At 43.6% G+C, this 115343-nt stretch carries 97 protein-coding genes and 4 pseudogenes (2 of these 101 only partly in view); 24 read left to right on the top strand and 77 right to left on the bottom strand.

All coding sequences use genetic code 11. From position 1 onward, the window contains the following. Positions 1-702 carry the 3' portion of an MBL fold metallo-hydrolase gene (locus NYE35_RS07700; RefSeq protein ID WP_341120580.1) on the top strand. 237 nt of this gene lie to the left of the window's left edge, so the window shows 702 of its 939 coding nt (coding positions 238-939); its start codon lies off the left edge, out of view; its stop codon occupies positions 700-702. A 28-nt stretch (positions 703-730) separates the two neighbouring features. Beyond that, positions 731-1051, top strand: a complete 321-nt coding sequence (locus NYE35_RS07695) for a hypothetical protein (RefSeq protein WP_038569455.1) — start codon at positions 731-733, stop codon at positions 1049-1051. A gap of 50 nt (positions 1052-1101) precedes the next feature. On the opposite strand, the gene NYE35_RS07690 is transcribed toward NYE35_RS07695, so the two are convergent. Continuing rightward, positions 1102-1518 (bottom strand): HIT family protein, encoded by a 417-nt coding sequence (locus NYE35_RS07690; RefSeq protein WP_038569451.1) that lies wholly within the window; start codon positions 1516-1518, stop codon positions 1102-1104. A 46-nt stretch (positions 1519-1564) separates the two neighbouring features. Next, on the bottom strand, positions 1565-4396 hold the full coding sequence (locus NYE35_RS07685) for a glycoside hydrolase family 3 protein (RefSeq protein ID WP_341120578.1): 2832 nt from the start codon (positions 4394-4396) through the stop codon (positions 1565-1567). A 227-nt stretch (positions 4397-4623) separates the two neighbouring features. Here NYE35_RS07685 and NYE35_RS31395 point away from each other — a divergent pair, with 227 nt between their 5' ends. Continuing rightward, a complete protein-coding gene (locus NYE35_RS31395; RefSeq protein WP_445321964.1) occupies positions 4624-5208 on the top strand; it encodes a DUF1720 domain-containing protein in 585 nt (194 codons plus the stop codon). Here NYE35_RS31395 and NYE35_RS07675 read toward each other — a convergent pair. The 3 genes from NYE35_RS07675 to NYE35_RS07665 all read right to left on the bottom strand — a co-directional run bounded on the left by NYE35_RS07675 (position 5196) and on the right by NYE35_RS07665 (position 7868). Further along, a complete protein-coding gene (locus tag NYE35_RS07675; protein WP_340960537.1) occupies positions 5196-5873 on the bottom strand; it encodes a winged helix-turn-helix domain-containing protein in 678 nt (225 codons plus the stop codon). The two genes, NYE35_RS31395 and NYE35_RS07675, sit on opposite strands and share 13 nt — an antisense overlap. A gap of 1250 nt (positions 5874-7123) precedes the next feature. Beyond that, positions 7124-7543: a rhodanese-like domain-containing protein gene (locus NYE35_RS07670; RefSeq protein ID WP_076098864.1), complete on the bottom strand. Its 420-nt coding sequence runs from the start codon at positions 7541-7543 to the stop codon at positions 7124-7126. A 4-nt stretch (positions 7544-7547) separates the two neighbouring features. After that, a complete protein-coding gene (locus tag NYE35_RS07665; RefSeq protein ID WP_076141194.1) occupies positions 7548-7868 on the bottom strand; it encodes a rhodanese-like domain-containing protein in 321 nt (106 codons plus the stop codon). 101 nt (positions 7869-7969) lie between these two features. Here NYE35_RS07665 and NYE35_RS07660 point away from each other — a divergent pair, with 101 nt between their 5' ends. The 6 genes from NYE35_RS07660 to NYE35_RS07635 all read left to right on the top strand — a co-directional run bounded on the left by NYE35_RS07660 (position 7970) and on the right by NYE35_RS07635 (position 14455). Then, a complete protein-coding gene (locus NYE35_RS07660) occupies positions 7970-8254 on the top strand; it encodes an ArsR/SmtB family transcription factor (protein WP_036675735.1) in 285 nt (94 codons plus the stop codon). 6 nt (positions 8255-8260) lie between these two features. Then, on the top strand, positions 8261-10846 hold the full coding sequence (locus NYE35_RS07655; protein ID WP_341120575.1) for an FAD-dependent oxidoreductase: 2586 nt from the start codon (positions 8261-8263) through the stop codon (positions 10844-10846). Between the two features lie 209 nt (positions 10847-11055). Next, entirely contained in the window at positions 11056-11748 is a 693-nt protein-coding gene (locus tag NYE35_RS07650; protein WP_038569427.1) for a response regulator transcription factor, read from the top strand. An 82-nt stretch (positions 11749-11830) separates the two neighbouring features. After that, positions 11831-12754, top strand: a complete 924-nt coding sequence (locus tag NYE35_RS07645) for an ABC transporter ATP-binding protein (RefSeq protein ID WP_036675740.1) — start codon at positions 11831-11833, stop codon at positions 12752-12754. Then, the gene (locus NYE35_RS07640) at positions 12747-13508 is read left to right on the top strand and encodes an ABC transporter permease (protein ID WP_038569425.1); all 762 of its coding nucleotides are present in this window, start codon (positions 12747-12749) and stop codon (positions 13506-13508) included. Before NYE35_RS07645 ends, NYE35_RS07640 begins: the two co-directional genes overlap by 8 nt. A 20-nt stretch (positions 13509-13528) precedes the next feature. Continuing rightward, complete coding sequence (locus NYE35_RS07635; protein WP_341120573.1) at positions 13529-14455, top strand: sensor histidine kinase; 927 nt, start codon at positions 13529-13531, stop codon at positions 14453-14455. A gap of 6 nt (positions 14456-14461) precedes the next feature. On the opposite strand, the gene NYE35_RS07630 is transcribed toward NYE35_RS07635, so the two are convergent. The 4 genes from NYE35_RS07630 to NYE35_RS07615 form a co-directional block, all read right to left on the bottom strand. Next, positions 14462-15262, bottom strand: coding sequence for a histidinol-phosphatase HisJ family protein (locus NYE35_RS07630; RefSeq protein ID WP_036675745.1), 801 nt, complete (start codon positions 15260-15262; stop codon positions 14462-14464). Positions 15263-15300: 38 nt separating this feature from the next. After that, a complete protein-coding gene (locus NYE35_RS07625; protein ID WP_036675746.1) occupies positions 15301-16155 on the bottom strand; it encodes a carbohydrate ABC transporter permease in 855 nt (284 codons plus the stop codon). 14 nt (positions 16156-16169) lie between these two features. Continuing rightward, positions 16170-17072, bottom strand: a complete 903-nt coding sequence (locus NYE35_RS07620) for a carbohydrate ABC transporter permease (RefSeq protein WP_036675748.1) — start codon at positions 17070-17072, stop codon at positions 16170-16172. Between the two features lie 64 nt (positions 17073-17136). Next, a complete protein-coding gene (locus NYE35_RS07615; RefSeq protein WP_341120570.1) occupies positions 17137-18516 on the bottom strand; it encodes an ABC transporter substrate-binding protein in 1380 nt (459 codons plus the stop codon). 270 nt (positions 18517-18786) lie between these two features. Here NYE35_RS07615 and NYE35_RS07610 point away from each other — a divergent pair, with 270 nt between their 5' ends. After that, a complete protein-coding gene (locus tag NYE35_RS07610) occupies positions 18787-19635 on the top strand; it encodes an AraC family transcriptional regulator (protein WP_036675751.1) in 849 nt (282 codons plus the stop codon). 123 nt (positions 19636-19758) lie between these two features. Here the strand turns inward: NYE35_RS07610 and NYE35_RS07605 are convergent, their stop codons facing one another. Continuing rightward, positions 19759-20217 carry an Lrp/AsnC family transcriptional regulator gene (locus NYE35_RS07605; RefSeq protein WP_036675753.1) on the bottom strand — a complete coding sequence of 153 codons (459 nt, stop codon included), beginning with the start codon at positions 20215-20217 and terminating at the stop codon, positions 19759-19761. 171 nt (positions 20218-20388) lie between these two features. Here NYE35_RS07605 and NYE35_RS07600 point away from each other — a divergent pair, with 171 nt between their 5' ends. Beyond that, a complete protein-coding gene (locus NYE35_RS07600; RefSeq protein WP_341032036.1) occupies positions 20389-21564 on the top strand; it encodes a serine hydrolase domain-containing protein in 1176 nt (391 codons plus the stop codon). 118 nt (positions 21565-21682) lie between these two features. After that, positions 21683-22891: an MFS transporter gene (locus NYE35_RS07595; protein ID WP_341032038.1), complete on the top strand. Its 1209-nt coding sequence runs from the start codon at positions 21683-21685 to the stop codon at positions 22889-22891. A gap of 182 nt (positions 22892-23073) precedes the next feature. On the opposite strand, the gene NYE35_RS07590 is transcribed toward NYE35_RS07595, so the two are convergent. From NYE35_RS07590 to NYE35_RS07575, 4 genes are all read right to left on the bottom strand, one after another. Beyond that, positions 23074-24234, bottom strand: coding sequence for a serine hydrolase domain-containing protein (locus NYE35_RS07590; RefSeq protein ID WP_341032040.1), 1161 nt, complete (start codon positions 24232-24234; stop codon positions 23074-23076). 150 nt (positions 24235-24384) lie between these two features. Beyond that, positions 24385-25218 (bottom strand): metallophosphoesterase family protein, encoded by an 834-nt coding sequence (locus NYE35_RS07585; RefSeq protein ID WP_341032042.1) that lies wholly within the window; start codon positions 25216-25218, stop codon positions 24385-24387. 304 nt (positions 25219-25522) lie between these two features. After that, entirely contained in the window at positions 25523-26221 is a 699-nt protein-coding gene (locus tag NYE35_RS07580) for an SDR family oxidoreductase (RefSeq protein ID WP_036675756.1), read from the bottom strand. Further along, positions 26221-26691: a VOC family protein gene (locus NYE35_RS07575; protein WP_076144491.1), complete on the bottom strand. Its 471-nt coding sequence runs from the start codon at positions 26689-26691 to the stop codon at positions 26221-26223. Before NYE35_RS07575 ends, NYE35_RS07580 begins: the two co-directional genes overlap by 1 nt. A 263-nt stretch (positions 26692-26954) precedes the next feature. Between NYE35_RS07575 and NYE35_RS07570 the strand changes: the two genes are divergently transcribed. Genes NYE35_RS07570 through NYE35_RS07560 form a run of 3 tightly spaced genes read left to right on the top strand, consistent with a single transcriptional unit; the run spans position 26955 to position 29979 of the window. Continuing rightward, positions 26955-27836 (top strand): carbohydrate ABC transporter permease, encoded by an 882-nt coding sequence (locus NYE35_RS07570; RefSeq protein ID WP_036675760.1) that lies wholly within the window; start codon positions 26955-26957, stop codon positions 27834-27836. Beyond that, positions 27836-28675, top strand: a complete 840-nt coding sequence (locus NYE35_RS07565) for a carbohydrate ABC transporter permease (RefSeq protein ID WP_036675762.1) — start codon at positions 27836-27838, stop codon at positions 28673-28675. Before NYE35_RS07570 ends, NYE35_RS07565 begins: the two co-directional genes overlap by 1 nt. 32 nt (positions 28676-28707) lie before the next feature. Then, the gene (locus NYE35_RS07560) at positions 28708-29979 is read left to right on the top strand and encodes an ABC transporter substrate-binding protein (RefSeq protein ID WP_445321946.1); all 1272 of its coding nucleotides are present in this window, start codon (positions 28708-28710) and stop codon (positions 29977-29979) included. A 98-nt stretch (positions 29980-30077) separates the two neighbouring features. Here NYE35_RS07560 and NYE35_RS07555 read toward each other — a convergent pair whose 3' ends face one another. Beyond that, positions 30078-30659: a TetR/AcrR family transcriptional regulator gene (locus NYE35_RS07555; protein ID WP_341120565.1), complete on the bottom strand. Its 582-nt coding sequence runs from the start codon at positions 30657-30659 to the stop codon at positions 30078-30080. Between the two features lie 294 nt (positions 30660-30953). On the opposite strand from NYE35_RS07555, the gene NYE35_RS07550 reads away from it, so the two are divergent. Continuing rightward, on the top strand, positions 30954-32396 hold the full coding sequence (locus NYE35_RS07550; protein WP_256717717.1) for a DHA2 family efflux MFS transporter permease subunit: 1443 nt from the start codon (positions 30954-30956) through the stop codon (positions 32394-32396). A gap of 130 nt (positions 32397-32526) precedes the next feature. Here NYE35_RS07550 and NYE35_RS07545 read toward each other — a convergent pair whose 3' ends face one another. The 6 genes from NYE35_RS07545 to NYE35_RS07520 all read right to left on the bottom strand — a co-directional run bounded on the left by NYE35_RS07545 (position 32527) and on the right by NYE35_RS07520 (position 42075). Continuing rightward, complete coding sequence (locus NYE35_RS07545) at positions 32527-33540, bottom strand: stalk domain-containing protein (protein ID WP_076104734.1); 1014 nt, start codon at positions 33538-33540, stop codon at positions 32527-32529. 259 nt (positions 33541-33799) lie between these two features. Next, positions 33800-34672 carry a hypothetical protein gene (locus NYE35_RS07540; RefSeq protein WP_038569409.1) on the bottom strand — a complete coding sequence of 291 codons (873 nt, stop codon included), beginning with the start codon at positions 34670-34672 and terminating at the stop codon, positions 33800-33802. A gap of 81 nt (positions 34673-34753) precedes the next feature. Further along, positions 34754-35887 carry a hypothetical protein gene (locus tag NYE35_RS07535; protein WP_076104735.1) on the bottom strand — a complete coding sequence of 378 codons (1134 nt, stop codon included), beginning with the start codon at positions 35885-35887 and terminating at the stop codon, positions 34754-34756. Beyond that, positions 35869-36426, bottom strand: a complete 558-nt coding sequence (locus NYE35_RS07530; protein ID WP_036675772.1) for an RNA polymerase sigma factor — start codon at positions 36424-36426, stop codon at positions 35869-35871. Before NYE35_RS07530 ends, NYE35_RS07535 begins: the two co-directional genes overlap by 19 nt. Before the next feature lie 243 nt (positions 36427-36669). After that, complete coding sequence (locus NYE35_RS07525) at positions 36670-40782, bottom strand: endo-1,4-beta-xylanase (RefSeq protein WP_341120561.1); 4113 nt, start codon at positions 40780-40782, stop codon at positions 36670-36672. 405 nt (positions 40783-41187) lie between these two features. Beyond that, on the bottom strand, positions 41188-42075 hold the full coding sequence (locus tag NYE35_RS07520; RefSeq protein WP_038569403.1) for a LysR family transcriptional regulator: 888 nt from the start codon (positions 42073-42075) through the stop codon (positions 41188-41190). A 111-nt stretch (positions 42076-42186) separates the two neighbouring features. Between NYE35_RS07520 and NYE35_RS07515 the strand changes: the two genes are divergently transcribed. Both NYE35_RS07515 and NYE35_RS07510 read left to right on the top strand, forming a co-directional pair. Then, entirely contained in the window at positions 42187-43593 is a 1407-nt protein-coding gene (locus tag NYE35_RS07515; RefSeq protein WP_339811487.1) for an MFS transporter, read from the top strand. Positions 43594-43937: 344 nt separating this feature from the next. Next, a complete protein-coding gene (locus NYE35_RS07510; RefSeq protein WP_038569401.1) occupies positions 43938-46610 on the top strand; it encodes a cation-translocating P-type ATPase in 2673 nt (890 codons plus the stop codon). A gap of 102 nt (positions 46611-46712) precedes the next feature. Here NYE35_RS07510 and NYE35_RS07505 read toward each other — a convergent pair whose 3' ends face one another. From NYE35_RS07505 to NYE35_RS07470, 8 genes are all read right to left on the bottom strand, one after another. Then, on the bottom strand, positions 46713-46922 hold the full coding sequence (locus NYE35_RS07505) for a helix-turn-helix transcriptional regulator (protein WP_036675786.1): 210 nt from the start codon (positions 46920-46922) through the stop codon (positions 46713-46715). Between the two features lies 1 nt (position 46923). Further along, a complete protein-coding gene (locus NYE35_RS07500) occupies positions 46924-47250 on the bottom strand; it encodes a DUF6442 family protein (RefSeq protein ID WP_036675787.1) in 327 nt (108 codons plus the stop codon). Positions 47251-47379: 129 nt separating this feature from the next. Beyond that, on the bottom strand, positions 47380-48468 hold the full coding sequence (locus tag NYE35_RS07495) for a nucleotidyltransferase domain-containing protein (protein ID WP_341120559.1): 1089 nt from the start codon (positions 48466-48468) through the stop codon (positions 47380-47382). Positions 48469-48635: 167 nt separating this feature from the next. Beyond that, a complete protein-coding gene (locus tag NYE35_RS07490) occupies positions 48636-49508 on the bottom strand; it encodes a YitT family protein (RefSeq protein WP_036675789.1) in 873 nt (290 codons plus the stop codon). Positions 49509-49536: 28 nt separating this feature from the next. Further along, positions 49537-50841 (bottom strand): alkaline phosphatase family protein, encoded by a 1305-nt coding sequence (locus tag NYE35_RS07485; protein WP_341120558.1) that lies wholly within the window; start codon positions 50839-50841, stop codon positions 49537-49539. Next, positions 50838-52097: an MFS transporter gene (locus NYE35_RS07480; RefSeq protein WP_076098890.1), complete on the bottom strand. Its 1260-nt coding sequence runs from the start codon at positions 52095-52097 to the stop codon at positions 50838-50840. The genes NYE35_RS07485 and NYE35_RS07480 overlap by 4 nt, the downstream gene beginning before the upstream one ends. A 148-nt stretch (positions 52098-52245) precedes the next feature. Further along, entirely contained in the window at positions 52246-52692 is a 447-nt protein-coding gene (locus NYE35_RS07475; RefSeq protein WP_076104743.1) for a V4R domain-containing protein, read from the bottom strand. 183 nt (positions 52693-52875) lie between these two features. Beyond that, positions 52876-54057 (bottom strand): sensor histidine kinase, encoded by a 1182-nt coding sequence (locus NYE35_RS07470; protein WP_076098893.1) that lies wholly within the window; start codon positions 54055-54057, stop codon positions 52876-52878. Positions 54058-54341: 284 nt separating this feature from the next. Here NYE35_RS07470 and NYE35_RS07465 point away from each other — a divergent pair, with 284 nt between their 5' ends. Continuing rightward, positions 54342-56273 carry an ATP-dependent DNA helicase gene (locus NYE35_RS07465; protein ID WP_341120556.1) on the top strand — a complete coding sequence of 644 codons (1932 nt, stop codon included), beginning with the start codon at positions 54342-54344 and terminating at the stop codon, positions 56271-56273. Positions 56274-56339: 66 nt separating this feature from the next. Here the strand turns inward: NYE35_RS07465 and NYE35_RS07460 are convergent, their stop codons facing one another. The 18 genes from NYE35_RS07460 to NYE35_RS07375 form a co-directional block, all read right to left on the bottom strand. Then, complete coding sequence (locus NYE35_RS07460) at positions 56340-57110, bottom strand: ABC transporter permease (protein ID WP_038569396.1); 771 nt, start codon at positions 57108-57110, stop codon at positions 56340-56342. Next, complete coding sequence (locus NYE35_RS07455; RefSeq protein WP_036675796.1) at positions 57111-57869, bottom strand: ABC transporter ATP-binding protein; 759 nt, start codon at positions 57867-57869, stop codon at positions 57111-57113. Positions 57870-57945: 76 nt separating this feature from the next. Next, positions 57946-58812, bottom strand: a complete 867-nt coding sequence (locus NYE35_RS07450) for a pentapeptide repeat-containing protein (protein ID WP_341120554.1) — start codon at positions 58810-58812, stop codon at positions 57946-57948. A gap of 14 nt (positions 58813-58826) precedes the next feature. Further along, a complete protein-coding gene (locus NYE35_RS07445; RefSeq protein WP_036675798.1) occupies positions 58827-59156 on the bottom strand; it encodes a PadR family transcriptional regulator in 330 nt (109 codons plus the stop codon). 166 nt (positions 59157-59322) lie between these two features. Further along, positions 59323-60606, bottom strand: coding sequence for a DUF1963 domain-containing protein (locus NYE35_RS07440; RefSeq protein ID WP_341120552.1), 1284 nt, complete (start codon positions 60604-60606; stop codon positions 59323-59325). Between the two features lie 265 nt (positions 60607-60871). Beyond that, positions 60872-62605 (bottom strand): family 10 glycosylhydrolase, encoded by a 1734-nt coding sequence (locus NYE35_RS07435; protein ID WP_076098898.1) that lies wholly within the window; start codon positions 62603-62605, stop codon positions 60872-60874. Positions 62606-62642: 37 nt separating this feature from the next. Next, positions 62643-64289: an extracellular solute-binding protein gene (locus NYE35_RS07430; RefSeq protein WP_076179000.1), complete on the bottom strand. Its 1647-nt coding sequence runs from the start codon at positions 64287-64289 to the stop codon at positions 62643-62645. A 33-nt stretch (positions 64290-64322) separates the two neighbouring features. Next, on the bottom strand, positions 64323-65213 hold the full coding sequence (locus NYE35_RS07425) for a carbohydrate ABC transporter permease (protein ID WP_076098900.1): 891 nt from the start codon (positions 65211-65213) through the stop codon (positions 64323-64325). A 59-nt stretch (positions 65214-65272) separates the two neighbouring features. Then, positions 65273-66199, bottom strand: coding sequence for an ABC transporter permease (locus NYE35_RS07420; protein WP_036675807.1), 927 nt, complete (start codon positions 66197-66199; stop codon positions 65273-65275). 24 nt (positions 66200-66223) lie between these two features. Beyond that, positions 66224-67522: a 6-phospho-beta-glucosidase gene (locus NYE35_RS07415; protein ID WP_038569389.1), complete on the bottom strand. Its 1299-nt coding sequence runs from the start codon at positions 67520-67522 to the stop codon at positions 66224-66226. Between the two features lie 43 nt (positions 67523-67565). Further along, a complete protein-coding gene (locus NYE35_RS07410; protein ID WP_341120549.1) occupies positions 67566-68546 on the bottom strand; it encodes an N-acetylglucosamine kinase in 981 nt (326 codons plus the stop codon). Positions 68547-68567: 21 nt separating this feature from the next. Continuing rightward, complete coding sequence (locus tag NYE35_RS07405; protein WP_036675812.1) at positions 68568-69569, bottom strand: LacI family DNA-binding transcriptional regulator; 1002 nt, start codon at positions 69567-69569, stop codon at positions 68568-68570. A 298-nt stretch (positions 69570-69867) separates the two neighbouring features. After that, positions 69868-73671 (bottom strand): GH32 C-terminal domain-containing protein, encoded by a 3804-nt coding sequence (locus NYE35_RS07400; RefSeq protein ID WP_076297798.1) that lies wholly within the window; start codon positions 73669-73671, stop codon positions 69868-69870. An 86-nt stretch (positions 73672-73757) separates the two neighbouring features. Then, on the bottom strand, positions 73758-74651 hold the full coding sequence (locus NYE35_RS07395; protein WP_038569387.1) for an ROK family protein: 894 nt from the start codon (positions 74649-74651) through the stop codon (positions 73758-73760). Between the two features lie 21 nt (positions 74652-74672). After that, positions 74673-76154: a glycoside hydrolase family 32 protein gene (locus NYE35_RS07390; RefSeq protein ID WP_036675815.1), complete on the bottom strand. Its 1482-nt coding sequence runs from the start codon at positions 76152-76154 to the stop codon at positions 74673-74675. A 57-nt stretch (positions 76155-76211) separates the two neighbouring features. Beyond that, a complete protein-coding gene (locus NYE35_RS07385) occupies positions 76212-77825 on the bottom strand; it encodes an ABC transporter substrate-binding protein (RefSeq protein ID WP_051490876.1) in 1614 nt (537 codons plus the stop codon). A gap of 61 nt (positions 77826-77886) precedes the next feature. After that, positions 77887-78768 (bottom strand): carbohydrate ABC transporter permease, encoded by an 882-nt coding sequence (locus NYE35_RS07380; RefSeq protein WP_036675818.1) that lies wholly within the window; start codon positions 78766-78768, stop codon positions 77887-77889. Between the two features lie 17 nt (positions 78769-78785). Then, a complete protein-coding gene (locus NYE35_RS07375; RefSeq protein ID WP_076297833.1) occupies positions 78786-79706 on the bottom strand; it encodes an ABC transporter permease in 921 nt (306 codons plus the stop codon). 465 nt (positions 79707-80171) lie between these two features. On the opposite strand from NYE35_RS07375, the gene NYE35_RS07370 reads away from it, so the two are divergent. Further along, positions 80172-81209 carry a LacI family DNA-binding transcriptional regulator gene (locus NYE35_RS07370; RefSeq protein ID WP_076098905.1) on the top strand — a complete coding sequence of 346 codons (1038 nt, stop codon included), beginning with the start codon at positions 80172-80174 and terminating at the stop codon, positions 81207-81209. 104 nt (positions 81210-81313) lie between these two features. Here the strand turns inward: NYE35_RS07370 and NYE35_RS07365 are convergent, their stop codons facing one another. From NYE35_RS07365 to NYE35_RS07340, 6 genes are all read right to left on the bottom strand, one after another. Further along, complete coding sequence (locus NYE35_RS07365) at positions 81314-82120, bottom strand: AAA family ATPase (RefSeq protein ID WP_341120545.1); 807 nt, start codon at positions 82118-82120, stop codon at positions 81314-81316. Between the two features lie 323 nt (positions 82121-82443). After that, the gene (locus NYE35_RS07360; protein ID WP_341120543.1) at positions 82444-83841 is read right to left on the bottom strand and encodes an MATE family efflux transporter; all 1398 of its coding nucleotides are present in this window, start codon (positions 83839-83841) and stop codon (positions 82444-82446) included. A 281-nt stretch (positions 83842-84122) separates the two neighbouring features. Next, a complete protein-coding gene (locus tag NYE35_RS07355; RefSeq protein WP_036675824.1) occupies positions 84123-84992 on the bottom strand; it encodes a carbohydrate ABC transporter permease in 870 nt (289 codons plus the stop codon). Continuing rightward, a complete protein-coding gene (locus tag NYE35_RS07350) occupies positions 84989-85912 on the bottom strand; it encodes a carbohydrate ABC transporter permease (RefSeq protein ID WP_076224199.1) in 924 nt (307 codons plus the stop codon). The genes NYE35_RS07355 and NYE35_RS07350 overlap by 4 nt, the downstream gene beginning before the upstream one ends. A 76-nt stretch (positions 85913-85988) precedes the next feature. Then, complete coding sequence (locus tag NYE35_RS07345) at positions 85989-87392, bottom strand: ABC transporter substrate-binding protein (RefSeq protein ID WP_076178997.1); 1404 nt, start codon at positions 87390-87392, stop codon at positions 85989-85991. A 567-nt stretch (positions 87393-87959) separates the two neighbouring features. Continuing rightward, a complete protein-coding gene (locus NYE35_RS07340) occupies positions 87960-89009 on the bottom strand; it encodes an NAD(P)-dependent alcohol dehydrogenase (RefSeq protein WP_036675829.1) in 1050 nt (349 codons plus the stop codon). A 120-nt stretch (positions 89010-89129) separates the two neighbouring features. Here NYE35_RS07340 and NYE35_RS07335 point away from each other — a divergent pair, with 120 nt between their 5' ends. After that, positions 89130-89546, top strand: a complete 417-nt coding sequence (locus NYE35_RS07335; protein ID WP_036675831.1) for a MerR family transcriptional regulator — start codon at positions 89130-89132, stop codon at positions 89544-89546. A 55-nt stretch (positions 89547-89601) separates the two neighbouring features. Here NYE35_RS07335 and NYE35_RS07330 read toward each other — a convergent pair whose 3' ends face one another. The 8 genes and pseudogenes from NYE35_RS07330 to NYE35_RS07295 form a co-directional block, all read right to left on the bottom strand. Further along, positions 89602-90261, bottom strand: a complete 660-nt coding sequence (locus NYE35_RS07330) for a YczE/YyaS/YitT family protein (protein ID WP_235219370.1) — start codon at positions 90259-90261, stop codon at positions 89602-89604. Between the two features lie 134 nt (positions 90262-90395). Further along, positions 90396-90659, bottom strand: a pseudogene (locus NYE35_RS07325) (sigma factor); the annotation flags it as partial. A 165-nt stretch (positions 90660-90824) separates the two neighbouring features. Continuing rightward, positions 90825-92252, bottom strand: a complete 1428-nt coding sequence (locus tag NYE35_RS07320; protein ID WP_341120540.1) for a Sapep family Mn(2+)-dependent dipeptidase — start codon at positions 92250-92252, stop codon at positions 90825-90827. A gap of 21 nt (positions 92253-92273) precedes the next feature. After that, on the bottom strand, positions 92274-93269 hold the full coding sequence (locus NYE35_RS07315) for an aldo/keto reductase (RefSeq protein ID WP_341120538.1): 996 nt from the start codon (positions 93267-93269) through the stop codon (positions 92274-92276). 20 nt (positions 93270-93289) lie between these two features. After that, a complete protein-coding gene (locus tag NYE35_RS07310; RefSeq protein ID WP_036675836.1) occupies positions 93290-93667 on the bottom strand; it encodes a tautomerase family protein in 378 nt (125 codons plus the stop codon). 83 nt (positions 93668-93750) lie between these two features. Then, the gene (locus tag NYE35_RS07305) at positions 93751-94605 is read right to left on the bottom strand and encodes a MetQ/NlpA family ABC transporter substrate-binding protein (RefSeq protein WP_036675837.1); all 855 of its coding nucleotides are present in this window, start codon (positions 94603-94605) and stop codon (positions 93751-93753) included. 24 nt (positions 94606-94629) lie between these two features. Continuing rightward, a complete protein-coding gene (locus NYE35_RS07300; RefSeq protein WP_036675839.1) occupies positions 94630-95292 on the bottom strand; it encodes a methionine ABC transporter permease in 663 nt (220 codons plus the stop codon). Continuing rightward, positions 95292-96290: a methionine ABC transporter ATP-binding protein gene (locus NYE35_RS07295; RefSeq protein ID WP_076104756.1), complete on the bottom strand. Its 999-nt coding sequence runs from the start codon at positions 96288-96290 to the stop codon at positions 95292-95294. Before NYE35_RS07295 ends, NYE35_RS07300 begins: the two co-directional genes overlap by 1 nt. 199 nt (positions 96291-96489) lie before the next feature. Here NYE35_RS07295 and NYE35_RS07290 point away from each other — a divergent pair, with 199 nt between their 5' ends. Next, positions 96490-97539 (top strand): LacI family DNA-binding transcriptional regulator, encoded by a 1050-nt coding sequence (locus tag NYE35_RS07290; RefSeq protein ID WP_036675840.1) that lies wholly within the window; start codon positions 96490-96492, stop codon positions 97537-97539. A 470-nt stretch (positions 97540-98009) separates the two neighbouring features. On the opposite strand, the pseudogene NYE35_RS07285 reads toward NYE35_RS07290, so the two are convergent. The 4 genes and pseudogenes from NYE35_RS07285 to NYE35_RS07270 all read right to left on the bottom strand — a co-directional run. Continuing rightward, positions 98010-98165 (bottom strand): annotated as a pseudogene (locus NYE35_RS07285) (sigma factor-like helix-turn-helix DNA-binding protein); the annotation flags it as partial. 101 nt (positions 98166-98266) lie between these two features. Further along, positions 98267-99085, bottom strand: coding sequence for a DUF5071 domain-containing protein (locus NYE35_RS07280; RefSeq protein WP_081384105.1), 819 nt, complete (start codon positions 99083-99085; stop codon positions 98267-98269). A gap of 948 nt (positions 99086-100033) precedes the next feature. Continuing rightward, on the bottom strand, positions 100034-101101 hold the full coding sequence (locus tag NYE35_RS31390; protein ID WP_217904470.1) for a toxin C-terminal domain-containing protein: 1068 nt from the start codon (positions 101099-101101) through the stop codon (positions 100034-100036). 565 nt (positions 101102-101666) lie between these two features. After that, positions 101667-101855: pseudogene (locus NYE35_RS07270) on the bottom strand (sigma factor); the annotation flags it as partial. A gap of 309 nt (positions 101856-102164) precedes the next feature. On the opposite strand from NYE35_RS07270, the gene NYE35_RS07265 reads away from it, so the two are divergent. Further along, entirely contained in the window at positions 102165-103130 is a 966-nt protein-coding gene (locus NYE35_RS07265; protein WP_036675848.1) for an NAD(P)H-dependent flavin oxidoreductase, read from the top strand. A gap of 392 nt (positions 103131-103522) precedes the next feature. On the opposite strand, the pseudogene sigK (NYE35_RS07260) reads toward NYE35_RS07265, so the two are convergent. Continuing rightward, positions 103523-104041 (bottom strand): annotated as a pseudogene (gene sigK / locus NYE35_RS07260) (RNA polymerase sporulation sigma factor SigK); the annotation flags it as partial. Between the two features lie 903 nt (positions 104042-104944). On the opposite strand from sigK (NYE35_RS07260), the gene NYE35_RS07255 reads away from it, so the two are divergent. Further along, positions 104945-108103, top strand: coding sequence for an amidase family protein (locus NYE35_RS07255; protein WP_341120536.1), 3159 nt, complete (start codon positions 104945-104947; stop codon positions 108101-108103). 218 nt (positions 108104-108321) lie between these two features. On the opposite strand, the gene sigK (NYE35_RS07250) is transcribed toward NYE35_RS07255, so the two are convergent. The 11 genes from sigK (NYE35_RS07250) to sigK (NYE35_RS07200) all read right to left on the bottom strand — a co-directional run. Next, entirely contained in the window at positions 108322-108852 is a 531-nt protein-coding gene (gene sigK, locus NYE35_RS07250) for an RNA polymerase sporulation sigma factor SigK (protein ID WP_341120535.1), read from the bottom strand. A gap of 789 nt (positions 108853-109641) precedes the next feature. Next, entirely contained in the window at positions 109642-110088 is a 447-nt protein-coding gene (locus NYE35_RS07245) for a hypothetical protein (protein ID WP_341120532.1), read from the bottom strand. A gap of 21 nt (positions 110089-110109) precedes the next feature. Further along, positions 110110-110415: a polymorphic toxin type 28 domain-containing protein gene (locus NYE35_RS07240; protein WP_341120529.1), complete on the bottom strand. Its 306-nt coding sequence runs from the start codon at positions 110413-110415 to the stop codon at positions 110110-110112. After that, positions 110412-110567 carry a hypothetical protein gene (locus NYE35_RS07235; protein ID WP_341120528.1) on the bottom strand — a complete coding sequence of 52 codons (156 nt, stop codon included), beginning with the start codon at positions 110565-110567 and terminating at the stop codon, positions 110412-110414. The genes NYE35_RS07240 and NYE35_RS07235 overlap by 4 nt, the downstream gene beginning before the upstream one ends. A gap of 191 nt (positions 110568-110758) precedes the next feature. Beyond that, on the bottom strand, positions 110759-111439 hold the full coding sequence (locus NYE35_RS07230; protein WP_341122432.1) for a PA14 domain-containing protein: 681 nt from the start codon (positions 111437-111439) through the stop codon (positions 110759-110761). A gap of 175 nt (positions 111440-111614) precedes the next feature. Further along, the gene (locus tag NYE35_RS07225) at positions 111615-111875 is read right to left on the bottom strand and encodes a DDE-type integrase/transposase/recombinase (protein WP_341120527.1); all 261 of its coding nucleotides are present in this window, start codon (positions 111873-111875) and stop codon (positions 111615-111617) included. Between the two features lie 58 nt (positions 111876-111933). After that, entirely contained in the window at positions 111934-112233 is a 300-nt protein-coding gene (locus tag NYE35_RS07220; protein WP_341120525.1) for an IS3 family transposase, read from the bottom strand. A gap of 131 nt (positions 112234-112364) precedes the next feature. Continuing rightward, a complete protein-coding gene (locus tag NYE35_RS07215) occupies positions 112365-112532 on the bottom strand; it encodes a transposase (RefSeq protein WP_341120523.1) in 168 nt (55 codons plus the stop codon). 882 nt (positions 112533-113414) lie between these two features. After that, entirely contained in the window at positions 113415-113720 is a 306-nt protein-coding gene (locus NYE35_RS07210; protein WP_341120521.1) for a hypothetical protein, read from the bottom strand. Between the two features lie 18 nt (positions 113721-113738). After that, entirely contained in the window at positions 113739-114698 is a 960-nt protein-coding gene (locus NYE35_RS07205; RefSeq protein ID WP_341120519.1) for an RHS repeat-associated core domain-containing protein, read from the bottom strand. A gap of 349 nt (positions 114699-115047) precedes the next feature. Further along, positions 115048-115343, bottom strand: the final stretch of a protein-coding gene (gene sigK / locus NYE35_RS07200; RefSeq protein WP_036675850.1) for an RNA polymerase sporulation sigma factor SigK. 406 nt of this gene lie beyond the right edge of the window; only the last 296 of its 702 coding nucleotides appear in the window; the start codon falls outside the window, past its right edge; its stop codon occupies positions 115048-115050.

The following is a 115343-nucleotide window of genomic DNA, read 5'->3' as shown; positions in this document are numbered from 1 at the left end:
GTTAGAGGGAACCAATTCTTCTCGGATGAAGTAATCATATCCTCCAGTTTGACTAGAGAGCTCATGATAAAAACTCAACCAGACTGGCTTGCCCGAATGAAGAAACTGCTTCCTAATCTTGATGAGGATCTTAATAAGCTTAATACCTCTCTCGAGCTCGAACTGAACGCTTCCAAACAACGAGAGCTCCTTTCACAAATAGGTTATTTACAAGAAATCAAAGAGTCTATACTAACGCTTGAAGTAACTCTCCCCCAATTAACTTATGACCGCAAAATGACCATACATGGCTCGGCTAGATCCATTGAGCTCTTATCGGTGGGTGCTGCCCATACGGAATGCGATTCTATTCTATTTTCTCCTTCCGATTCTTTAGCTTTTGTTGGAGATATTGTCGCTGTTGATAATCATCCATTATTAGTAGACGGTAATCCCTTATCCTGGTTGGAGGCACTTACTTATGTCGAGCGCTTAGATGTGAACATAATTGTTCCCGGTCACGGGCCCGTTACTCAAAAACATTATCTACAGCAAATAAAACGGTATATAAATGATATAATCCATATTAGCGAATCATTGATACACGAAGACATGAATGTGAATGTGAACCATATAGAAATTCCTGAGCCTTATCTGGGCTGGAATTATGGGAGTATTTTTTACAGAAATCTTGAGTTTTTGACGAAAGCAGCTAATAACTAATTTTTGGAGTTGAAGGGAGAGGTTCGTTATGGTTTTTGGGATACTATTTGTAGGTGTCGCTGTATTTATTATTATACAAGCCGTTATACGGAATGGCTCGAGCTCGAACAGAAGTACCTTTGATAGAAATAGGCAAAATGATGCCGCCAACATGTCTTTTATGGCTGCCAGTCATCCGGATCTGCTGGATCCAAACCACTCTAACCACCATCATCATCACCCTGGAGATCACTCGCATCACCACTCTGGACCTGACAGCGGGGGGCATAGCTGGGGTGGAGACGGCGGACATAGTGGCGGTGGAGACTTCGGTGGTGGTGGAGATGCTGGCGGGGGCGGTTGTGATTAGATGAAAAGAAACGAAAAGGACATCCCTGATCTTTCAGGAATGTCCTTTTTTTAATACTCATTTATGATACTGAGAATTTCAGCTTGAGTTTGGCTTAATAACTTTTCGGCACCGTGCGGATGGATTGGTTCGCTCCAAGCGAAGCCATCTCCTTCGTATCTAGGAATAAGATGCATATGATAGTGAGTCAGGTCGTTAAACTTCCCACCATTTTGGCAAATGCTGATGCCATCAGGTGCAAACAAAACCTTCAGGACAACTGATAGCTTCTTTGAAGCGTCCATAATCGCATACGATGTTTCTGAATCGATATCTTCGAGATCCCAATAATGCTTTTTAGGGAGAATTAAGAGATGTCCTTCGTTAAATGGAGCAATGTCGAGCACACAAGTTACAATTTCATTCTCGTATACTACGTTTACGTTAGGCTCAATCCCGTTAGCGATCCGACATCCCAAACAATCCATACAGGCACCTCTCCATCCAAAGAAATTAAGAGCGCTCTAGCTTATCTTATTGATTAAATTGAAAACGGCTAAGCAGTACCTCACCATTAAAGATGAGATAAACATCGGTAGTTCCAGATTCCACGGATACTTCACCAGTAAGTGTGTTCCACTGCTGCAACACGCCACCCGATGGTACAGTCACAGATCCAACCATTGTCCCTGCTGGGCTGCCCGTTCTAATCTCGAGGGTGCCACCTTTTGCAGAGGATACCAAGGCTTCAAAAGCTCCTGCCCCTTGCTCGAACAATACATCTTTAAAAGCGATCCAAGCGCCATCTTTTACCGGATGTATGGAAGCACCGCCTGCTTTGCACTCGTCCAGATATACGCCTTCGTAGTCATCGTAATTCTCTGCTTTGGTATTGATATACAGATTACGCGACGGAATAACGTCCCCTTGAACCGATAGTTGAGCGGATAATTGGATATCAGCAGATGAACGGCCGATCAGAACCATGTACTCTCCATTTTCCACGCAATATTGCTCACGGGTAACATCCCAGAATGCCAGCTCGGCAACCGGCAACGTAAACTCTATGGTTTGCGATTGACCTGCGGTTAGGTTTACTTTTTCAAAACCCTTCAACTGTTTAATCGGACGTTTCACCCGGGAATTCAGAGCTTGCACATATAGCTGCACCACTTCGTCCCCATCAACAACGCCTGTATTCTCTACTTGAACGGAAATTTTAAACGTGTCATCCGCTTGCAGCTCCTTAGCACTTAGGCTTAGGTTGCTGTAGGAAACTTGGGCATAACTTAAGCCGTGTCCAAACGCATACAGTGGCTCTCCGTCAAAGTACATATATGTTCTTTTGCCTTTGATAATATCATAATCCATCAGCTCAGGCAGCTGTTCTACAGAACGGAACCAAGTCATGTTCAGCTTGCCGGAAGGACTGTAATCGCCGAAAAGAACTTCTGCCACCGCATTGCCCAGCTCTTGTCCACTGTGGGAGGTATACAATACAGCCGGGATGTTCTCGTCAATCCAAGTGGAAGTTATCGGGTAACTGCCGACAATGACTACAACTGTATTCGGATTCGCTTCATAGACAGCTTTGACCAGTCGCTCTTGCTCCTCTGGAAGCACAATATCCGGTCTGTCGATTTCTTCTTTTCCGTTAAGGAGTGGATGGTTGCCCACAAAAACCACAGCGATTTCCGCAGCCTTGGCAGCTTCTACTGCAGCCTCTATGCCGTTAGTTACAATGTTCTTTTTAAAAAGACGTGCTTCCGCATTAGCATCCTGATCTGCCACTTGCAGCGTTCCATTTTCCGGATTCACCGAGATCATTTTATCATTCCAGGTCCGCAAAGATACCGTATCTTCGCTTTCCGGAACGATGTTAATCGATTCTTTTACAAACCAGCCGTAAATTTCATCAGCAGATGCTGTGAGAGTCTCTGCTTCGCTTAAAGTTACATACTGACCGCGACTTGTCGCCTTCAGAGTATTGCTAGTCCAGCCCCAAGCTGTATGTTGGAACAATTCTCCGTGCTCTGCTATGTCATGCTGTACAGCCAGTCTTCCGTCCTCACCTGTGATTCCGATAGCTTGGCCGTTTGCAGCTGAAGTAAGAATGATCTGATCTGCGCCACTCTCAAAAGTAATGTGTTTACCAGGCAGCTTTTTGCTAACACCCTGCAAAGGAGTCACTCCATAAGGTAATGTGCCAGAATACCAATCTCTAAAGGCTTCATCACCAAGCGGACCAATAATCGCCAATTTGCTCAGACTGCTTTTGTTCAATGGCAATGTGCCTTGTTCATTCTTCAACAATACTATAGATTGTTTCGCAGCTTCCAAGGAGAGTGCGGTATGTTTTTTGCTAAGAATAACGGAATCGTCGATTGCATCGTATGGGTTCCCCTCAGCCGGATCGAACTCTCCCAGACGGAAACGAACTCTGAAAGTGTTGGCAAGCGCACGATCCAAATCTTCCTCTGCTAAGAGGCCTTGGTCTAGCGCTTCGTGAAGAACCTTGATTGTCTCTGCGGTTTCTTCTGTTACGCTGTCAATTCCATTTTTGATAGATTCAGCCATCGATTGTGCAAAAGATTCATAATACTTGTGGTCCTTCACGATCCCAAAAAGATCGCCGGCATCGCTTACAATAAAGCCATCCATTTCCCATTCGCCTTTAACCACATCCATTACTGCCGGATGAAGAATAACAGGCACGCCATTCACCGAGTTATAAGCGGTCATCATGGACTGTGCGCCACCTTCTTGAAAAGCAGGCTTAAACGCTTCCAGATAATACTCCCGCATATTTCTCGGATCGATGCTCGCGGAGCAGTTCCCGCGTTCAATCTCATTATTGTTGCCGAGGAAATGCTTCAGCGTTGCTACCGCTTTCAAATAGACCGGGTGATCACCTTGGATTCCCTGCACTAGTGATGTGCTGAGTCGGCCGGTCAACTCTGGATCTTCACCGTAAGCTTCCTCAGTTCTTCCCCAACGTGGATCACGTTCCATATCCACCGTTGGCGCCCATAACGTCAGACCGTTCACCGTTGGATTCTTTTTATAAAAGGCTCTAGCTTCATCTCCGATGGCCGAACCAATTTCCTTCAGCAGCTCTGGATTCCAAGTACAAGCCAGTCCGCTTGGCTGAGGAAAAGAAGTCGCTTTTCCAAGCCAAGAAATCCCGTGCGCCGCTTCCGTACCATGCTTGTAGGCCCCAACACCCAAACGCTCTATGGCAGCTTGATACTGAGGCATCAGGCTTACTTTTTCATCAAGTGTTAGTCTGGAGATCAGATCCTGCACTCGCTCATTTAAAGGTAAATCAATCTGTTGAAATGGATATTTAGCTATATCTGTTCCCATCAAAATCGCTCCTTCGTCTCTTGTTGATAGCGGTTTCATTCATTCCCGAGGACAATCCTTCAAAAAAACTCCTATACGTCCTATCCATCTAATCATAGAAGATTCCCCTCCTCCGCAACACCTTAACAATCTAAATAGAAATCAGGTCATAATTAGAGATTTAGGGGGATGATGTGAGTACGTAGGTTTGCTCGTTATTCGCTCCATCTCCACAATCTACGGGATTTATACCGTTTATTTGCTCACTTCTCGCTGTACGCCCACAATCTACGGGATTTATACCGTTTATTTGCTCACTTCTCGCTGTACGCCCACAATCTACGGGATTTATACCGTTCATTTGCTCACTTCTCGCTCCACGCCCCCAATCTACGGGATTTATACCGTTCATTTGCTCACTTCTCGCTCCATCTCCGCAATCTACGGGATTTATACCGTTCATTTGCCCAATTCCCGCTCCATCTCCGCAATCTACGGGATTTATACCGTTCATTTGCCCAATTCCCGCTGTACGCCCACAATCTACGGGATTTATACCGTTCATTTGCCCAATTCCCGCTCCACGCCTCCAATCTACGGGATTTATACCGCACACTTGCTCGATTCCCACTCCACGCCCACAATCTACGGGATTTATACCGTACATTTGCCCACTTCTCGCTCCATCTCCGCAATCTACGGGATTTATACCGTTCATTTGCCCACTTCTCGCTCCATCTCCGCAATCTACGGGATTTATACCGTTCATTTGCCCAATTCCCACTCCACGCCCCCAATCTACGGGATTTATACCGTTCATTCACCACAGCTGAATATCGTTAAGTGAATGTACATATTCATAGCGACAAACCCTCCCACTCACCTGGGAAACTATCGGCTTAAACTTACCTTTCTCACAAAGTGACCTCATACATTTCCTAACTGTACGCAGATCAATGCCAAGCTCCCTCACCAAATCAACAGGCCGAATGTCCCCGTTCGAACGCACCGCAATTTGCAAAATATCACGCTCCAGTCGACTAAACGCCTCCTTCTCTTCTGTCCTCAAAGCGAGGTACGGCATCAGTAATGATCTCAACAAAAAAATTGTATTCTCAGGATTCACTTCCAGATCATCATATGGTATCGCCACTACCCGATAACCCGCGATTTGTAGATAAGTCTCTCGATTCAATTCCTGCCGATAACGCGTCCGATCTGTGTTTTGCACATGTGGGCCGTAACCTTTTACCTCAAAAGCAAACTTAACCTGCCCAGGCTTCCACGCAAAATCAACAAAATAAGGCCATCCCCGCCAATCCAACACTTCATATTCAGGATGGAGATCATCAAAATGACCCATCATCGGCCACCAAACCTTCTCCGCAAACATTCGCTCACCATGCCCATGTCCCCGCTCCAATCTCCCCCGTCTTTCTCCCGTTCTTCGACTAATATGATCTTCCACCCACTTACGATGTTCTTCCGTAAATCCCATAACGTTCCCCTCCTCCTTGGCATAAAAAAATCCCGCACCCAATTATGGATGCGGGACGTGCTTCGTCCTATTACTCAAAAGTATAGTATTCGCCTTCTTATGCTGTCAATGACACTCTACATTCAACGTTAGCATCGAGCTAAATATACTTGCCTATTAAAAAATCACATTGGTTAGAGTATGTTGCATTAAAGTAATTTCAGCTACAGTTAGATCACTACAGTGAGTTCAGCTAGAATTGGATCACTACAGTGAGTTCAGCTAAATTTAGCTACAGTTAGATCACTACAGTTCAGTTAGTATTAGCTCAGCAAGAACAATCTCGGTTAAGTAAACTACTTTTGAGTTAGACGACTAGACTTAGCTCAATATAGTATGTTTTGTATAGTAGGTTCAGTTAAAGTAATCTCGGTTTGACTAAGTTCCCCTAGAATAATATTATTCGACCTACCTTTTTGAAATTGTCTAAAATCGTCTCCCATTCTCCACTATTCACTGGCTATCGACCTGTGATTTTTCTATTTAATTGTATTTCATGCAACTATTTAACCCTTATCCCCCTAAAAGTCCATTTAGTTGTACTTTCTACAACTAAAAAAGGAGATATTAGGTAGTTAAGCGTAAATGATCAAATTTAGATGTACAAAGTGCAGTTAATTGTTACTTTTCCTAAAACTACTGAAGTTTAGCTGCACAAAATGCAATTAAAACTGAGTTCGAGTGAAGCTGGTTGGATTGCGTCTTAGTTACATCACTTAGCGCCCTAGCTACAACATCGACTTGGCTACATTGATTTAGCGATCTAGCCACAACATCGCGGCTTAGCAACATTAATATAGCAGCCTAGCCACAACATCGCGACTTAGCAACATTAATATAGCGACCTAGCCACAACATCGCGGCTTAGCAACATTAATATAGCGCCCTAGCTACAACATCGACTTGGCTACATTGATTTAGCGATCTAGCCACAACATCGCGGCTTAGCAACATTAATGTAGCGACCTACCACAACATCGCGACTTAGCATCATTAATATAGCGACCTAGCCACAACATCACAACTTAGCACCATTAATATAGCGGCTCAACTAGAGTGACATATTGCTCCTCTTCACTGCTCTCCCTCACCTAGCAAATGTGCATGCCGAGCGCCTCGCCCATAGGCATCATAAGAGATCATTCCATCGACACCCTGACTTCGACACCCTAGCTTCAATCCGAGACGGGAAATCAATGATCATAAATCCATTATCCTTCACAACAACCTTTCACAGAAATGTCGGAGAGCGTTCTTTTGTTCCCTAACAAATCACCGTTTACCGCATATAACTTACGAAATCCCTGCTTATAAAGAATTCGCGCAGCTTTATTTCTATTGTAGTAGCTTCCTGCAAGAATTAAGACCGAATCGCCTGGAGATAGACAGTGCTGCCAGACATAAGGTAACCGCCCAAGCGATATATTTATCGAACCACGGATACTGTCCTTCTGGTAATCAACGGCATCCCTGACATCGAGCATTTTCATAGCCAGTGATTGATCTGCTAATTCGCGAACCTCACGGACTTCTATATAAGAAAGTGAACGAACAGGCCATGCATAACGTAAAAACCTCAAAATACTAAAGACAATTAAGATACTCAGTAGGATCCGTACCATCATGCTCATGCCATTACTCCCGTACCAAAAAATCATCCGTCCAAGCGCCTAATCCACCCGTCATGTTCACAACGTTATACCCCTTTTCACTCAGCAGCTCACAAGCCAGTCCACTACGGCCACCACTTAAGCACATCACAATTATCTCTCCATGAGGATCAAGTTCATCTATGCGCATCAATAGCTGTCCAAGCGGAATATGCTTAGCACCCATTACATGTCCCTCCACCCATTCGGCTGGTTCGCGTATATCCAACATGGTAGGAGTCTCGCCATTCTTCAAGCGTTCCGCAACTTGCTGTGGGGTAATTTCCTTTGAAATTTTAAAAGACATCGAGCATCTCTCCTTCACCTTTATAAAAATAACTTGATTTCCATATCACTATATCATAATATTACGATATAAGGATATTGTAAAGCGAGGTGTTCGTTACCATGGACAAAAATTTTAAAGCTTATAACCAAACCGCCGAAACCTTAAAGGCTATAGCTCATCCCGTGCGCTTGTGCATCATCAAAGGACTTCTGGAAAAGGGCAGCTGCAACGTGAGCTTCATGCAGGACTGTCTCGACCTTCCCCAATCTACGGTTTCCCAGCATTTACAGAAGCTTAGATCACTAGGCATCGTTGAAACCGAACGTAATGGGCTGGAAATTAACTATTCTGTTAAAGACGAAAAAATCAAACATCTGATTCAGTTATTTTTAGGGGAGGAATAAGTCATCATGAGTAAAAAAGTATTGATTGTTGGTGGAGTTGCAGGAGGCGCATCAGCAGCAGCCCGACTTCGGAGATTAGATGAAGATGTGCATATTGTAATGTTTGAGCGTGATCCGTACATTTCTTTTGCCAATTGCGGACTTCCTTATTATATCGGGGGTTCCATTCAGGACCGCTCCAAGCTGCTAGTGCAGACACCGGAGGCGATGCATAAACGTTTTAACATCGATGTTCGGATTCAAAGTGAAGTAGTGTCTATCGACCCCGTGAACAAAAAAGTGCGAGTAGAAAGTATAGAAAAAGGCTCCTATGAAGAGAGTTATGATGCGCTTATTTTATCGCCAGGTGCTAAACCGATTCGTCCGAATTTGCCTGGTATCGAGAGTTCCAAAATACACATGTTGCGTAACATTCCCGACACTGACAAAGTCAAAGCTAAAGTCGCTGCAGAAGGCACACGTTCGGCCGTGGTGATCGGTGGTGGATTTATCGGTGTGGAAATGGCTGAGAACCTTAGAGAAGCTGGTCTGGAAGTTTCCTTAATTGAAGCAGGACCACAAATATTAGCTCCGTTCGATACTGAAATGTCTTCTATTTTGGCAAAAGAACTTGACGAGCATGGCGTTAATCTTATTTTTTCCGATATGGTCCAAGGGTTTGCTGAGGTGGGAGAACAAATACAGGTGCAATTAGCAAGTGGCACTGTACTGCAAAGTGATATGGTTCTGCTGGCTATCGGCGTTTCTCCGGATACCTCTTTCCTGAAGGACAGTGGCTTAGAATTCGGTCCCCGTGGCCATATTGTAGTCAATGAGCGGATGGAGACAAATCTGGATCAAGTGTACGCTGTAGGTGACGCGGTTGAGGTGGTTGATTTCGTAAACGGAACAAAAACTGCCATTCCACTAGCTGGTCCTGCCAATAAGCAAGGGCGTATTGCTGCGGACAACGTCAGTGGTCTCGGCACAACTTACAAAGGATCACAAGGGACTTCTATTATTAAGGTTTTTGGAGTCACAGGTGCTTCTACTGGAAATAACGAAAAAACACTACAACGTTTGGGTCTGCCGTATCACGTGATTTATATACATCCTAGCTCACACGCAACCTATTATCCGGGGGCAACTCCGATATCTATGAAGCTGATTTTTGATCCAAAAGGTACGGTGCTAGGAGCACAAGCTGTGGGTTACAGCGGTGTAGATAAACGTATCGACGATATCGCTACAGTTATTCGTTTTAGAGGTACGGTCACTGATTTGACGGAGTTGGAGCTATCTTATGCCCCTCCTTATTCTTCCGCAAAAGATCCGGTGAACATGGCCGGCTTTGCCGCTGAAAATATTTTGCAAGGTTTGACTACGGTATTCATCCCTAAGGATTTAGAGGGTCGTGACAAAAACAACACCATTTTAGTTGACGTACGTTCGGAAATCGAACATGCCAACGGTCATATTGAAGGGTCCATTAATATCCCTGTGGATGATCTGCGTGGTCGGCTAAACGAGCTTGACCCTAGTAAAGAAATTTGGGTGTATTGCCAAGTTGGACTCAGAGGCTACACCGCTTCCCGGATTTTGCAGCAAAAAGGTTACCGTGTGAAAAATCTGACTGGGGGGTATAAAACCTATCAGATGAGCCAATTTGCGCCTAAAAAAAAAGATAACTTGACGCCAAACGTTGATACAGCCGTAGCCAGTAAAGAAATCGCAGCAACGGGAGCAATGACGGAGACTGGGACTGGGACTGGCACAGTTACACCAACCGTCAATGCTACAGCTTTCACTGCTAACTCCAGCACAATAGGTGCCCCTTCATCCAAAATAGAAACGGAACTAGCACCTGATTCCGTGCTTGATGCCTGCGGACTGTGCTGCCCAGGGCCGCTGATCCAAGTTAAAATGAGCATGGACCCGCTCTTGGACGGCCAAGTCCTGAAGGTAACTGCTTCCGATCCCGGATTTTATGAGGATATCAAGGCTTGGGCTCGTATGTCCAACCATACGCTTTTGCAGCTAACAAAGCTGCCTACTGGTATGATCGAAGCTTATCTGCGCAAAGGAGTTATCGAGGCTTCAGCATCAGCACCAACCGGAGCAGGCGAACAAGTAATTCAAACTAGCAACGCAAGCACAATGGTTGTTTTTAGCGGGGATTTGGATAAAGCGATCGCTTCCTTCATCATTGCCAACGGAGCAGCATCCAGCGGCAAAAAAGTCACGATGTTCTTTACCTTCTGGGGCCTCAATATTATCCGCAAGGATGAGAAGGTGCATGTGAACAAGAACTTCATCGGTAAAATGTTCGGTGCCATGATGCCACGCGGCAGCCGGAAGCTGACGCTTTCAAATATGAACATGATGGGCATGGGTTCGAAGATGATCCGCTCTCTAATGAAGAGCAAAAATATCTCTTCCTTGGAAGAATTGATTCAGATGGCTATCGACCAAGGTGTGGAAATCGTCGCCTGCCAAATGTCCATGGATCTTATGGGCATCACTCGTGAAGAACTGATTGACGGTGTCGGAATCGGCGGCGTTGGTTATTACCTCGGCCAAGCCGATCAGTCGGGTCATAATCTATTTATCTAAATACCTTAACATAGCAAAGAGACTCCTCTATTTAAATAGAAGAGTCTCTTTTTTATATAAAAATGAACTCACGAGAATCGGTGATATAGATTTGAATAACCAAAATGCAGAAATTGGCTGGATCTGGATACAGAATCTAAAACCTGCTATCCTATTTAATAGGCATTCATCCGAATAACGACCTATTTTAGGTGGAAAAAGGAGATTAAATGAATAACCCGATACATATTCTTGTTGCTGAGGACGACAGCGACATCAACCGATTGCTGTGCAACATTATTAAGAAAAGCGGCTACATTCCCCAACCCGCTTACTCGGGAACGGAGGCACTTCTCTATCTGGAGCAACGTCAATGGAGCATGCTGCTACTGGATCTGATGCTGCCTGGCATGTCGGGAGAGGAACTACTTGAGAGGATTGCCGGGCGGGACGATATGTCGGTAATTATCATTTCCGCCAAGGGTGAGCCCCAGACCAAGGTGTCTGCCCTACGGGCGGGGGCGGATGATTTCATTACAAAACCCTTCGATGTTGAAGAAGTCTCTGCACGGATCGATTCTCATCTACGTTTGTATTCGCGGATTGCGCAATCGGCTTTGCCTAACGTGCTCCAGCATCAGGGCCTTGTACTTCATCGAGATGCGATGTCGGTTACGGCAAATGGTGCGGAACTGACGCTCACAGCTCTAGAGTTTGAGATTCTCTCGTTACTTTTGTCGGCCCCAAAAAAGGTGTTTACGAAAGCGAATTTGTATGAAAGAGTCTGGCACGAGCCATATTTCGGGGACGACAATACGGTCAATGTCCACATGAGCAATTTGCGCAGCAAGCTAACCAAGGCCGCACCAGGAAGCGAATTTATCGAGACGGTATGGGGCATAGGTTATCGGCTCAAGCCTTAAGACATTCTTAAGATTTGGCTTTAGCTCTTCTTATGTTTTCAATTCTATACTTGGTCTATCACGAAAAGGAGGCCAAGACGAGATGTACGAGTATGTATTAAAAACAAATCAACTATCCAAAAAGTTCAAGGGCCATACGGCGCTGGACAAAGTCAATTTGTCAATCCGCAAAGGCTCTATTTATGGTTTTATTGGGCAAAACGGAGCTGGAAAATCAACATTAATCCGGATTGTGACCGGACTTGCTTTTCCGACTCAGGGGACGATCGAGCTGTTCGGAGCCAGTGAAGAGCAGGCCTTGATCCAGGCTCGTAAGCGAATCGGCTCGATTATCGAGAGCCCCGCTTTGTTCCCCCATATGACTGCAAGCGAAAATTTAGAAGCAAACCGGATTCTACGCGGTATTCCCGGCAAAGATTGCGTTCCTAGAATGCTAGAACAAGTTGGACTGCAGGGCGCCGGCAAGAAGAAAGCCAAAAATTTCTCACTTGGAATGAAGCAGCGGTTAGGTCTTGCCATCGCCTTGCTGGGAGATCCAGAATTTCTGATTCTGGACGAGCCGACCAATGGGTTGGATCCGATGGGTGTCGTCGAAATGCGCGAACTGCTCAAGCGACTAAACCGTGAGCTTGGCATTACGATAATGATCTCAAGTCATATTCTAAGTGAGCTGCATTTAATGGCAAGTCATTATGGCATTATTCATCGAGGTCAGTTGCTTGAACAACTCACTGCGGAGGAATTAAACGAGAAATGTCAGCAGTATTTGTTTATCAAAGTGGATGATCCGGGCAAGGCAACAGCCGTCATTCAGAACGAGCTGGGTACGGCCGATTTCGAAGTGATGCAGGATGGAACCATCAAGTTGTATAGCCGCATTGAGCAGCCAGGCAAAGTATCAACAGCGTTATTCTCTGCCGGCCTCGAGATCGAGAAGTTTATGCCTATGGGTGAAGACTTGGAAAGTTATTTTACGAAGCGAATTGGGGGGAATCCAAATGTATAATCTGATCAGAGTTGAGTTTTTCAAGCTCCGTAAGAATAGATCATTTTGGACTTTTCTATTGGCACTTTCCGTCCTCTCACTTGCTTACCCATTGCTATATTATTTTGATCATCGGTCCAATGGGGAACCTCAGATCACCGGTGCTGAATTTCTGACTACCTTTATTTCAAGCAATGCCTACATTATTAAATTCGGCGTAGCCATTCTGGCTGGATTCTTTATCTCTAACGAATATTCCACAGGGGTCATGAAGACGATCGCATCTTCGGGCAACACCAGAGGCCGGCTGTTCGCGGCAAAACTAATCGTATTCGCAGTTGGGGCCATGGCGATTTCGCTCGTCTTTCCTATTGTCAGCACAGTCGAAGTCACGCTGCTTTCGGGCTTCGGTCATCTGCCAGAAGGAAGCACTACACTTTTTATACCGCGAGCCCTCGGGCTAACCCTGTTGTACACAGCTGGTTACGCAGCCATCGGGGCGCTGTTCACCGTAATCCTAACCGACAGCGGCAAAACTATCGGCTTCTCAATGATTTTCTTCCTTATGATTGATACGGTTTTGGCTAGTATAGGTTCAAAGATCTCTTTCTTCAGTAATTTGTATGATTATTCCATCTTCAAACTGGTGAGCGATATCGGTAAGCCCAGTATCGACAGTGGAGATTGGCCAGCGCTTTTACTTGTACCGTTGTTGACAATAGCCGTTTCCGGGGTACTCGGTATTCTCGTATTCCACCGAAAAGAAATCAAATAACAAATAGGAGGTGCAGGAGAGTGTTGTTTATTCTGACAATCATATTGTTTGCGGCAGGAGCTCTCCTGCTTTTCCGTTTGTTGATGCTAAGGCGAGAGCTAGGGCGGATAACAGGGCAATTGCATACCTACAATGAGCGAGCAACCGGTAAAAAAATTGATGTGGCTCTATTCGACCAGAAGCTTGAGGCGCTTGCGGGACAAATCAATCGTCAATCTGATTTAATCGTCGAAGCGGATGCCCAGCGAAAACGTGTCGAACAAGAATTCCGTCAGGCTGTTGCGAATATTTCACATGATATCCGTACACCCCTCACCTCCATCTTCGGTTATATTCAACTGTTGGAGGATGAGTCTATTACCCCTGATGAAAAGCTTGAATATGTTGCCATCGTTAAAAATCGGACGAAACGGCTGCAGGCGCTGCTGAATGATTTTTTTGAGCTTTCCTTGATCGAATCGCTAGATTATCCTCTACATACCGAAAAGCTTGGGATGACGGCCCTGCTCTCGGAAATTCTGGTCGGATTTTACGATTCCTTCAACGAACGCAATATTACACCAGATATACGGCTACCTGAGGAAAATGTATCCGTATACGCCGATGAATCCGCTGTGCGGAGAGTTGTCGAGAATTTACTTGTCAATACGGTCAAACACGCGACCGGGTATGTGGAAATCCGTTTCGAACGAAGGCAGGAAACAGCTGATTTAACGATAGTAAACGATGCGAAGGAACTAGCCGGAAGCGACGTTAACCTCTTATTTGACCGATTCTATACCGCAGACCGTACCCGATCTTCTCAAGCCTCCGGGCTGGGTCTCTCCATCGCCAAAAGTCTGATGAATAAAATGGGTGGCACGCTGACAGCCGAACTGGAGGATGAGCAGCTGATAATGACCTGCCGTTGGAAACTAGGTGATGCCGGCATTAGCTTGGCTACTTAATTCATTTTATATTTGGTCTAGACTAACCATTGTTCTAACCCGTTTATGGAATGTAGCCCATTCCCGATAGCCAATGGCCTGCAGGTTTTTCCGGACTTCTTCGAACTGATCTCCCACCCGTTCGGGTTCATGTGCATCTGATCCAATCGTGACCTTCACACCATGAAACAGAGCTCTTTCTAGAAAAGCCGTATCTGGGACACAGTTATCGTCAGAAGTATTAATTTCGAGAACTACGTCACTTGCTGCAACGGTTTGCAGGGTGAAATCCAGCGCTTCTGTCCACAAGCCGGAATAACCGGGAAAATACCGTTTTAAAGCATCCACATGGCCTAGTATGTCGTATAAGCCACTTTTAGCCGATTGAGAGACATAGTCATAATACAGATTTTTGGTCGCAAGTTTCCCCGCCTGATCCAATCCGTCCCAGTATTCTCCATCGTAAATGCTGATTCCGCCGAAATTATGAATCGAACCAATCACATAATCAAAGGGATAACTGGCGATGACACTACGATATATATCCAGGGAATCAGGCAAAAAGTCCGCTTCAATCCCCAGCATTACATCAATCTGTCCCGCAAATTCTTTTTTTAAAGCTAGAACCTCATCCACGTATGCAGGAAATTCACTCTTCGCCATAGCTCCTCCGGGCCAGGGCAGGTCTTCCTCCAGCGCAAATGCAGGAGTATGATCTGAGATTCCAATAACCTGTAATCCCTTTTCAATGGCTGCAATTACATAATCTCTTACTGTTCCTGTTGCGTGCCCGCAACGATTATGATGTGTATGATAATCAAACTTCATAAGTTCCCTCCAGGTAATAAACTTTTTTATGATTCGCGTTAACCTTTCGATCCAGAAATAACAATTCCTTGAATAAATACTTTTTGAGCAAAAAAGAACAATAACAGCAACGGAAAGACGGTTACCACAGATGCTGCCATCAACAGATTCCATGGTGTTTGTCCATATGCGGCTGTGAAATTTGCTAATCCTAGTGAAAGAGGATATTGACTGCTTTCACTTAAATAAATAAGTGGACCAAATAAATCATTCCAACGGGACATGATTTCTAGAACAGCCGATGTAGCGAGCGCCGGTGCCGACAAGGGCAGGAGAATTCTCCAATACATGACCAGATGTCCTCCACCATCTATCTTAACTGCCTCATCCATTTCCCTAGAGATCCCAAGATAGAATTGGCGTAGCAAAAAGATAACAAATGCACTGCCTGTAAATGCCGGAACGATAAGCGGCAAATAAGAATTTGTCCAATGAATTTGATTAAATAACAAATATTGAGGAATCAAAGTCACTTGTGACGGGATCATCATTGTGCTGAGTACAAGCACAAACAGAAGCATATTTCCACGGGCACGAAGACGAGCGAACGCAAACGCAGCCATAGAGGAGGCAAGCACAGTCCCAAATACTGAGATACATGTGTAGCCTACCGAATTCAATAAATATCGCCCCATTGGAGCATCTATGAAAATTTGCTTATAATTACTCCATTGAATAGAGGATGGCAGCCATATCATCGGGACTTTATGAATGTCGCCCATGGTTTTTAGCGAGGTGACCAACATCCAGAATAACGGGAATGCGAAAAGAATAACGCCGCCATAAAGGATTAGATATAACAGTATCTTCTGAATGGGCTTCAGCTTGCCGTGTAAAAAACTTCGCTGTCTCATGATGTGAATCCCTCCTATCTTTTAGAGTCATATTCATAGTGGACAAACCGCTTCGAACTCCACATGAATACAAGAGTCAGTGTAAAAAGGATGATAAATAGAATCCAGGCCTGAGCAGAGGCATAACCCATCCGAAATTGTTTAAAGGCTGTATCAAACAAGTAGTATACATAGAAATATGAACTCCAGTCCGGTCCGCCTTTCGTAATGACGTAGGATTCAGTAAATACTTGCAGGGAAGCGATCATTGCAATAATCGTATTGAACAAAACCACCGGCGAAATGAGCGGAAGTGTAATTTTGTAGAACTTTTTCCACACACCTGCTCCTTCAATTGACGCCGCTTCATATAGATCACTCGGAAGAGATTGCAAGGAAGCTAGGAATATCACCATGGTTGAACCTGACGCCGTTAACTGCATCAGAACCATAGATGGGACGACCGTCCCCGGGCTCGTGAACCAGCCTGGACCTTCCACACCAAACCAGTCATAGAGTAAGGAATTGACTACCCCGAAGGTCGGGTTAAGCAGCCAAGACCACAGGAAAGACACAGCCACCCCGGAAATAACACTTGGCGCATAATACAGCGTACGAAGTAATGACTGTCCTCGAACCTTCTGATTCAGCAGCAGGGCAATCACCAACGAAGATACAATGGTAAAGGGTACGGACAATAAGGAATAATAGATGGTGACAGATAACGATTTGTAGAACAGCCTATCCTGAAATAACAGCCTGAAATTATCAAACCCTATAAATTCAGGAGACGAAATTACATTGTATTCGGAGAAACTTAACATCAGCGACACGATGATCGGTCCGCCAGTAAACAATATGAAACCGATAAACCACGGCATAATAAACATCCAGAAGGCGCGTTCCTCCCGCTTACTCTCAGTTGCCATTCGCTTCATGAATCATCCTCCTTACGCGGCCGGCTAGTCTGCGATTAGCGGCCGCTTATCCTTCCAGTTCTAGTTAATCCAGTTTGAGTGAACGGAGGTTCTGATCCACTTCCTTCAGTCCATCTTTCAAATCTTTACTTCCATTCCATACAGAAGACATGGTCTGGTTCATGGTTTCTAGAATCGTATTGAACTTTACGATCAGATGATTTTCAGCTTCACGTCCATACTTAATAGCACCCTCATGGACTTGTTTGAATTCCGCTTTATCCATCCCAATCTGCGAGGATATTTTTTCGTACCACAGTTCAAACAAGCTGCTGTCCGCTGGCGTTCTACCGACATCATTCATATAGCGATAGGCGCCTCCATCGGTTTTGGGATCGGCCAGATATCTGACAAATTCCCAGGCTTCATCCGGATGTTTACTTGAGTTTGAGATGCTCCATGGGTCCACAAAAAGTGTCACTTTGCGGCCATCATGGTAGGGAACAGCTGCGACACCCCAGCGAAAGTCCGCTTTTTCATAAGAACCCAATCCCCAACCTCCATTAATGTACATGGCAACTTTCCCCGTCATGAACACATCTCCAAGCTGAGCCGCGGCAGACACAGTCTGTTGGTCCGGTGCAACCTTATACTTGTTAATTAAATCGAGGTTAAATTGTAACGCTTCAATATTTTTTTCGTTAAGTAGATCCGGCTCCCCCATAACCCCTGAGGTATACGCTTCTGGCTTAAAAAAATCACCGCCAAATGACCAAGCCATAGCATTCGGACTAAGGCCGCTTGCAAATCCGAATACCTGCTTGCGCACATTACCTACATCATGAGAAAGCTTTTGAGCAATTTCTAACATTTTATCGTAGTTCCATGAAGTGTCATCCCAGTCCGTTGTTGGATAAGGAATACCCTGCTGATCGAATAAATCCTTATTGTAAAACAGATACGTCGCATTGCTGACAAGCGGAATTCCGAAAAATTTATCATCAATTTTATATACATCCAGCAAATCCTTATCCATCGTATCCAGCTCTGGAGCCCCTTTTTCAATGTAAGGCGTTAAGTCCTTCAGGGCACCCATCTTCATATAAGTAGCAAAGCCGCTGTCCGCCTGGTTCGGATTCCACACATCAGGAGCGTTGCCGCTTGAGATCATAGTGGTCAATTTCTGATCGAACTGATCATACGGAATATTCTCAAGATGAACTTTAATATTAGGATGAGTGGCTTCGAACGAAGCGATCGTCTCGTCTTGCCAAGCTTTTTTATCCGGATCTGCAGCCATCACCCAATTAATCTCTACTGTCTCTCCCTTATTACTCTGCACACCTGAAGGGTCGATAGTAGATTCCTTATCACCAGATCCGGCACATGCCGACAATGACATTCCGAGAACTGCAACGGGTAGAAATGTAGAAAGAAGGTTCTTTTTTAAGAATTGAGATTTCATTTTTATGTCCCACCTTTTTTCATTTTTCGTTTAAAATCGTTCAAAGTATCTCTAATTTCAGCATAAGTTTACATATAGATTACACAATTCGATAATTTAGATAACATTCTAATTTTCTCTTCACACCCCCTTTGCTAAACCATTCGGAACAACTTCATCATAGCGTCTAAAAATATGATTTTCAGCACATATATTCACTAAATATATTGTTTTTCTGCATATATTCTTGTTAATATAGTTGACATACAACTGAATTGGGAGGGATAGCAAATGGAAACCAATTTTTATGAAGTACAAAAATTCGACATCAGTCGAGAGAAAAAAAGTCAATCCAGCATGCCTACACGACATTACCATAACGGTTATGAGGTTTTTTACATGGTTTCGGGGGATATTTGCTATTTCATAGAGGATAAGGCTTATCAGGTTGTCGGGGGTTCTCTATTGCTGATTGACATCAATAAAATTCATAAGCTTGTCAATTCGAGTGGGGAGACCTTTGAACGAATAACACTTGTATTTAAACGCGAGTTCCTCGAAGATCTGTTTCCGAACAATAAGACGCTTGATTTGCTGTCCACTTTTACACGAGATTGTCATCTGCTGCGATTTAATGGTTCTGAACAAAACTTTATCGAGAAATTATTCAATAAAATGGTCTCTGAATTTACGAAGCAACCTCCCGGCTATGAATTCTATCTAAAAACACTAATGTTTGAGCTGCTTATTTATATTTATCGCCACCAGGAAGCGATGCCTCCTGCAATCACTGAAGAAATCAGTGTAGTGAACAAAAAAATATTTGAAATTGTTGACTATCTCAATCGTTATTACGACCAACGTCATTCCATACGCGATATTGCCAACAGATTCTATATCAGTCCTTCCTACTTCTGCAAAACTTTTCGTGATAGTACAGGCTTCACCTTTACAGAATATTTGAATAATGTGCGGATAAAGGAAGCTCGTGCCTTGTTAATTAATACTGCCTTTAAAGTAGCCAAGATAGCTGAAAATGTTGGATTTGATAATATGACTCACTTTGGTCGGGTATTTAAGGAAATCACCGGGCTTTCTCCATTAAAATACCGCCAGACTTATAAAATAGAGAGTCCATGATGTATCTACGAAAAAGGAGCAGCTGCAATCATTTTTATTACAATATCCACACCAAAAAGACTCCTCTATTTATATAGAAGAGTCTTTTTTTGTTGCGACAGGCTAACGGATTATGTTTAAAATCTAACTCAGTAAGTTTAGGCTTGCTTCTTCAAGCGATGGTATAAGAAATTTATGATCGATTGGCGATGACATCACGATTAGAATCGTGTAGGTACCGTATTTATCACATTGATTTCCGAACTCCTCGAGGGCTCGTGTAGAGTCGGTTACTACTTTCAATAAGTAGTTGTGTTCCCCACTTATACGGTAACATTCGACGACATCAGGACTTGAGCGGCAGAAATCAAGGAATGCATTACAATCCCTAGAATGAAATAACATGTAGGCAGCAGCATGTTTCCCAATCTTTTCAGGAGAAATTATGGTGCGATATTCGCTGATGATGCCTTTTTCCTCCATACGCCTAACTCTCTCCGTAACCGCAGGTTGCGATAAACCGACACATTTCCCCAGCTCTGTCATAGAAATTCTTGCTTGATTTTGAAGATGGAAAAGAATTTGCTTATCAACATGGTCCATCAAAATCGCCTCCTTTAAATTTAAGGTGTTCTATATTAACTAGCTTGTAATTAACCGTTATAAGGCTAATTTAACTTAGTTGCCTTATGTAATCAAGATAACTCGTTATATATAATAACCCTACATAGTAAAGTGTTCCTGGCTTTAACTATTCCGAAGGGATGAAGACAGATGAGTATATTGGATTCAAACAAAATAAATACAGAATGTTTATCAGGTCGCATCGATAGAGTAATCGATCGAACCCTCGCTGACAAGCGTTTGGTCGGTGCTGTCATTAAAGTGATGATAGATGGGGAACTGGTTTATAGCCGTGCTGCCGGTTTTGCCGACCGCGAGATAGGCCGACTTATGCGAGAAGATGCCTTATTCCGGCTAGCTTCAGTTACTAAACCTATCGTTTCAACGGCAGCCCTAGTATTAGTTGCGCAAGGTCGTCTACAGCTGGACGACCGCGTTGATCGTTGGCTTCCAGAGTTTCAGCCGCGTTTGCAGAATGGCGAGTTCGCGACCTTGACGATTCGTCATTTGATAACGCACACCGCAGGCCTGTCTTACCGATTTTTTCAAGAAGAGAAGGGTTCCTATCAGTCAGCAGGGGTATCAGATGGTATGGATCAGCCCGGCATCACGTTGGAAGAGAACCTGCGTCGTCTTGCCTCTGTCCCCCTCCTTTATACGCCAGGTACCGAGTGGAAATATTCCATCGCGACAGATGTGCTGGGAGCAGTAATTGCAAAGGTCACAGAAACACCGCTCAGTGAAGCTGTACATTCACTCGTGACAAAGCCGCTTGGCATGAGCGACACGGGTTTTATTGCAGTTGACCGAGAACGGCTGGCCACTTCCTATGCCAATGATACTCCAGAGCCACGGCCCTTACTTGAGCCCGACAGTATTGCCTTTGTGGAGGGAACGGCTGGGTTCCTGCTTGCCCCTAGCCGAGCATTTGACACTACTGCCTATCCTTCTGGAGGATCTGGCATGGTCGGCAGCGCCGGAGACTTTTTGCAACTGCTGGAAACATTACGTAAGGGCGGAGCGCCGCTGCTACCGGAGTCACTGGTTCACGATATGACGACCAACCAGATCGGTGATCTGCCAATGGCCTTCTGGCCAGGACGAGGCTTTGGCCTAGGCATTACGGTACTAAAGGATCCTGTCGCCGCAGACACTCCGGAATCCCCGGGTACTTGGCGCATGGGTGGCACTTATGGTCATTCGTGGTTCGTCGATCCGAAGCAACGCCTCAGTGTCGTGGCTTTCACTAATACTGCACTGGAAGGCATGTCGGGTCAGTTTACTGTTGACCTTTGTGATGCCATTTATGATAGACGTAATAAATAGAGCAAGAACACAAGGTGCCTGGGTCCGGAATGAACCGGCCTAGGCGCTCTGTCTAGTAGACCTATTCGTCGTGTGTATCATTGGGTTTGCTAAAATTATATAAGAGAGGGGCTTCTCTATGAGCCAAAACACATCTTCTGCCACACAAAGTGCCTCCAGCACTCCCTCTTCTGAACGTCTGCCATGGGCTGGATTACTCGCCCTAGCTATGACGGGGTTTATCTGTATTCTTACCGAAACGATTCCGGCCGGCTTGTTGCTCCAAATAGGTGAGGGGCTTGGAGTCTCCGAGGCCCTTGCAGGTCAACTTGTCACTTTGTACGCCCTGGGTTCACTGTTGGCGGCGATTCCCTTAACTACCGTGACGCGTGGATGGCGGCGGCGACCACTGCTACTAATGTGCATCCTTGGTTTTCTCATATTCAACACCGTCACCACTTTTTCTTCCAATTATATACTTACGCTGATAGCTCGGTTCTTCGCAGGCGTATCCGCTGGAGTCTTATGGGGGATGATAGCAGGTTACGCCCGGCGCATGGTGCCGGAGTCACTCAAGGGACGAGCAATGGCGGTAGCCATGGTTGGCACGCCTCTCGCTCTGGCACTCGGTGTCCCTGCGGGAACACTTCTTGGCACCCTTGTAGGCTGGCGCTCTATCTTCGGGATCATGTCGCTATTGGCTCTGATGCTAATCGCTTGGGTGTTTTGGAAGCTACCGGACTATCCAGGAGAGGCCCCTGATAAGCGACTCCCTCTCTACAAGGTTTTTGTTATTCCGGGGGTACGGCCGGTACTGTTTGTTGTTCTGGCATGGGTACTGGCACACAACATCTTGTATACCTACATTGCCCCCTATCTTACTCAGGCCGGGCTAACCCAGCGCGTTGACTTGGTACTGCTTATTTTCGGCATTACAGCGCTTGTTGGCATCTGGGTCATCGGTATTTTGATCGACCGCAAGCTGCGTCCATTGGTTCTGATCAGCCTCGCTGCTTTCGCCTTGTCATCCATTGTACTAGGCATTAGTAGCAGCCAGCCCGTAGTGATCTATTTAGTGGTTGGTGTATGGGGGTTGACGTTTGGAGGAGCGGCTACTTTGCTACAGACAGCCGTTGCCGAAACCGCTGGCGAAAGTGCAGATGTGGCCCAATCGATGTTGGTGACGGCATGGAACCTAGCTATTGGCGGTGGCGGCGTGATGGGCGGGATTCTTATTGAAACACTTGGTGTCCGCTCCTTCCCGTGGGTAATGTTTATACTATTGATTCTTGCGCTGCTAGTAGCGTGGCGTGCTAAAGATTACGGATTTCCTTCAAGGAAGCGTTAAGCACACACATAAGAAATCCTGCCACAATCATCGAGTTTACAGATAACAGTAGCTGAACAAGAGATTTTTTAAAAAATAAGCCAGTGGTGCATATTAGATAGGACTAATATATGCCACTGGCTTTCTTATATTAGATTTTATAAAATCAACCCTTGATAAATTCTTGCAGATCCTTGGCCGAATTACAGATCTGTGATCGCTGCCAGAACGGTATTATTGAAATAATCAACATACATATTTTTAAATGGCTTCTGGTGATCCAGCTCTACGGATAAATGAACCGTCACCGTCTGATAAATCGGATCCACACAGAGGAATGGACCTGCCGCCCCCCAGTGTGAATAGGCATCAGGAGAGAGCAGATCTCCGCCGTCACGCTTCGTGCCATTAATCGCCCATCCGTATCCCCAGTACGCTTCAGGAAAAACTTCATCTCTATATTGTGAGGATACGCCCGGAATTTGATTGCGGGTCATTTCTTTTACTGTTACCGGACTAAGGAATCGTACTCCGTTATAAATTCCACCGTTAAGGAACATCTGGCCAAAAACAGCCAAATCCATAGCCGTTGAGTAAGCGCCGCCCCCCGCAGATACAGAATTCAAATTGTATTCGCTGTCTACCCATTCCGCGCATGCTGCCTCAGGAGCACGTCTAACTACTCTGTTCCGCACTTCCATTGGCACATGATAATATGTATTTTCCATTCCCAGCGGTTTAAAAATGGTTTCCTTTACGAATACATCATAAGCTTGTCCACTAACACGCCGTATGATTTCACCCAACAGCTCATAACCATATCCACAGTAAGACATCACAGTACCTGGCTCATGGCTAAGTGGTGCATCATAACCGCCATATAAGTAACTATGCAGTTCTGGATCTTGATTAGGTTCGTGTGGAGGATATTCCTCTTGCGCCTGTTTGGCAATTCCATTAGAACGAATCACATCAACCTCAATTCCAGAGGTATGTGTCAACAAATGATGTACGCATACCTTTGTTTTGTTTTCCCCTGTAAATTCGGGGATGTAATCAGAAACCGGCCTATTTAGACCCACTTTCCCTTGTTCCACTAACATCATAATAGCGGTTGCAGTAAATAGTTTTGTTATGGAACAGAGTGGAAATATAGTATCCACGGTTAATTCCGCTGCGTCTGCTTCAGGGCCGGTTTTTCCATTCGCTTGATGGACCAGCAGCGTCCCCTTTCTCGCAGCAACAATAACTTGCGCAGGTGTGATATTGTCTTCAACCATTTGCGCGGCGGCTGTACGAATGCGCTCCATACCAAAAGCCGAGACACCCGCCTGTTCTAAAGAATTAAATACTAACCCTCTCATCGGTAGCCCTCCAATATGATTCATTTAATACATATATAAACTATTATACAAATATATTAAATAATCCTGCTAGCTTACTATTATCCTGTGCCTGAATTGTTGCTAAAGCTGACCCCGGCTTCTCCCGAAAATCAGCTTAGCTTTGTTTTACTAATTGACCGCTACCTTAAAAGCATCCACATTAAATGTTGTCCCGTTGATGGATAATGTGGCATTGTAATAACCCCGATCGCCATTTGTTTTGCATTTATATTCCCCGGAACATCCGCATACAAAAAATTTAGTTTTGTTGTAACCGGGATATATATTACTAAGTTTTCGGTAAAACAGATGTCCATGATGCGTAAAAATAGCTAGCACCTTATCTCTCACTTTTGTAGGAATGGATGAAAAAAACTTATTCGTCTCCGATGCGCTTAATACATGGGTTGGGTCCACCGTAATCCCGCTCACTTTGAGGGGCCAATGAAAATCTATAATATAATAAAAACTATCATCTAAATTTTTCAACAAATTTATACTACCCGGAGTGAACCGTCCAAGCGCACAATTAAGCCATACATACTTGACCTTCCCCTGAGTACCCGGGAAATTCATTTGCCCTTCATCAGCACCTAAATATTGTCTGAATAAGGACTGTGTACTTGCCTCCCAATTTCCTATAGATGCTTTATAAGGAATACTCCCGAGCGTGCTTGTTACCGTATCCTTGAAGTCCTTGTAGTAAGCATTCGCATTATTTCCATGATTAGCTCCCGCTTGCGTATTATCTCCTCCAAAAATAACAAATCTCTTATTCCCGCTATTCACAGCTTTAGGCAAAAGATTCCTAAAAATGCTTGCGCTGTTTCCATACCCCACATGACTATCACCAATAACCGCAAAGTTAATGATTTGTGCTTTTGCCTTAAGAATTAAACTACGTTTAGGCTGCAGTCTGGAGGCAGGTCTTCTTCTCCTACTAGGTTTCACCTGTCTTTTCATCTTAGATTCACCTCTTTTAAAATGGATGAAGGATCATAGTAGTATTTATATTCGCTTTACCTTAGGGACTCTTGGACCAATGGATTCATCTAGGAGATTAGTTCCTCTTATACTTTGTGGTCATTTATGCGGCTTGTCCCAAACGGGAGATTATAATTAGTCCCATAGAAATGAATAATATAATACCATTCATAGACTTATTTATTGATTAAGAAATAAATAAGCATATAGAAAAATCAAAAAGAGGTAACTCAGAAGCCACGAATGGCTATTGAGTTACCTCTTTTAGTTAGAACACTCTTACTTAAATCTTCATGTCCTTACCCGTATAATCTACAAACATGAAATGACCTTCCGGTGTTGTCCGCTTCTCGATCAAGTCCATGATGCCCTCAGCACTTTGGGTCGGATTCGTTGGCGCCTCTGCCCCGCCCATCTCCGTATGCATCCAGCCAGGATGTACGCCGAGTACTTGTACCCCGCGTTCTTTTAAATACACATGCAGCTGCTGTGAGAACATATTAAGTGCCGTTTTGGAGATGGAATATGGATAGTCTCCCGAATAAGCATTAGTAATGCTGCCTGCTTCCGACGATATATTGATAATCGAAAGTTTGGGTTCAGTGAGCAGCGGCAAGAAATGCTTAACCACCCGCATCGGTCCGTAAAGATTAATATCCATCGTGGTAAGCATATCTTGGAAATCCAGCTCTTCAATCTGTGTGTCCCTGGCGGTCAGCACCGCCGCATTATTAATAATGGCACCAAGTGTCCGGCCTTGTCCTTGCAGATTCGCAGCAAGCGCCGCGATTCCTTCTTCATCCGTCACGTCCAGCGCGGCCACAGTCAGCTTCTCGCCATAGGTCGCAGCAAGCTGGGATAGTGCTGTTTGTTCCTGATCAGGACGGCGAACCCCGGCAATGACTCCATGCCCCCGCTTCAATGCCTCAGCCGCCAGCTCATAACCCAATCCACGTCCGGCACCAGTAATTAGTATATTCACTATAAATCCTCTCCTTTATCCTTATCGTTCTCCAGCAGTTCCACAATCATCTTTAACTCCTTGAACGTGTCCAGATAAGCATAACGCCCCCCGGTATACTCACCCTTTTGCTGGAGTGGGAACCCTTTGCCTTCGAGCAGCGTAATCTTCTCCTTCATTCCTTCAACCACAAAAGCAATATGATGAGGTCCCTCACCATGCTCATTCAAATAATCACGCCACGTACTGGGCTGCTGATCTGGCTCAATCAGCTCAAGCTGCAGGGAGCCCATATCAAAAAAAGCCAGCTTAGCCCGCGCCACCGTCGCCTCGCCATTATACCGAGTCTGCGCCTTATCTTCTGTATCTGTAACGATAATTTCCGGCTTCTCCATTCCAAAAAATTCCGCATAAGCCGTGCTTACCTTTTCAACATCATTCACCAAAATTCCAATCTGCGTAACAAAATGATTCCCCAGCCATCCTGACATGTACTCTACCTCCCATTTGTCTGACAAGTCCACCATACCGATTCTTTGAAAAGGCTGTCAAGCCTGAAAATAAATCGCTCCGAGCCAGTGAAAATTATCCAGAGAAAGTCCAGCCGACTTCGGCGCTATCATAGGCATTTATACCTCTCCAGATGCCGCAACTGGTTAAGAATATTTGGTGCGTGATGTTACTTTTTGTTTCGGTTAATGACCAATTCGGTTATAGAATGAAAAGTTTAAATTAACAAAAGGGGTGAGGAACGATGGACCATAGAAAAAGATCACGCCTGATGCAGCAGTTTATTTTTGTCGGGCCAACTTCCTTGTTTTTCTTTATTATTGTGCTGATTCCTTTCTTTTTGGGACTCTATTATTCATTTACCAGCTGGAACGGAATCTCGCGGCATGTCGAGTGGACCGGACTGCGGAACTATCTACATATTTTCACCAAGGATCCTTCCTTTCTTAATTCATTCTGGTTCACGGCGAAGTTCACTTTCTTCGGTCTAGTGCTGACCAATCTGCTTGGCTTCGCACTCGCTTATGTGCTGACGCGTAAACTGTTCACACGTAATGTCCTGAGAACGGTATTTTTTGTACCGCATGTCATTGGCGGACTTTTGCTCGGGTTTATTTGGCAGTTTATTTTTGTCAGAGGATTCTCCTCTATTGGGCAGGCCACCGGCTGGTCCTTCTTTAATCTTCCATGGTTAGGCACCGGAGGGACAGCATTCTGGGCGATTGTTATCGTATTTGTCTGGCAAAATGCGGGATATCTGATGGTGATCTACATCTCTGCTATCAACAATGTTCCCCAAAGCCTAATTGAAGCGTCCAAAGTGGATGGAGCCGGACGTTTTCAGGCCTTGCGCCATGTCACTCTTCCACTGGTCATGCCCGCTGTAACTGTTTGTCTATTTCTATCTATCTCCTGGTCCTTTAAGCTGTTTGACCTCAACCTGTCGCTGACCAAGGGTGGACCCTTTAAAGCTACCGAATCTGTAGCCTTAAATATTTACAATGAAGCCTATACCATCAGTCGGTTCGGAATGGGCTCGGCCAAAGCGATGGTTTTCTTCGTCATCGTGGCTTTGATTTCCCTATTACAGGTTAGAGCAACCAAGAAAAGAGAGGTGGAGCTGTAATGGAGACTACCGCCAAGAAATTTAATGTCCCCCTGCTTCTCATCGAAGTGATTGTAATCCTGCTGGGACTTCTATTTTTAGTGCCATTTTACTTTTTGCTGGCTAACTCAGTGAAAAGCTATAGTGAAATACTATCAGACTCTGCTGCGCTGCCTTCAGCACTCCAGTGGAGCAACTACGCGGAAGCTTGGAAAGCTACCAATTTCCCTCGCGCTTTCCTGAACTCTTTTATCATCACGGTGATTAGTAATATTCTGCTAGCATTCCTTTGCTCTATGTGCGCTTACAAAATGGTCCGCAACAACAGCTTGTATAACCGTGTGCTCTATATTGCATTAGTAGCCGCCATGGTTATCCCATTTCAATCTATTATGATCCCGCTGGTGCAGGTCGTCAGCGGCTTGGGCGTTATGGATTCAACCGCCGGTTTGATTTTAGCGTATCTTGGGTTTGGCGCCCCGATGACTGTTTTTCTATTCCACGGCTTCGTCAAATCGGTACCTCTCGATATCGAGGAAGCTTCAAGAGTAGATGGAAGCAGTCCTTATGGTACCTTTTTCCGGATTGTTCTTCCGCTTATGCAACCGATTATCGTCACCGTCATCATACTGAACACCCTGTGGATCTGGAACGATTACTTGATGCCATCGCTTATTCTGCAGGATCCGGTGCTCCGCACCATTCCCATCGCCACTTATAGCTTTTTCGGACAATATACGAAGCAGTGGGATTTGGCGCTTCCAGGACTTGTGCTCGGGATTACGCCGGTGGTCATCTTTTTCCTAGTAATGCAAAAATATATTATTGAAGGCATTGCCCAAGGCTCCGTAAAGGGCTAACGATACATGTTGCTTTCAGCCAGAGAGGATGAATGAATATGAGAACAAAACGTGGAATTCTCCTCGCATGCTCCCTGCTGCTGGCTGCTCTGACAGCCGGTTGCGGACGCAGCAGCGACAATGCAGATGGAGTAAAAACCGTGCATATCTACCAATTCAAGGTTGAAATATCCGAAGCACTGGCTTCGCTCAAGACCGAATTCGAGAAAGAACATCCCGATATTAAGCTTGAGGTGCAAAGCGTGGGAGGCGGGACCGATTATGGCGCCTCGCTGCGTGCCAAATTCTCTTCCGGAGATGAGCCGGATATCTTCACCATCGGCGGCAACAATGAACGTGATATGTGGCTGGAATATCTGGAGGACCTGAGCGGCGAAGCTTGGGCCAAGGATGTAAAGCCACTCGCAGCAGAACAAATGACCATCGATGGCAAACTCTATGGGATGCCGATGAATCTGGAAGGATACGGCTTCATCTATAATAAGGATCTATTTAAGAAAGCCGGAATCACCGAGAAGCCATTGACGCTAACCGCTCTGCGCGAAGCCTCCGAGAAGTTAAAAGCGGCAGGCATCACACCTTTTGCGAATGGTTACCAAGAATGGTTCGTGCTTGGCAATCATAATGTAAACGTACCTTTCGCCCAGCAGCCTGATCCGGAGGCATTCATCGCCGGACTTACAGACGGTTCCAAAACCTTCGCCGGAGACCCTATTTTCTCCAAGTGGATCGATCTACTTGACCTTACTGTAGAGTACGGCAATAAGAACCCGCTCTCGACCGACTATAATACTCAAGTCACTGTGCTAGCGAGCGGTGAAGCTGCGATGATGCAGCAGGGTAACTGGACACAAGGACAGATCGACGGCATCGATCCCAATCTTAATCTGGGCCTCCTGCCCATGCCCATTGACGACACTCCCGAAGACAACGACAAGCTTTATGTAGGCGTACCCAGCAATTGGGTTATCAATAAAAACTCTCCCGTTAAGGAGGAGGCCAAGGTCTTCCTGAATTGGCTCGTCACCTCCGAGACCGGAAAAAAATATATCACCAAGGAATTCCAATTCATCCCTGCGCTCGACAACATTAAGGGAACCGAAGAAGATCTTGGAGCACTAGGTGCTGAGGTGCTGGCCTATACCGATAAAGATCAAGCGCTGACCTGGAACTGGACCCGTCTGCCGAACGGGATGCCACAGGAATTATCCAGCAGCATACAAGGGTATCTCGGCGGCAAGCTGACCAAAGAAGGGATGTTGAAGGAATTCCAAGTCAACTGGGATAATCTCAGTGTGCAGTGATTTACCTGCTCTAAATACGACAAACAGCCGCGCAACGATGCGTGGCTGTTTGTTCGTGTTCATTTAATTCCTCTCCGTTCATTAGTCGGAACCCGTTGCTAGTTCGCACGCAGCATACTAATTTGTCTGGCAAGATACACAGGCGTATAGGGCATGTCATCTCGGAGCCAAGAAATAACCGTGCCGATTAGAGCTGCTGAACCGTACCAAACGGCAATGTCCTTCTGTATCGGCGTCTTTGAATGATCAGCAGTCCCCTCCTTTTTCTCCTGGTGCGCAGAAATGATTTCCGCCATCAAATTAAACAGGCGATCTGTAAAAATCGGGCTTCGTTTGGATGTGAGTATGACCTTGTAGAATTTTGCATTTTCCGCAATATGCTTAAGCAGACTTTCTAATATCCTCAAATTCTCTTCATCAACCGACTGGTGATGGTTGTCATCGTTGTTCACCACTTGTAGAATGTCCCCCACCATCTCATCCGCCATCTTTTCCAGCATATCCGGGAGATCCCGATAGTGCAGATAAAAAGTAACCCGATTGATTTTAGCCCGCTCTGCAATACGATTTACTGATATTTTCTCAATATCCATTTCCTCAAGCAATTCAATCACAGCATCTCTAAGCAATTGACGTGTTCGAAGTACCCGGGGATCTGTACGTTGCGTTGTGTTATTCATCTTGTACTCTCCAATCTTTTACTTTCATATTGTAAGCTACATATTTTAGATAATTGTTGTTTTTTAAAAAGAAAAAACTACATTTTTAGAACGAATGTAAACTACTTTACATTTTTTCGCAAATTGTTGCTTGATTACATGAAAATTTCATTTATAATCTAATTCATGCATTGTAAACTATACAACACACTGTAAATTTAGTCCATGATCGACGAGTTGAAAGGATGGAGTGGAGTGAGTACAAAGACAGAAGTAACAAGCAGTTCCGTGAAAAAGGGCCCCATCTTATTCATTATGATTTTGGGCGCCTTTCTTGCGACACTGAATCAAACGGTAATGAGCGTTGCCGTTCCGGAGTTAATGCATGATTTTAATATCTCGGCGGCTACAGCTCAGTGGCTGACAACGGGGTATATGCTGGTTAATGGTGTTCTAATTCCAATTACAGCTTATCTAATGCAACGATTTACGACGCGAGAGCTTTTTCAAGCTTCTATGTTTATATTTTTGGCTGGAACGATCGTATCGGCCCTCGCGACAAACTTCCCTGTTCTGTTGACCGGGCGTATGATTCAGGCAGCTGGTGCCGGGATTATCATGCCACTGCTCACGAATGTCATCTTGACCCTGTTCCCTCCTGAAAAGAGAGGGGCTGCCATGGGGATGGTAGGGCTAGCCATTATTTTCGCGCCTGCGATTGGACCTACTCTGGCTGGATATATTTTGGAACATTATTCTTGGGAGACTATGTTTTATGGCATGATTCCTTTGACCGTCATTGTAATCATATGCGGATTTATTTATTTAAAAAATGTATCAGAACGCATCTTTCCCAAGTTGGACATTGTTAGCGTAACTCTTTCTACCATTGGTTTTGGAACCTTGCTGTATGGCTTCAGCCGCGCTGCCAGTGCAGGCTGGTCGAGCGCAGAAGTGTTATTGTCTTTAACAGCAGGTGTGCTTTCCCTTGGCTTATTTACTTGGAGACAGCTGGCTTCCCAAAATCCACTGCTTGATCTCCGGGCCTTTAAATACAATATGTTTTCCTTAACGACTGTCATCAGTATCGCAGTTACAATCGTGATGTATGCGGATATGATGCTGCTGCCTCTGTACCTGCAGAATGCCCGCGGTTTTACAGCGATGGAGTCCGGTTTGCTGCTGCTTCCCGGTGCACTCGTAATGGGATTGTTGATGCCGGTAACCGGAAAGCTGTTCGACCGGTTCGGAGCGAAATGGCTCGCCATCATCGGATTGTTAATTACAATTGCAACGACTCTAAGCTTTGTGAACTTAACCGACTCAACCAGCTACATGTATCTGGTATACATGTCAACAGGCCGCCGGATCGGGATGGCTCTCCTTCTCATGCCTATACAAACCTTGGGTCTAAATCAACTACCCGCCAAGCTTAGTGCGCATGGTACAGCGATTTCAAATACCATTCGACAAGTAGCTGGCGCCGTCGGGACTTCCCTGCTCGTCACCGTAATGACGAGCCGTACTACAACGCATATGAAGGATATGCTGGCCTCTGGCAGCACACAGAACGGAACACAGGAACATATGATTATGGAAGCATCCATTCAAGGGATCAATGATTCCTATCTAGTGATTGTGGGAATTGGCATCCTCGGTCTGCTGCTATCTTTCTTTATTAAACGTGTTGGGCAAGCGCCTGATCCTGAGCAAGAACCCAAAGTGAAGCTAAAAAAAGTCATTGCCAAAGAAGCTTGATATATAGAAGTTATCAGCACTGTTTAAGAATCATAAAAAAGAGATCAACGATGAATGACATCGTTGATCTCTTTTTAGTTTGATCTTTATTACAACAATTAGCGACCAAACCATCTGCTAACTTGCATAACTATTTCAGTTTAAAATAGATGGACCTTTTGTCGGACTCAAGCTTGCTATCGTTTCTATAAAGAACAAGGTTGTTCTCCTTGCCTTTGATTATTGGCAGAATAACTTTACCCGAAGCTTCAAAAGAACCCGGTTTACTTGGGGTGACTTCAGGAAAATCAGCTAACAACTTTTCGATATTTTCTCCGAGAGATCCCTCAAAATAATCACTAGAGCCACCAATATAGTATTGTCCACTGGATGTTTCTACCCCCCAAATGGTAGGTGTAAAACTTGAAAGGAACTTCCGCCCTTGGTCCTGACTACCTTTTACAAGAGTGGCGTTCTTCACCTTAAGCGTTACATCAAGCAGGACATAATCTACAGCTACATCGGGATCAGTGACATGTTCCTCAAACCCAAGAGCATGTAATTGTCCGAGAGTAGTCGACGTAACCTTATTGATAGTGAAAGTATATTGAACAGATGTTGAATCACCTTTAGGGCTATAATTGTTATCAAGGTCCGTATAAGTAAAAGAAGTACCTAACTTCACTGCATCTGCAAACGAAACGCCGCTGTTACTGGAAGTCGTAGCGGAAGATGAGGCAGCAGGCTTTGGTGTTGCCTGCGGTGTGGACTCGGTTGCAGGCGGAGTAGATACGGTTGCTGGCTTCGCAGTAGCTTGTGCAACGGTATTGTCCTTATCCGGGACAACGGATGTAGATGTTCCGCCGTTCGCCGATGTGATCACAACAGCTTGACGACTGTTATCCCATTTCACGGTTGCCCCCAGTGCTTCAGATACAGCCTTGGCGGATACATAGCTATGTCCCTCATAGATAATTGGGTACATTGTTCCTTCACTACTTGACAGGTTCACTTTCTGATTATCCACTTCAATGCTGATGGCCGCATTCTGATATGCAGAAATCTTCTTCAATGTCGTGTCTGCGTAAGCGACTGCACCCACAGCCAACAGCATTGAGCTAACTGTAATAATTGACATGACTTTTTTACTTGTTACCTTTAGCATCTTACACTCTTCTTTCATGTTTATGTATATGAATCTCGAAAATTATATCACTTTATATCGAATATTGTAAATATTGGAATGATAGGATATTCGTTCTTTATTTGTGAATACTTAAAAAAGACACATTTCCATTGCCAACGCCACATTTCGCTTTTAATCTCCTAAATAGCGTGAATACTATAGATCTTTATACTCAAACCAAAAAGCAGCCCTGGGGGCTGCCTTAATCAAATTAATTAGTAAGTGTCTTAGAATCATTCTACGCCGAAGCTTCAATGATCTGTCCTGCCAAAGCAATCAAATCCTCCTTGGTCAGGTGTCCACCGGTTTCCCGAATAATATAATTGACACGGGTCTTTGGATTCATCCATGCAACTGACTTGTACTCCATCTTATCAATAGGTGTGTATACCACCTCTTGGCCACTCACTTTTAGCTTCTGCGACTGTGCATTTGCTGGTTCGGATTCAACAGTCGTATCCTTAGGTCCTGCAGGTTCGGCAGCGATGGCAAGAACTCCTCTTTTACCATTTTTCTCTGTGGTCATATTATAGATGATGTTGATAGCTGTACGCTTCTCCTGCAATTTCTTTACATATATTTTCTTATCGGACGCCTTACCCTCGGCGATCACTTGATAGTATATCTTATCCTGTTCTTTTTTCGTCATATATGGAGAAACAATTGCCCTGAAAAAATTGTAGCCTTCCGGAGGCTCTTGCAATTGCAGTGGCATGGAGGTATTGCCGGCAGCATACTTTTCCACATATTCATTATACGTATTAAACGAAAGGGAATAATATGCACCCGCAGTGGGTGATCCCTTAGCATAGGCTTGATATTCCTTGTCATTAATATACACATATCTGATTTCTCCAGGTTTAAGCTCTTCACTTAATGCTTTCTGCTGCAGATCTTTGAGATTCTTGAATTTTTTTTGTTCCTGATCTGTTTTCGCTTTGGCAGCTTCATCGATGCCCTGAGCTATATATTTGACTTCCGCCTTAATGGCGGTTTCTTCCACAGACTGAGCAACAGACTTCTCGGCGTAGGCTTCTCCTTTGAAGCCATAACCTAAACCGAACATTAGGGTCATACTGGTCATGGCAATGAGTGTTTTTCTATTATTCATTAAAATACCTCACCTTCCTGTATATGTAGTACTCTTACATAACACTTACGTTACCGGATTTGTGACATCAAATTTCTATACTTATTTCATCATGTCGGCAGCAATTCGGATAACCTCCTCTTTGGTTAAAGAAGAAGACTCCGGTGCAGCAGTCATATCGTATACTACATTTTGTTCTGGATCCGTCCAGACAAGTCTGTATCTATACCCCAACTTTATTTCATTGTTTGTAGTTTCCGTATAGATCAGTTGGGTTCCGTTAACAAGAATATTCTGTACGATTGTGGTGTTCGTCCTTAGTAAGCTTTCCACCGTTCCGGACTTTGCCTTGATGTGTTTGGCATTAATTCTTACCATACTCTCCCCTTTTTTGTATCTCATCGACGAATAGTCATAATTAATACTGGCCGTAGCTTCTTTTTTCCACATAACCCGGTAACCGCCTTCCAGCTTTATACCATCAGTCAGGGCAAGCAGTTCATTCTCGTTGACCTCAAAATCAGGTTGTATCCATGCTTGATCAAAAACATACCCTTCTGGCAGATACTCCGGACGTGGCAAATATGGCACCTTATACTCTTCTGCTTTGGCTAAATAACTGGAATAATCATTAAATAGCATCGCAGGAATAACTCTGCCAAGCTGAGGACGTTCATCTCCAGCACCTTCCTTTTTTAACACGTAAGAAGCGCCCTCTCCCGGTAGTAATAATTTCTCTACAACTCTATATGCCTCTAAATTTTTTTCACTCAGCAGCTCTTCTTCTTTGGTCGCCACTCTCTGAGGAATTTTTACCTTTGAAGGAACTAACGGATTCTTAGATACTTCAATCGTCCCCCCTTCCTTCGTTGCAAGAAGCGGCTCGTATGGCAGCACCTCATATTGAAATTGGGCAGCTTGCCAGGGACTCTCCTTAAACAAGGAATAGCTGCCTCCTACCAAGATAACCAGGATCAGCACCGCTGCCCATCTCCTTACAGGCCTGCTCCACATGCGCTTACGGTATCGTTTGGCATAGGTTTCTGGCTCCACTCTATGCATAATATCTGGGATGTCTCCCTCTTGCTGGTGAGGTACAGGCTTAACAGCAAGGCGACCATTACCTAGCCCGATGGCTTGGATTACAGAATCATGAACATCAACCAGCGGAAGTTTGGCAGAATTATCCCCCTCCTTCAGAAACAACTCTTCGGAAGTCAATTCGTCCTTGCGCATAGTTGTTTCTCCTTTCTTTCAATGACTTCTCTGAGCTTGCACCTTGTCCGCTCGTACCGTTTCCTAACTGTGACCGTACTTTTACCCAGAATTTCACTAATTTCTGCAAATGATTTATCTTCAAAAATGCGCAAAATCAACAGATTGCGTTCCTCCACGCTAAGCTTTTCCAGGGCAGAGGCCACGGATTCACTGAACAACTGATTTTCTACCATTTGTTCAGCGCTTTTAGTGGTTACATCCTGTCTGAGTAATTTTCGCAGCTGATTTTGAAATTTCTTCCGGCGCAGTTGATTCAGGCAATGATTATAGGAAACCCTGTAGAGCCATGAGTTAAAACTCACCTGAGACTCAAAATGGCCGATGTTCTGGTAAGCCTTAATAAATATGTCCTGAACCGCATCCTCGGCTTCTTCCTTATTGTTCAACAAGCGAAAGCAGTAGAGGTAGATCCGTTGTTGGTAGAGTCTGATAATATCTGAAAAAAGGTAGACTTCCCCCGCTTGTACCCGCTTTATCTTTTCTTCAATAGAGTCCACGACTGTCTCCTTTCTACTATCAGTACAGTTATAACACTTGAGCGGTCTGTTTCGTGACATTTTTTTCCGTTTTAGCTCCGATTTAACGGAACATACACAAAAAAATCGCTGCTCCTCTCCGCAGGGAGGTGAGCAGCGATGCTTAAAACAGAAGAACGCAAGGGATGGTTATACACGTATTTCCGCTCTTCAGATTAAAAATGAACATGAGCTAATTCAGAGTTTTTTTCTCTGCTGCCGGGACTACAGCTTCCAGATACGGTACAGGATGACTGCCGCTTCAGCACGGGTAAGCGTATCGTTCGGCGCAATTCTATTATTCTTTCCGTTTACGACTCCGGATTTGATCAACAATGATGCGCTGTCTTTTGCGTAGCTGGATATACTTGCTTCATCTAGATAAGCAGCTACAGTACCGCTCGCCTTAACTTGCTTGCCGGCTGCCGCCAGCGCGCGTGCTGTCAGCACCATCATATCTTGTCTGGAGATATTGCTATTGGGTCTGAACGTATCATCTTTAAAACCTGTAGCAATTCCCAGTTCCTTCGCGATGACCAGTTCATCATAATAATAGTCCGTCTTTTGGACATCGTTGAACATTATTGCACTTTTGCCCGTTCCCTTCAGTTCAAGCGCTCTTACGAGGAGAGCAATGAAATCCGCTCGTTTGATTGAATCTGCAGGTGAAAAGCTGTTCACCGACGTTCCTTTGATGATATCGCGAGCCGCCATAACGCCTATAGCTTGTTTAGCCCATGACAGATTCTGCAGATCTCCGAAGTCTTTCTTTACGAAGGTTACTGCATAAGTGCTGAAGTTAGTTGTTTGAAAGACAACCGTTTGGGTTGCAGCATCATATCGACCGTTCGGAACCGGCATTACGTTGCCTTTGCCATCGATGTACCAAACGACGATAAGCTCTGGATGGTTAAGCTCCTCCGCTGTCGGCACGTAAGGAATGGCTATCGTTACAGGTGCGTTAGGGTTATTCCAAGGAATAACTTTGTCACCTGCTACTAAGCTTAGACCGATAATTGGATGGTTGCCAATCATATTGCGGGTAGCTGCTTCCAAGCTGTCCGTGGTGACTTTATTTATTCGTATGGATACTTGTTCAGCACTGTCTGTTACATTGGACAACATATTGCTTGGAATTTGAATTGTGGTTTTTTCCGTCTTAAGCAATAGTTCATAGTTTTCTTTCCCCATTAGACTTTGGGTCGGTAATTGTATATCATACCCTTTCGTGTCCGTTTGCTTTGGCACTTCAATGATAATTTGTTTCTTGCCGTTTGCCGCTACACTAGCCAGTTCAAGCGCTTTTTTCATGTTGTCGCTGGAGATCGTACCTATGACATACCCATTATCGGACTTTACCTCCAGTTTAATCGTAACAATACCATCTTTGTTTGTAATGGCTCCAGGTTGTGGAGTTGATACAACATTACCGGTGCTGCTACCCGTTGGTGCATTTGTTGGCGCTGGCGTCGCTGTTTGAACAGGTGTCGGGGTTGCCGATGGTTCCGTTGGGTTTGTTGGATCCGTTGGATCTGTTGGGTCAGTTGGGTCTGTTGGATCGGTTGGGCTCGTTGGTGTCGGTGTCGGTGCTGTTGTCGGCGTTGGGGTTGGTTCCGGACCGGCAGATTTCCCCTTTAAAGTAAGCACACCATAAACGGATGTGTCCATATACCCAGTTCCACTCGTATCGTTCCAAGCCGCGACACTTTGACGTGAGCCCTCTTTAGCATCGTTGATCTGTACATCGAAACCAAGCTTTTTATCGTTGTCCGGAGTGATCCCTTGAAGTGGAATCTTCACTTCAACCATATAGTTTGTTCCGGAAATCTGGGTTGCCGATTCGAAGCCGGCTGCGATACTTGAAGGATTAAATGAAGTCTCGTTGTCAAAATTGACTCTGTACTGGCCATCATCATCTTGATAAAACGTCGTTTTCCCATTATTTTGGTCTACGAAGATTTCGACCGAATCCTGTTCATGTGCATTCACGCTGCTCTTATCAAGCTGCGTATCACTCACCTGGACTAGGACATATAAATATTGATCATCCCAGAGTGCTTTTGCTACTCCGCTCGCTCCTTGCCAAGCGGTTTGATACCGATTGACCGGAATCTCAGCGGTCTGGCTCCAGATCTCGTCAACTGTTCCGTCTATAACAGGTGCAGCGAATTTGGCAGTAGATTGATTGGCTTCTACTGATTCAGGCTCATGCTCTTCAATGAAGGTATCAGGATCGATAACGCCATAGTAAGCCGGCTTAGCTTGCAGATTTTTATCGAATAACAACGGATTGGATGAAGCTCTCCAGCTTGTATTATCATCCATTCCCCAGAAGGTAACACGTTTGATAGAATCAGCGTGATCTCTGAAGATATTTAACAACTGTGCATACAGATAACCCTGCGCATTAGCAAGCTTTTCAGAAAGCTGATAGTTGCTTCCGGCCTGAATGTCCAGCTCAGTTATGCTTACTTCGACACCCAAGGAAATGAACTTTTCCAAGGATAGCTTCACATTCTCTGGGTTCGTATTGATGCTGTAGTGCCCCTGCATGCCAACCCCGTCGATAAGCAATTTGCCAGGGTGAGTCAGCGCGTACCTATCATTGATTTCTTTGACCATACTGTAGATGGCCTGCGCTTTATTCTGATTGTCTTCGTTATAATCGTTGTAATAGAGCTTAATATCCCAATCTGGATGCGTGTCCAGCACTTCTCTTGCCGCCAGGAAGGCTTGCTCTACGTAATCTGCTCCAATAGCACTTTTCCATGGGGCGGATCGCAGCGCAGTTTTCCAATCTGTTGGGTTGGATGGGTTATCGCTCATCGCCTCATTTACAACATCCCAGGAGATCACCTTGTCACCAAAATGCTCCATAACGGTTTGGATATGGGTCTGCAAATTCATAAGAGCTTCATCCCGTCCCAAGGGGATCGTGTTGTTAGCTGCGTCTGTTGTTGTATTCAGCCATGCAGGCGATTGTTGATGCCATACCAACACATGTCCATGCATCTGCATGCCCTCAGCCAGTACTTTATCTACAATTGTATCTGCCGCGGTAAACGTGAAGTTGCCCTTCGTAGGCTGCAACGCGTCCGGCTTCATGGCATTACCTGCCGTAGCAACATTGTGATGCATTTTCAGAAGCTCAAGTCTGACACCTTCCAGATCCTCAGCGGTTATCGCATTTCCGATCAGAAAATCACTCTGGTAAGCATCCTTAATCGGCACAAGATCTCTTTCGATATCAACCGGGCCAGAGCCTACCTTTTCAAAATTAATATCATCGATATAAAATGAGGCCGCGCTATTACTGGAGCTTTCCACATAAATGGTCAAATACTCACTGCTTACATTGTTATAACGGTAAGTTCCCTCGAACTGAATCCAGCCATCGCTTGCGCTGATGGTTTTAGGTGCGAGCTGCACATAATTGGCGCTGCTTCCATCGCCAACCTGCGTGGACAGCTGAAGCTGCGAGCTTGCAGGCTGGATCAGCTTGACCCATAACGAAATTTTATATTCGTAGCCTTTGTCCACAAACTTCTCCACACGTAATGTCGGCCCATGCCATGTACTGGTTCTGCCCTCAACCTTCAAAGCGTATGAACCACCATCCGTATGATTCGCTTCATTAGTAACCGTAAGCGTTTCAGTACCTGCTCTGCCTTCAAAACCACCTGCCGTTTGATCCTCAAAAGTAACAGTGGTAAAAGGTAAAGCTGGGTCTCTAGGTGTTTCTGGTGTTGGAGTTGGCTCTACTGTAGCCACCTTTTCTGTGACCAATACATCCCCAATGTAGAACGGAACCGTTTTCCCGTCATCGTTGGATTGAACACGCAGTGTTGTATCTTTGTCCGTATCCACGGTAAATTCTTTCGTCAAGGTGATTGCTTTGCCTGCTTCATAACTCACATTTGCCAAAAGAGCGTAGCTGCCTATCGCTTGAAGATAAGCTTGGGCACCACTAGGTACAGTCACATCAGCGTCTACATACACGGATGCAGTTACCGTGTAGGTTTTGCCGTTTTCTAGGCCCATATCGCTGAATTTAAAATCAGCCGCGTCCCAGTTATTCGCTCGGTTGCTTACATATAAAGCTGCGCCGTCAGCATTGCCAGTAAAAACTTTATCGGTCACAGGTGTAAGGCTAGCACTGCCTGCTTGAGCTGCAATACCCTTGCCACTCGCAAAAGTTTCGTGATATACCGTTACCGTATCTGATGATACTGTCGTATCCTGCGCCGCAGCTTCAGTAACCGGAGCGATCCAGCTTGTCGGAATAAGCAAGGCAGCTGCGAGTAAAATCGAGATTACTTGTTTAAGCATTCTACTCATTTAATGCATTCCTCCTCTAGTGATTTTCATAAAAATCAGTTAATGACCTACCTTATTAGCACCAGCCCTATATTCCCACGCTAATTTCTTTACCTGCTAAATCCTCAATTTCAACAGTGGCACAATCATTCCGAAGAGCAGTAGAACATCATCACAAATGAATCTTTTTACTTACAGACCCCCTCCTTTTATGTAAACGCTTTCATGTGTACTCACACTATTTTACAGCCTCGCTGCTACGCACTACTACGCTAATATTAAAGGTGTTACCCCCCATAATTATAGGAAAACGTATGTATGATTAAAGATTCTACGTATTTAACCCAAAAGAAAACCCCACTTACGGACCGTTGAACGTAACGGAAGGTAACGGGGACTTGGTTTGTTATTTGTTCTGCGGCGTAATTAAATTGTCTGTTTGGATAACGCTCCAAAATATTCTACAACTACCTCCCGAAATTCCAAAGCAGCCTGAGAAATGTACCGGCTCCTGTGCCACAATAAAGCTATCTCCCTTTCCAATTCGTGATTCTCTACTTGGAGGTATTGGATATCTTCCCGTGAATTCCGTGCCGTGCTTGGTATGAAAGCTAAGCCAATTTCAGCTTCCACAAGAGTGCTAAGCCTTGCAGGTTCATCCCCCTCATACACATATTTAGGCACAAATCCAACCGATTTGCATACAGAGTCTATTAAATCGCGAGTACCATAGCCACTCTTTACACCAACAAACCATTCATCCCTTAGCTCTGTCAAAGATACGCTGCTTCGATTAGCCAGCCGATGCCCCTTTGGAACAGCCACAAGAATCGGATCGATAAAGACGATTTGACATTCGATGTCATCCCCTTTTATTGGAGGTGAGGATAAGCAATAATCAACCTCTCCTCTATTAAGAAGTGTAACCATTTCCTGCGTGGTCAACATTTGCACATGGTATTGAATATCAGGCCGCTTTTTCCGAAACTCTCGCAGGATATTGGGTAATGTGCTTGCGGTCGTCACCGCTAATTCGAGTGTGCCATGTTCAGGACTGGATAAATCGCTAAGCTCCTGTTTTCCCTGCTCCAATTCAAATAATGCCCTTTCAGCTCGGCGAAGGAACCGGCTTCCGGACTCATTCAGTCGCAGCTTTCTTCCTACCCGATCGAATAAAGGTACCCCCAGATCCTCCTCCAAACGCTGAATCGTTTTGCTTAGTGAAGATTGAGTAACGTGTAGATTTCGTGCAGCTTCAGTCATATGTTCCAACCGAGCTACCGCGAGAAAATATTGCAGTTGCAGAAGTTCCATTTCGCACCTCCATTCATTCCCTCAAGTCAATGAGATCATAACATAAAATGCGTTGGAATGAATAATCGATTTCAAGTACGATGACATTAATAAGCTTTAGGGGGATTTAAAATGAGTGTTCGCAACAGGTGGTTAATGATTTCAGTAGGTCTGGGGATTTTATTGAACCCTTTAAATTCTTCGATGGTGTCTGTGGCTATTCCAAGGCTGCAAAATGTATTCCAGCTTGACTATACAGGTGTTTCCTGGATTATTTTTTCTTTTTACATTGCAAGCAGCATCGCTCAACCTGTCATGGGAAAGGCCAGCGATTTATTCGGCCGGAGGAAAATATTTCTTACCGGGCTTGTCGTATCCTTCATTGCAGGTTTATTAGCTCCTCTCTCCCCAAACTTTGGCTGTCTCATCGTGTTCCGTATTGTGCAAGCCATTGGAACTAGCATGATGGTTGCCGTTGGAATGGCCATTGTGCGGATTCATATTACGGAGAAACAAGCGACCGCACTGTCTGTTTTATCCATCTTCCTATCCGGCGCGGCAGCAATTGGACCCTTTATTGGCGGGGTTATTATTCACTGGTGGGACTGGCCAGCTATCTTTTTCGTCAATATTCCATTCGTGGTGGCGAGCTTTCTATTATCTTGGAGGCATATCCCCAAGGACGAACCGTCAACAACCATTACCCGGGGAATGTCCCTGCGCAAATGGTTTGATTTGATTGATGCGTCAGGAATCCTGCTCTTCACTGTGGGGCTGGTTGGCGTGCTCCTTGGATTGCTTTCAGCAAAATCATCCGGACATATCTCATTAATACATGTCATTACCTTGCTAACAGGACTCATTCTGCTGGGGGCATTCGTCCGGCATGAGCTAAAAGCGGCGTCACCCTTTATTCCTTTACGTACATTTGCCAAATATCCGGCAATGACTTGGGTTAATGTTGAATTCATGCTCGTTAATGTACTTTTTTACTCACTCTTTTTCGGGATTCCATCCTACTTGCAAATGGTACGTCATGTCAGTGAATTCCAAACTGGGATTCTCATGCTAACGCTGGGATTATGCTCGCTGGTTACTGCTCCAATAGCAGGACGCTGGATCGATAGATCAGGACCCCGGCCAGCATTGCTGGTGTCCGGGGTCCTGATGACATTGGGATCAGTGTGGCTTGTGACCTTAAATCAGACTTCACCGGTGATCAGTGTATGTGTGGCTTTAGCTGCATTTGGTATCAGCAACGGATTGAACAATGTCGGCCTGCAAGCAGCCTTGTTCCAAAGTTCTCCAAAAGAAATCATCGGTGTAGCCTCCGGATTATTTAATACATCGAGATACCTGGGAACCATTCTCTCTTCATTGTTAATAGGTATCATAATGGGAGGTAAGTTTAGCTTCGCGGGATTTCAAGTCCTTGGGGTTATCCTCACGATAATTGCATTGTCTTTGGTATTCATGAGTCGGAAGCACCGTGAATCAGGGCAATTGCAGGAGTCGGCTAATTCGGGCGCTAGCAAATAGGAAAGGGCAGACAAACAAGACCTGTCATCAGACAGGTCTTGTTTTGTTCTTTTAATGCGTAGCCTCAACCCTTTATGAGTTTTATTTAACTCTTCAAGGTGGGGATAAACTCGATTCATAAATAGGATAATAAATAAAGCGCCCATAGTAAACTTGTGCTCGGTGAGCCAAAAACATAATGAAGAAACCAGATTTACATATATTTTTCCGTCCAATTTCAAGCTCAAAAGACACATTTATAATGTAAAAACAGTTTATGCAGCTCGATATTTTGAAACTTGTCCCGGCTTGAACCGTAATTTTTAAGAACAAAGACACAGCACAGCAGAGAGGAGCTATCATTAGTGGAATATTACCGCAACAATGTAGCCGACAGTTTACAGGATGTTCAGAGTTCAGCTAACGGGCTTACTTCGGCAGAAGTCGACAATCGTCTAAAAGATTATGGTTTTAACGAATTAAAAGGAAAGAAAAAAGATCCTGTTTGGAAGCTTTTTCTTGAAAACTTCAAAGACCCTATGGTAGTCGTACTGCTTATAGCCGCCATTGTCCAGATTGTTATGGGACAAGTTATGGAGTCGCTTATTATTTTCCTCGTGTTGATTCTCAATGCAGTTATAAGTGTCATCCAGACCCGTAAAGCGGAGAGTTCACTGGATGCCTTGCAGCAGATGTCAGCCCCCGAGGCCAAAGTGCTGCGTGATGGAGAATTAAAAACCGTCCCGGCAAGGGAACTTGTACGCGGTGATATCGTCTGGCTGGAAGCCGGCGATTTTGTACCCGCCGATGGCCGGATTATAGAATCGGAAAGCTTAAAAATAAATGAGGGTATGCTAACCGGAGAATCCGAAGCTGTGGAAAAGCATACAAATATCATCGCGAAAGAATCTCCGCTTGGAGACCGGCGTAATATGGCGTTCAGCGGTTCACTAGTTGTATATGGCCGCGGAACGCTAGTAGTAACGGGAACTGCACTCACTACCGAAATCGGAAAAATTGCTGAACTCATTGAAAGCGCCGAAGCCAAGCAAACGCCGCTGCAGCGCAAGCTCGAAACATTCAGCAAGCAGCTGGGGGTAGCAATTATACTCCTGTCCATTGTAATCTTTGCCATCCAGGCCGGACGTGTTTGGTTATCGAATGAGACTGTGGATACAACAGAAGCTATCCTGAATGCGTTAATGTTTGCAGTCGCTGTGGCGGTTGCTGCGATTCCCGAAGCTCTTTCCTCAATAGTAACTATTGTCCTATCCGTAGGTACTAATAAGATGGCTAAGCAACATGCGATTATTCGTAAGCTACCCGCTGTCGAAGCCCTTGGGTCAACCAGTGTCATCTGTACAGATAAAACCGGTACCCTCACCCAGAATAAAATGACTGTTGTAGATTACTTTCTACCAGAAGGTGACCGTGATCAATTCAATCAAGCGCCTGAAGAATGGTCTGAAGAAGCCCGGCGGCTCCTGCATATTGCCGTGCTCTGCAACGACTCTAACATTAATGAGGATGGTAAAGAGCTGGGTGATCCTACAGAGGTAGCACTTATTGCCTTCAGCAACAGCAAGAATAAAGATTATAAGGAAATACGCGATAATTTCCCTCGCGAAGCCGAACTACCTTTTGACTCGGATCGCAAGCTGATGACGACCTTGCATACTTTTAACGGACAAAAAGCAATGATTACTAAAGGTGGACCCGATGTGCTCTTTGGTCTATGCTCGCATGTACTGTTAAGTGGAAAAGAAGTGCCGATGACACCAGAAGTTCTTGAACGCTTCTTCGAAGCCAATGAGGAGTTCTCCAGCAGAGCACTCCGTGTACTTGCCTATGCCTACAAAACCGTACCAAATACAGTTACTGAAGTCGGATTGGAGGATGAACAAAATCTAGTGCTCGTAGGTTTGACAGCTATGATTGATCCACCTCGGGAAGCTGTCTACGGCGCGATCGCAGAATCTCAGAAGGCTGGAATCCGAACCATCATGATTACCGGTGATCATAAGACAACCGCACAAGCGATCGGCCGCGATATCGGTCTGATGACTGAGAATGAAATTGCCGTAACCGGCCAAGAACTCGATGCCATGTCTGACGAGGAACTTGATCAAAAACTTGAACAGATCGGTGTCTACGCCCGTGTCTCTCCGGAGAACAAGATCAGAATTGTCCGCGCGTGGCAGCGGAAAGGCAAAATAACAGCCATGACCGGTGATGGTGTAAATGACGCGCCTGCTTTGAAACAAGCAGATATCGGAGTTGCCATGGGCAGTGGAACCGATGTTGCCAAAGATGCGGCTGCCATGATTTTGACCGATGATAATTTTGTATCCATTGTCAATGCTGTATCTGTGGGCAGAACGGTATTTGACAATATTAAAAAAGCGATCGCCTATTTGTTTTCCGGTAACCTGGGTGCAATTATCGCCATCCTCTTTGCCCTTATTTTCAACTGGATTAATCCTTTCACAGCGATTCAGCTTCTATTCATCAATCTGGCGAATGATTCTCTGCCCGCCATAGCTCTTGGGATGGAAAAACCTGAACCTAATGTGATGAACAGAAAACCAAGAGAGCTCAAGGAAGGAATATTCGCAGGAGGAATGATGCAGGCCATTGTCACTCGTGGTCTACTCATAGGTATAGCTGTTATCATATCCCTGTATATCGGACTTCAGGATTCGCCTGATATGGGCGTAGCTATGGCATTCACAACCCTGATCTTGTCTCGTACATTGCAGACCTTTGCCGCCCGTTCGAACAGTCAAACTGCTATTGAAGCTGGCCTTTTCAGCAACAAATACGTCATCGGAGCCGTTCTGGTCTGCTTTGCCTTTTACGGCATTGCGGTTCTGCCAGGAGTTAGAGAAATCTTCTCGATTCCGGCTTCATTTGGAATGTCAGAGTGGCTGATTGCAGCAGGCTTAGCCCTCGGCTCCCTCATCCTAATGGAATTAACGAAGGTTGTTCGAAGAGCTTTTACACCCAAATCTGTTGAACAGAACCCTGTAAATTCCTGAGTAAGCTATAATTGACTGAAAAAAAAAACAGCGATCTCCAATGATGGAGTATCGCTGTTTTTCTGACATCTAGAGTTAAACCCAGAAAAGCTTCTGTTGATTTTAATCAAAATAAAATAATTCTTCGAATTTTTTATCCAACGCAATACATAAAATCAAAGCTAATTTTGCAGTAGGGTTAAACTGTCCGGTTTCAATCGAGCTTATAGTATTTCTTGAGACACCCACCATTTCTGCCAATTGTGCTTGCGATAATTTTTGTTCCGTTCTTGCTTCGCGCAGTTTATTTTTTAAAACCAAAGGTTCACTCATACTAATCACTCATCCCATAAAAGTAAATAAACAAAAACGAAACACTTATAATTAATCCTAAAATGAAATTGAGTAAATGCATCTTTTTCTTAGTTACAGAATACATCCCAAGACCTTCACAGCTCAAATATCCAAAAAACATGGCTATCAAGGCTTTTAATGCAAGATTTGTTTCCTGACTATGATTATATAAACTGAAGACACTCAGAATGCAAAATACAATCAACATTCCAATGAATCCGCTTTTTCTGCCTTTAGCAAATACAAATTCTTTTCCTTCGTCTCCTTTTTCATTTCTGCTTTTTTCTAATATTTCTTCCTTTTTCATGAAAATTTCTCCTTTCAAATTGAAAAGATGATGACAAGTTTTCTTGTCATCATTATTATAATACGCCAAGTTTTCTTGTCAAATAAAAAATAGCCCACTTCAATCCAAAGATTGGTAGTGGGCTATTTTCTATACCTTCATATATTCGTTATATAATTGCTCGAAAGTATTGTATCGTTCGGCTTTCCTGCCTACCTTGTTGTATTCCTCCAGATATTCATCCATGACCTTCAGAAACTCATTTTTAAAGACTTGAAGATGGTCAGAATCAAAATACTGCATGATATCAAACTTTTTAATTCCCTTCCATTCTGTCATTTCATCAAGAAAACCTTGTATGCCCATTGCTGCTAGATACGCATACGATCTATCACCCGATTCTACACTTGCTATAATCTTATTGCGGTAGTTGCACCATAATTCCTCATAAGTTCCGCCAAGATTATCATAGCTTGGGACAGGCTGCGCTACAAAATCCTTATACATTTTATTATACAAATCATTGATGTTTTTAAGGGCCTTATATGCTGCACTTCTGATTTCATCGATAGTCTTCGCCTCTATCACAGCCATATATGTCTTTTCAAAATCATCAGGAACATAACGGTACGTAGCTATTTCCTCTAAATATCTCTTAATTCCCCGTTTGAAATAAGTATTGTTCAAATGAGTTAGCGCATTTAACAAATTGTATAAAACTTCGCTTGAAGCATACCTTACTGCTCCTATATGTTCAGAAAGTAACGTATTCGCATATTCCTGTTTTGCTATGTCTATACACTTTTTCGCTCTACTGATACATTCTCTCCCTATAGGCATTGCCAGAGCATCGAGTGCTCTCTGTTTATATAAATTTAGCTTTTCCAAATATTCGGGTTTTGCACAGTATAACACCTGTAAATCCACCAGACATGAAATCATTGGACTCTCGAGATTGGCTTGATCTTCTATCCTTGTTTCCCATGGCGTACAATATAGATCGTATCCAATATCATCCAAGATAAAACACGAAGATATTCCCCAGCCTTGCTCTGTGTTATTAATTATGATTAGATCAAGATCGCTTTTTTCATGAAAATCCCCAGTACTAAAAGAACCTGTAAGCCCAATAATTGCAATATCATCAGAAAAATCTCTCTTAGCCCGTTCAATGACCATGCTAATAAGCTTTTCATTTTTGATTAAGATCTTTTCTTTATGAACAGCATCCATATCCATGTCCCCTCTCCAACCTTATTAATTCTATTGTATAAGCATGTTGTTAGAGTAGGTATTCCAACTTTAATTATATTAAATCTATACCAAGCCTTTCCTCTCCTTCAAAGAAAACAAAAAACGCGCTGGCAAGAGCATAATTAGCTTCTCTCCAACGCGATTTATAGTCATTAGTGAATATTTTTCTTTTTGAAACTGCCACCTTTAACTTCTGCAACATCGTAGACTACTACAAAAGCATTCGGGTCAATTTCACGAATAATATCTTTTATTTTACTTTCTTCCAGACGGTTAATGACACAAGTGATTTCTTTGAATTGTTCATTTGAGTAGCCGCCATAAGCATCTGTATAAGTTGCTCCACGACCCAATCGGTCACGAATAGTCTCGACCATGATTTCCGGTTGAATAGTGATGATTTTAAACGTTTTAGAGCCACTCAAACCTTCTTCAATAATATGAATGACCTTAGAAGCAATAAAATAAGCAAGTGCTGATAGAATAGCCCCTTGTAGGCCAAATACTGTTGAAACAACAATAAAGACAAACATGTTTAGAAATAAGATTAAATCACTGGTCCCAAAAGGTAATTTTCGTGAAAGTAAGACAGCTAACATATCTATCCCATCTAATGCTCCACCATTACGTAAGGCTAACCCCATACCAAAACCGATAATAATCCCGCCAACAACGGTAATTAATAAGGTATCACCTTCTATAATCGTCGGTACATGATGCATAAGACTAGTGCCAATAGCCAGTGAAGCAATACCGATAACGGAATAAAGAGCAAAGCTTTTACCAATTTGCTTATATCCTAGCCACACAAAAGGGATATTAATTATGCCAATTAGCAGCCCTAGCGGTAAGCCAAACAGTTCAGAGCCAACGATGCTTAGACCTGTGACACCTCCATCTGAGACGTTGTTGGGTATCAATACGGATTCTAGACCATAGGCAGCTATTAGCGCCCCAATAATAATCATGAATACTTTTGAGAATATCTTGAGTTTATTTGATTTCTGTTTTCGCGTTTCAATCATTGAATTTCTCCGTTTCACATTGCTTAATTTAGTCCATAAAAATTTCCTCTAAAGGTCTTCCGTCACCTGGATTAAAATCAATCCCTAAAATCTTTGCCATCGTGGGGGCTATATCTACCATTTCGATGTCCCCTATAGGATACCCATTTCTAATCTTTTCCCCGGAGACAACCAAGTTGCATCTATAGCCGTCTTTATCAGGAGAATAGCCATGCGTGGCAAATTTAACGCCTTGTTTGTCCAAATCAACAATCGTTGGTTCATCCATACTTTCGTCGAAACAATAACCTCTCTTAGCCTCAAGCATATACTTTGTGGTTTGGCCCACATGAAAATAATCCAGTTCATCTCTAGCATACAATTTCTCTATACCTGAAGATTCATCTCTCATATGATCTCCAATAACAGCTAATGCTATTTGCTCAGCTTCTTCATCGCCCTGCCGGATATGCAAGTAAGCCGCTCCACCCCCACACTGAAAGTAAGCTCTCCACTTCATTTCGCCGTTCTCTTCATAGATCAGGCCCTTTTCCTGCAAAAGGTTGTTCAAATGCACTCTGTACCTAACATTAAACTGGCCATGGTCCCCCAAAATTAAAAAAATCGTATCATCCTTCATCCCCGCTTCATCCACTGCCTGCATAATATCGCCTAACCTTTTATCCATACGTGTGATTACCTGCTTCACTTCGTCACTGTCAGTTCCATAAGCATGTTTGGCATCATCCAGATCGATCAGATGCATCATTAGAAGATTAGGTTTTTTGCGCTTAATCGTGTCTATAGCACATTTGGTCGTGAAGTCATCCAGATAGGGCTGCTCAATCCCTTTGCGGATCCGGCCATATTTCAGCTCCATATCCACGCAGTATAAGGGGCTTCCGCTTTTTAATATCTTCAGTGCCTGATTTTCGTTTTTGATGGCTCTGATTTCAGGTATATTGTATTGGATGGAGGATTTACCCGATACTGGCCATAGGATTCCGGCTGTGCTCATCTTATGCTCGCGCGCAACATCGTAAATCGTTGGCACCTTGATCGCATTTCTAAACCAGAACCAATTCTGCTCCTCTTCCTTAATAAAAGGCTGAAACGGATTGTTGTGATGGATGCCATGCTTATCCGGATATACACCGGTTGCTATGGTGGTATGCACTACATATGTGAGCGTGGGATACACACTTTTCAATTTATGGCTATGGGCTCCGTTTTTAATTAATTCCGCTAAGTTTGGAAGCCGGCTGGCCAATGCCCAGTGGTCTTCTGAAAAGGCATCGTAAGAGATGACGATCAAATGCTTGGCCATAGCCGTTTGTGCTTTAATTGACTTCATAGAATAAGCCCCTTAGGTTCGTCATGTTCAGGCTGCTCTTTAGGTAAAGTTATAAATACGAATAATCCAATAATAAAAAGTGGGATAATCGCTAAAATACTAAATTTAGCATTACCTGTTAAGGTTGTTGTTAAAGACATTACAGCAGGACCAACAATGGCCGCGAACTTGCCAAAAATATTGTAAAAACCAAAGAATTCATTGGAATTCTCCTTTGGAATGATCTTCGCATAATAAGACCTGCTGAGCGCCTGAATGCCTCCCTGAGCGGAACCAATTAGCGCACCTAAAATAAATATATGCCACACTGAAGTGATAAAAAAAGCCGCGATGCAGGAAATGATATATGTAACAATCCCCACGATTATCAAAGTCCTGGCGGAGTATTTTTTGGCGAGATTACCATACAGGATTGCACAAGGAAAAGCGATGATCTGGATAACTAATAATATCCCCAGTAAGGTAAAGGTGTCAAAAGCATCCGCACCCAGAACCGATGTGGCATAGGGCACCACCATTTTAATAATCGTATCTACCCCATCAATATAAAGAAAGTACGCAATTAAGAAAACAAATACAACTTTATGCTGTCTAACATTCCTAAAGGTGTCTCCCAGTCTTTTAAAACTGTTGATTACAGGTCTTGGTTCAGGCTCAATATAATATCTCTGCTTCACATCTCTGATCATGGGTATGGTCAACAGCCCCCACCAAAGGGCAGTAATGATAAACCCAATCTGATAACCGATCGACTTATCCATCCCCATAAACAGAATCAATAGCAGGCTGATGCCAAATGGAATGACGCTGGCGATATATCCATAAGCAAAACCTTTTGTGGATACCTTATCCATCCTTTCATCAGTGGTTATATCCACAAGAAAAGAGTCATAAAAAATATTGGCTCCAGCAAAACCTATGACAGACAGGATGTAAAACACAATCAATAACTGCCACTGCCCGCTCGCAGGTGCAACGAATGCCAACGAAGCCGTAGCCAGCACACCGATCAAAGAGAAAAATAAGAAAAAGCGCTTTTTCTTATCCTTGTAATCTGCGATCGTGCCTAAAATCGGACTAAGGATAGCCACAAGAATACTAGCAATGGAGTTAAAGTACCCTAAATCCATGCTGCTGTTAACATTTGAAAACATGCCAAATACAATAGGCAATAATGCAGTTGTAACCGCCATCGAATAGGCTGAATTACCACAGTCATATAAAATCCATGATTTTTCCTCTTTGCTAAGTTTCATCTAACAGCCACCTTTTCACCTATTTGTAACTGTTATATCATTTCAGCATAAGAGCCATGTTAAATGAATGTTAATTCCATCACAACTTCTTCATAAAAAAACGACCTTTTAAAAATCGAAAGGTCGCTTACTCGCTTTTATATATGATTTAATATTTGACGATATATTCGCAATATTCATCCCCATTAACATTACATTTTATTTCCCGGACGGAAACTCGTTTCCCACGAATTTTAGTAAGTGCTCCTTCGATAATGGCCCCCTCCAGGTCACAAACCATTTTCCCTTCCATAATAGGTAACCCTTCGCAGAAACAATCGTGTACTGCAATCGTCATCCCCTTGTCATCTTCATGGGTTATTATAGGAATCCCTATCTTCAATTCTTCGAATAACTCGAATAGTTCATTAACCGAGGTAACACCAAATTCTTCCCCAATTTTTCTTCCTATAGTCAACGTTGTACCCTTACCATTCATGGGTAACGCTTGATATAAACCAATCAGTCTGATCGTTCTGAAAAGCTCTAAAGGTACGACATTACCTAAATTTTTTCTCTTTATTTTTTTCATATCTGTAAAAGTAAATTGATCCATGCCAGTAGCCTCCAATTGCTTATGTAATTTATATTTCAAATTTAATTGATATATTGAGTATAAACGTATCCAATAATTGCTTTGTGATCTTACGCACATCCTATTTTTTTGTAGAACTATAACAGAAAAAAGCAACTTCCCTATTGGCAAGTCGCTCCTTCATTCATTAGAGGCAGCAGCATCTCAAATATGATAATCATAAACCCAAGGCAAAATAACCCTCACGCTAGTTCCAACCTGAACCTCTGAATCTACCTTAATATGCCCCCCATACATTTCGATTAGTTGTTTACAAATCGATAATCCAATCCCTGTCCCTTTTTGCTTGGTAGTAAAGAAAGGGTCAAATATCCGTTTTAATTTATCCTGTGGAATTCCTTCTCCATTGTCTTTAAAGAGTAGAATAATTTCGTTTGTCTCAGCAGCTGTGGTAACAGAAATATCTATTCTGCCTCTAAAAGCTGTGAAGGAATCGATACTATTTTTCAAAATATTAAGAATTACCTGCTCTAGCTGAGAGGCGCTTCCAAACGTTAGTACTTTTTCTAAAGAGCACTCTACTGAAAGTATAATATCATCACTAAGTATGAGTTGATTCACAATGTTATTAACTCTATGTATAACCTCCATAACGTTAAATACTACGCCGTTATTTTTTGTACTGTCACCTTTTCGAGCCAGTATTAGAAAGTCCGTTACTAATCCATTCAGAGCATCAATCTCTTTGATGGTGATATCCAGATATGCACGCAATTCATCCGCTTTAATCTCCGGCTCATTTAGCCTGATATTTACAAGCTGAGCAAAACCTTTAATCGAAGCTAGCGGATTTCTTATTTCATGCGCCATTCCTGCTGCCATTTGTCCCATAACAGCAATTTTTTGTTCATGTAAATTGTCAATCTGTTGATTTTTATTAGACAAATAACCTTGTGCAAAGCCAGTAAAACGGGTCCAGTTGCATTCCATTAAACGATTATAAAAAAACAATCGGATCGCGGAATCATCTACAAACTCTTCAATGATCTTAAACATAATATTCTGAGCGGTTAAATTTAAATCCTTGCTCATATCAAGTAAAATATCAAAATGATCACCGAATATTTCTGCAGTATAAACCCCTTGCTCAGCCCCCTCTTTTTCTAGCAGGTTTAAGTATTGATCGTAACCAAAAGAATCAAAAAACAAGGCTTCTACCATACTCATTAATATCGTACTGAATGATGAATCTAACAATTCCTTATGCGCCTCTACAAACCAGGAGAATTCGATGTTTTTCATAGTCATAGAATGATAATGCCTGTTTAAAATGATTGGAACTGCTAAGGTTAATGACGAACGCAATTCATTTTCTTTGTATGACATTTTCATCCTCCTTCTTTGTAGTTTGTATTCAAGATATGTGTATATTTTCCTGCTTCAAAAACACAGTAATTCACTTTGTTTTAATCACTATATTATATTCTGACACTTGACTGTTAGAGTAGCATCGAAGATAATTACAACCTCACCAAAAAAACTATAATTAGGAAGATCATTGATTTTGAAAAGGGGCGGTCGTCATTAGCTGGTTAAGTGATCTCTATAAATTACAGAAGCAGGAGCTAAAGAAGGACATCGAGCCCTCTTTAGTCAATGCTATCTTTCGAATGTATGATAAATTCCCCAGGATTGGACTTAAAGAGCGGATCGGCCAGCAGGATATGTCTCTAGATATCGCTGATGCCTATATAAATGGTCGTAACGCGATGATTGAAGCTGGAGTCGGTATCGGCAAGTCCTTTGCCTACCTCATTCCCAGCCTGCTTATTAACCAAATCTCAAGGCAACCGGTTATTATTGCGACATCCTCCATACAACTTTCAGAACAAATACATAAAGATCTGAGATTCATCGGAAGTCGTCTCGGATTTACAAGGGTACGTTCGGTAGTTGGAAAAGGCATGGGGCAGTATGCTTGCCGGTATAGGGCAGCAGATCTGTTCCAAGCGGATGATTCAAACACTCCTCTGTCTGCGCTTGCTCAACAGATTGTGAATTATGAAATTGATGAGCGGGCAGATATTAAGGGCGGGGTTAGTGATGCTGTATGGTCTAACGTTTGTGTGAATGATTGCAAATTTGAACGTTGCCATTATAAAAGTACATGTACGTTTTATGAGATGAGAGCTAAAATTAATGCCAACGCGAGTGACATGGATTTTATTATCGTAAACCAGGATCTGCTCATCCGTGATTTAATCAAGAAAAAGGAAGGAACGAAGGGGTTAATCACCGAACGGCCGGCTCTGATCGTAATTGATGAAGCTCATAATCTGGAAGCGAAGGTTAGAGATGCAAGAACGCTCGAATTTACTTACCGGGGAACCTGCCGTATTCTGGATGACGCCTTACAGATTCTCTTCAAGCAATCTGCCGATACGGAGCTTATGCCGCAATTTAAATTTATAAAAAGATGCGTTGGCCATATTTTTAAACAAGTAGAGGCAGACTTACTGCAAACAGCCAAGCAGGACAATGACCGTATAAAAATATCGCAGATCACAGGAATCCCCTTAAGACGAGCGGCACAGGTTTTAAAAGATTTTAATCTCAGCCTTTCCGTCTTAACTTCACGGCATGAACGGGAGATTGACAATATTTTTGAATCCATGAACGGACTTATCGACCTCTTTGATGTACTCGCCGGAGTAGAGGATAACTATCTGATCTGGGCAAGTAATACCCAGCGGGAGAGTACCCTTAGTATCTGCCCTAAAGGGATAAGCCAGTTTCTGAAATATACCTTATTTAACGGGAAAACCTCAGTTATTTTAACGTCAGCAACCATGTGTCAAAGCGGAGAAACGCTGGAGGAACAATACGCTTATCTCACTGAGTCCCTCGGTTACAGGGGAGATTATATGGAGCGCCAAGCTTCACCGTTTGATTATGACAACCACACCATGCTGTATATTGCCAAGGACATCCCCTACTATAACCATCAGCGGCGGGAAGATTATCTTGAAGCGGCATACAAGGAAATGATGAGGCTCTGTAATTTAACAGACGGGCGGACATTAGTTCTTTTTTCAGCTAAAGAGGATATGAAGTATATTCATAAGAAGTTAAACTCTGAGAAGCTTGCATGGGCATTACATGTTCAAAGGGAAGGCTCGTCCCAGGACGGGGTGATCGCTGACTTTCGGGGCAGTAAAGGCGTTCTACTTAGTACCGGTGTATTCTGGGAAGGTGTGAATATCGAAGGTTCCGATTTGTCACAGTTAATCATTTTCCGTCTGCCTTTCCCTGTTCCTGCCGATCCTGTCTATGAATATAAGACTTCGATGGCAAAGAATCCCTTGAAGGAGGTTTTTGTACCGGACATGCTGCTTCGGTTAAGACAAGGAACCGGGCGCCTGATCCGCAGTGAAACTGACCTTGGTGTACTCAGCATACTCGATTCCCGCCTATCCATTGCCGCCAAAAAGGATTACCGGGATCAGGTACTGGAAGCCTTACCTTTTAAAAAGGTTACTGAGGATTTCAAGGTTCTGGAGAAGTTTGTGAAAGAAAAAGGGATACAGCTTAGTGATACGTAGAGAAATGAAAAAAAGCAACCCATCCGCAGACAAGTCGCTTCTAAATCCTGTAACGTTATCTGGCAATTAAACAACTTTATGTTTGTATACCCGCATCGCTAATAAATACGCAACTACTAGAATGGCTATGCACCATATGATGGCTCCCCAAATATCATTGCCGACAGGCTGCCCCATCAGGAGGGAGCGAACCGCCTCTACTATAGATGTAACGGGCTGGTTTTCAGCAAAGGCGCGAACGACTGGCGGCATCGATTCGGTAGGCACAAAGGCCGAGCTGATGAAAGGAAGGAAAATAATCGGATAGGAAAAAGCAGTCGCGCCGTCCACCGATTTTGCGGATAGTCCAGCAATTGCCGCGACCCAAGTTAGAGCCAGCGTAAACAATATGAGGATGCCAGCAACCGCCAGCCATGAGAGCACTCCTGCCGATGAACGAAACCCCATAATCAATGCAACAAGAATGATGACGCTAACTGAAATCGCATTGGATATCAGGGAGGTCAGCACATGTCCCCACAGCATGGTAGAACGTGCAATCGGCATAGAATGGAATCTCTGAAAAATCCCTTTTTGCACATCGTTAAACAGGCGGTAAGCCGTATAAGTTACACCACTTGCAATAGCGATCAGTATGATCCCGGGCAACAAATAATTCACATAGTTATCCGTACCCGCCTGGATGGCCCCACCGAACACGTAAACAAACAACAGCATAAATGCAATTGGCATGATAGTTACCGTGATGATGGTATCCATACTGCGGAGAATATGGCGCATAGAGCGTCCAAGCATTACACTCATGTCACTGAAAAAGTGCTTCTTAATCATTTCCATTTACTTCCCCTCCTTTTTGCCGATGATTGCGAGGAATATTTCCTCCAGCGTCGGCTGCTTTTCAATGTACTCAACTTTTGCGGGCGGGAAACGCTTTTTTAGTTCTTCGAGTGTACCGCTCGCAATAATTTTACCTTCATGTAGAATGGCAATTTGATCAGCAAGCTGCTCTGCTTCTTCCAAATACTGCGTCGTCAAAAAGACAGTCGTACCGCCGTCGGCAAGCTCCTTAACCATCTTCCATACATCAATCCTTGCCTCAGGATCAAGTCCAGTGGTTGGTTCGTCGAGGAAAATAATCTGCGGTTTTCCAACAAGGCTCATCGCGAGATCTAATCTCCGGCGCATCCCGCCTGAATAAGTGGATACCTTGCGATCCGCGGCATCGGTCAAAGTGAAGCGTTCCAGCAGATCGTCCGCAACTTGACGCGGATGCTTCTCATGGCGGAGCCTCGCAATCATGATCAGATTTTCCCGGCCGGTCAGAATCTCATCCACGGCGGCAAATTGACCCGTCAGGCTGATGGACTGGCGTACATAATCAGGCTTTGTGGCGACATCGAATCCGTTCACTGCAGCAGTCCCGCCATCTTGATTTAGCAAAGTGGTGAGGATTTTGACAATGGTGGTCTTGCCTGCGCCATTGGAGCCAAGCAGGGCAAAAACGCTGCCCTGCTCCACTTCAAAATCCACCCCCTTTAAAACTTGAAGCTGTCTGTAGGACTTTTCCAACCCAACCACTTTAATGGACTTGTTCATTGCATTCCCTCCCTAAGGTTTTGTTAACATATCTTCATGGAATTTTCCCCGCAAAACTCACTTCGGAAGCTCAGGCTTATAGGACTGTAACCTTTGTCAAATCAGCTTCCATGCCTTTGAGCGCAGCGAAGGTCAACTTATCCATCATTGCACCGTCAAAGTTGATCGTTTTAATTGCACGATAAAACTTCTTGGATAACGAAAACCCGGAGAGGAATGACACATTTTTTAACGTCGCACCTCTAAACGAAATATCGTTCAGCGCCGACTTTTCAAACTTGACCCCGATAAAGGTCTGGCCGTCAAAACATAATCCCCGCAGATCTGAGGTTTTAAATTCCACACCGTCAAAGATACAGCTCTCAAAGATTGTTTTCGTAAGATCAGTCGTACACAGCTTGACGTCGGTCAGTCTTGCACTGATAAATTTCGCCCCTGTAAGTCCTGATGAGCTAAAGTTGGTGCGAACAAGAATAGATTTGTGAAAGCTCGCATTTGCCAGTTCAATGCCGGACAGATTGCAGTCGGTCAGATTAGCGCTGTCGAACTTGGCCTCGCCTACGTCACTGCCCGCGAAAGAACTGCCAGTCAAGTCAGCGCCTGTAAAATCGGAACCCCGCAACGCGCTCACTTTAAAATCCCCTTTATGGGCGGTAACGCCTGCAAAATCGCTCTTCGATAAGTTGCTCGCCCTAAAGCTCGTCACCACCTGCCGCTCAAGTGAACGGGAGAGATTGGCAACCTCCTGCACCGTCTGTTCAATGTCGCCAATGCTGTCTATCGTCATCTTAAACGCCGTTTCATCATCCTTGCCTTCAGCCTTGAGTTCACTGAACCGCTCCTGCAAATCGGAAAGGAGGTCACTCTTTAATTCAGCAACGATTTTTATCCCGTCATAGGGTGCGAATACGCCATTTAAATACATGTTTAATTTCTCATTCATATTATCAAGTCTCCTTATAATAAGTTTTCAAGCACACGCTTTGCGTACTCCCAATTAGTCTTGTTATTGGCGTAAACAGCTTTCCCCTTCTCGGTAATCCGAAAATACTTCCGTCGTCCCCCCTGAGACTCATCCCCCCAATACCATTCAATGTCACCGTCTGCCTCAAGCCGCCGGACGCTGGAGTACATCGTAGCTTCTTTTAATTCATATTCGCCTCCGGAACGCTCAGCAATTAATTTGACGATTTCATATCCATAACGATCGGCTTCGGACAAGAGCCGTAATACCATCGTATCGGTATGTCCTCGCAGCAGATCGGATGTGATTTTGTTCTCACTCATTTCATCACCTCATAATCGCATTGTATATCATACTACTGTGACAGTCAAGGTACTTTGATCATCATGTTTATACAAAATAAAAAAATGCCGTCCTTAGTTGTCTAAGGCAGCATTTTTCTCTTTTAAGTCTGAAGTTCCAATCTACGCTAACCAGAAATAAGTTGATTTACGTCTGCTGGTAATTCACAGCTACCTGCAGGCAACCCTCACACAAAAATGCATAATAAATCCCCTCGCTGTCCTCGGCCTGTTCCATGTCCATTTGGGCAATAAACTTCATCGTCTTCGAACAGCAAGGGCACACAGGATATTCCGCATCCTGAATCCAAGCCGGATGTCCTCCAATCTGCGACGCAGGCGCCTCAAGCATCCAATATGAATTTTCATAGGTTCCCATCTGTCGTTCCGATAGCTGCATGGCATGCCATGCTATTTCTTCCCTGTCTTCATTTGCAGGCAAAAAATCAGGAACGGTATTATATTCACTCCACGAATATTGGCCATCCAGCTCCGCTTTCATAAACACGGTGCCATAACAATTACAATGCATGCAAGCTGCAATCCTTAACCGCTGGCCGGAAAGCTTCATAAATTGAACCAGTGGATTCTGCAAATCGTAATCAAACAGCACTGTCAACTTACCGCCACACCAAGGGCAGGAATGCTCACCCGCCTGTAGCGCCGCTACCGCCGTATGATCCCGATCCATCCCATTTTTTCCGTCCCTGTTTACTTCAAAATGATAACTCTCGGGGTAAAAAAGCAGCCTTTTCCCACCGTCGGGATCTAATTCCCATCCTGCTTCGTGAGCATAGCTTTCCGGAGACACATTTAACTCCGATGTCCATCGAGGCCGATGCTGCCGCCATGTCTCGAACTGCCGAACAACCTCTTCATCACCAATCCAGGCCATTGCAAGCAGCAAATGATTACGGTTTTCCGAGTCATGCTCTAACTGATGAATGATCTTATCACGGATCTCCTGACCCGCTTCTTTATAGAGAATGCCGGGATAATACTTCCCGTTAAGAAAAAAAGCCTCCAGCCCCCGTTCAATGGAAGCACTTGAAAAACATATAAGCGACAGTAAAATGGTTTCAGCCTGGTCAAAATCATCTTCTTCCATCAATTCAATGGCGTAGGTTTCCAATCGCTCCCTTTCGCTTTCAGTCAGTTGACGATATAACTCTTGCGCGGTTTTGTGATAGGGAATTACGTGTTCAAGCGGGCTCAATCTCCGCGGTTTGTGCATGATTTTAAGAATTTCAACCGGATCATTCACACCTGCGTACAAATCAATGTCTTTTCGATTTTGTTCAATATAAGCCTTTTCCTCCAGCGCAAGCTTCCTCTGATGACAGGGCATGCAGATTCCACCTGTCTTTAAAGCAGTTGCAGGAAGTATGCTTCCCTTGCAGCCTGAGGTTTGGCAGGGTATACGCTCGCTCATCGTATCTCTCCTATTCTGTATAAGTTATTCTCAAAGACTATTATTAATAAGCTAAACTGCATTATAGAATTAGCTATATTATAGAATTAGCTGCATTAAATATACCACCGGATTTAGCAGCTTTAAATTCATTTCAGATTTCAATTGGATATATCCCCCACCATCACCTTATACCGAAATAAAAAAGGTTAACCAGATATTTCTGGTTAACCTGATAAACGAAAACTCCCCCGGATAAAGAAGAACCGGTGCCCTTGTATTAAGCTTAATCCGTAATCTTCACATTTCCAAACACAGCCTTATTCCTCGAGTCATCCCCGGGATTGCTAAGTGCTATGCCAATATACACCTTGCGGTTCATCGGAATCTGAACAGTTCCGACCGTTTGCCAGTTATTCCCGTTACTCGAAATAGCCCCTTTGAAGGTATTTCCACTTCGGGTCAGCTTTAGCCATCTTGGAGCCGAGGCAGCCGCAGTCTGATCAACCATATTGCCGGCAGTCTCTGCACGATACTGGAAGGTTGCCCCATTTTCGGGGGTAAGCATCATATCTGCATGCTTCGAATTATGACCCAGCGACTCCCGAATCATAATGCCGGCCTTGGCCCAGCCGTCCAATCGGCTAGTGGACTGCACTTTAACAATAATCTCCGCATTGCCTCGCACGGATTGGTATATATAATTCAGTTGATCTCCATTTCCCCAAATATCCGTAGAGCTGCTGCTGAGTGTAAATTGCTTATTGGAAGAATTGTAGGTAACGTTCCCCGGCATGGAACCGATATTCCGCGCCTTCCATCCTGTTGGTAATTGAGCCGGATAGTCTTGTTCTACCGGAGGCGTCCAGCCTGGCGTAGGCCAGGTTTCACGTTCTTTGATATTGGCCAGCTCATCTTCTGGCCAGGCCCCGTAAGCAAAGAACGACAGACGCTTCACACCTGGATAATTCTCGCGGATTCCCTTGTAAATCTCCTGATATTGATCATCTGTCCAGTCATTATCCAGCGTCGCAACAATTTCCACGTCACTGCCGTTAATCCGGTCGCTCGTATCCTTCAGGATGCCGTAGGAAGTGCTGTATACCCAATCACTGTTGAACTCCCAGTCATCAAAGTACGCCATTGGTGCAACAAAGTCGATATCATCCTTGAATTTCGCTACATTCTGCCCAACTTCAATGAATTCTGGCGGCAAAATATACACACCGAGCTGCACATCCGGCTTCGAGGACTGGGTGATATCCTGACGGATATCGCCCACATACTGTCCGATTTGATCGGTCCTCCATTCATTCCACTGCTCACGCTGAGGCGAATCTGTCTCGAAGTCAATGCTGAGCGGTGAATACCCGAACTGCGCCTGATACTTCGCAACCGTATAATCACTGACGTCCATGTTGTAATTGTCGAAGCGGATCCAATCCAGCACAACGCCATCCACATCATAATTCTCGATCACTTCCTGAATAATGGAACGCTCATACTGCTGCACTTCATGGTGAATCGGATTGACGAAGTATTCGTTGCCGTTAGAACCTGTAAACGGAGTCTGAACCCCGTCAACCAGCGCCTGCATCTGCCATTCATCGTGCTCCAGGAAAGCCTGCTGATCATGGAACTGCGGAATCCAGGCATGAACCTTGATTCCTGCAGCATGGGCTGCCGTAATGACAGCCTGCAGGGCGTCGAAATTCTGGTAGCCTTGGGCAATTGGTGCGATATCACTCTGATAAAATACACTTCCAGACGGAACCTCATCATCTTCATCCTGCTTCACGTTCATGCTAATAACATCGACGCCATAGCTTGTAGACAGCGCGATGAAATTCTGGACATCCGTCATGTTCTTAAACTGGTTTACGGTCCGTACAATAACTTCCGTTTCGAAAGGGGGGTTACTCTCCTCCTCGGCCATAACAGGAACGGAACCACCGGCTATCGAAGAAACCAACACGATGCTTAACAGTGCTATGAACCTCGATCTCAACGCAAATGCCATAATCTCGCCTCCACAAGTATAAAATTTTATAATAGTCTTATTTCGTCGCGTTGATTTTCTTAACATTTTCCTGCCATTTTTCGGTTCTGAATTCAAGCAGCTTAGCCAGCCCCGCTTTTTCGGTGTTCTTTTTAGCTGTCTCCAGCGCCGACAGCACCGCTTCATCCGACTTCGCCTGTACTATCTGGGCGTAAGCAAGGGTATAAATATCCCCGATATTCTGTGCGATGATGCCGATCTCCGTATCCGGAATCGGATCGGTATTTACAAACTCCGTGATATCCAACGCGGTTTTCCAGGTCACCGTGGACTGCGCCACGGTCTCCCAGGATTTCTGGTTCGCGGAAAGCAGCGCCTCGAGGCTCATTTTCGCCGTATCAATAAAGGTTGTATTTCCCGCCCAGTTAAAGTCCTCGAATTTCCGCATCGTTTCCGTGCGCTCGTTAGCAGGAGTCGTCTTGTATTTCTCGTTCGGGATTGGCGCTCCGTCCGCATCCTCTTCATCCCAGTACAAGCCTTTAGGACCGAAGAAAAGCACCTTCTGTCCCTCCGGACCCGTAATCCAGTCAAAATAAGCGAAGATGGCCTCTGGATCCTTGGCCTTTTTCGTAATGACATTAACGTTCCAACCCAGCGTCTCAAAGCCGCTTACAAACACTTGTGTTTTGTCTAGACCGGCTTTATGAATCGGCCATATAATCTCATAACCGCTGTCCGGATTATTCGCTGTCAGTGCCCGGTGTCCCTCGGCTCCATACGTAGTGATATTGGATTCGACCATGACTGCTACCCGGTTGGTATTGACCTTTTCTTTGACCGCATCCTGGGTTTGCTGCAGAGCATCCTGCGTAATCAGCCGTTCACGATACAGCTTATTAATATACAGCACCATCTCCTCGTAAGCGGGATCGTCCAAGATAGATGACAGCTTGTCGCCATCCGGATATCCCATGAGTGAAATGAACTTACTGGTGGAGTTCTCCTTAAAACCACCATACATAATTTCCAGACCTGCCCCCTTCTCCCCAACCTCCAGAGGTACTACATCCGGATACTTTTCTTGCACCTTAAGCAAATATTGATACAAATCATCGAAGGTCTCAAGCGCCGGTCTGCCGAGTTCGTTATAAATATCTTTATTCACCATCCATCCGCCGTTGCCGAATTGCCCGGATGTATACCAGTTCGGGATTTGATAGATTTTCCCGTCTTCTGAACGGAGCAAATTCAGGGTGGATTCCTTCACATATTTCTTGAAGTTCGGATACTTCTCATAGTAATCATCCAGCGCAACGAGTTGTCCTGCCTGCACCAGCCGTTCCACTGAGGATCCCCGGTCAGTAAAAATGACATCCGGTAAATCACCGCCGACGATCATCGTGTTGAGCTTTTCTCCGGCCGCTCCTCCGGATTGTATGGGTTCAACAGTAACCTTACGGTTCTCCTGAATCCATTTTGTCGCCTCATTATCCCCCCATGGTGATGTCGTAAGCCAGTCATAGTTTCCATAGAAGCTGAAGGTGACGGGCTTGATCCCGCTGCCGTCATCTGTGGCGGCCTCAGTATTCAGATTTTTCTCGCTTGTGTTTGGTGAAGTGTTAGAATTTCCTCCTCCGCTACAGGCAGCGAGAAGAAGCACCAGTGAAGTCAGCAAAAGAGATACCCATTTCATACGATTGCGCATCTTTTCCCTTCTTTCTACATAATATGGAGACTGCTATTCTTTCATCGAACCGATCATTACGCCCTTAACAAAGTACTTTTGGAGAAAAGGATACGTCAGGATAATTGGAATGGTAGCGATCATCATCGTAGCCATAGTCAGTGACTTCGTGGTAATCGTCCGATTTCGGTTCATATGATCCAGCGCGATAGCATTCGATGAGCCTATTTGGGTCATGATGTTGGAGTTCATAATCTGGCGCAGAAGGGTCTGTATAGGAAGCAAATGATCCTTTGTAATATAGATCGCTCCCGTAAACCAGTCGTTCCAGTAACCTACTGCGGTGAATAAGGCAATCGTGGCCAGCACCGGACCGGAGACGGGAATGACGATTCGGAAAAAAATGCCGTAGTTGCTGCTGCCGTCGATTTTGGCCGATTCCTCCAACCCCTCCGGCAGAGCGTGGAAGAAGGTGCGGATGACAATCATGTTCCAGACACTGATGATGCCGGGGATAATCAGCACCCAAAAGGTGTCCAGCATACCCAAAGAGCGAACTAGTAAATAACTAGGGATGAGCCCTCCACTGAAGAACATCGTAATCATGAAGAACACCATATATTGTTTTCGAAATAGCAATGTCTTCTTGGACATTCCGTAGGCTAACAGTGCCGTGAAAAAGACAGACAATGCCGTGCCGCATAACGTTCTAAGAATGGTGATCAGAAAAGAATTCAGCAGGCGTTGATCCTGAAACACAATATAATAATTTTCCAGAGTAAAAGCTCTCGGTAACAAGGTTACACCACCGAGCGCCGTATCGCTCCCTAGATTAAAGGAAATGACCAGCGCATTCCAAAACGGGTATAGCATGAGTAACGCCAGCAGCGTCAAAAGGATATAAATACTCCGCTGCATGATTTTGTCGCCTAGGCTTAGTCTCATTGTTCACCCCTCCTAAAAGGTTTATGGAGCATCGGAAGCATTCGCTATGAGTAGTAGTACTACCAGAGACTAACATCTGCCCGGCGAGCGATTTTGTTGGCCGTCACTAGCAGAATGACACTGATCACCGCCTTGAATAGCCCTACCGCTGTCGCATAAGAGAATCTGGCATTTAAAATCCCAACACGGTACACATAGGTGTCGATAACATCGGAGTAGGGTCGCAGAATTGGATTGGTTGCCAGCAGCAAAATGTCCTCGAAGCCCGCACTGAGCAGACTGCCGATGGCAAGAATCATAAAGATGATGATAATGGGGGTAATGCTGGGGAGTGTAATCAAGTGAATTTGCTTAAACCGGCTTGCTCCATCTATAGAAGCGGCCTCATATAGGGTTGGATCAATGCCTGCAATCGCGGCCAGGTAGACAATGCTGCCGAATCCGACCTCTTTCCACACATTTACGCTTACTAGAATCGACCAGAAGTATTTGGGTAACGCCAGGAAGTTAACTGGTTCCCCTACCAGATTGAATCGCTCCAGCACATAGTTCACCGTCCCGTTGTCAACGGATAACAGCGAAAATACAAAACCGGATACTATAACCCAGGACAGGAAATAAGGTAAATAACTGACGGTCTGGATAATGCGTTTAAAGCCCATATTTCCTATTTCATTCAGCATCAGCGCAAGAAGAATCGGGGCAGGAAAAGAGATAATCAATTTAAGCAAGCTAATCACAAGGGTATTTCGCATCACATTCCAGAACTCCGGCGCCTCGAAGAACATTCTGAAATGCATAAATCCAACCCAGGGGCTCTTCATAATGCCGCCAAAAATATCGTATTGCTGGAATGCCATAACCACGCCATACATCGGAATGTAGCTAAAAATGAATACAAAGATAATTCCCGGCCAAACCATGGACTGCAAATCCAATTGACTGATAAATTTCTTCCATCTACGCGGTTTCTCGGCCGTGTTCATCCGCTTTTCCTCCTCTGGACGATTCTAGTGAAACAACGGCAACAACGATTTGTTCTTCTCCAGCATTTCATCCAGCAGTTGTTCAGCTACGGTGACCGAAGGCACGAGCGGATGATGAACCATAGCCTGCAGGGCTATATCCCGGTCTCCGTGCACAGCCGCTTCGATGGTGAGGCTCTCGTATTGTTTGACTGCAGCCAGCAAGCCTTTTACGGGCTGAGGAATTATGCGCAGCGGAATCGGCAGCGGACCTTGCTTGGTGACCATACAATTCACCTCAATGGAGGCATCGTCCGGCAAGAAGTCAATAATTCCGTTATTCCTTACATTCAACGTCTGGATATCGCGGGAATCATTATAAATGGAGCGCATCAGCAGCACTGCCGCCTCCGAGTAGTAGGCTCCGCCGCGCTGTTCCAGCTGCTTGGGCTTTTCCTTCAGCTCTACGTTCCGGTACAGTTCAAACAGCTCTTCCTCCACCTTCTTCACTACCTCAGCGCGCGATCCAGTCGTTGCTGCTGCTTCCTTCTGTTCCGCAAGCATCGCGTCCGTCATATAGTAATAGCTCAGGTAATAAGAGGGAATCGCTTTCAAAGCATTCAGAAACCGGTAGTCCCAGGAATCAAACGGCACATTGCTCGCCTTGTAGCTCTGCGGGTAATCAATGAGCTCCTGCAGCTTGCTTTTACCGTCAATCACGATATCGGATACCCAGTGCAGATGGTTGATGCCGACAAACTCCGCGTAGATCTTCTCCATAGGAAGTCCGAAGAACTCGGAGAGCCACTTTTGAAAACCGATCGGTGAGTTGCACAATCCTACGCTTTTTACCGATGAGTATTTGTGAACAGCTTCAGTCACCATACCGGCCGGATTCGTAAAATTCAGCAACCAGGCATCCGGAGCCAGCTCCTCAATGTCTTTGCAAATATCCAGAATGACCGGGATGGTCCGTAGGCCTTTCATCATCCCTCCGGGACCTGTCGTCTCCTGGCCGATGACATTGTATTGAAGCGGAATTAATTCGTCCCATTTGCGCGCTTCCAGCATGCCTACCCGGATTTGCGTGCATACAAAGTCCGCTCCGGCAATGGCTTCCCTGCGTTCCAACGTCTGGACCACGGTAATCGGCAGTCCGGACTCAGCGATCATGCGTTTGCTCAGTTCTGCAATCGTATGCAGCTTCTCCCTTCCCTCCTCAATATCCACCAGCCATACTTCGCGGATGGGAAGCTCTTGGTGATGCAGGATGATGCCTTCAATAAGCTCAGGCGTATACGATGATCCCGCTCCGATGACAACCAGCTTCAATGTTTCCTCCATGATAGACCCTTCCTTCATCTTTTTCATTTTGGTCTTATAAAAACTAGCCTATTGTGTTCGGTACTTTCCCCTGTGATAGATTATCTAGAACCTTCTGATCTACACGCATACCGCTGCTTTCCATAGCCAGAACGACCGATCCTACAACCGGCTCCCGGGTCAAAATCCTTAAAGTGCCATTCGGAGCCGACAACTTCACTCTTCTCTCAATGGCCCGCCGGATGATGCCTGAGCGGTCTCCCTTTGTCAGCAGGCTGCCTGCAAGTACGATGTCGAAGAAGTCCTCCTCCATGCCCAAGCGACGGATGGCCGATACCGCGGCCAAACCCAGCTCATCCCCTTGCTTGACCAGCAGCTCGGTGGCAACCTGGTCCCCTTCCTCTGCCGCTTGAAATAATAGTTCAGCAATATGGGGAGGCAGGTCTCTGAAATGATCCAGGTAATCCTCTCTTAATTCCGACACATTGGAATAGCCCAACAATTGCGTTAAGCGTTCGGTTAGGACCGTCTCCTTCTCTCTTCCCTCATCCGCCCGAAGGACGCTACGGAATACCTCAATACTTAAATCATAGCCACCGCCATAATCCCCGAACCGGTAGCCGAATCCACCACATTGGTATGTAGCACCCAACGGATTTTTACCACTACAGTTCACGCCCGATCCGCAAATCAGCACGATCCCGTAGTTCTTCTCTGTACCTGACCGCAAGGCTATCCATGTATCGCAGGAAATCTCAGTTTGGGGAAGATCAAAGCTGCTGATGATCGGTCGCAAAATCCGGAAATCAGCCTCTCTGTCCGCTCCCGCTAAGCCGAACCAGGAGTAATCCAGCTGATCCTTGGTCAGCCCTGACCCCATAATTGCTTCCGATAGGGCCTGCTGCAAACTGTTCACCGCCTGCTCACGGTTTATTTGATGATTTCCGATCCCACCCTTGCCTACTCCGATGACCTTCCCTTGTTCATCTGCAATCATTGCATGGGTTTTACTGCCTCCTGCATCAACTCCCAAAAAATACTTCACGGATGATTTCACTCCTAAAATTCAAGGTAATCTAACAGATGCGGTGGATTCACGAATGAGTAGCTGCGGAGCGAGCTTCGTTACAGCGGGCGGCATCACCTCCCCATTGATCATTTTTAGTAGTAAATCAACGCCTATATTGCCCATTTGTGCCTCAGGTTGTCTGACCGTCGTTAACCGCGGGTAAAATTCACCTACGAACTGCTGATCATCAAATCCAACAATTGAGATATCGTGGGGTACTCGAATTCCCTCTTCCCGGAGAGCCTGAACCATTCCAAGAGCAATAAAGTCATCCCCGGAAAAAAAAGCTGTCGGCAGCTTATCTTCGCGGATCCATCTCTTGGCCACCTCATAGCCGCCGCTTACTGTAAAGCTGCAGTATTCCGTTCCGAATGGCGTTAACCCGGCATCCTCGAGCGCTTGGACATAACCTCGCTTACGCTCCGCTACACTTAGAAATACCGAAGGGCCGCCAATATAGGCAATTTGAGTGTGCCCAAGATCGATCAAGTGCTTTGTAGCCTCATACCCGCCTTGATAGTTATCGACCACGACGCTAGGCACATCCTCATGCTGAAACTGGTTATCCAGCAATACAAACGGAATATTTTTTCTTTTCAGTTCCTCTACATATGCCTTTTCTTCAAGTGGGGACAACAGGATAATTCCGTCAACGCGATCCTTCTGAAACAGGAAATTGTCGCCCTCATCCTCATTCTCGGCGATCGATAGGGCTAAAAAATACCCTTGCGCTGCCAGCTTCCGGTTCACCACGCGAATAACCCGGTCATAGAAAGAGTCGTTAAAGTTGGTAATCGACATCCCGATGACTCCCGTTTTGCCCCTCACAAGACTCCGCGCTGCTGAATTGGGCTGATAATTCAATTCCTCCATAGCTTTCAGCACTTTCTGTCTATTAGCTTCCCGTACAGAGGGTAAATTGTTAAGCACCCTGGATACGGTCACTACAGAGAGTCCCGACTTTTTGGCTACATCATGTATATTCATCTTAGCTTCCATACCTCCGTCACCCGAAAGTTTAAACGATTAAACTTTTTAGGTAAATAAAAAAACCTTACCTTTCGTGATATTTCTATGTTCTGATTGAAAATTGCACACTGAATGTCAGCTTTGCCTCTATCAAGAACACCAAAATTCTTTACAAAAGTTTTAAGGTTTTAACTAATTTACATTCTACTTACATTTCCAATATCCGTCAATACATAAAATGCAGCCAAAACAAAAAGCAACTCATCCGCAGACAAGTTGCTTTTTAGACACGCTATTCCCCTCTTCCATTGCTTCTATCATCCTCAGGTTAATTGGTAATTACCCATTTTTGTCGATCAAGAGTAGGATCAAGCTCGCTTAGGGACAGTGTCGACCCATCCGCTGATACTTCCAGCGCTTTCTTATGATGAGCAGAAATAATACTTACGGTACCATCATCATTTTTGTGAAAAATCCAACGCTGATTGTTATATCCGAGATAAGGGTATAACTGAATTTTATTTTGCCCTGTGTCTAGATCAAGCGCCTGACCGGCTGTTGTACGAATAGAATAAGTACCTGCATCGTCCCCCGTCGGCACGAATACCCACTTCTGATCCGTAGAATCATTTGCATCCTTCAGTGTAACAGCTTCACCATTTGCGAGATTTGCTGTATAAAGGGATTTCTGTAGTTCTGCATTTACTAGACTGGAAGTGGTTAAATTGGCAGGTGTTTCTCCGCTCACGTTAACGTTTTGATATGAAGCATTTCCGCCAAATACATGTAGTCCAAAGCGGCCTTCGGCAAATGTGCCGTCCTGGAGGTCGATGACTTTCTGCCCATCCACATAAACCACGATATGCGGGCCCTTCGCTTCGATTTTCACTTTGTAGGTTTGACCCGGCTGAATGAACGTCGGAACTTTTGCTAGAATCTGACGCTCTTCAATACGACCGTCGATTTTATAAAACAGACGGATGGACTTCATATTCGGATCCAAATTTAAGTAGTATCCGCTGCGTCCATCTTCGCTGGCACGGAACAACATAGAGCCTGCTCCTCCGGATTTCCCTAACATCATATCTGCTTCATAAGTAAAATCTCCTGCCTGCTTCTCTGCGATATAATTCGCGTCACTCAAGTAATTTCCACGAATCCCATTTTCACCAATGACCCAGGAGGCTGCAGATAGATCTTTAGTCCACCCACTTAAGTTCGTATGAAATTCACCCCCAGATACCTTAACTAATAAGCTAGCTGATGTCTTCCCATTTGGAGTAGAGACGGTAATGATAGACTCGCCTTCTTTTTTAGCTACAAGGGTTGCCTGGGATTTATCCACCACGTTTAGTTCAACTACATCCTTGTTACTGGAATTCCATTTAAGCGGCTGTGCCCCATTACCGGTACCATTCTCTACTATCGCCAAAAGTATTTCGCTTTGCCCCTTGCTCAGTTCGCGATCACTTGTATCCATCATTATCTTGGTAGCTGAGCCCGTCTCCTGATTCCATACAGAGCCTAACTGATTCACCTTCAGAGATACGACTTTTACGTTGCCTCCTTTGGTGTAAAAACTCAAAGCTCTGCTGGCTGGATCCGGAAAAATGACGTCAGAGAAAACAACTTTACCGTTGTTGCCAAAAACCTCAACAGAAGACTCATCTACAAGGATACGCAGCTTAACTCGCTTGTTCTCCGTTTGCATTGCCGCTTCATGTCTTTTACTAAATAGATTCGAAAAATCCGTCAAACCAGATGCAGACCGATCCACGAAAATCCGACCCTCACTAGGTTTATATCCAACAACCGTTTGCTGACTTCCCCCTACACGAACGTTAAAGCCAAATTCACTAACCTGACTACCTGCTGGAATTTCTACTTCAGCTTCAATTTCGTATGCACCAGAGGTAACCCCTTTCAATAGATTCTGAGAAGAAGGACTCACCTCTTTGTTAGCAGTAGAATACAGCTGATTACGCAGCGATTCCAACTCCTTGATCGGACTTTGAGCGAGCTGAATCCCATCTTTTGTCGTTACTAATGAGACTTCTCTTGGGATTGACAGTACGCCTTTCCAATGGGTTGTTGGAAAAGCAAACGGATAGTCCCAGTTTGTCATCCACGCCATCATTACGCTGCGATGATCTGGCATGTTCGAAAAAGACATTGAAGCGTAGAATTCTTTTCCAAAATCTGTTCGCAAAACTTTCCCTGCCGGATTAACATTAACGAATTTACCTTCCGCTGTTAAATGACCCACAAAATATTCAGCATCTGATCCGCCTGTTTTTGAATTCGCTCCTGTACTAATCATCAAAACCCATTTTTTCTGTGATGTTCCGTCTACCGAAAGCTGAAGCAAATCCGGACATTCCCATACACCGCCGCGAACATATTCCCCGTATCCCCAGCTATCTGTTAGGGTCCAATCAAGTAGATTTGTTGAAGTAAAGAAACGAATATGATCTCCACCGGATACAACCATTACCCATCTGTTATTGTCGTTATCACGAATCACTTTCGGATCACGGAAATCCCAACCTCCGGGCTCCCCTCCATTATCGCCTGGATTTCCGATAACCATAGGACGCGTCTTGGAATATTCCCAAGTACGACCTTGGTCCTTGCTGTATGCAAGACCGATACGCTGATTCCCATTCGGGCCATCGGGATTATAGGAAGTGTAGTAGGCAATCAGCCCCTTGCCTCCTGAATCCCCGAACAAACCTGATGCATTCGTCAAATCTGCCACAGCTGATCCAGACCAGACATGCCCATGATCATTCCACGGCAGCGCAATCGGAAGGCGCTTCCAGTTCAGCATATCTTTACTGACAGAATGTGCCCATGTGCCTCCGTCCTGATGGAATAGATGATATTCTCCATCGAAGTAGACAAGTCCGTTAGGATCACTGGCAGAACCACGAATTGGCGTATAGTGGTATTGAGGACGATATTTTTCATTATAATAACTGCTGGCATCCGTCACATAGGTATCCTGGAAGTAAGCCGTTCCCTGTTTAACGACGATTCCTGCATATCCATCGGTATAGGTTTTATCTGTTAGATCGATCGCAGCCGGGGTGTATCCGTCTAGGAAGACCTGAATTCTGTTTCCCTTCGCCTTTATCTCTACATGATGTTTTGCTCCGGTCTGACTTGGATAGGTTTGCTGTGAACTTGCAATTGTTGCTCCGTTAGCTTTCGTCAAACTTACACGAACCTGATTTCCTTCCTTTGTCAGGGATGCTTCATATCCCTTTGTTCCATCAGCCGATGAACGAAATGCGAGCGCTGCAACAGAATCAGGACGAAGAGATATATTTCCTTCATATACAAAATCAGCAGCTTGTTTATTATAAATTTGCTGTGACTTCATCTGGTTTACTGCCATTCCTTTTTTGCCGTTGATATTAGGCTGCCATTGTCCTTTATTTGTAACCACAGCACCCAGATTTCCTTTCAGGTCGCTTACGATAATATTTTGGAACAAAACAGAACCATTCCATACATTGAGCCCTAGCTTACCAGTACGATACGCATGATCCTGAACCTCAATCACAGATTTATATTCGTTGTCCCAATATACTTTCAGTGATGAACCCTCTGCTTTTACCTTGAGATGATAGATCTCTCCTGCCTTAACAGTAACCTTCCGCTCCTCTTTTAATTTCCCTTCACCATCACTTGCGTCTCGTAAGCGGATCATACCTGCATTCGGAACAATTTGGAGCATGTAGGAACCCCAGCCATCTTCATTAGAACGGAACAATAAGGTCGCGTCAGCTTGCATATCCTTGATCATGACATCAGCTTCATAGATAAAATCCTCTGATACCGTTTCGGAGATTGCCATTACATTTTCTTGTGGATCAGAAGTCAGTAAAATCCCTTCAACAGTATCCGCCAACTTACCTTTTCCTTTTATTTGCCAACCTGTCAAGTTTGTGTTTGTTTTGGTTACGCTTTCAAAAATAGAAAGCCCCTCCTTAGCTTGTTTACTTACCTCCTGATCAGCGGGCGCAGCCCACCCAGTACCGGGATTTGCTACATAAATGCCTGCTGAAGTCATAACAAATCCTGTTGCCATGAGAAAGGACAAAACTAATTTCCCTTTATTTCTCATCTTCTTCAGCCTCTTTTCTATCATTAATATTGAAAAACAAGAAGGAGGCCAATTCATTACTGCACTGACCTCCTCTCTATATTCTTTTACAATTGAGCAGAAATCTGACTTTCCAGTGCTGTGAGTCCAAGAGCCAGAGCACCACATAATCCCGCCTGTTGGCCTAGACCTGGTGGAACGATATACTCATCTATGTGTTCTAAAATAGTACTTGAGCTAACATAACCGTTCAGGTTCTGAAGCACGGCCTGCCGAATAAGTGGAAACAATTGTGATTGCTGCATAACACCACCACCCAGAATGATTTTCTGAGGAGAGTTAAGCAATATAGCACCCGTAATCGACTGCGCAATATAAAATGCTTCCATTTCCCATGCAAGGTGATCTATAGGAAGTTCATGTCCCTTCTTCCCCCACCTTGCTTCAATAGCAGGACCTGCCGCCATCCCTTCTAGGCAGTCCCCATGATAGGGACATCCCCCTGGGAATTCATCTTCAGGATGGCGTCTTGTAAGAACGTGACCCCCTTCAGGATGCACAAGACCATGAATAAGTTTGCCTTCTGAATACACTCCCACACCAACACCCGTGCCAACTGTATAGTATAAACAGCTGGATAACCCTTGGGCAGCGCCCCATTTGGCTTCACCAAATGCCGCTGCATTGACGTCCGTGTCCCAGCCAAAGGGAACCGAAAAGTATCTTTTCAAAGTGCCCAGCATATCGTAATTTTCCCAACCTGGTTTTGGTGTTGTTGTAACGTAACCATACGTCGGGCTATCTGGGCGTATATCGATTGGACCAAACGATCCAATTCCGATAGCTTCTACTGGTTTGTCTTGAAAATATTGAATAACTTTGGGCAACGTCAACTCAGGATGTTCTGTCGGGAAACTGATCTGATCTTCAATGGTCCCATTTTCATTCCCGATGCCACATATAAACTTCGTCCCGCCAGCTTCAATCGCTCCTATACGCATATACAAGACTCCTCTCGGTGACTAATTCTTGTCTTGCTCAGCAGAGAGAGTAAGCTCATAGATATCCAGGGAAATCAGCAAGTCATTCTCATTTTCTGCAAACACAGCAATACCTTTAGATTCTAGTCCAGGGAATATAAGATCCGTAATCACTGCCTGACCTCCATTACTAAACACCTCAACGGAAGAGCGATCCACATAAATACGGAGATCATTTGATTCATCAAGCGCTGCGAGTTTGGCTGAATGATGTCCTACGAAATGTTCATGGAAATCATGCTGGCCCGAAGCCTTCCGGTCTACATAAAGTTCCTCTGTGTCACCGTTGATACCGATCACTGTTTGTTCATCCGCACCAATTCTTACTTTGAAACCTACAGATTTACCCCGAGTGAACTCAGCTATAATCTCATAAGATTCCAAGCGAATCTCTTTAAGAAGAGTATTGATTTCTTGCACCGTTGCATTTTTTATAGAAAGGACTTGTACACGAGCTGATTCCAACTCTTGTACCGGCTTCTGCACAAGAAAAGTTCCCCCTTGTCTTGATTCGAGCTGAAGTTCTCTTGCAATTGTCATCGCACCACGGAATTCTTCTGCTGGCGTCTTGTTAGCATACATCCAGTTGCTCATCCAGCCGATAAATAGTCTTCTTCCATCCTCAGCCGGTATATCGGACCAGCTTACACCTGCATAGTTATCTCTTCCATAATCAAGCCAGCGAACTTTTATCGAATCTTCATCTGGCGTGAACACTTCTCCATCAAAATCCCCTGTAAAATACTGTGTTCTTGATCCTTCCACAAAAGCGGGATCCGCACCGATGCTCACTAGCATCACCCATTTCGTGTTCGAAGGATCGCCATCAATGGCCAGCGGGAACAAGTCCGGGCATTCCCATACCCCGTCATGAGAACCGATTCCTTCTCCGAATTCACTGGCAAATGTCCAGTTCATCAGATCAGGAGAATGATATAGACACACCGTTTGACCACAAGCTACAATCATCACCCATTTATTAGTATCTTTATTCCAAAATACTTTCGGGTCACGGAAATCAATGAATGTATCATGTTCAAGTACCGGATTCCCATCATATTTCGTCCAGGTTCTTCCGTTATCTTTACTATAGGCCAAGCTTTGACGCTGAATGGCTGGCTTGCCTTCCGGCATATCCAAATGGTGTGTAAAAATTGCTACTAGACCTGGTTTATCTTCAAAAAATCCAGTCGTATTGTTCCAGTCGACTACGGCACTGCCGGAAAAAATCATACCTAATTCATCTGGAGCAAGAGCGATAGGCAGCTCCTCCCATGTAACAAGATCCTTACTGACCGCATGGCCCCAGTGCATAGCGCCCATAGTCATTCCACCTGGATGGTGCTGAAAAAACAAATGATATTCATCCTCAAAATAAACCATTCCGTTTGGATCATTCATCCACTTTTCCTTAGGGGAAAAATGATACACTCCGCGGTAATTTTGTTTCGCAATCGTAGACATTATTGTTTTCTCCTTTACTCCCGAACACGGTCTTTACCGTATATTATTTATAGTTTATTATTTGCTTGCTCTGTCATAGCCACCTTGTTTAATTTCAAGCCATTCTTGCAAGCCCAGACGGTCCAATTCTTTCAGGTATTCATCCCACTGCGCTTCTACTTTACCGTTTTGGTACCATTCAGTACGCATTCTAAGCACGTAGGCAAAAAGATCCGTCTCAATTGTCGTTAGGCGATCAAGCTCTTGAATGGAGTGGAATACACTCGGCATTACGTTTTCTGCTTTCATTTTTGGCGCCATGATGTTCTTGATAATATCCATTCTGCCTTTAGCATCATCCGGCATGGTTGTGAATTTGCCATAATAGGAATCAAGGATAGCTAATGGTCCACCGACACTTGTTTTCTCACGTAGTTCTACAGGAGCTGCACCCTCCAGCGGCAAATGCTTCAGCATTTCTTTTTCTTTATCAAATTCGAAGATATTTTGCTGTTTATCGTCTCCATACGTTCCCCAGTTGTTCTGTACAGATTGAATCGGATCGTAGAGTTGATCAACCCATTTCGCTGTCGTTTCTAAGTTCTTATTGGCGCTAGTAACAACCATCTTACCTCTGCCCAAACCAAGCGCGTTCGTTCTTGTTACGTTAACTTCACCATCTGGTCCAGCAAGCGGAGGCATAACCTCGTAAGTGTCATTTGCTCCAGTGATGTTGGCTTTATCCCATGAGAAGTAAAGTCCGTATCTCTGATCCTTTCCTTTTGCAAGGTAAGTACTCCAGTCCTGTGTATAGGCTTCAATATCAATGAGTCCTTCTTTATACAGCTCGTTAATAAAAGAAACGGCTTCTTTGTAGTCATCTTGTGACGCCGTAAATATTACCTTTCCATCATTGCTCACAACCGCATGGTCAGGGTTCTCACCCAATCCGAACGAAGCAAATAGGAAAACCAGATCTTCTGCTCCAGGCTTGTTAATAAAGGACAGAGGAATTTCGTCAGCCTTACCGTTGCCATTTGGATCTTTTGTCTTGAATGCAATTAATACTTCTTTTAATTCTTCTGTTGTCGTAGGCATATCAAGGCCCAGCTTCTCAAGCCATTCCACATTGATCCAAGGCATACTGTCTACCGCCTGGATTCTTTCTTTGCCATTGCCCAGCTCTTCGATCCACGGAAAGGCATAAATATTACCGTCTGGTGCCGTAATCATACTCTTGTATTCCGGTGCTTCTTCCAGCACCTTTTTGAAGTTGGGCATATTGTTCTCGATGAGATCATTCAGCGGAATAATGGCACCGTCTTTAGCAAGCTTGAGCAGCTCATAGTCGCTATAGTCCGCATTAAAAATCGCATCAGGAAGATCACCGCTTGCCACAGCCAAGTTTCTTTTTTCAACAAATACGTCTTTCGTGAAATTCTTCCAATTAATATGAACATTCGTCTTTTCTTCAAGACGCTTATTAATCAGTTTTTCATTTGGATCAACTGGTGCAAGTGGAGAGCTTTGCGTAATAAAGTTCAAAGTTACTTTACCGCTGGCGTCCTGTTCTTTACTAGCCGCACTTCCCCCTCCTCCTCCGCCACCGCATGCAGTAAGGAACATAAACGAAGCAAGTACAGATGCAGAAGCTACTTTCGTTGATACTCTTGATTTCTTAATTCTTTTCATAGGGTATGACCTCCAAATTAGATATGAATGAATTAATCTTTATCTATGTGCAGCCTGTTTCCTACTTAAGGGAACCGACCATAACACCTTTTTCAAAGTACTTCTGGAAGAACGGATACATAACAATAAGTGGCAAACTGGAAACAACGATGGCAGCGTACTTGATGATTTCAGACAATCGTTTCATTTCCGCCATGGCGAGTTGATCGCTGATCATGCCCGGATCTACCTGATTCTGGATCAAGATGGAACGCAACACGAGCTGCAGTGGATGAAGATTAGGATTATCTAAATAGATCATCGCGTCAAAATAGGAATTCCATTGGCCCACAAAGGCATAAAGAGCGAGCACGAAAACAATCGGTTTGGAGAGCGGTAATACGACACTGAAGAAAATCCGCATCTCCGAAGCTCCGTCTACATTAGCGGCTTCCTTCATTTCATTCGGTACTCCTTTGAAGAAAGTTCTAGAGAGAATGATGTTCCATACATTAACTGCCCCTGGAATAATCACCGCCCAGACTGTATCAAGCAGACCAAGATTCTTAACGAGCAGATAGGTTGGTATAAGCCCACCCCCAAAGAACATGGTGATAATAAACAAGGTCATGAAGAATCCTTTTCCTTTGAGCCTGTCATCAGACAGTGCGTATCCTGCACAGATAGAGACGAGAACGGTAAGCATAGCAAATGAAACAGAGTATAAAACAGAGTTTCCAAAACCTCGGATCATGGCCGGATTAGAAAGAATTTTTATATACCCTTCTAATGACCAATCCGAAAGGTTGAATGATAATCCTTTACTGAGCAGAACTGATGGATCCATAAAAGATGCAATCACTACATAAATCAAAGGAAGTACAATGATAAGTACGGCCAGTGTCAGGAAGATCGCGTTAAGCACGACGATAAAGCGATCTAATCCGGAATGTTTAATGGGCATAGCTTGTTGCTCCTTTCTTAGTAAAGACCTTCGCCCTCATTCAGTTTCTTCACGGTAAAGTTAACGGTGATGAGCAGGACGATGTTGATGATAGAGTTAAACAATCCTACTGCGGCTGAATAGGCATAATCGCCCGACTGCAAACCAATTTTATAAACGTAAGTCGGAATGATTTCTGAGGTTGGCAAGTTCATCGCCGTTTGCATGAGATAGGCTTTTTCGAAGCCAATGGACATAATCCCACCAGCTGCAAGGATAAATACAATAGCCATAATTGGACGAATGGTTGGCAAATCGATATGGCGTATTCTTTGTAGAAGATTAGCGCCGTCAAGATTGGCTGCATTATGTAACTCAGGATCGACATTAGCAAGTGCTGCTACATAAATAATGGATGCCCAACCGGCTCCGGTCCAAATATCGGACAAAATGTAGATCGAACGGAAGTACTCCGGACGAGACATGAACATGATTGGTTCACCTGTAAGCCAGGTAAAAAACTGGTTAATCGGTCCCGTTGGGGACAAGAAGATAAACAACATCCCGACCACAACGACAACAGAAATAAAGTTAGGTGCATACAAGAACAACTGAATGTTCTTTTTGACGCCTGCACGGCGAATTTGATTTAACATCAACGCAAGCAGGATAGGAATTGGAAAACTCAGAATTAATCCGAAGAAACTTAATTTAAGCGTATTCATAAAGATAACTTCGAAGTTGGGGGATGACAGGAATTTCTCGAAGTTGTACAAGCCTACCCATTCACTCCCCATAATCCCTTTGATTGGGCTGAAATCTTTAAAGGCGATAATCGCACCATACATAGGACCGTATTTAAAAATCAGGGTCAGGATCACAGCTGGTGCGAGCAAAATATAAAGAAAGTAGTACTTCTTTAGATAGTCTAGTAAGGAGCTCTTATGTTTGTTCACCATTGTTCTGTGTTCAGCTTCTATTAGGTTTTGCAATGCCTTTACCTCCGTTCTTATCAATGTTTATATCTTGATGCAGTAAGGGCTTTCAATTGGCTTATGTCCTGCTGCTTTTACAATTTACCAAACACTTAATCGTTCGTCAATACATTTTGTAAAAATATTTATGTGCATATGACAAAGTATTATGTTCATAAATGATGCATATAATTTTACATAATTACAAATACAGCCAATTTAAATAGGATTATATACTTTAAAGTCAACATATTCTCATGAAAATGAAAAGAATAATACCTTTTTCGCACACTTATCCGCCGATAAAATGTAAACTAAATTGTGCATTTGTAAATATCATATTGCTATTTTGAGTAAACTAATATACATTAAAGAGAGTTGGAATAATGGCAAATAGTACACTATTTGTGGCGAAGGTTAAGAACAAGAATATAGAGGTGAATTACATAGATGGCCAGGGAAAAAGTAACCATACAAGACATCGCGGATGCTTTAGGAATCTCCAGAAATACAGCTTCCAAAGCCTTAAATGGAACGAATGGTATACCTGATGAAACTAGAAACAAGGTTATAAAGAAAGCGATAGAGTTAAAATATAAACAATTTGCTTTTATGGACACCGAGAGTGTTCAACCAAGAAACTCTGGAAATATCGCTTTATTAACAGAAAACTTACCTAACACTTCCCACTTTGGATCGAAACTGATCAGTGGCATGGAGAAACGAATCAGTGCAGAAGGATATAATTTATCCATGCACATTATAAGAGACATTGATCAGGAGTCCCTGTCTCTTCCAAATAATTTTGATGTCGCCAATGTAGACGGAATTATTTGTATTGAGTTGTTCAATTCGGAATATAGTAAGCTAATTACAAGTCTAGGCATTCCAACTATTTTCATCGACTGTTCTGCAGATATCTGCTACCCTGAATTCCAAGCAGATGTACTTCTCATGGAAAACGAACATAGCACATATCAACTTACAAAAAAGTTAATTGATGGCGGTTACACATCACTGGGGTTCATCGGGGACTATAATCACTGTAGGAGCTTTAATGAAAGATGGGTGGGCTTTAATCGCGCATTGATAGAATCTGGCATCCAGCTTGATCTCTCACAATGTATTCTCGATGACGATCGACTATTTTTTTCGAATCCGGAGTGGGCAGATACTAGGCTGAGTCAAATCAATGAGCTTCCTTCTGCTTTCGTGTGTGCTAACGATTATATTGCGGTTACCTTTATGAAGTCACTCAAAAACATGCTTTCCATTCCTAATGACATCGTCATTTGTGGTTTTGATAATGGTCCTGAATCAAACATTGTTGAACCCCATCTCACTACTGTTCATATTTATAGTAATCAGATGGGTGTCAAAGCAGCCGAAATGCTACTTTCCCGAATTCATGATCCGAAGCAACCCTATCAGGTTTCTCATATTTATACCAAACTCATCATAAGAGACTCTACACCTAATATCAGTTGATGAATTTAAAAAGAACCCAAGCGATTAAAAATTCCGTCGCTGGGGTTCTTTTTTTTCGTTGAATTGTTCCAATTACAATATCCTGTATATATAATCGCCCACAATTAGTTTATGGAAGGATTGTATTCTTCATAGGATAGAACAATATGCTCTCGTTTTAGCAGACAATGCTCTATGATCGCCTTACGTTTCGCTTTCAGGACAATTTGTTCAATATCAGCAAAACTGCAACCGGAAAGACGTTCGCATGCCTCCTCCATCAACCCAGCTTCACTTTCAAAGTCATTAATTAACAGTTCGATATATTGAAGCCTACTTGATTCATCCGGGTTAGCATAAATCATTTTTGTATCAAACCTTCTCCAAATAGCTCTATCCAGTTCATTTTCTAGGTTCGTTGCTGCTACAAAAATGCTATTGTCACCAAAATCATCGAGACATTGCAGCAGTGTATTCACCGCACGGGCCATTTCTTTAACCTCGTCATTACTCTCCCGTGTTCTTGCAATGGCATCAAACTCATCCAGGAAAAGAACACAAGGAGATGCTTTGGCATACTCAAATATTTTCCGGATATTACTTCCAGTCTCACCCAAATGGCTGTGAATAATTGCATCAAGTCTAACTAGGATAAGTGGAAGCTCCAGCATTTGCGCCATATAAAATGCCGTAAGTGTTTTCCCTGTGCCCGGTGGACCATACATTACCACTTTATTGGGAATGGGAACTCGATGTTCTTCAAATTTTCCCCTCATACCTAAGATCGTAATGAATTCTTCGACAATCTTTCGATTCATATCGGGTAGGACGAGATGTCTAACCTTTTTGGCACATTCTTTGGGTGTATAATAGGTACCCATATCAATCCCTTTTGCTCTGGGTAGACGTTGATTGTTGCTGCTTTTGTTCATTATTTATTAAAGCTCCTTTAAAATGGTTATTTTCAAGAAATCCAAAAGATCCTTTCTGAATCCAGTTCAACCTGCGCTAATTGCCGTTCGAAGTCCTCGTGAGGAACGATAGAGCCGGCTTGTGACCATTCATTATCCACAAATCAATTCATCTTCCACAGTGTATTTATTCGTAATTATTACGATTTAAAATATCATACTTTCTTTTTGTTTATAATGTCAACCAGTAGCACAAAAAAGAGCCTTTATAGTTCCAAGGCTCTTTTGGGGTATATCTATTAAATTGTCCATCCAGGCAAAGCAGAAGTTCCAGCATCTTACCTTCACATATTGTAAGTCCTGGCTAGCTTGGACTTAGCTCTGAGCCGGGTGAATTCCTTAGTTACCAGGATTACCGTCCACACTACAACCACAGAATCAATCACAAGCGAACCCCAATATACTCCGGAGACGCCTAACCATCTTGGCAAAACAAGCATCACTGGCACATAAAAAACAAGTTGTCTGGTGATGCCGATAACGGCCGCCGGCTTCCCTTTATTAATCGCAGGGAAAAAGGTCATGGCCATAAAAATGAGCGACAATAACGGCAGAACCGCCATGTTCAACCGGAAATATAACATTTCGCTGCTCTTAAAGATTTGATCCGGCAGCATTAGTCCCAGAATGGAAGCCGGAGAGATCATGGAAATTATCCAGAAAGGCAAAGTCAGCAGCATGGAGACGAGTGTGAATATTTTATAGGCTTTGATGGCGCGCTCATACTGTTCTGCTCCAAAATTAATGCCGATGACTGGCTGCAAGGCGCGCATTAATCCGAATATCGGCGTCAACAGGAAGGTGAATACACGGAAAACCACACCATAAAATGCAATATCTGCTGTAGTCCCGTATCTCGACAGTGCATTAAATACTACAACAGCCTGTACCAGATTCATAAAGTTCATAATGAAAGAGGACATTCCCAGTCCAACTATGGATTTGATTGTGGCAGCATCCCGATAGATTGCAAAGACATTCGTTCGGAATGAGGCAAATCCTTTGCCAAAATAAATCCATCCCAGCAAGGTGTAGACCAGCATCCCGATATTTGTAGCCCAGGCAGCACCCTCTACTCCAAAATCCAGCCAGGCTACCAGAATATAATTGGACAATACATCAACTGCCAGTCCAATGCCCATTACCACGGCTGCCGATTTCATTTTCCCTTCGGCACGCACAATCATGTTGGCAGCCAGTCCATAAATCCAGAAAAATGAACCGATCACCGTAATTCTATAATAGCTGTCTCCAAGAGCCAGAGTTTCCCCTTCTCCTCCCATAATTCGCACCAGCTGTGTGGAGAAAAATAAACCTAACACCATATAGACAAGCGTTACAAGGATGGACAGATAATTAACATTCCCCATCAAACGTTTCTGCATTTCTTTGTCCTGCCTGCCGAGGGCTAAACTTAAAGCAGAACCGGCACCCACCCCGATCAAGGAGCCCAGTCCCAAGCTGATCTGGGTTAAAGGATAAGCTACCGAAACCCCAGCCAGTGCTTCCTCTCCGACAAACCTTCCCACAAATACAGCGGCAATAACCGCATTTAAGCCATAGAGAACCATTGCGATGATAGCGGGCCATGATAACTGGACCATAATATTCCATAGATTACCGTTGAGAATAAAATGCGTCTGCTTGTCTTTGCTGTTGTTTATCTGTGTTACAGTGTTCATAATGTGGATTTTCTCTCCTTCTTTTGACTGAATATGCGAAGTCCTCGTTCAAAGATTTACGGGACTCCTTACATTAACAAGTCTATAAGACAGGATGGCTAGCAACTACCGCAAAAGGGATTGTTTCTATCTCATAAAGGATTTTATCTTTAAATTTATATTTTCACAGCACAAATAAAGGGCACCTTATACCGCCAGGCTCGGAACTTAAGCCTTAGCAGAAAGGTGCCCCCATTAACACTTCAGAGCAGATTACAGTGCGCTATCTTTAGCCATTGGAGCTAATTTTTCAGTCCTGTCAACGTGATTCCTTCTACGAAATATTTTTGACCAATCAGATAAAAAATGACGCCCGGCGCAAAGGACATACACGTAGCCGCCATCGTCAGCGACCAGTCCTGCTTTAGTTGGCCTCTAAAAGCGGTTAGTCCCAAGGCTATCGTGTACTTATCGCTTGAGTTTATGTAAATCATCTGTTGAAGTAGATCATTCCATAAACCGATAAAGATAAATAATGCCACAACGATCATTGCAGATTTAATGGCCGGCATAATAATGCTGAACAAAATGCGGTAATATCCAGCACCATCGATCGTTGCTGCTTGATCAAGCTCTCTCGGAATAGACATGATAAACTGCCTAATCAAAAAGATATTAAATGCGCCACCACCACAGAAATAAGGCAAAATCAACGGCAGATAGCTGTCATGGATTCCTAAGCCTCTCGTCCACCCAATATATAGTGGAATAAGAGTAACCATGGCAGGTAGAAGCATCGAACCGACACAAAGAGCCCAAATCAATTTTTTGCCCCGAAAACGCAGTCTTGCAAAGGCATAACCGCATAAGGTCGCTGTAAAGGTTCCTGCCAAACAAGCGGGTACAATAATAATCATGGTGTTCCATAAATATTTCCAAAACTTAAATATCTCTAGCGTTTCTGCATAGTTTGAAAACAACCAATTTCCTGGCAGCAGTGAAGGCGGATATTTGTATATCTCGGCATTCGACATGAGCGACGTGCGAAATATCCACCAGATTGGAAAGAGCACGAGTATAGTAAAAAAAATGACAACGACAAACGAGATCAGGTTCATCCATTGATTATTACGTTTTTTGCTCTTTAATCTTCCGTATGTGGCTACACTCATTTGTCATCGCCTCCTTCATTAAAGATCCATAGATTGGAGGTTTTGAATAATACACCAGTAAAGCCTGCAAGAATAACAAAAATAACGGCCGTTGTCGCACAAGCATACCCCAATTTATAATTTACAAAAGCTTGATCATACATCAGATAAGTTAAAAATCGTGAAGAATTACCCGGACCGCCATTCGTTAATGAAAGAGCCGGCGTAACAATTTGGAGATTGGCAATCAAGCTCATTAGCAAATTATAAAAGATAATGGGCGACATGCACGGTAAAGTGATATGCAAGAATCGTTTCCATCCATTCGCACCATCCATTTCAGCCGCTTCATGGTAGACGACCGGAACATTCTGCAGCCCAGCTAAGAAAATAACAATTAAGTTACCTGACAGCCAAACCGAGATCAAGGATAGAGATGGAATGACATAACTGGAATCCGCGATAAAAGAAACTTTGTTCAAACCAATCTCAGAGAGAATAAAGTTAAAAAATCCAAAATTAGCTTCGTATAACCAAGACCATCCTACATATATTGCGGCTGCCGGCAAAACGTACGGTACATAGAAAACAGCTCGGAAAAACCCTCTTGCCGGAATTTTACGATTCAGTAGCATCGCAATAAAAAGTGAATAAATCATACCTCCAACTACCGATAAGACGGCAAAGTAGACCGTAGCTATAATAGAATCTTTAATATAAGGATCAGTGGTAAATAGATTAATATAATTCTCGAAGCCAATAAATTTGGGGTCTGAAAGTCCCGTCCAATTCGTTAAGCTGATCCCGAGCACCCCAATAAGAGGTAAATACGTTAGAAAGATCAGCCCAATGAAGGCAGGGATCAATAATATATACGCGGCTCGTGCCTCACCTGCATGAATACGTGAACGACGTTTCGGAGATCTATTAATTATTTCCATCTCTATATCCCCACCTGAAGATCATAATATGGCCGCCGCGGGTGTGAGCTTGGCAGCGGCCATTCTTTTACGGACTTTACTTATTGCCTGAATGAGCTGCTTTCAACGCATCGAGATTCTTAGAAATAGCATCCTTAGCGGTCGTCTTTCCAGTCCATACATCCCCTAGAACCGACCCGAGTAAGGTGTTAAACTCCGTCGTATGATTCGTATAGAACCACGCTGCGGGCTTCACAGCAGGTGATTGCGCATAATCGACTACTGCAGATTTATATTCGTCATAAACAGGGAAGTTAGGATTTTCGACCCATTTACGGGTAAGGGTCTCATCCGTGTACCACTTCTCCAGTGTCGGCATCCAGATTCCCGAGCTAATGAGGCCCCAGTTATTTTCTTCTGAGTTGTACCATTTCAGCCATTCCATCGCTTCTTTTGGATGCTTAGTCTGGGAGAACACGACATTGGCGCCACCCGTGTTGAGGGTAACCTTATCCTTCATGTAAGGCAATACTGCAACGCCATAGTTCAGGCCTTCATTCTTAGCCGTATTGAGACTAGTTCCCACGTTCCACGCACCGTTAGTAGCCATGGCAACAGTTCCCGCGATAATGGTTCGTTGAATGCCATCATCAGTCTGTCCGACAGACAACGGAGCAACATGATCCTTCAAGTAAAGATCTGCAACCTTCTGAATTCCCTCTATACTGGCGTCTTCTCCAATTCTCACCTCAGTCCCATCACCCGAATAGAACCCCCCACCATTACCAAGCGCCCAGGTCTCAAGCTGCCATGGTAAGTTTTCAACGGATGCGCCAAACTGAACGATACTCTGCTCATTAAAGCCACTCTCATCAGGATGTTTACCATTTTTATCAAGGGTCAGCTTCTTTGCTGTTGTTACAAATTCCTCCCATGTCCACGCTTTATCCAGAGCGGCTGGGGGATAGGGTACATTGGCTTTGTCGAACATATCTTTGTTGTAATAGAGGAGTAAGATTTCATTGGCAGCCGCGTAGGCTACGGTTTTCCCTTGATATTTGTAGGCTAGGCTATCCAGTGGTTTGCTGTCGCTTCCTTCGTACATTGTATTTACATCATTCAGCATGCCTTGGGTAGACCACTGAACGACCCCATCTTCTCTGAGCATCCCTGTATCAGGTAATTGCTCTGCCGTAGCCATTGTATTCAGCTTGGTCATGTAGTTTTCCCAAGGAATTGCTTGTACTTCTACTTCAATTCTGTCTTGAGAAGCATTAAACTTATCCGCCACTCCCTGGGTTACATTTCCCTCTTCCGCACTTCCCCACATCGAATAGATAATTTTGACCTTCTCCTCAGGCTTGGAGGTGGCGTTCTCAGATGCTTTGGGTCCATCAGTTGCCTTGGTTGCTGTGTTTGTCTCATCTTTCGCGCAGCCAATGACACTTAATGCTAGTGCAGTTGAAAGAATACCTACCCCGAATGCTTTACCTACCTTCATTTCCCTCTCCCCCTTCATAATCACATAGATATGTCCAACCGTTTGACCCCCTAAGTTATTGAGTTAAACGTTTAGTACCAACTTTTTTTAATAATTCCAACCTTTGCTTGGAATCCGAAATTTCGGCCAGCCGATACGACTTTTAATATCGTAAATATTTTCAAAAAGTGGTATAGAGTCTTCATGAACTTGGGATGTTTTAATGAAGTAAGCGCTTTATTGTTATTGTGTCATGATTTTCTATTAGGGAAAATAGCATTTTTCAACCTGATTTTTAAAAATTCCAACCTTTAAAGAATCATCTTTTTCATAAAACAGCAGAATCAGCTGATCCAAAATATTCACTTGCAGTAACGACAATAAGCAGAGCCGCCCTCCTACCCCAATGGTAGAAGCACTGCTCTGCCTATTTAGCATTTATACACTACGCTGCTGTATGAAGCAACGCCGTTTTTCTATTCTCGAAACACAACTGCGTGAGATTTCCAGCTCCTTGCGATTTCCCGCTATGTTATCGAATTTCTTGAGGTTGTGGACACGAACCGATGTCAAGAAAGAGGACGTCTCTTATTCGTTCCCCATCGTGCTGATGTCGATGACAAACCGGTAACGGACATCTGAAGCAAGCACACGCTCCCAGGCTTCATCTATCCGGTCAGCAGAAATGACCTCGATTTCAGATGCAATATTATGTTCAGCGCAGAAATTAAGCATTTCCTGCGTTTCACGGATTCCGCCAATCATCGATCCGGCAAACGAACGGCGGTGGCCGATCAGCGAGAATACGTTAACTGCCAATGGATCAGCAGGCGCACCGACATTGACTAATGTACCATCCAGCGCTAGAAGTGAAAGATAGGCATCGATATCAATCTGTGCGCTTACTGTATTCACGATTAGATCGAATGAACCGGCAAGCTGCTTAAATGTCTCCGGATCGCTTGTGGCATAATAATGATCCGCTCCTAATTGCAATCCGTCTTCCTTCTTCTTCAGTGACTGTGATAACACAGTAACCTCAGCTCCCATAGCATGAGCAATCTTCACAGCCATGTGTCCAAGCCCGCCAAGACCCACTACAGCTACTTTTTTGCCGGGAGCGGCTCCCCAATGGCGCAGCGGTGAATAGGTGGTGATTCCTGCACACAAAAGCGGTGCAGCCGCGTCAAGCGGAATAGCGTCAGGAATCCGGACCACGAAGTCTTCTGTTACAACGATGTGCGTGGAATATCCGCCCTGTGTATAGTGACCGTGCCGGTCGATAGCTCCATAGGTGCCCGTATTTCCACTCAGGCAATACTGCTCCTCACCTTTCTGGCAATTACTGCACTCTCCACAGGAGTCAACCATACAACCTACCCCTACACGATCGCCAACTGTGTACTTTGTAACTTCGGAACCGACCTGGCTGACAATACCGGCGATCTCATGCCCTGGAACAAGTGGATACTTAACCGGTCCCCACTCCCCGCGGGCTGTATGAATATCCGAGTGGCAAATGCCCGCGTATTTAATCTCTATAAGAACATCGTGCGGCTGCAGATTCCGGCGTTCGATTGTAGTTAGCTTGAACGGGCCTTCCTGACTGAATGTAGCGCGTGCATTAACTTTTATCATAGTGAAACCTCTCTTCTAGTTAATATAAAAAACTGTAATGCCGACTTTACAAAACCTATGTTATTACTTAAAGTTAACTCTAAGTCAAGCACAAAATATAATTAAGACTGGAGATAGATGATGAAGACATACTCCATAAGTGAAGTTGCAGAATACTTTAATATGACATCACATACCCTGCGTTACTATGACAAGGAGGGGCTTTTGCCTTTTATAGAAAGAACCCCCAGCGGGAAACGCGTTTTCAAAGAAACGGATATGGACGCTTTAAAAGTAATTGAATGCCTGAAGTCATCCGGGATGCCGATTAAGGAAATAAAACATTTCATTGAGTGGTGCTCTGAGGGGGACTCCACCTTGCAGCAGAGATATGACATGTTCCTGGAGCGAAAAGCTTCCGTAGAAGCACAGATGGAAGAATTAAGAAAAACGATGGAAGTCATAGAACATAAATGCTTCTACTACAAGACCGCCTTGGATAGCGGCACGGAAGATGTTCATAAAAAAAATAATATTAAGAGTGCATTTACTCATTAGAAATGAACCTTCAAATTACAGTAAAGGCGGGGCAGATTGATCTGCCCCGCCTTTCTTAATTTGGACGCTTTTTTGCCAGCAGCTTCTCCGTAAAATTCACATCAAAAAAATGAATAATGGGTCCCAGACCAAGTGCGGACACTAGAGTTCCTAAGCCTATAACGCCTCCTGCCAGGAAGCAAATCAAAGCACAAAGCGCATCCGTAAACATCCGGTGCCAAAAATAAGATATTTTCGGGAAGTTATCCCTCATAATCAGGGACAGGCTGTCGTAAGGAGCTACTCCCACAGCCGATGTCTGATACAAGGATACCCCAAAACTGCATACCACCACGCCAATCGCTACGACGACCACCCTCTGCCATAACAGCTGAGGTTCGCCCAACAGAGATAGCCAAGTACTATGAAAGAACGTAGCGATATATCCCAAAAAGATTGCGTTTACAAAAGTCCCGGCTCCAATAAACCTTCGTCCGGTTATGAATTCGATTACAAACAATACCAGGTTCAGCAAGATCAGAAAATTTGCATATGTTATACCGACGCACTCTGCAAGTGCCATTACCATGCCGCTAAAGGGATCATTCCCCATGCCGGACAGCTTAAAAATACTGATTCCCATGCCCAGAAATACATTGCCGATAACCATAATAATCAATCGTTTTTTATCAACGTTATAAAGATAACCCTTCATATTGCCCATCCTATTTTTCATATTAAAATTGCACCTTGCAACAACCACGTCATTATATCATATATTCTATTGTTTGACGGTTATCTTTATTGATAGTATTCAATGATTTGGATAAGCAGATCGGTCAGCACTGAGCATTATTTTGAAGGGAACACTGCTTTTTCGATCTTCAGATCTACTTCTCTAATGACATCATCAGCCTCGGAGCCAAGGATATCTATAAGTGTAATTTCATTACCTTCTTTGTCCGTCCCAATTGGATCATGTAGGGATACGTCTTTACGTGTTTTCTTGAGCGAACGCAGGTGCATCAGGATTTCGTTTTCAATACAACGAGCAGCAAATGTGGCTAACCTTGTTCCTTTGTTTGGACGATAGCACTCAATAGATTTAATCAGGCCGATTGTGCCAATGGAGATCCACGCCCCAACAGTTGTCCAGTTCGAAGCCAAGTCTTTTTATTATCACAGAAAATGAAAATAAGCCCAGCTTCTAATGTCTGCTAAAAACCTTGGCAGCCAAGTTGCGTGGGCATAAAAAGTGTATATTTATTTTCTTATCTGAAACCCGCCGCGCTGCTCACCTCACCCAGTCTCTTCTTGGTCACTCAGCAGCTGGTCAATTTCCACAATTGCCTTAATATAAATCTTGAATGCGTCCCAGATCTGGCTGATGCGCATGGCCTCGTCCGGCTGATGGCTGCTCCCTTTTCCTTCGGGAAAAGGAGTCTGTACATCGGTGCGAAGCGGGCCGAAGGCTACTGTGCGCGGCAGCCATCTGGCATACGTTGCCCCACCCATTGCATAGGGCGCTTGCGACAAGCCCAGCTCACTGTTGGCAAGCCTGCATAAGGCCGCTATGATCAGGTCATCCTTGTCCATGTAGTGTGGCGGACTGTCCGTCCACTCAGTCAGTGACAGTCCATGCTGCCGCGAGTAGGCTGCCAACTGCTCCCGCAGCGCATCCGCGGATTGCGACAGACCGTAACGGACATCGATTCCGATCCGAACGGTTCCCTCATTCCACGCTACGATGCCGGCATTGCTGGTGGTAGGACCCGTTTCATCCCTGTGAGTGATACCAAGCCCCTCCCCGTAAGGGTCACCCAGCGCTTGTGACAAAAAAGTGAGCACAGCACGCGCCGCAGCATCCTCAACCAGCTCATGCGCAAGGAGCGCCCCCGCCAGCTTTCTTGCCGCGTTTTGCGTCCCGGCAGGAAACGCCGCATGCCCGGCCTTACCCTGCGCGCGAACAACCGCTATCCCCTCTAGCTCCGCGACTTCAAACCCCTCCGACCGCAGCTTTTGCACTTCGTATGAGGTTAATCCGCGCAACCGGGCCTCCGCAACGGCGGGCACCATATTGTAATCCTCGCCAGCTTGAAAGGACAGCAACCTGTCGTCGGACGCGCTTCCAGTCACATCGGCTCGCACAATCCCTTTTTCCGCATAGCATACCGGATAATAAGCGTCAGCAACAATCCCGAAGGACGGCGACTGATGCTGGGACAGGAAATAGCGGATATCCCGCATGCCGCTCTCTTCGTTGACGCCCAGAAATACATAAGCATTATGATCCAGCCGCACGTTGGTCTCTTTGAAAAACTTCAGTACATAAAGCGCAAGCACAGCAGCCGATTTATTATCCATCGCACCTCGGCCAAATAGAAACCCATCTTTCTCGAACGGGGAGAAGGGCGGAAAGCTCCAGCCCCGCCCTGCGGGCACCACGTCCAGATGGGCGAACAAGCCGATGCCCTCCTCACTGTCTCCCAGCTGCACCTTAATGCCATAGCCAGCAAAAGCCGTTACCGACAAGTCTTCCCGCGCGGCCAACTGCTCCGCCTCACGCAATACAGCAGCGCATTCGGCACCAAAAGGCTCCGGGCTATCCGGATGAAAGGTGGTGCCCACGCTCGGCACACGAATCAGACGTTTGATATCTTCGAGAATCGCCGCTTGATGATCGGTTAGAAACTGTTCAACCTGCTTGTCCAGCTCCATACTGGTCATAATCGCTCACCCCTTTCAGGTTTACAGCTCGGCTGCAAGTTCCAGCTTTTGTAGACGGAAATCCAGCTCAGCTATGACATTTGGCGGCAGTACTACCTCGGCACCGGCAATATTCTCATGAAGGTGCTTTTCCTTGCGAATGCCGCAAATCACATTGACATTGGCATGCTTGTTCAACAAATAGGCTACGGCAATAGAACTGGCGCTAACCCCATATTCACTTCCGATCTCAACCAGACCGCCGGCAAACTCAGTGGCCAGCTTCAGGTTGCGTCCATGCCACCAGGCATCGTTCTGGCGGGGATCGTTCGGCTCCAGCACATGATCAGGCCGAATATGTCCTGTCAGTAACCCTTGCGCCAGCGGCGAATACGCATGGAAGCTAATCTGATGCTCGTTGCACAGAGGCAGGATCGCCTGCTCGGGTTCTCTGGACAGCATATTGAATTTTTTTTGCACGATTGAGATTTCACCATAATCGATGTAGCTCTGCACGTGATGCGGCTCGCAATTGGACGCGCCTATGGCGCGAATCTTGCCTTCCTGCTTCAGTTGCATCAGCACCTCGATCGTTTCTTCAATTGGTGTTAGAAAAGGCTCCATCGCCGGATTATGTGTATAGTAAATATCGATATAATCCGTCCCTAACCGCTTCAGGCTTTGCTCCACCTCCATGCGAATCGTTCGCGGGCTCAAATTCCGCTTCACGCGATGCCCGTCCCAGGTAAAACGATAACTGCCTTCCTCGTCACCCCACCACAAGCCGCATTTTGTCGAAATAATGACATTATCCCGCCGGCCTTTGATCGCTTGCCCAACGATTTCCTCACTGTGCCCAAAGCCGTAAACCGGGGCAGTATCAATTATATTGATGCCCAGATCCAGCGCGGCATGAATGGCGCGAATCGATTCCGTATCATTGGTATCTGGGAACTGGAATCCTCCACCAATACCGAAAGCGCCGAAAGTAACGACAGAGGCTTGTATGCCGCTCTGTCCAATCTCCTTATATCTCATCGTGACTGTATCCTCCCACTTTATTGATTCGCCTGTGCAGCAACAATATCCAGCCGGAGCTGCCCACCCACACCCACATTTTCATCGGCGTGTTCTTTAATGATGACAATCGTTTTTACCTGCAAGCCGGAAAGCACCCGATCCGTAGTCTCCTGCAGATTACGAACCAAGTCCCGCTTCGCCTCAACTGGTTTTCCAGGTGCGGTGTATACAAAAAATGTAATTTCATAAAAGTCCTTAGGTGTTGTCGATGCCTGTGGAAGTTCGATCCAGGAGATAGTTCTTAGCTCCGGAGGCAGGCGAAGACCCGTTGTTACTGCCGTGCCCAACTCACTTACCAATTTTGTCTTTTGTTCTTCCTTCAGAGATGTCGTTGCGTATGCCAATACAGTTGCCATGGTTCAGCACTCCTTTATCATTATAGTTAGTTTTTTCAGACAAACGCTTTGCTTATTTCCGCATTCCCATTACTCAGGATGCATTATTCGTTATACGGTTTCTTGACTCCCTTGTACGTATCCAGCAGCCATTGCGAATATTCTTTCGAAGTCATCACCGATACGATAGCATCCAGCCATTCCTTATTCTTCTCTTCAGTTCCTTTCTTAATAGCCAGCAAAATACCGCCATATTGTTTGTACACCTCAGGTGTTTCCTGTAGCAGCGCCGTATCAATCGTCACCTGGGGATCATTCATTTGAGCTACCGTAATAGCCGGCGCAGTCATGGCGTCCAGATCAGCAAAAGCCCCTACGCGGCTGCGCGGATCAATTTCAACGAATTCGAGCTTCTTGCTGTTCTCGACAACATCGAGTACTGTTGGCAGGTCAATACCCTCGCGCAATTGGATTAGCCCATTGTCCGCCAATAGTTGCAGTTCTCGCGCCCTGTTGGCGGAATCGTTGGCAATGCCGATCTTAGCTCCTTGCGGCAGCTCATCCACAGTTTTGTATTTCTTGGATACGAACAGCACCGGTGTTGTATAAATATTCGGGCCATAAGCGACCAACTCTGTACCGTTGCTTTCATTGAAGCTGTTCATATATTTTTCATTCTGAAAATAATTGGCATCGATACTGCCGTCTGCAGTCGCATTGTTCAAAGCAATATTGTCATTGAAGACTTGCGTCTCAATTTGATAGCCTTCCGGCTTCAGCTTTTCGGCCACATAATCAATATCCGGCTGCTCCCTGGCAATCACGCCAATCACAATTTTTTGGGACTTTGCATCCGATTGTGCGTCGGAGGATGAGCTGGATGACTGAGAGCATCCGACCAGCAGCACAATGACAGTGGTCATGATCAGAATCAGCTTGGCAGTTGCCTGTTTTTTCATGTAAAACTCCTCATTTCTGATGTTTTATTTCAACTTGCGGTACAACATATTCCCGCCCAGTTGTATAAATTGAACAATAACAATTAAAATAACAACGGTTGTGTACATAATCGTGTCATTGAAATTCTGGTAGCCATAGGAAAGCGCAACTGCCCCCAGCCCGCCGGCTCCAACGGTCCCTGCCATAGCTGTAAAGCCCAGCAACGAAATAAAACCAATCGTTAAGTTTGAAATGATGGATGGAATCGCCTCACTGACAATAACGTTAAATGTTATTTGCCAATCGGATGCGCCAAATGACCTAGCAGCCTCGATCAGACTCGGATTCACCTCCTTAAAGCAGCCCTCCAGCAATCTCGCCAGTAACGGAGAGCCTACAATGGTAATGGAGAAAATGGCAGCTGTTGTACCAATGGTCGTCCCCACAACAAAGCGAGTTAACGGAATTATTGTAATAATGAGAATAATAAAGGGTACAGAACGCAGCACATTAATGATGGCGCTGAAGGTCTCGTAGACTGCTCGGTTGGGCCTGAGTCCTTTGGCATCTGTAGTAATGAGAATGAGTGCCAAGATGAAACCGAACAGGGTACAGGTCACAACGGTGCCGCCCAACATAATCAGCGTATCGCGCAGCCCCGGAAAAATGATTTTATCGAGCAGAGTCTGGTAATCGTACTGATACATTACAAATTCCTCCATTCCATGCCGCTCTGCTCCAGATAGGCCCTGACCTTGTCAAAATCTTGCCTGCTGACCGATAAGGTGAACGCCCCCGCGATACTGTCCACATAACGGTCCAGTCCGCCCCATACAACTTCAAACGGCACCCCTGTTGACAAGGCGAAGCGGGAAAGCATGTCTTCCTGACCTGGTCGCTGAATAAGCTCAAACAGAATGTTATCCTCGCCAGTTTTCACTTCATGTGCGCCCAGGAAATCATTCAGATGACCGGAGTTTTCCAGGAAGATATCTTGCACCGCTCCGGCAGCCTGCAACTGACCCTTGCTGAGCACCGCGATGTTGTTGCAAGTTTCTTTTACCACTTCCATTTGATGCGTCACAATGACAATGGTGATGCCAAGCTCTTTGTTAATTTTTTTGAGCAGACCCAGAATGGATTTGGTGATGTTGGGATCAAGTGCGCTTGTCGCTTCATCACAAAGCAGAATGCGTGGGTTCATAGCAAGCGCCCGGGCGATGGCAACCCGCTGCTTCTGTCCGCCGGAAAGCTCGCGCGGCAGTGCCTTTTCCTTGTCCGTCAATTCCACGAGCTGCAGGAGCTCTTTCACGCGCGCATCAGCCACCGCTTTATTGTAGCCAAAGCATTTCATTGGAAACATAATGTTGTCATACACATTTTTTCGCTCCAGCAGAGAGAAATGCTGAAAGATCATGCCGATATTGCTGCGAAACTTGCGTAGTGTTGCTCCCCGCATGCTGCGGATTTCAACTCCGTTGACATGCAAGCTGCCGCGGTCAAAGGTCTCCAGACCGTTGATACAGCGCAAAAGCGTTGACTTGCCCGCGCCGCTCACCCCAACAAGTCCGAAAATATCCCCGTCCGTAATGTTGACATTAATACCAGACAAAACCTCCCTACCTCCAAATGATTTAAATAAATCACGAATTTCTATGCCTGAACCGACAAGCTCCGTAGGTTTGCCCTCCAGTTGTCCGACCATCCTATCCACTCCTTTCATGCACCCAGAAAATGCTTTTTCTAAATAAATTAGATCGATCTAATTTCAACCTAAAACAATTCCTATCAGTTTACTTTGATTTATGTTATCAGCTCTACAGTAGCCTGTCAACACTATTTTTAAACCTTTCTGTCAAATGAATTATGATATACTGGAAGGTAGTTGAGAGGAGGAAAAGTTTGTGGTTTCTAGAGAAAAAAGAGTTACACTACAAGATGTTGCCGATGATGCCGGCGTTTCGAGAGCAACCGCCTCTCTTGTCGTTCGCGGCAGCAAATCCATTAAACCTAGTACACACAAAAAGGTGCTGGACTCCATGGAAAAGCTCGGCTATGTATATGATCGCGTAGCCGCCAGCTTTCGATTACAGCGTTCCTCAACGATAGGCGTTATTGTCACTGATATCGAAAATCCGTTTTATCCACATATATTGACGCATATTGAGCATGTTCTATACGAACAGCGGTTCAATGTGCTGCTGGGCATGAGCTTTGAATCAACCGAAAAGCAGGAGCGTGTGCTGGAAACAATGCTTGAGCACCGTGTGTGCGGCATTATTATGACTCCTGTCGCCTCTACATCGCCCGCCCTGTTCACCAAATTGCAAAATCTAAACATCCCCACGCTGCTGATTGGACGTGAGGTTGATACCGTGAATACCGACTATGTCGGGACGGATTATCGGCTGGGAGCCGAAATGGCCGTGCGCCATCTCATCGAGCAAGGGCACCGGCGCATCGCTTATCTGGGCGGCAGCCCTCAGGGAAACACATCCTACAAGGAGCGTTTTGCCGGTTACTGCCAAGCCCTGCAGCAATTTGGATTGGAGATCGATCCCGCTCTAATCATTACAAGCCCGATCAACCGTGACGGCGGCACCCGCGCTGTGCAAGAGGCGATGCAGTTAAACAATCCGCCAACCGCCTGCTTTTGCAACAATGATGTCATTGCCCTGGGCGCCATGATCGGCCTGCAGTTGCAAGGACGTACGCCCGGGAAACATATGGCCATCGTTGGCTTTGACAATGTACAGGAAACGGAGACTGCCAAGCCTGGTCTAAGCAGCGTTTCCGTATTCCAGGATAAATGGGGAAGCGAGGCTGCCAAGCTGCTGCTCAAACGAATCAACGGCGATCAGTCAGAACCTACCAGAATTATTATTCCGCCTCAGCTGATTATACGTGAGTCTTCCACCAGCTATAGCGGCTTCCATTCATCCAGCCCTTTATAATCGACACAATCCGGATTCATTCTCCGGACTTGTGTTGTTTTTCCGGGAACTCCAATACTAATAAATTCTTTATTAATACTTTTGGTCTTTGTTCTTACCGGTCTTCTGAATTTCTTCTCAAGCGAACCTCTTACCTCAAATGAACATTATAAAAGAAATTAATTATTTTTACATATATATCTAGTTAATTCCACATTATTGATAAAGCAAGTACATGCTGTCCATTTTTATGTTAAACAATCCTCTTAGAGATCTCATCAACAAGTTGCCTAATCCCCATTCTTTTTGAGCTTTAATATCTCCTTCGGTTCGACTGTTAAACTTTGATTATTAAACCCATTAGTCCGTCTCTACATTGAAATATCATCACTTTCACTGCTCTTTACTTTTCTTAACAAAAAAGCAACTCCCTTATTGGCAAGTCGCTTCTAAAACACTCAATAGTGATTATTTAGTTATTATCTAAGACCCTACCGCTTAGCCTTATAAAACTCATGATACAACTTCATCAGCGCCCTTTTTTCTATCCTCGAAACATAACTCCGCGAGATCCCCAACTCCTTAGCAATCTCCCGCTGCGCCCTCTCTTCTCCACCTGTATCCAATCCAAATTGGCCAAAGACAATATTATCTAGAATATTTTCAAAATACAAGAGTATCATTTATTGATAAAACAATAAACGTGCCCTTGCATATTGAAATATAGGAAAACACTCCTCAGTACTCTTCATATTTGATATAGAAGTGATAAAATATCGGCTGCTTCTTCGTCGACTAATTCTTGTTTTTCACGTTCAGTTGGGTTAAAGGCTAATCTTTTAAGGTCAGCTTCCATCTCCGATAATACAGTTTTCGGTAGATTTATAACCAACTTTACAAGTATTGAATATTTCCAACAGTCGTCATCAGAAGCGAGAATTTTCCTGAGATGAGGAATTAATTCCCTGCCTAACGGAAGCAGCAACTTCCCAATTTCTTTTGAAGTAGGCCAATTTGCATCTGCGGTCCACTCTAATAAATCAGGAATAATCGGTTTAATTAAATTTATATCCAATGCTTTTAATTTATTTACTGACTCGATATCCATTTTATCTTTCGGGATTAATCTTTTGATCTCCATCTTTATCCTCCTACCTAAAATCATATTGATAGGGTCGGCTCCATCCTTAAGCCTGAGTTTTTTTAACACTTCCTTAGCAGCCATATCAACTTCTAATTCCCTATCTAATGTAGTTGGGGTTTCAACAAGCTTGATTAAACTGACTTCTAGTTCAATAAGAACTCCAATAGGAAACTGAGGCAATAAATATTCTAAAACATTTAATTTCCAATCACTTTCCTCCCCTTCGAATATTCTATTGATGAGTGGAATAAGTTCCTTATTAAAATTAAGTAATAAATCCACAACATCTTCAAATATAGGAAAATTCCTATCCTTTAAATATATCGATAACCCTTCAATCAGATCTAAAAGATCATTTTTATTTAATTGCTTTAATTTTTTAATACTCTCATAATCCATTTTACTTAGAGGTAAATTCCCCATAATTGATTCCCTCCCTTTTTGGTAAAAAATTCATTTTTTCAATCAAATTTAAAACTATTTTTGAACTTGGACTGGAACTGATATTTTCATAAGTATTTCTGTTAAATAGTATGGACTTTATTAGCATTTGTTTTTATATGGATATTTTGCGGAAATAAGGTATTTCCCGTAATTAAATCATTTATTTTATTTTGAATAGACTCATGATTATTAAGGGCATAGTGGTATGCATTCTTCGCTGCTTCAATAGATCTTAGAAGCGCTTCTTTTCCCGAGGCCAAGTACCTTTTCCACATAAGAGGCTTCCATAGCAACTCCTGCAAAGAAGCCTTCTCTCACTGGTAAGGGATTAGCCGGAAGTGGCTTAACGTAAGGTTCAACAAACTCGGGATAATCATCCTTCTTGTACAGTGATTCGAAAGAAATTTTGTCATCAAGGCTGAGCGTTTCACTAATAATGGATTTAAATTCATTTAATCGGTAATGAACTTCTTCATTATTATCTTTAGTTTCTTCTTTACGTCCTTCTATGTATAGCGCTTTTTCTTCTTTTTCATATGCCTTTTATTCACGTATCGACTGTTTAATGGCATGCTCTCATTCTCACATTCATATTGACGTTGCAGCCTTAAATTCCTTTATTGCTCACGAATTGCTACATTCCTTGATCTTTCAGCTGCACGCTGCGCTTTTGCTGTCTCTCTAATAATTTTATTAACTGTATTTCCAAAACTCCGTTCCACCTTTATCTTGCACTGTGACTTTCGCAAGTTGACCATTCCCATCGTACGTAAAGCGTGTGTGCTTTAATGCATCGTAGACGGAGGTTAGACGATTTAGAGCATCATAACTATAATCTCAACAACCGCCATACTCAGAATGTCAAATGCTAAATTACAAAAAATAAGCCACATAGAGTTATTACACTCGTATGTGGCTAAAGCACTACTATTCTTCCAAATAAGGTGATTCAAAACTCTCAACAAATAAACCTGAACTACTGATCTTTATTAAAGAATCTTTACATTCCTTCAAACTCCCAATATACATGTAATAATCAAAACCAAAGTGAACAAACATCTCCCTACTTTGAAATTTACACCAAATCTTTTCTCTTAAAATTAATTGAGAAAGTAATTTCAACTCATACACAGAGATATAGTCGCCATTTTTCACACTGTTATAAATACTTTTCATCTCGTCAGTGTAGATGGAATGTAATTCAGCTTTCTCCACGTCAAAGTTATATTTTTCTAGATCTACTACTTGAATTTTGTTTAAGTTATTCTCATTCATTATTAAATTTATAGCCGTTATATATAATGATTCAGTTTCCAAATAATGTTCTAACAGGAATTTCTCAGCTGAAAACACTTTTCCCACTTCACTTATTGAAGTCCATTCTTCATTTTTATACACTCCTTTTATACGATTAGTTGGGTTATATTTAGTAATCCTCCAAAAGAATTTATACATATAATCTCCAATCCTATTTAATAAAGCATCATAAGTGCCTGAACGAGTATCTTTACTAGCTAAATATTCTGGTTTTGTAGCCATTTTCCATATACCTCCGATATGCAAATCAAGATCTTGGACAATATAGAGTTTACCATTTTTATACACTGGTTTATCCTTAATTTTTAATTTCGTCTTTGTAAAACCCAAATATTCCGCTAACATATCTGTTTCTTTATTTATTAATCTTAAGGTTTTACCGCTTACTTGAGTTTTTAGAACTTTATCTTTACTTCCACCGGCAAATAGACTTAAAGCAGCGCCAAGCATAGCATCGTCCATAGCTTGGACTCTTCCATAATCTCTCATTAATTGATTCTTTGCCGATGTAACCTGTTCCTTGCTACTTTCAGCTGATGTAGCCATATTAAAGAGATTCGGCCATTGCTTTCTGCCCTTTTCATCTAAATATTGAATAGGTTTTGATGAACCAAGATCGCTACGAATATCCCAATAGAGTTGTGATTTACTCCCAGCAATTCGAGCTGTTGTAAGCATCAAATCCACTTGGTTCTCAGTATAGTGTCCTGTTAGATCGACATGAGTTAACGGATTGTTCTCCACATACGTATACAAATTCAGTGTCAGCGGATTATTAATCTGCCCCTCATACGTATCCTCATTTAAAAACCGCCCTATACATTATTTTGCAAATAATAAGGGTAGAAAAGCCTCCATTGCCCGCCAGTTAGAGGCCGAGGCCAGCTATCGCTTTGAGCAATGCTGTTTTTCCGCTGCCATTGGCTCCCTCCAGACCATACCAGCCTGGCGGCAAAGCCAGATTCACATTCCCTAGCAGCAGGTGACCATTATCTGCAAGAAGTTCACCGCGGTAAGTTTTAGCTCAGCTCCTCGCACCACTCTTCCCTCCTATCCATATTGCTTGTAATAATGCCGATGGCACAGCAAAATACTTGTAATAACACAAAGCACTATTGCCAGACTAACAGCAACAAGCTTGCTTGCAAGCCAGTGTTCTGACCCGTATTCGCTGAACAGTTGAAATACGCCAAGCCTCTCGCCAGCGGAAAACTGGATGACGCCCACTGCGAGGACAGCCGCGGGATACGTCTTTCCGCGTTTTCTGTAAGGATCTAAGGTGCATTAGGATTTCGTTTTCAATACAACGTGCTGCAAATGTGGCTAGTTTGGTTCCTTTGTTCGGACGATAGCTCTCGATGGCTTTAATCAAACCAATGGTTCCGATGGAGATTAAGTCCTCCATGTCTTCTCCGGCATTATCGAATTTTTGAGGTTGTGGACACGATACGATGTCAAAATCCACTTTCTTGATAGAAAAGCGTTGATAGAAGTATGAAGGTTTTACCGGATGGATGGCTCTTTTTTTGTTATTCATTGTCCTTTTTTTAATAGTCACTTCGTTTTCTTAAATTTTCACTTGATATCAACAACTTAAAGAAAACAGTTGAAAGACATGATATTTAACATAGTTTGAGCATGTTTACAGTCACATCCGGGAAAGAATTAGCTGTGTTACGATATATCTTATTACTCTAGAGGAGTATTAATAATGTCAACAACTTGCAAAAGAGGTGTGTAATTGAAACTTCCAACAATCCAATTCGGACATATTAAATCGAGAGTTCCTGTTATTCAAGGTGGAATGGGTGTAGGCATATCCTTAAGTGGACTAGCCGCTGCTGTAGCCAATGCAGGCGGGATCGGCACCATCTCTGGTACAGGGATCACTCCTGATGAGCTGAGAATGCATATTCGCAAAACAAGAGAACTCTCTAAAGGGAATGGCTACATCGGTGTGAATGTACTATTCGCAGTGAAGGACTTTGCCGAAAAAATGAAGATTGCTTTGGAGGAAAAGGTTGACTTTATTATTTCCGGAGCCGGAATTTCTAGAGATATTTATGCTTGGGGTAAAGAATATGGTACTCCTGTCGTAACTATTGTTTCATCCGCCAAATTAGCCCGAATTTCCGAAAGACTTGGTGCCTCCGCAGTCGTTGTGGAAGGGTTCGAAGCTGGAGGCCATTTAGGTACAGACAGATCCATGTTTGATATCCTTCCTGAAGTCTTAGAGGCCGTTTCGATTCCAGTTATTGCTGCGGGTGGAATTCTAACAGGGGATGATATCGCAAAAGCCCTTCGGATCGGCGCATCTGGTGTTCAAATGGGTACCCGTTTTGTGGCTAGCCTTGAGTGTGATGCTCCCTTAGCCTTCAAGCAAAAGTATGTAGATGCTCAGCAAGGAGATACTGTCCTAATCAAGTCTACTGTGGGTCTAGAAGGTAGAGCGATTCGGAATGAATTTACGGACCGGATCAGTGATGATGCCAAATTAAAGATAGTCAAATGCTATAATTGTCTAAAGGTTTGTTCACATCGCTTCTGTACAATGGAATCCCTGCTCACTTCCCTTAGAGGAGATGTTAAGAACGGATTGGTTTTTGCTGGGTCCAGAGTTCATGAGATTAAAGAGATTTTGTCCGTACAGCAGATTATCGACAATTTAATGGATGAGTATCAAGGGGCATTGAACCCGACAACTTAAGGTTGTTATAAGATTCAAAAGCACGATTAACCACTTAAGCAAGCTTGGGATTTCCGAGCATAAGTGGTTTTTCATTTCGCTTGATACTCAAATTTAGTTATATTTAATAAGCTTTTGTGTTGTATTTAACTAAAGATTTCCGTACCTTTCTTTTTAATTGCAACAACAGCTAAATATCTTCACAGCCAAAATGCAATATGCCCAATACCCAGGATAATCGCAAAAGATGACTGGATATATGTACTCTTCAGAGCACCACTTAACAATTCGCCCTCTCCCTTTCTCATGTATTTTTATGAGTTGGTTTAATACAAAAATTCGCTGAACTATATCTTCTCTAAAAAATTCTAATATGGTCCTTGAAGCTTTCTATGTATGCCGGTTAACGGATACTACCTTGTGATTATGAGTTTACCGCTTAGCCTATAAAACTCATGATAAAGCTTCATGAGCGCCCTCTTCTCTATCCTCGAAACATAACTCCGCGAGATCCCCAGCTCTTTGGCAATCTCCCGCTGCGCCCGCTCTTCCCCACCTGTATCCAATCCAAACCGCCCAACCACAACTTCTTTTTCCCGGTCATCCAGAATATCAAGGTTACGATATATCTTACTCTTTTCGATCTTCAGATCGACTTCTTTAATGACATCATCAGCTTCGGAGCCAAGGATATCGATAAGTGTAATTTCATTACCTTCTTTGTCCGTCCCAATTGGATCATGCAGGGATACGTCTTTACGTGTTTTCTTGAGCGAACGCAGGTGCATCAGAATTTCGTTTTCAATACAACGTGCTGCAAATGTGGCTAGTTTGCTTCCTTTGTTTGGACGATAGCTCTCAATAGCTTTAATTTGACAGATAGTGCCGATGGAGATCAAATCCTCCATGTCTTCCACAGTATTATCGATTTCTTAAGGTTATGGACAACGATGTGAGGTCAAAAAAATAAACCAATTACGATCGATTCTGATTCGAATTGGTTTCCTTTTGCATATTATATTTAATTTGTAGTTTCCGATTGATTTCTTGTGTACATCCTGGTAATCCATTTAAATAACGCTTTACTTGATCAATCAACTCTAAGTGAGATATCAGAATATTCATACTTGTTAAATTGCGTCTAACAATATCCTCGGTTTCAATATGATAGCCACCGTTTTTCACACGTAGAGCAATACATTCAATATTTAGCCGAACATCTGCTAGTCCCATATAAAACACAATAATTTCAAAGCCTTGTTCCTTTGCATCCTCATCTGCCTTATAACGTTACCACCCGCTAAAGGGTTTCCACAATGAAATCTCACTTATTCCAGATACACTACCTGGCTATTCTTATGGCTTCTTTCCCAGCAGATACTTTACTCTTTTCAGGATGCCCATTAGTGATCTTGCGGCTATGCATCTGGAATCATCAGTGATTCTGCCTTATGCCATGCTCCGATATAGAATCTTCAATCTTCCACTTTCATGAAATGAAAAACATAATATTCTCCGTTAATTTTTAGCTATTCCTTTTCTTTTTGATTTCATCAAATTCACATAGAGATAAGTGAAATTCAAGGTTTTTGGTGATGCAGCCGGATGATGATACTCAATATCCTATAGATTCTTCAAACCTATCATAAATTGTAATTTATTTAACGAAATAGTTTACATATATGTTACACGAAATAATTAAAAGAGCCGTTTTTCCCTTTTTTTCAAACTCAAAATATATTAAATTCATAATATTCATTGACTGAAACAAATACTAGTGTTATATTTCCTAACATTAAATAATAAAATACATACAGGAAAAGGAGATTACGCACATGAATAAGTTCAAACGTCTACGTGAAACTAAAAGAGAGCATTCTGGTTCCACCCGATCTGAATTTTCACCAGCAAAAGAAAATTGGAGTAAAAAGCAATTTATAGCTACTTCAATTGTGTTATCTGCTATTGCTACGAGTGTAATTCCTTTCCAAACAGCTGACGCTTTAACTAGAGTTACTTCAGAAAGTGGTACAGTATGGGAGATTCACGATGTTTTTGCTCCTAGCTTAGACACAGGAAGTTTACGTACAGTTGGTGCTACACAAGTACAAGGTTTCGGCAATATCTTTGTTAAAGTGTCCTCGCCTTCAGCTCCACTGATGAATGGTCAAATGATGCGTGGGTTTGACTTGAAATATGACGGCGTTAATAAGTTTACTTCGGCTCAATCTGTAAATCTAGGAAATGTAACTGTAACACGTGAGGTGTATGTGGATACTATTCATAATCGAACGAGATTCTTTGATACTTTCACTAATAAAAATGATGTGGCAATAAAAGTTGATGTATCATTCGGTGGCTCTTTAGGATATGGTACAACAACAAATGCTTCAGTAGTTAAGGCAACCTATTCAGGCGATCTAAAGGTAACTACAGATGATTCATGGATTGTTGTAGATAGTAGCGCCAAAAACAATAAGCCGCTAGGCGTTGCAGTGGGATCTCCAAAGCCGTTTGATAATGGATTAACCGGTCTAGGTAATCAGCAACAGGATCCATTCACAATACCCTTAGCTGAGCATGGAAATGAAGCGAATTTCTATGGGTTCATTAATTCACTAAATATTGGGCCGGGCGAATCGAAATCCCTAGTAAATTATGTGCAAGTTGGAGAAGCTGGTGAAGAAGGGTTGAAAAATCTGGTTGCTATGCTAGATGGACTTAATAGTCTGCTGGATGTAACAGGATTAACAAACGCACAAATTCGTTCGATTAGCAACTGGGATATATCTGCTATAGAGGGACTTGATACTGGAGATCATCTGGTTATTCCAAATGCTCCTGCACCTAAAGAATTAGTAACTTCATCGCCGTATGATGTTAAGAATAAATCCATTGCAGAAATGCAGCAGGATATGATTAATGGTAAAACTACTTCTGTACAAATTACTCAAGCCTATTTAGATAGAATCAAGGTATACGATGAGGGACAATTGGGATTCCATGCATTCCTGCATGTATCTGAAACTGCGCTTAACCAAGCAAAAGCTGCTGACGATGCCCGTGCCCAAGGTGTAAAAGGTGATTTATTGGGTATTCCAATTGCGATAAAAGATATTTATGATACAAAGGATATGCCTACTACCGGTGGCAGTAAAGCTCTTGAAGGCTGGCAGCCTGATTCTGATGCATTCCAAGTGAAAAAACTGCGGGAAGCTGGAGCTGTAATTATTGGTAAAGTAAATACTTCTGAGTTTGCTAACAGCGGAAGCTTTAGTGAAAGCGGCTGGCAGCAAACATGGAATGCACTCTATCCATCGAAAACATCTTTTGGCTCAAGCGGCGGGTCTGCAGTATCTGTTGCAGCTGATTTTGCAGCAGCAGCAATGGGATCGCAAACAGGGGTATCTCTCTATGCACCAACTACAGGCGCTAGCTTAAAAAGCTTCCGGGGTACAGACGGTATGGCAAGTACTACAGGTGTACTGCCACTCACTTGGGGACAAGATTATGCAGGTCCCATTGCTAAAACAGTAACTGACCTAGCCATTATATTGAATGCTACAACGGGTACGGACCCACAGGATATTTTCACAGTCACTGCTGATGCAGATCATAAGCGTCCAGTGGATTGGAAGGAATCTCTGGATGCTAATGCATTGAAAGGAAAGAAAATTGGATATATTCCTGCATCCTTTGTATCTGCATATGCTGATGATGATACTGGACAGGCAGTGATGGATAAGTTCTCAGAGCTTCAAGCAGCGGGTGCGACTATGGTTGAAATGTCAGCTGTACCATCAGGCCCTAGTCGTCCTTCAGGTATTAATGGATCTACTGAAGGTTGGGCACGTTATATTGAGCTTCATAAGGACTTCCCTTATATTGATGGAGCAAGTGTACTAGCTTCAGATAAAGTGCTTATCTATAACCAAAGAGGATATAGTACCCCAACTCGTATGACTGAACAGGCTGTACAAGATTACATTAAGTATAGAACTGACTATAAGGAAGTTATCAAAGGCTGGATGGACGCGAATGGTGTTGATGCTGTTGTTTATGCAGGTTTTATTAGCGACGTATATAACAATGACGCAGCAGCTTCTCAATTAAGTTCAGACCGTAACACAGGCGTATTAACCTCTACTATGGGTCTACCTACGGTAGTTGTTCCTGTAGGAACGAATGACAGCGGATATTCTATCTCTATGCAACTAGTTGGTAGAGCATGGGACGATGCAAAAGTTTTAGGCATGAGCTACGCTCTTGAGCAACAAAGTCAAGCTAGACTACTTACAACATTTGCTCCAGCACTTCAATACGTTTCAAACTCTACTAATCCTGATCCAAACACAGATAATGGACCAACCCATCCAAATACTGGAGGAGGTACAGTGACACCTCCAGCAATAACAACGCCTATAGAAACACCGTCACCTGCAAAAACAATAACACCAGCAGATAAGCCGAAAGTTGTTAGTTTTGTAGATACAATGAATCATTGGGCAAAAACAAGCATTGACGCACTAATTGCTAAGGGATTATTGACGGGATATTCCGATGGAACATTCCGTCCAAATTCAGGTTTGACTCGTGCGGAAGCCATCAAGGTAATTGCAACGCACATGGGACTTGAAGGACATGAAAGTAACTTTACAGATGTAGCTTCAACTCATTGGGCGAATAAGTTTATCGGTGCAGCAGCCGGATCAGGCTTGATGAACGGATATAGCGACGGAAGCTTCCGTCCAGATGAGAAGATTAGCCGTAGTGAATTAGCGGCACTAATCACTCGAGCCTTTAAGCTAACTGGTACTGGAAACACATCATTCAAAGATGTTACAAGAAATGCATGGTATTATGATTCCATCGACGCACTCGCATCCAATAATATTATTACAGGGTACGCAGACAGTACATTTAAGCCTGAAAAAGATATTACTAGAGCTGAGTTTGCAACTATTGTATCCAGATTACTAGAAACTAATAATTAAAATAAGTTCAATTATAAATGACAGAGTACTTGAGTAACCATGTTTACAGGAAGGGCCATCCCGAAAGGGATGGCCTTATAACTTGCCGTTACAGATGGTGCGATGAACCGTATCATAAGTAGGGCGAACCCTATCCACACAAAAAACGACTCATCCGTAGACAAGTCGCTTTCAAGTTTTATTATTAATGGATTATTACTGTGTAATTGTCATCAGTCTCACCGCTTCGCCTTATAAAACTCATGATAAAGCTTCATGAGCGCCCTCTTCTCTATCCTCGAAACATAACTCCGCGAGATCCCCAACTCCTTAGCAATCTCCCGCTGTGTCCTCTCTTCTCCACCTGTATCCAGCCCAAACCTACCCACCACAACTTCTTTCTCCCGGTCATCCAGAATATCTAGGTTGCGATATATCTTACTCTTTTCGATCTTCAGATCTACTTCTTTAATAACATCATCAGCTTCGGAGCCAAGGATATCGATAAGTGTAATTTCATTACCTTCTTTGTCCGTCCCAATTGGATCATACAGGGATACGTCTTTACGTGTTTTCTTGAGCGAACGCAGGTGCATCAGGATTTCGTTTTCAATACAACGAGCAGCAAATGTGGCTAGCTTTGTTCCTTTGTTTGGACGATAGCTCTCAATAGCTTTAATCAGGCCGATGGTGCCAATGGAGATCAGATCCTCCATATCTTCTCCGGTATTATCGAATTTTTTGAGGTTATGAACACGATACGATGTCAAATAAACCTGCTGCTATTTAAACACATTACATCATTATTACTGGTTTGTATCTTACAATTTTGAAAAGAAAGAGTAAAATGAGGAGTTAACCGAAGGCCAGTTATGTTCAGCTCAGTACCTAAATCTAATGCGCTCCATTTGATGTTTCCTTCATCGGAAATGTATTGACTCTACCAGCCATTCTCGAAATGCAAGTCCCAATTGATAGTAAAAGCTCTCTGTTACTCCATGATAACATTGGCGCCTTTATCGATAGAATGTAGTACTTTGTTCATGCGACCCCCAAAACTTTTGAAGGATTTGCCGCTTGTATTATAGGAATGAGGGAGTCAGTGGCTACCCTTTAACACATGACCTTCCCGTTAATAGATTTCTTCCTTACAATAATCATGGTTGGTCGTCTTGTCCCAATCATTAATTGAGACCAAGTCTCTTCACCGTATCTATCGTTATGGTTATGTACATTGTTGCGATTTTTCTCAAAAAAAACAAGAAAGCGAAGATTTCAAAAAACAAGTCAATTATGGTGGTATCTGACCATAATCAACCTGATCAATGTAAAAATTTTGCGTTATATAGGTTATAAAATTTAGGCATTAATGTGCGTACAACAAAATGACGAGTCTATATATGGGCATTGCATGGGTTATATGTCTTATTGGTTTTGAATAATAGGTTTATTTATTACGCACTGGCTAGCCATTCGGTTATACCAATGCTTATTCCTGCTTAACGATAAAATGACGGATAAATCTCTTTATTCCAAATTATTTTATGCTAGATATACGATCAATGAATTTTTTCTTTTATTTTATTAATATAGCCTTGATACGTTTCCTTCTGTTCATCAAACATCCAAACATCTGCTGAATCTATTAAGCCACTCTGTTCAACATTTTCAATGATTCTATCTAGTTTACTCTTATGTGCTGAGAGCATTTTCGAACTAACAGATGACAATTTTCCCATCAACTCCATTGAATCAATATCAGCATAGAAGGGAGTATTCTGTTCATCAATCCTTTCAATAATTTCAAACGTTGCTAAATCTTTAAATACATCTTGCCTAATACAACGAATCAAATCAAAATTTGATAATCCACGTAGACATTTATCTGTAATTTCCAAGTGCCATACAGGTAGTGACATTTCAGAAAACTGTGTTGCATTGTGTATTACACTTTCATATTCTTCTTTAGTCATAAACTCTTTTAATGTCTTTTTTCTATTAATCATATGCATTCATTACTCCAATCATTATTTAGGTCCATATATTCCGCCATAGGGGTTACACATAGCCTCTATTTTTTCCATCATAATGTTAACCTCATTCGATTTAGATTTATAAATTTGTCGAAGTTCAGTGTCTAAATTAGGATTTTTAAGCACCCCTACCCAACTTCTTTTCAAATCAACTAAACCACGATATGCGTCAGAAACTTCTTGAGCATGATCATAATAACCTCCACCTGCTTTTGGAACAGGGTTAACAACTAAGTCCTTCTGTGCTCCTGTTAAATCCATTTCGGTTAAATGTGAGTATGTTCTTTCTTGCTGATTCAAAGGGTTTGTGGTTTTGGATTGCTACTTACATCCACCATAATATAGTTGGCATACGGTGTGTCCTGGGCAGAAGCAGTCGGAATAAAATCTCCATATCCTAAAAAGACTACTAACGCTCCCAACAATAGCATTGTCGTTTTAAATATCTTCATCTGCACAGTACTCCTCTACCCCTCTTATAAGTTCTTCCGTATTAAGTTACCGTTTGCATCATAATAGTAGTGAACAACAGTCCCGTCTGAATATCGAATATATTCTATTCGTCCTCCCGCGTTGTAGTGGTATTCTACAGGAGTATAGGTTTTGTTTGGTAAAAACAAATTGGATTGAGGCACGATCTGCTTTATTTGGCTAGCACTAGACCAGGATAAAATAGATGTTGCCCTCCACTATTCTCAAAATACTCAATACGAATGTCATAGTTTTGATCCGCTATCAATGAGATAGGAAGGCTGGTCAGTTCACTTGCCTGCGTGACCCATTGGTCTATGATCAATTGACCATTCACCCAAAGTCGAGCCTCATCGTCCGAATTGAAATAGAAGGTATACGTTTCGTTATACATCGGGCGAATCGTTCCCGTCCATCTTGCTGAGAATGTATCCCCCTCTATGCTAGCATCTGGGGAGCCAAGTCCCCATCCAAAATGAATAACAGGGTCCGTTCGAGTGAGTTTAAGGTCTGTCAAATCTATATTGTCGTAGTACTCACCTAACAAGCCGACACCGGGTAATTTAGCAGGGGGATACAACTGACTCTGCGGTATGAATTGTTTGGTCTGACTAGGACTTGTCCATAATAATCCAATTGCTGCGTCGCCTAGATTTTCAAAATACTCAATTTGAATATCGTATTGTTGACCTGCAATTAATACTATAGGGCTGCTTTCAAATTGACCCGACTGATTTTCCCACCGATTAAGAAGAAGTTCACCATCTATCCAAAGACGTACTCCATCATCCGCATTTAAATAAAAGGTATACATTTCACTGTATTTGGGCTTAAGTGTTCCTGTCCATCGGATTGAAAATGTATCTGTTCCTCAATTTTTCTTTGTGCCTCATCGATACTTCGTATATCATAAGGATAGAGTGCTTCGACTTTAAGATGAGAGAAGAAGCTCTCGATTGAGGCGTGGTCATAACATTGCCTCGGCGTGACATGCTGATTTGGGCTCCAACTTGTGGCAGCATGTCGTGCTATGCATGGAACGTGTACTGGTATCCCTGATCGCTGTGAACGATCAGTCCAGTCACGTCTTTATGCGTTTCAAAGACCTTTCTAAATGTTTCTAATACAAGTGGATTGTCATTACGTCTGCTGATATGGAACCCGACAATCTCGTTATTCCACAGATCTTTAATCGCTAATAAGTAAATCTTCTCATCAAATACCCGATATTGTATAACGTCCGCTACCCATTTTTGATTAGGTTTGTCGGCTTTAAAGTTTCGTTTCAACAGATTTTCAGCGATCCTTCCATCCGAGACTGGCCGCCTCATAGCTTGTTCTGTGCATTTATTTACGGCGTATAATCACTTTAATACCGAGGTCCTGCATGAGTCGCAAAACCTTTTTGTGATTCACAACAAGACGATATTGACGGTACAACTCATCCTGTATACGGCGGTATCCTACGGTCCTGTTACGTTGCTCATAAATGGCTTTGATCTTACACTTAAAATCCTCGTCAGTATCCTTATCCTTGCGCTTCAGATAAGCATAGTAACCACTTCTGCTGACCCTCAGATATCTATAGAGCTCTCTTATGGTTTGCTTATGTTTAATCTCTTCGATGACGATATATCTCTCTTTCAACCCTCCCGATTCAAGATTTGTAACCCCTTTTTTAGGACATCTACCTCCAATTGCAAACGACACAGTTCTCGTTCTTGCGCAGTCTCAGTTCTTTGAGGATCTCCACGTCTATCCTCAAAGGCAGCTTGTCCTTATACCCGATACTTCCTCACCCAGACTCTAACCCTATTCTTATCATGAATCTCTAAATGTTCTGTAATCTTGCGATAGAACCATCCATCTTCGATAAAAAGCCGAACGGCCTCCGCCTTTAGTGACTCAGGATAATGTTTAAACTTCTGACCTTTCATTGCTGGCATAAAAATGCCCCCCCTAGAATTACATCGAAATTTACCCAATGGTTTTTCCAATGTCTATTCTAAGGGGTACACTTCAGATTTTTTCTGGCACCATGGTTGATACCGCAAATAATGATAAGCATCATCCATTGCTAGATGCCAATGATATACATACCCTTTATAACGTATAGCCGGTTTAATATCAAACCAATCTCGAAATGACAGTGCGAGTTGATTGTAAAAGTTCACTGTCACACCATGATATTCAAGTGAAACTTTATCAATAGAAATTTATATGCTGTTCAAGCGTTCCCCCACGGTCAAAACTTTTGACGGATTTTCCGCTTGTATTATTGATGAGGGAGTCGGAGGCTAACCTTTAACACATGACCCTCCCTATGCAAGTTGTTCAATTACGTCCTGTCAGTGTAATGATCGGGTCATCCATTCATTTAGTTGTGAAAAACTTTATGATTTGATTTGATTTGATTAGATTATCTTCTCGCTGTCAATATCACATTAGCTAATTTACAGTTGCAGTAGATTTGAAAAAAAACAGAGGATAACGAAGATAACGAAGATAACAAAAAAAGGTCAATCATGGTGGTAGCTGACCATGATCGACCTTTCCGTTGTAACGGTATTACGTTGCTCAGGGTATAGTATTCTAGTATTTATGTGCATATAAAAAACACAAAAATTATTGTAACGGTATTACATTGGGTTAAGTGTATTATTGGTTAAATAATGGATTTATTCGGTAATGGGTAGCCCAAAAAAAGAAACCTTGAAAGAAACGAAGCCAATCAAGGTTTTATAATTAAATAATATTTCATCATTTGTAGGGCAGAAAAACCATTCTATTGAATGTTCCACTAAGCACATAAATAGTTTTAGATTGTTTCAATCCCCAGCAATGTGAATTTTAGATACTTTTTTTTCACTTAAAAGACCAATTAAACTTTCCAGTGCAGGACGATTAGTTGGTGAGATAAACATCGTCATTTGCTTTAGGTCAATGATAAACTTCGCCAAATCATCTTTTTGGAACTCCACATCAGCCTTGTAATAATCCTTAATCTTTCTTAGGTACAAATAACTCCCCCAGTTATTCGTGTTAACAAAAATAGCATCGTGTAGATTAGGGGATATTTCATACATTCCTACTTTAATATCTTCACTGTTGTAAATCATTATATCTAATCCCATATTACCTCCAATTTATAATTATTTTTTCCAATCAAGTTGTGGAAATGATGTTATTAAACTACCATCTTGCTCAAGAACTACTCGTACTTTATACAAGTTATTTCCATCCACATCAACACCAATAGCTTTTTTAAATTCTTTCTCGTATATAAACCTATCACCATCTAACGAAACCCTGTCTGCTTCTCTAACGGTACTTCTGGTATAAGTTCTCCACTCCCCACCAGTAACAATCCATTTACTTTTGTGTTCCCACCCTATTACATTCCCGATATGTCTTTGTGAAACATGTTTTACACCATCGCCGATGAAATTCACTATTTGAGGTATTTTAAATACCCTCTCGATATTTCTACCTTCCTTGCTTACTAGTTTAACAATTAGCTTGCCACTTTTGACTATTTTCGTAGCTGGTATAAAACCTAATAAAGCAAGACCTTTATCAAATCCAGAAGCATCTGGATTTAATACCGTGTTAATATCATCAATATACATAAAGTCTGCAATAGCCATTGATGCTTCAATTGTTCCGGCCCTAAATTCGTTCCAACATGTGCTGGCCCCAACATTCATACAATGCTGAAGCATTTTCTTGTTACTATAGCCTGTTCCAGTAGGTAACAACTGGTGACCACTAGGGTCAGAATAAATCAAAGGATTATTCTCTACATACGTATACAGATTCTGACTCAGCGGATTATCAATCTGCCCCTCATACGTATCCTCATTTAAAAACCGCCCCATACTCGGATCATAATATCGTGCACGCAGATAGTAAAGACCTGTCTCTTCATCGTATACTTCACCTGTATACTTGAATGGGTTTGGTATTTCTTCTTTTTGGCTGGTAATGTTGCCCCACACATCGTAAGCGTAGCTATTCACTACAGCACCACTCGTATCTACCATCTGTACTACATCGCCGTGACCGTTGTACAGATAATAGTAGTCTTTACTAGCCGTCTTGTCTTTCTTCACCAATACTCGGTCGCCTCGGACATACGTGGATTTCTGCACGATATTATTCCCATTTAACTTTTCTTCCGTAATAACCTGTCCATTAAAATCATAGTTTACTTGCGTATGCGTGCTACCTTTGCTCTTTATCGCACGAAGTCCGTCAGCAACAAATGAATATGGAGATCATATATTTCTTTATATGTCACAATAACACCCCTTAGCAACTAAGAAGTTATTTTTCAGAATCTTTTTTTTCATCTAGTGCCACCTACTTGACTTAACAAAAAAGCAACTTCCCTGTTGGCAAGTTGCTTTTAAAATACTCTATTATAAATCTCAACTTATTATCCAAATTATCGTATAAGTCTCACCGCTTCGCCTTATAAAACTCATGATACAACTTCATGAGCGCCCTTTTCTCAATCCTCGACACATAACTCCGCGAGATCCCCAGTTCCTTGGCAATTTCCCGCTGGGTCCGCTCTTCTCCACCTGTATCCAATCCAAACCGCCCCACGACAACTTCTTTTTCCCGGTCATCCAGTATATCAAGATTACGATAAATCTTACTCTTTTCGATCTTCAGATCTACTTCTTTAATGACATCATCAGCTTCGGAGCCAAGGATATCGATAAGTGTAATTTCATTACCTTCTTTGTCCG

This window comes from Paenibacillus sp. FSL L8-0494 (genome assembly GCF_038003695.1).
GTDB lineage: Bacteria > Bacillota > Bacilli > Paenibacillales > Paenibacillaceae > Paenibacillus_AQ > Paenibacillus_AQ odorifer.
Note: the sequence above shows the minus strand (reverse complement) of the source record. Positions and strands in the feature narration are given on the sequence as shown.

Coding starts and splice junctions, on each gene's coding strand:
- NYE35_RS07695 (WP_038569455.1), top strand. CDS start 731: ATGGTTTTTGGGATACTATTTGTAGGTGTCGCTGTATTTATTATTATA.
- NYE35_RS07690 (WP_038569451.1), bottom strand. CDS start 1,518: ATGGATTGTTTGGGATGTCGGATCGCTAACGGGATTGAGCCTAACGTA.
- NYE35_RS07685 (WP_341120578.1), bottom strand. CDS start 4,396: ATGGGAACAGATATAGCTAAATATCCATTTCAACAGATTGATTTACCT.
- NYE35_RS07675 (WP_340960537.1), bottom strand. CDS start 5,873: ATGGGATTTACGGAAGAACATCGTAAGTGGGTGGAAGATCATATTAGT.
- NYE35_RS07670 (WP_076098864.1), bottom strand. CDS start 7,543: ATGAGCATGATGGTACGGATCCTACTGAGTATCTTAATTGTCTTTAGT.
- NYE35_RS07665 (WP_076141194.1), bottom strand. CDS start 7,868: ATGTCTTTTAAAATTTCAAAGGAAATTACCCCACAGCAAGTTGCGGAA.
- NYE35_RS07660 (WP_036675735.1), top strand. CDS start 7,970: ATGGACAAAAATTTTAAAGCTTATAACCAAACCGCCGAAACCTTAAAG.
- NYE35_RS07655 (WP_341120575.1), top strand. CDS start 8,261: ATGAGTAAAAAAGTATTGATTGTTGGTGGAGTTGCAGGAGGCGCATCA.
- NYE35_RS07650 (WP_038569427.1), top strand. CDS start 11,056: ATGAATAACCCGATACATATTCTTGTTGCTGAGGACGACAGCGACATC.
- NYE35_RS07645 (WP_036675740.1), top strand. CDS start 11,831: ATGTACGAGTATGTATTAAAAACAAATCAACTATCCAAAAAGTTCAAG.
- NYE35_RS07640 (WP_038569425.1), top strand. CDS start 12,747: ATGTATAATCTGATCAGAGTTGAGTTTTTCAAGCTCCGTAAGAATAGA.
- NYE35_RS07630 (WP_036675745.1), bottom strand. CDS start 15,262: ATGAAGTTTGATTATCATACACATCATAATCGTTGCGGGCACGCAACA.
- NYE35_RS07625 (WP_036675746.1), bottom strand. CDS start 16,155: ATGAGACAGCGAAGTTTTTTACACGGCAAGCTGAAGCCCATTCAGAAG.
- NYE35_RS07620 (WP_036675748.1), bottom strand. CDS start 17,072: ATGAAGCGAATGGCAACTGAGAGTAAGCGGGAGGAACGCGCCTTCTGG.
- NYE35_RS07615 (WP_341120570.1), bottom strand. CDS start 18,516: ATGAAATCTCAATTCTTAAAAAAGAACCTTCTTTCTACATTTCTACCC.
- NYE35_RS07610 (WP_036675751.1), top strand. CDS start 18,787: ATGGAAACCAATTTTTATGAAGTACAAAAATTCGACATCAGTCGAGAG.
- NYE35_RS07605 (WP_036675753.1), bottom strand. CDS start 20,217: ATGGACCATGTTGATAAGCAAATTCTTTTCCATCTTCAAAATCAAGCA.
- NYE35_RS07600 (WP_341032036.1), top strand. CDS start 20,389: ATGAGTATATTGGATTCAAACAAAATAAATACAGAATGTTTATCAGGT.
- NYE35_RS07595 (WP_341032038.1), top strand. CDS start 21,683: ATGAGCCAAAACACATCTTCTGCCACACAAAGTGCCTCCAGCACTCCC.
- NYE35_RS07590 (WP_341032040.1), bottom strand. CDS start 24,234: ATGAGAGGGTTAGTATTTAATTCTTTAGAACAGGCGGGTGTCTCGGCT.
- NYE35_RS07585 (WP_341032042.1), bottom strand. CDS start 25,218: ATGAAAAGACAGGTGAAACCTAGTAGGAGAAGAAGACCTGCCTCCAGA.
- NYE35_RS07575 (WP_076144491.1), bottom strand. CDS start 26,691: ATGTCAGGATGGCTGGGGAATCATTTTGTTACGCAGATTGGAATTTTG.
- NYE35_RS07570 (WP_036675760.1), top strand. CDS start 26,955: ATGGACCATAGAAAAAGATCACGCCTGATGCAGCAGTTTATTTTTGTC.
- NYE35_RS07565 (WP_036675762.1), top strand. CDS start 27,836: ATGGAGACTACCGCCAAGAAATTTAATGTCCCCCTGCTTCTCATCGAA.
- NYE35_RS07560 (WP_445321946.1), top strand. CDS start 28,708: ATGAATATGAGAACAAAACGTGGAATTCTCCTCGCATGCTCCCTGCTG.
- NYE35_RS07555 (WP_341120565.1), bottom strand. CDS start 30,659: ATGAATAACACAACGCAACGTACAGATCCCCGGGTACTTCGAACACGT.
- NYE35_RS07550 (WP_256717717.1), top strand. CDS start 30,954: ATGATTTTGGGCGCCTTTCTTGCGACACTGAATCAAACGGTAATGAGC.
- NYE35_RS07545 (WP_076104734.1), bottom strand. CDS start 33,540: ATGCTAAAGGTAACAAGTAAAAAAGTCATGTCAATTATTACAGTTAGC.
- NYE35_RS07540 (WP_038569409.1), bottom strand. CDS start 34,672: ATGAATAATAGAAAAACACTCATTGCCATGACCAGTATGACCCTAATG.
- NYE35_RS07535 (WP_076104735.1), bottom strand. CDS start 35,887: ATGCGCAAGGACGAATTGACTTCCGAAGAGTTGTTTCTGAAGGAGGGG.
- NYE35_RS07525 (WP_341120561.1), bottom strand. CDS start 40,782: ATGAGTAGAATGCTTAAACAAGTAATCTCGATTTTACTCGCAGCTGCC.
- NYE35_RS07520 (WP_038569403.1), bottom strand. CDS start 42,075: ATGGAACTTCTGCAACTGCAATATTTTCTCGCGGTAGCTCGGTTGGAA.
- NYE35_RS07515 (WP_339811487.1), top strand. CDS start 42,187: ATGAGTGTTCGCAACAGGTGGTTAATGATTTCAGTAGGTCTGGGGATT.
- NYE35_RS07505 (WP_036675786.1), bottom strand. CDS start 46,922: ATGAGTGAACCTTTGGTTTTAAAAAATAAACTGCGCGAAGCAAGAACG.
- NYE35_RS07500 (WP_036675787.1), bottom strand. CDS start 47,250: ATGAAAAAGGAAGAAATATTAGAAAAAAGCAGAAATGAAAAAGGAGAC.
- NYE35_RS07495 (WP_341120559.1), bottom strand. CDS start 48,468: ATGGATATGGATGCTGTTCATAAAGAAAAGATCTTAATCAAAAATGAA.
- NYE35_RS07490 (WP_036675789.1), bottom strand. CDS start 49,508: ATGATTGAAACGCGAAAACAGAAATCAAATAAACTCAAGATATTCTCA.
- NYE35_RS07485 (WP_341120558.1), bottom strand. CDS start 50,841: ATGAAGTCAATTAAAGCACAAACGGCTATGGCCAAGCATTTGATCGTC.
- NYE35_RS07480 (WP_076098890.1), bottom strand. CDS start 52,097: ATGAAACTTAGCAAAGAGGAAAAATCATGGATTTTATATGACTGTGGT.
- NYE35_RS07475 (WP_076104743.1), bottom strand. CDS start 52,692: ATGGATCAATTTACTTTTACAGATATGAAAAAAATAAAGAGAAAAAAT.
- NYE35_RS07470 (WP_076098893.1), bottom strand. CDS start 54,057: ATGTCATACAAAGAAAATGAATTGCGTTCGTCATTAACCTTAGCAGTT.
- NYE35_RS07465 (WP_341120556.1), top strand. CDS start 54,342: ATGTATGATAAATTCCCCAGGATTGGACTTAAAGAGCGGATCGGCCAG.
- NYE35_RS07460 (WP_038569396.1), bottom strand. CDS start 57,110: ATGGAAATGATTAAGAAGCACTTTTTCAGTGACATGAGTGTAATGCTT.
- NYE35_RS07455 (WP_036675796.1), bottom strand. CDS start 57,869: ATGAACAAGTCCATTAAAGTGGTTGGGTTGGAAAAGTCCTACAGACAG.
- NYE35_RS07450 (WP_341120554.1), bottom strand. CDS start 58,812: ATGAATGAGAAATTAAACATGTATTTAAATGGCGTATTCGCACCCTAT.
- NYE35_RS07445 (WP_036675798.1), bottom strand. CDS start 59,156: ATGAGTGAGAACAAAATCACATCCGATCTGCTGCGAGGACATACCGAT.
- NYE35_RS07440 (WP_341120552.1), bottom strand. CDS start 60,606: ATGAGCGAGCGTATACCCTGCCAAACCTCAGGCTGCAAGGGAAGCATA.
- NYE35_RS07435 (WP_076098898.1), bottom strand. CDS start 62,605: ATGGCATTTGCGTTGAGATCGAGGTTCATAGCACTGTTAAGCATCGTG.
- NYE35_RS07430 (WP_076179000.1), bottom strand. CDS start 64,289: ATGCGCAATCGTATGAAATGGGTATCTCTTTTGCTGACTTCACTGGTG.
- NYE35_RS07425 (WP_076098900.1), bottom strand. CDS start 65,213: ATGAGACTAAGCCTAGGCGACAAAATCATGCAGCGGAGTATTTATATC.
- NYE35_RS07420 (WP_036675807.1), bottom strand. CDS start 66,199: ATGAACACGGCCGAGAAACCGCGTAGATGGAAGAAATTTATCAGTCAA.
- NYE35_RS07415 (WP_038569389.1), bottom strand. CDS start 67,522: ATGGAGGAAACATTGAAGCTGGTTGTCATCGGAGCGGGATCATCGTAT.
- NYE35_RS07405 (WP_036675812.1), bottom strand. CDS start 69,569: ATGGAAGCTAAGATGAATATACATGATGTAGCCAAAAAGTCGGGACTC.
- NYE35_RS07400 (WP_076297798.1), bottom strand. CDS start 73,671: ATGAGAAATAAAGGGAAATTAGTTTTGTCCTTTCTCATGGCAACAGGA.
- NYE35_RS07395 (WP_038569387.1), bottom strand. CDS start 74,651: ATGCGTATAGGAGCGATTGAAGCTGGCGGGACGAAGTTTATATGTGGC.
- NYE35_RS07390 (WP_036675815.1), bottom strand. CDS start 76,154: ATGTCTACGATTGCGAAACAAAATTACCGCGGAGTGTATCATTTTTCC.
- NYE35_RS07385 (WP_051490876.1), bottom strand. CDS start 77,825: ATGAAAAGAATTAAGAAATCAAGAGTATCAACGAAAGTAGCTTCTGCA.
- NYE35_RS07380 (WP_036675818.1), bottom strand. CDS start 78,768: ATGCCCATTAAACATTCCGGATTAGATCGCTTTATCGTCGTGCTTAAC.
- NYE35_RS07375 (WP_076297833.1), bottom strand. CDS start 79,706: ATGGTGAACAAACATAAGAGCTCCTTACTAGACTATCTAAAGAAGTAC.
- NYE35_RS07370 (WP_076098905.1), top strand. CDS start 80,172: ATGGCCAGGGAAAAAGTAACCATACAAGACATCGCGGATGCTTTAGGA.
- NYE35_RS07365 (WP_341120545.1), bottom strand. CDS start 82,120: ATGAACAAAAGCAGCAACAATCAACGTCTACCCAGAGCAAAAGGGATT.
- NYE35_RS07360 (WP_341120543.1), bottom strand. CDS start 83,841: ATGAACACTGTAACACAGATAAACAACAGCAAAGACAAGCAGACGCAT.
- NYE35_RS07355 (WP_036675824.1), bottom strand. CDS start 84,992: ATGAGTGTAGCCACATACGGAAGATTAAAGAGCAAAAAACGTAATAAT.
- NYE35_RS07350 (WP_076224199.1), bottom strand. CDS start 85,912: ATGGAAATAATTAATAGATCTCCGAAACGTCGTTCACGTATTCATGCA.
- NYE35_RS07345 (WP_076178997.1), bottom strand. CDS start 87,392: ATGAAGGTAGGTAAAGCATTCGGGGTAGGTATTCTTTCAACTGCACTA.
- NYE35_RS07340 (WP_036675829.1), bottom strand. CDS start 89,009: ATGATAAAAGTTAATGCACGCGCTACATTCAGTCAGGAAGGCCCGTTC.
- NYE35_RS07335 (WP_036675831.1), top strand. CDS start 89,130: ATGAAGACATACTCCATAAGTGAAGTTGCAGAATACTTTAATATGACA.
- NYE35_RS07330 (WP_235219370.1), bottom strand. CDS start 90,261: ATGAAAAATAGGATGGGCAATATGAAGGGTTATCTTTATAACGTTGAT.
- NYE35_RS07320 (WP_341120540.1), bottom strand. CDS start 92,252: ATGACCAGTATGGAGCTGGACAAGCAGGTTGAACAGTTTCTAACCGAT.
- NYE35_RS07315 (WP_341120538.1), bottom strand. CDS start 93,269: ATGAGATATAAGGAGATTGGACAGAGCGGCATACAAGCCTCTGTCGTT.
- NYE35_RS07310 (WP_036675836.1), bottom strand. CDS start 93,667: ATGGCAACTGTATTGGCATACGCAACGACATCTCTGAAGGAAGAACAA.
- NYE35_RS07305 (WP_036675837.1), bottom strand. CDS start 94,605: ATGAAAAAACAGGCAACTGCCAAGCTGATTCTGATCATGACCACTGTC.
- NYE35_RS07300 (WP_036675839.1), bottom strand. CDS start 95,292: ATGTATCAGTACGATTACCAGACTCTGCTCGATAAAATCATTTTTCCG.
- NYE35_RS07295 (WP_076104756.1), bottom strand. CDS start 96,290: ATGGTCGGACAACTGGAGGGCAAACCTACGGAGCTTGTCGGTTCAGGC.
- NYE35_RS07280 (WP_081384105.1), bottom strand. CDS start 99,085: ATGGGGAATTTACCTCTAAGTAAAATGGATTATGAGAGTATTAAAAAA.
- NYE35_RS31390 (WP_217904470.1), bottom strand. CDS start 101,101: ATGCTTACAACAGCTCGAATTGCTGGGAGTAAATCACAACTCTATTGG.
- NYE35_RS07255 (WP_341120536.1), top strand. CDS start 104,945: ATGAATAAGTTCAAACGTCTACGTGAAACTAAAAGAGAGCATTCTGGT.
- NYE35_RS07245 (WP_341120532.1), bottom strand. CDS start 110,088: ATGATTAATAGAAAAAAGACATTAAAAGAGTTTATGACTAAAGAAGAA.
- NYE35_RS07235 (WP_341120528.1), bottom strand. CDS start 110,567: ATGAAGATATTTAAAACGACAATGCTATTGTTGGGAGCGTTAGTAGTC.
- NYE35_RS07215 (WP_341120523.1), bottom strand. CDS start 112,532: ATGCCAGCAATGAAAGGTCAGAAGTTTAAACATTATCCTGAGTCACTA.
- NYE35_RS07210 (WP_341120521.1), bottom strand. CDS start 113,720: ATGGGATTAGATATAATGATTTACAACAGTGAAGATATTAAAGTAGGA.